Below are 115,343 nucleotides of genomic sequence, written 5' to 3'. Positions count from 1 at the left end.
GATGCATTTGAAATAATATCATGTTCTTCAATTTTTAATGCGCTTTCATTTACGCCCATAACAATAGTCACATCTTCATTTTTTCCAGGAGCAGTAAGTATTACCTTTTTAGCCCCGGCTTCAAGATGAAGAGCCGCTTTATCACGGGAATTAAACTTTCCTGTAGCTTCAATAACGATATCGATATTCATTTCTCTCCAGGGAAGTTCTTCAGGATTACGGCTGCTGACAAGCTGAACCCTTTTACCGTTCACAACAATAGCATTGTCTTCTGGAACAACACTTCCTTCGAATGGTCCATGGTTGGTATCATATTTAATTAAGTGTGCCAAAGTTTCAGCCGGATAGCTTGCATTTATGGCAGCCACTTCAAGACTTTCATCAAGGATGGCTTTTCTAAAAACCATGCGTCCAATTCTTCCAAAACCATTAATCGCTATTTTCGCCTTCATGTTACGGCCCCTTCCGCATTAGTGTTATACTTTTTGTTACCTTAAGATGTAATTAGTATAACATATTGAGGATCATTTGTGATGAATAAAATGCGGATTTTTTAATGTTCAACAATTCAGAAATATTAGCCCATACTTTTTCTAATTATTATTAGGTAATGGTCTATGTTACAGACGAATCCTTATTAATTTTGTCATACTAATTGGGCTTTAGGCACATTAAAAAAAGAGCCTATCACAGGCTCCTCAGACAGCATTCCATTTTTTTAAGATCTTCCATAATTGTTTTTCTGTTTCTTCAATCGTACCATTATTATCAATAACAGCATCGGCCAATGCTTTCTTTTCACTTAAAGGCATCTGAGATTGAATTCTTGCCATCGCTTCATTCTCTGATAGCTGATTTCTCTGCATCAGCCTTTTTAGCTGCACATCTTCATCTGCATATACTAATAAAGTTTTGTCGCACATATATTGTAATTTACTTTCAAACAGAAGCGGTATATCGAGTATGATCAGTTGTTCATTACGGCTGGTTGCCTGTTCCTTTTTGGCTGTCATCCTTTTGCGGACTGCAGGATGTACTATGCTATTCAGGACCTGCCGTTCTTTTTCATCATGAAAAATAATGGAGCCTAGTTCTGCACGATCAATTGAACCGTCTTTGAGAAGAACCCTATCCCCAAAATGACGGACAATTTCCTGATAAGCTTCCTCTCCTTTTTCAACAGCTAATCTGGCTTCTATATCCGCGTCGATTACAGAATATCCTTTTCCGATTAGGAGAGATGAAACAGTGCTTTTCCCGCTTGCAATCCCCCCTGACAAACCTACAGTCAGTGGCATAGTGTATTCCTTTCCTTTAAAATACTAGATTTTTAGAATCCCAATTACGATTAAAATAATGCCTGGAATGAATGAAAACTTATGGACCCATCCGCTTTTAGAAAAAAGGGACCCCACCTGCATTCCCAAAAACACAAACAGAGAGCTCATAACGGCGACCGTCAACGCCAGGTAGTAAGGTGAGTACCCCAGCATAGCTGCACCGATTCCAGCACCAAAGGCATCCAGGGATAGTGCAAGCCCAAGCATTAGTGCTTCAATTCCTGTGATGGCACCGGATTTGTCAAAATCAGCGGACATCGGCTTTTTCAAAATATTAATGACAAGCCCTAGAGATTTAATTTCCAAATTTACAATTGTCTTTTCATGCGGCAGGACATCCTTCACCTTTTCCGGCCTGAAAAATTGATATAGGACCCAGGCACCGAGAAAAATCAGAATGACTCCGCCTAAACTTTCAGCTAAAGCCGGAGATAAAAAGGCTCCTATTAAATGGCCGATTGTCATGGCGGCCATTAATGTGATTGCTGAACAGCAAGCGATTATACTGATCGATTTAAATGGTATGCTCATTTTCCTTAAACCATATGTTAAACCGACACTAAAACTGTCAAGACTGACAGCAAAAGCAAGTATCAAAAGTGAGAATATATGCGCCATAGAATAGAGCTCCTCCCTGTCAATCGCTACGATAGTATATGGAAGGAGCCCATCCAATGTTATTCAAAACGCATTTTAACTCTATTCCGTTTTTATTTCCTCTGACAGGCAGGACAGTATACTGTGCCCCTGCCTCCAGTTACGATTCGCTCAAGTGTGCTTCCGCAGACTTTGCACTCTTCCCCTTTTCGCCCATAAACAAAAAGATCAAGCTGGAACATGCCAATTTGCCCCTGGGAATTAACATAGGAGCGAATGGTGCTTCCTCCTTTATCTACCGCTTCTCTCAGGGTATCTGCAATTTCTTTATGAAGAGTCTCCAATTCGTTTCTTGATAAGCTATTTGCCGCTCTTTCAGGATGAATTCGCGAGCGGAATAGTGCTTCATCGACGTAAATATTGCCGAGGCCTACGATCGTTTTCTGATCGAGAAGTGCAGTTTTGACATGGCGGGAGGTCCGGGCAAGTCTCGAAGCAAGGTCGTCCACCGTAAATTCCTCTGCAAATGGTTCTGGTCCCAAATGGGCCAGAGGAAGAGTCTTAAGCTCTTCACCCTTTGCATATAAGTGCATCGTTCCAAATTTACGGACATCTTTGTATCTGAGTTCAGTGTCATCAGTAAAATGGAAGATGACATGAGTGTGTTTTTCAACAGATTCTTCTTTAGAATAAAGGCCATATCTGCCCTCCATTCGCAGGTGGGACACGAGTGCATATTCATCTGTGTAGAGGATCAGGAATTTCCCTCTCCTGCCAATGTCCCGAAAAGTCTGGCCTGCTAAGGCATCCGTGAATTGGGCAGGCTCTTCGGGATGCTTAACCATTTTAGGCCAGAAAACCGAAACATGGGAAATAGTTTTGCCGATCACCAATTCCTGCAATGTTCTTCTGACCGTTTCAACTTCAGGAAGTTCAGGCATAGTCATCCCTCCTTTGAAAATCTAAAAATCAGCTTTTATTTTGCATCAAACCATGTTGGGCCATACGAATAATCAACTTTAAGCGGAACTTTCAATTCTACTGCATTTTCCATTACGTCCGGAACGATTTTTTTGAGGGTCTCTATTTCATCCTCTGGTGCTTCGAAAATCAGTTCATCGTGAACCTGCAGCAGTAGGCGTGCATTAAGCTTTTCCTTTCTTAAGCGATCAGCCATGTCAATCATGGCCTTTTTAATAATATCAGCTGCACTACCCTGAATTGGTGTGTTCATAGCGGTGCGTTCCGCAAAACTTCGCAGGTTAAAGTTTCTGCTGGTGATTTCAGGCAGATATCTTCTTCTGTGAAGAAGGGTCGAGACAAATCCTTTCTGTTTTGCTTCATGAATAATATCGTCCATGTACTGCTTTACACCAGGATAGCTTTCAAGATACCGGTCAATGAATTTCCCTGCTTCTTTCCGGGTTATGCCCAGGCTTTGAGAAAGACCGTAATCACTGATTCCGTAAACTATTCCAAAGTTAACGGCCTTAGCATGGCGCCGCATATTGGATGTAACTTCATCGGCATTAACGTGGAATACTTCCATAGCCGTTTTGGTGTGAATATCCATATCTTCAATAAAGGCTTCAATCAGCTTTTCATCATCTGCAATATGGGCCAGCACTCTCAGTTCAATCTGCGAATAGTCTGCAGCAAAGATAGCCCAGCCGGGTTCTGAAGGAACAAATGCCTGCCTGATCTTTCGCCCTTCCTCCAGACGGATTGGAATATTTTGCAGGTTCGGATCAGTTGAGCTTAATCTTCCTGTCTGGGTTAGAGCCTGATTGAACCTGGTGTGGACTTTGCCTGTTTCCTTGTTAACTACCTTCAGCAGGCCTTCAATATAGGTGGATTGAAGCTTGCCAAGCTGGCGATAGTGCAGGATATCCCGGATGATTTCATGATTGTTCTCAAGTTTTTCAAGGACATCGGCAGAAGTGGAAAAGCCGGTTTTTGTTTTTTTAATGACTGGCAGCCCCAGTTTTTCAAAAAGGATTACACCTAGCTGTTTAGGTGAATTAATATTGAAAGCTTCCCCAGCAAGTTCATGTATCCGCTTTTCAATTTCATCTAATTTCAGGAGCAGGTCTTGTCCCATTGTCCTTAGGCGTTCCAAATCCACTTGAATTCCTGTTGACTCCATATCCGCTAATATTAAAGACAGCGGCATTTCAAGGTCATAAAAAAGCTCGGATTGCTGGTTTTCCTTTAAATCATTATCGAGTTTCTCCTTCAATGTCATCAAGGCAGCTGCTTTTCTTGCTAAATGACCGGCAAGTTCTTTCACTTCCGGAATCCGCCTTTTTGCTCCTTTTCCGTAGAAAGCTTCATCCGATTGAATCGCGTGATAGCCATGATTTTTTGCTATAGATGCTATATCTTCAATAGTCTGAGACGGGTTAATAATGTATGAAGCGATATAAAGATCAAAATCTGCACCCTTTAGATGAATACCATGATGGCGGAGTGATACTTCAGATCTTTTTGCATCATACACAGTCTTCTTTTTCGTATCATCTTCAGCCCATCTTTTAAAAACTTCTGACTCTAAGGCCGTATCTTTGGAGAAGAAGAAATTCCCCTTCTCATTTGCCACGGAAAAACCAATTATTTCAGCATAATGGTAATTATCCTCCAGAAGCTCAACATAAAATGCACTTTCATCAGAAAACATATCTTCCTTAATTTCATCAGCAATGCTAAATTCAATTTCATCCAGATTCTCTTCAATTGCTTCTGTATCCCCGCCGATTTTTTCCAGCAGCGAATTAAAGCCCAGTTCTTTGAAGACGCCTATTACCTTATCTTTTTCAAAACCTTCATATTCAATATCTTCAATTTTAATCTCAACAGGAGCTTCCCTCGTGATCGTAGCAAGTTCTTTGCTCATTAATGCCTGATCCTTGAACTCTTCCAGCTTTTCTTTCAGTTTTTTTCCGCTCACCTTATCTGTTGAATCCAAGAGCTCTTCAAGGGTGCCAAATTCTTTCAGTAATTTAAGGGCTGTTTTTTCACCCACTCCCGGGACCCCCGGGATATTATCTGAACTATCACCCATCAGGCCTTTCATATCAATAATCCTGTCTGGCGTGATTCCGTATTTTTCTTCTATATGCGCTGGTGTGTATTCTTCAATATCTGTGATGCCTTTACGGGTAATGCTGACAGTGACGTCATCAGAACTTAACTGGGTTAAATCTTTATCTCCCGATATTACTTTAACTTCATAGCCATCTTTTTCTGCATGAAGGGACAGTGTTCCAATGATATCATCCGCTTCATAATTTTCCAGTTCATATCTGGAGATTCCATAAGCATCAAGAAGCTCTCTTATATAAGGAAACTGCTCTGATAGCTCAGGCGGGGTTTTCTGCCGGCCGCCTTTATACTCGCTAAAGGTTTTATGGCGGAAGGTTGTTTTTCCGGCATCAAATGCCACAAGGAGATGCGTCGGTTTTTCATCCTCCAAAATCCTCTGCAGCATCATAGTAAAGCCGTAAACAGCATTGGTATGTATACCTTTATCATTGTTTAAGAGCGGCAAAGCAAAAAATGCCCGATAAGCGATGCTGTTGCCATCTATCAGAACAAGCTTTTTCTTACCCAAATAAAATCTCCTCCTTCTAAGAAAAGCGGAAGCGCCTTGCTCACCCCCGACCAGCATAAGACGATCCTCCCGGAAAGGCGTTCTTTGCCTTTTTGGGAGGGGCGGCTTGTGACCTCGAGGGGGTAGGCGCTGCAGCTAGACAGTTAAAGCGGAAGCGCCTTGCTCACCCCCGTCCAGCACAAGACGATCCTCCCGGAAAGGCGTTCTTTGCCTTTTTGGGAGGGGCGGCTTGTGACCTCGAGGGGGCAGCCGCAGAAGCTAGATTTGTCCGCAATAAATAAGCCGTTATTTTCCTTTATTCTATCATGAGCAGATAGAGAAAGAAAAATAACGGCCTCTAATTAAAGTCCTATTTAATTAGTATTCCCCATCAGCAGACGGGCATATGGTGAATCAGAAGGCAGAACGATTACAGTCTCGCCATTGATAGTCTTTTTATAAGATTCAAGTGTGCGGTATAAGGAATAGAATTCCGGATCCTTTGAGAAGGCTTCATTATAGACCTTCGCAGCTCCCGCTTCCCCCTCTGCCCGAATTACCTCAGCATCTGCCTGGGCCTTCGCAAGCATTTCCCTGACTGTCCTGTCTGTTTCAGCAATAATAATATTCTTCTGGGCATCCCCCTTGGACAGATATTCCTGGGCTGTCGACTGACGCTCGGAGATCATTCTGGTATAGACAGATTGTTCGTTTTCAGCCGGTAAATCTGTTCGTTTAATGCGTACATCTGTTACTGTGATTCCATAATTATCATTTGTAAGCAATTCATTCACTTTTGTGGTAATTTGATCATTCAAAGATCCTCGTGAAGATTTTTCATCATTGATGATTTCTTCGTAATTCAGCTGACCCAATTCGGAGCGGGTCACGGAGTAGATGAATTCTTCCATTCTAGCCTCCGCTCCCTCCAATGTTCTCGCGTTTGAGATCATTTTCTTCGGATCGTCAATTTTCCATACTGCATAGTTATCGATAATCATGACCTTTTTGTCCTTTGTGTTGATCTCAGCTTCGGACACATCATAAGTCATTTGATATTTCGGGAGTGTGGTTACACTTTGGATGAAGGGTATTTTGTATGCTAATCCAGGTTCGCTTTCAATCCGGACTACCTCTCCAAATTGACGAATAACCCTGTATTCCCCTTCCTTTACAATAAACAGGTTGCTGAACAATATTCCTAGTCCGGCAATGATAAGCACGAGGATGATTCCTAGTTTGGTATAGGTTCCCCATTTGAAATTTCCGCCCCGTTCATTGATATTTACAACATTTTGATCACTCATTATCCGTACCTCCCTCCTCTTTCGGTTTGGCCTGTTCTTTCTCCAGCGGCCTGATTGGGAAATATTTCATAGTGTTTCCATCATCATTCATAATGTAAATCTCTGCACCCGGAAGGACTTGCTCAAGTGTTTCAATAACTAATCTCTCTCTTGTGATATCCGGGTTATTTTTATATTCAGCATACAATTTATTAAATACTGCTACATCTCCACGAGCTCTCTCGAGACGGGCTGCCTTTTCCCCATTTGCTTTGGAAATAAGAGCTTCCTTCTCACCTTCAGCTTCATTCATTCTCTGGTTCTTATATTTATTTGCCTCATTTTTTTTAGTATTGGCGGTTTCCCTTGCATCGGTTACATCTGTAAAAGCTTTTCTTACATCATCATTCGGCAGCTCAACATCCTGCAGTTTTACGGCAAGAATTGATATGCCAATATCATATTTGCCAATTAAAGATGTCAGGAGTTCTCTTACATCTGCTTCGATTGCTGCTTTCCCTGAAGTCAGCGCAGCATCTATCTTTGATCCTCCTATAATACTTCTTAAAGATGAAGAAGTAGCATCATATAAAATTTCTTCCGGTTCTTCGGCATTATAAAGGAATTTTTCCGGATCGGTTATTTTCCACTGTACCACCAGATCTGCAAGGACGATATTTTCATCCCCGGTTATCATTTTTGTCTCATCAGGAAAATCCTTTATTTCTCCATCTTTTTCTTCATATCCAAACTGCAGCGAAAAAGTTTCCTTTGAAAGCTTCTCCACGCTTTGGACAGGCCATGGCAATTTAAAGTGAAGTCCTGGCTCCGTAATGCCTTCCTCAACTTCCCCAAATGTTAAAATGACTGCCTGATCCGACTCATCGACGGTGTACCATGTTGTAAAAGCTATTATACTTAAAATTAATATTGCGATAATTAGCCCTGCGATTGTATAAATCCGCTTTAAGCTGACCATTTCTCTCTCCCCTTTCCTAGCACTTTCTATAACTTTTCATACGATTTATTTACGTAAAGGTTTCATAAATATGACAAAAGTTAAAGAAAGATGAAGAATCGGCAAAATGAAAAAGGCGAAAGCGGGGTCAGCTTTCACCTTTTTCTATGGCTCCTTGGATGAAGGGGTTTAACAATTATGATTTTAACAGCGCATTGTAAAGGGAACATAAATCTGCTGTTAAAATCATGTAAAGTTAATCCTGCCATTTCATCCATTTTTTTCATTTATTACTTTCGGAAGTTCAATAATAAAGGAGGTGCCTCTGCCAACCTCACTTTTAACCGCGATGGTACCCTTATGTGCTTCAACGAGATGCTTTACGATTGCCAGCCCCAGCCCTGTTCCACCAGAGTTCCTGCTTCTGGCTTTATCGATCCGGTAAAAACGTTCAAAGATACGCGGAATTTCAATGGCTTCAATTCCAATCCCCGTATCCCGTATTTCTGTTGAAACGGTGCTGCCGCTATTTGCTGAAGAAATATGGACGGCCCCCTGTTTTGGCGTATATGAAATTGCATTTGATATGATATTGATAAACACCTGCTTAAGCCGGTGAACATCACCTTCAACATATACAGGTTCATCGCCTCTCTTATATTCCAGAACGATTTCTTTTTCTGCTGCCTTCCCTTTCATGATGGCCACCACATCTTCGAGCACAACAGCCAGATCCAGCTGCTGAATGGACAAACTAAAGCCCTGCTTTTCAATTTTCGACAGATCCAGCAATTCCTGAATAAGAGATTGCAGACGATCACTTTCCTTCAAAATGATATTGAGAAAATCATTAAGAGTTTGTTTGTTTTCCATCGCACCATCCAAAAGAGTTTCAGAGAAGCCCTTTATAGAGGTAATTGGTGTTTTCAGTTCATGAGAAACGTTCGCGACAAAATCCTTCCTCATCTGCTCAAGTTTCTTCAGTTCGGTAATATCATGAAATACAAGCAAAATCCCTTTCCATTCATCATTCGTCCCAATAATAGGAACTCCATATACTTCAAAGTAACGTCTTTCGATGTTGACAGGTATAATGAGCTGCTTTTTTACTTTCTGTTCCGTCATAAAAATTTCTTCAACCACTTCGGTTACCCCTTTATGTTCTATCACTTCATAATAGAGTTTATAAAGGTATTCGGAAGGATTTACATTGAAAACCTCTTTGTATGGCCGGTTCACCAAATTAATATAGCCTCTGCTGTCAATAAGAATCAGACCGCTTCCCATGTTTTCAATGAGAGCGCCAAGTCTGTCCTGCTGCATCTCCTGGGATTTCACCATTTCCTGAAGATTCCTCGCCAGTACATTGATAGATTTACTCAGCATACCTGTTTCATCTTCCTGATCTTCATATGTTCTTGCCCGATAGTTTCCCTTCGTAAGTTCAATCGCAACCTGTGTTGCGGACTCGATAGGCTTTGTATATCGTGCCATAATTCTTGACCCAAGCAGAATAATCATAAATAAGGACAGACCAAGACTGATAGCTAAAATCCACCAAATCTGCTGATAGGCCTTTTGGAATTCTGCCAGCTTTGTGCTTAAGAAGATATAGCCTTCCTTCTCGCCATTTACCATCACAGGCTGCCAATAATAGTGCAGATTAAAACCTCCGGCCACTTCCCATCCTGATTCATATTCGGATTTCTTTTTTAATACTTCTAATATAATTTCCTGGTGCCTGCTTTGTGTAGTCTCACTTATGACGCCGCTATCCATTAATATTATGCCCTTGCTGTCAGTAGCAGTTACACGCACATCAAGTATGTCACCAAGTTCATTGATTCTATCAATACTAATGGACCCAATGCCTCCATTGCCCTGAATATAGCTCGCCGCCATTTCAGTCTCTTTTTGCAGACGTGCATCAAATGTATTTAAATAATAGCTTTTAAATAGCTGGCCTAAAAGAAGGCCTAATGCAACTAGAACAACAAGAATTAACGAAAGCAATGCGAAAAGCAGTCGGGTGCGAAACGTGTTCATTCTCCTTTAGGCCCCTCCAATTTGTAGCCCAATCCGCGAATGGTTTTAATATAAACAGGTTTTTTGGTGTTTGCTTCAATTTTCTCTCTTAAATGGCTTATATGTACATCAACGATTCTCGTGTCTCCTGCAAAATCGTAATTCCAGACTGCGCTAAGAAGCTGATCCCTTGTCAGAACACGGCTCTTATTCTTAGCAAGATATAATAGTAATTCAAACTCCTTCGGAGTTAATTCAAGAAGTTCTCCTTCAAAATAGGCTTCATAGTGCTGTGGAAGGATCTTTAGTCCGCCAATCCTAAAAGAATCGCCATCTTCCTCTTTCTCTTCGACAGCTTCAGGCACAAATTGAGTTCTCCGCAAGATAGCTTTAACTCTGGCAACTACTTCCCGAGGGCTGAAAGGTTTTGTCATGTAATCATCTGCACCCAGTTCAAGACCAAGAACCTTATCAAATTCATCATCCTTGGCAGTCAGCATTAAAATAGGTGTTGCTATTTTCTGCTGTCTAAGCTGTTTGCATACTTCTATTCCATCAAGCTTTGGCAGCATAAGATCAAGTACAATAAGATCCGGTCTTTCAGAAATGGCCAGATCTTTACCCTCCTGGCCATCCATGGCTGTAATTACTTCATAGCCCGCCTGCTGCAGGTTGTATTGAAGTAAAGTTACGATAGATTGTTCGTCATCTACAACTAGAATTTTCTTATCCATATGATCCTCCGCGTCATTGAATTACCCCTGTGTTAAACCTAAGCTGCTTGACTGTCAGCGATTTTTATAAAAAGCAGGTATCCCTCCTGCCTATCAAACCCCTACTTGCCATATATCTTTATTATAATATATTTCATGGTTTATTTCGGGTCAATCGCTGGAAAGGGAGGATTTAATCAAAAAAGATGTGCATATGCTGCACATCTTTTGATTATCAGAAATTTTCTAAGGCATTCCCATCCATAGGCTGGGGTTTGTAAGGAGGACATACAAGGAGCTGACCATTAATAACCGTCTGCTCTTCTTCATTCGTTCCCTGCACCTTAATTTGCACGGTATGGTTTGAGGTATTTACTTCTGTTACTTCGAATAAAAATTGAACTGTGCCATAATGATAGACAGGCTTTGTATACTCAATATCCTGTTTTAAAACATGGCTTCCAGGCCCCGGCAGATATTTGGAGATGGCAGAATTTATGATGCCATTCAGCATAACACTTGGTACTATTGGTTTTTTATAAGGTGTTTGAGAAGCATAATCATGCTGGATATATAAAGGATTTGCATCGTTTGTCAGGCCAAGGTAAAGCAATAGATCCTTGTCTTCTATTTTTTCTGTAAGCGTCAATTTTTCTCCTACAGATATTTCTTCAATAGTTCTTCCCAGTTTTCTTTTCTTTCCAAGCAGCATAGCTTGCACCTCCGAGTATTGTAACCGTTTACATATCTGGTGTAAAAAATAGACTGTTGAATATTTTAAATAATTCAGTCTATTTTTTATATGATATCATTATTTACTATTTCCCAAAAGGGCTTCCAGTAAAAAAATTCGGAGTTTATCCCCGAACTTTTTTACTGCTTATATTGCAAATCTGTTAATTAGCTTAAGACTTTGGGCGGTCGGTAAGCCTCCTTACCGCTCTCTTCATGTGGGTTCACATATGTCCCGCAACTCCCGCAGGACATAAAATAATCCCCTTGAATCACCATCACACAAAGAAAATAAGATAGCATCTTCGAGGGATAAATGTCCTCCACAGTCAAACAAGAGAGTTAAACTGATGCGGTTCGAAAATACTAGTGTTCTTTAGTACTACACTAATACTTCCATTACCTTGCGAACTGAATCTGCCGATTTATCGAGGGCAGCTTTTTCTTCATTTGTCAGTTCTAGCTCTATTATTTTTTCAATTCCATTTGCTCCAAGGATGGTTGGCACACCCAGATAGATTCCTTCATAGCCATACTCTCCTTCAAGGTATGCAATGGAAGGCAGGACACGGCGCTGATCTTTAAGAATAGCTTCACACATTTCCACCAGAGAAGCAGCTGGAGCATAGTAGGCACTACCGTTGCCTAATAAATTGACGATTTCTCCTCCGCCTTTGCGTGTCCGCTCGACAATAGCATCAAGACGATCTTTTGATATTAATGCTTCTAAAGGAATGCCGCCAGCATATGAATAGCGGACTAGCGGAACCATGTCATCACCGTGGCCGCCAAGTACAAATCCTGTAATGTCTTTAACAGATAAATTCAGTTCCTGGGCGACAAATGTGCGGAAGCGGGCTGTGTCAAGAACACCTGACTGGCCAATTACACGGTTTTTCGGGAAGCCCGATTCCTTGAAAACTGTATAAGTCATCGCATCCACCGGGTTAGTCAGCACAACTATATAGCTATTTGGAGAATACTTTGCAATCTCCTGCGCTACACTTTTCATAATCTTCTGGTTCGTCTGTACAAGATCATCCCGGCTCATACCCGGCTTCCGTGCAATGCCTGCTGTAATAACTACAATGTCAGAGTCTTGTGTATCTTCATAGCTAGAAGTGCCAGTGATGTTCGCATCAAATCCCTGTACAGGACTTGCTTCCAGCATATCAAGAGCTTTTCCCTTTGTAGGGTTTTCCATTTGCGGTATATCGACCAGCACGACATCTCCAAGTTCTTTTTGGCCCAGTAAGAATGCAGTTGTTGCTCCAGTAAATCCTCCACCGATTACAGAAATCTTTTTGCGTTTCAATGACATGAGCAGTTCCTCCTTTTGGAAATGAAAGTTTAGGATTTTCATCCTTTATGTAAGAGGCTGTTCCAAAGAACAGCCATCCCTATATACACATTCTTCACTTTTCAGAAATTCCCTAGCTGCCCGGCAAAAAAAGTTTCCTCAGGTAAGTGCACAAAATAGCACAGTATGAACAGTATATTAGTTAAAAGCGCCTTTTATTATAGGCGCTTTTGCTTTTTTACTCCATGTTTTTAATTAGTTCCTCAGCAAATTCAGAGCATTTTACTTCAGTTGCTCCATCCATTAGACGGGCAAAGTCATATGTTACGACTTTAGAGGCAATAGATTTTTCCATAGATTTAACGATCATGTTTGCAGCTTCGTTCCATCCAAGGTGCTCAAGCATTAATACACCTGAAAGAATAACCGAAGAAGGGTTAACCTTATCAAGGCCAGCATACTTCGGAGCTGTACCATGAGTTGCTTCGAAGATCGCATGTCCAGTTTCATAGTTAATGTTTGCTCCAGGAGCAATACCAATTCCGCCTACCTGCGCAGCAAGAGCATCAGAAATATAATCTCCGTTCAAGTTCATTGTTGCAACAACATCAAACTCTTTTGGACGTGTAAGGATCTGCTGTAGGAAAATATCGGCAATTGCATCCTTAACAATAATTTTGCCAGCTGCTTCTGCATCTGCCTGAGCCTTGTTTGCAGCTTCAACACCTTGCTCATCTTTAATGCGGTCATATTGAGCCCAAGTGAATACTTTTTCTCCGTATTCTCTTTCAGCGAGTTCATAACCCCAGTTTTTAAAGGCACCTTCAGTAAATTTCATGATATTGCCTTTATGTACAAGTGTTACAGATTTGCGGCCTTCTTTGATTGCGTACTCGATAGCAGCACGTACAAGGCGGCTTGTTCCTTCCTCTGATACCGGCTTAATGCCAAGTCCGGAAGTTTCAGGGAAACGGATTTTATTAACACCCATTTCATCTTGAAGGAAAGAAATTAATTTCTTCACTTCATCAGAACCTTTGGCATACTCAATGCCGGCATAGATATCCTCTGTATTTTCACGGAAAATAACCATATCAGTATCCTGCGGGCGTTTAACTGGAGAAGGAACGCCTTCAAACCAGCGGACCGGACGCAGGCACACAAACAGGTCAAGCTCCTGGCGAAGCGCAACGTTCAGGGAACGGATACCGCCGCCGATTGGTGTTGTTAATGGTCCTTTAATCGCAATAAGATATTCATTGATCGCATCAAGTGTTTCAGAAGGAAGCCACTCTCCAGTCTGATTGAAGGCTTTTTCGCCGGCTAACACTTCTTTCCAGACAAGCTTGCGCTCACCTTTATAAGCTTTTTCTACAGAAGCATCCAATACACGGGAAGCTGCCGCCCAAATATCAGGCCCTGTTCCGTCTCCTTCAATAAAAGGAACGATTGGGTTGTTTGGTACGTTTAGTACACCATTTGTAACTGTGATTTTTTCACCTTGCATTGTTATACCCTCCATTTTGAAAAGTGCGAACATCAGCCTTTTTTATTTATATAGACTTCGGCATAATGCTGCATCAGTATATCAGATTCAAAGGTTAGAAGGCATTTGCCTCTAACCTTTTCCCTGCTCTCTCTATTACAGCAATTTTTTGATAAAAAGTAAAATGCTGAGTAGTAAATTTAATTCTTTTAATCTGTTTTTTCAGCCTATTAAAGACCTCTTTGCTCTACTGGCACGTATTTTTGCATTCCCGGGCCTGTATAGTCTGCACGCGGGCGGATCAAGCGATTATTTTCATATTGTTCGAGAATATGAGCCAGCCAGCCGGATACACGGCTTACAGCAAAAATCGGCGTGAACAGGTCATGGTCGATTCCCAGGCTATGGTATACAGATGCAGAATAGAAGTCGACATTTGGCGGAAGCTTTTTCTCTCCGGTAACAATCGCTTCAATTTGCGTGGACATTTCATACCAGTGTGGTTCCCCGGTAAGTTCAGTAAGCTTTTTAGACATTTCTCTTAAGTGCTTGGCACGAGGATCGCCCTGACGGTAAACACGGTGTCCAAAGCCCATGATTTTCTCTTTCTTTTCAAGTTTTTCACGGATATATGGCTCTACATTTTCAAGAGTGCCGATATCAGTAAGCATCTTCATTACAGCCTCATTGGCACCGCCATGCAACGGACCTTTTAATGCGCCAATAGCAGCTGTAACTCCTGAATAGATATCTGATAAAGTAGCTACACATACACGTGCAGTGAAAGTGGAAGCATTCAGTTCATGGTCCGCATGAAGAACCAGGGCTTTATTAAATGCTTCAATTGCGATTGGCTCAGGCTCTTTGCCTGTAAGCATATATAGGAAATTGGCTGCAAATCCAAGATCTGTTCTAGGAGCAATTGGTTCAAGGCCTTTTCTAACCCGTGCAAATGCCGTTACAATAGCAGGCATTTTAGCTTGAAGGCGAATTGCTTTTTTATAATTTGCTTCTTCATCCATCTGATCTGCTTCTTCATCATAAAGTCCCAATAAAGACACTGCCGAACGAAGGGCAGCCATTGGATGCACTTTGTCAATTGGATATGTTTTAAAATGGTTCAGAACTTCCTCCGGAAGAGAGTAGTTTGCTGCAAGCTGACTCTTTAATTCATCCAGCTGGGATTGAGTAGGAAGCTTTCTGTGCCATAAAAGATAAATAACCTCTTCAAAGCTTGCATTTTCAGCCAAATCATCAATATTGTAGCCAGCATAGGTTAATGTATCGTCTATGATGGAGCTGATAGACGAAGTAGTAGCTACTACCCCTTCAAGACCGCGTGTTACTGTCATACCGAATCTCTCCTTTACATAATAAAATTTCCCCATACCCATTTTTGTCTGTACATTAAACATAAGTAAGCCGAACCTGGTTTTTCATTTTTCAGAAAAGCTTCCTTGTCATGTCCACATTCTGTTTTATCTTTATTGGGACACAATTATAGGGCTGCAGGACAGCCTTTGAAAAAGCCGGCTGTATTAGCCGATCTACAGACCAAATTCATGAAAGTGATACTTTCATTTAGTAAAAAGTACTCCCGATATATGGAAGAAATAAACTTTCTCTTGGCATGCATTAATCGAGCGGTTGCTCGGTACTCGGTTAAAAAAAAGAAAATGCTTACATTTTTCTGGAATTAGAAAAAATAAATATATTAATAACATTTCGATAGAGCTTAACTGAATATAATAGGTACCGTGAAATAGGTTACGCTTACAAGTCCTATTATAAACAATTATCTGACTTTTGTGAATGAAAAGCACTTAATTTGTTAAAAAATATTATTTTTCAAGAAAAGTTTATTTGCATTCTTGCCCCATAGGCAATGAGGAATCTAGATGAAAATTCATTTAAAAAGCTCAAAGACCTTCATTGCCATATATGCAATCCCAGCCCCTATCAGAGGACCGACGGCAATACCTTTAAAAAGGGAGACAGCAAGAATGGTCCCCAGTACAAGTGCAGTTGTTATATGGGGATCTTCAGCCAGCAGCACGATACCGCCTTTTGCCAGAAGTGCAACTGCAATCCCCGAGACAAGAGCTATCCACGCATAAGGGGATTTAAATGCACCGCTTAAATCACGGAATCCGATTTCACCGCTGGCTATTGGTGCCAGGACAGCAATTGTAATAATGGTTACACCCCAGTTAATCCCCTTGGACTGCAGAAATGAAAAGGCTTTTGAATCCAGGCCGGATGCTTTAAGGATAATCAAAATAAAGACAGCAATAATCAGTGATTGATTCTTTGCTATTAAACCAATCCCCAGCAATAGTAATAAGAAAATAAGTGGTTGGGATAACATTTGCTAATTCACCTGCCAGCTTCCTATATTATCGTAACATAATTTAATTCAATTTAATAATTTCCGAGTTCTTAGGCTGTCTTTTAAAAATAGAATAAGTATTAATAGACACTGTCTAATTATTTTTGCCTCTTGCAAAAATGATGTATGATATAACTAATAACATTACATAAAAAATGCTGTCATTACTTAGTCTGTTCAAATTTAATAAGGAGGCTAATACTTGAACCCCGCATATATCTATCGAACCGTAAGATTTTTCTTTGTTATTGGAGTGGTGATTTTAAGTTTCTATGCTTTCTTATATTTATCCAAAGTGACTTATCCTTTCATTATTGGATTGGCCATTGCCTTTCTCATTAACCCTTTGGTCAATTTAATGGAAGTTAAATGGAAAATACCAAGGGTTCTCGCAGTGCTTATTGCACTGATTCTTATCTTTGCCATTTTTGCCGGATTAATCACTTTACTGGTGGCCGAGATCGTATCAGGTGCAGATTATTTGGCAAAAGTAGTGCCTCAGCACCTCGATACCTTAATTAACTTCATAGAACAATTCTTTGCAGGGCAAATCATTCCTCTTTATAACCAGCTGGCAAGTTTGTTTAATAATCTGGGAACCGGACAGCAGGATACCATCATGACAAATATAGAAAATGTCGGGAAGCAATTTGGATCTACACTGGGAGATTTTATTCAGGCATTTTTTGAGAATATCCCAAATATCCTTTCATGGTTTCCCAATGCAGCAACAGTCCTGATCTTCTCGCTGCTGGCCACTTTTTTTATCAGCAAGGATTGGCACAGACTTTCAGGGTTATTCGGCCGCATGCTTCCCAGCCGCGCAAAAAAAAGCGGCAGAACTGTATTTGCAGATCTCCAGAAGGCCTTGTTTGGATTTATTAAAGCACAGGCTACTTTAGTATCGATTACTACAGTTATTATACTTGCCGGACTCCTCATCCTGCGTGTTGATTATGCGATTACAATTGCACTTGTTACTGGACTTGTCGATATTATTCCCTATCTCGGTACAGGACTGATTTTTGTGCCTTGGATTATATATGAAGCAATCGGCGGAGAAATGAGCAGGGCACTCGGGCTGGGCATTCTGTATATCATCGTGCTGGTCCAACGTCAGATAATGGAGCCCAAGATCCTTTCATCAAGCATTGGGCTTGATCCTTTAGCTACCCTGATTGCTTTATTTGCCGGTTTTAAACTGATCGGATTTTTAGGCTTGATTGCAGGTCCGGTTACTCTTGTGCTCCTCACTACCCTTCATAAAGCGGGAGTGTTCCAGGATATCTGGTTGTTTATAAAAGGCAATGAAGAAGCCGATTAGGATAAAAAATAGCATCTCCTTCAGTTATGCTATGCAAAGGATGGGATATCGGCACTTCTCTAGGCAATTGTGCTGCTTAGCTGGGGCACAAGCCACGAGTGGCACTAATCAGTTATGTTAATGCCGCTGAACCAAGAATAATGTTTATGAAGTGTACTATTTAATGGGATCAGCGCCACTGAGCGAGGGAATGAAGCCGCAAAGTGTACTAATCATGATATTGCATCTTTCAATAAAATTAACAAGCCGCTCCAATATAATGGAGCGGCTTTATATTTTGCTATTTTTACCTGATTATTGTGATTGTTCCTTTGTTCATCCATTTTTTAAGTCCCTGATATAGGATGTTTTTAAGGACTTTTCTTGCAGGAGGGAGAAGCAAAGTAAATCCTAATGCATCTGTTATGAACCCTGGTGTAAGAAGCAGGACGCCCCCTATAAGAATGCATGCCCCATCAAGAATGGCATCTCCAGGCATCTGTCCGAATCGCAGCTGATCCTGTATTTTTCTGATTGTTTCAAGCCCCTGCCTTTTAGCGAGATAGGCACCTAGAACACCTGTAAGCAAAATAACTGCTAGTGTGGGCCATAGCCCAATAGTGTTGCCTGAAAGAAGCAAAACACCAATTTCAGCAGCCGGAATAATTATCATCAATAAGAGAATGTAGCGCATCAAGCCACCTCTATTTTGTTTAAGACTTACTCTTATTATATCAAACAAGGCAATCGAAATATAACAATTTGTCCAGGAAAAGAACAAAAGCGCAAGCACCTGCCCAAGAAGGAAGGCAGACTAAGAACGCCACACATCCCTAAAGTTATAAATATTTTTCCTTAACATCAAAAAAAGGAAGGGCATCCCCCTCCTTTAACAAGTAATTATAATACGCTTGCGTGTCCGTTATAAATTACACCGCGCTGAGAGTCAACAGTGACTTCCTGTCCATCTTTCAGCAGGCTGGTTGCATTTTCAACCCCTACAATGACAGGTATGCCAATATTAAGGCCAACAACAGCCGCATGGCTTGTAAGCCCGCCTTCTTCTGTTATAAGCGCACTGCATTTCTCAATCGCAGGAACCATTTCACGGTCAGAGCCGATTGTAACCAGAATAGATCCTTCTGTTACTTTCGCCAATGCTTCCTCTGCATTCCTCGCTACAACCACTTTTCCAAATGCTGATTTGCGCCCGATTCCTTGTGCCTTTGCAAGGATATCTCCCACTACATGAATTTTCATTAGGTTGGTGGTACCTGCTTCACCAACAGGAACTCCAGCTGTAATTACAACTAAGTCTCCTGAAGCAACAATGCCGCTGTTCAAGCTTTCTTCAACAGCGATATCAAGCATATCATCCGTTGTAGACGCTTTTTGGCCAATCTGAGGGTACACACCCCAAGTTAAAGATAATCGACGTGAAACATAATCGTTTGAGGTAACGGCAACGATTGGTGCTTTAGGACGGTATTTGGAAATCATCCGGGCTGTATGGCCGCTTTCAGTTGGCGTTATAATGGCGTTAACATCCAGGTTCAGAGCTGTATGTGCCACTGATTCCCCAATGGCATCAGTGATGTTATGTTCATTATCTTTGCTGCGGTTTGACAGGATTTCTTTATGATCCAGTGCCGATTCCGCTCTTGATGCGATGTTGTGCATCGTCTGCACAGCCTCGACAGGGTAAGAACCCGCAGCTGTCTCACCGGATAACATGATTGCGTCTGTGCCATCAAAAATGGCATTTGCAACATCACTCGCTTCTGCGCGTGTTGGACGCGGGTTGCGCTGCATGGAATCCAGCATTTGTGTAGCAGTAATAACCGGTTTGCCCTGTGCATTACATTTCTTAATTAATTTCTTTTGCACAAGCGGCACCTCTTCAGCGGGGATTTCAACACCCAGGTCTCCGCGCGCTACCATAAGCCCGTCAGAAATCTCAAGAATTTCTTCAATATTGTCTACACCTTCCTGATTCTCAATCTTAGGAATGATGTTGATATGGGATGCATTGTGCTCTTCAAGCAGCTGTCTGATTTCCAGAACATCAGATGCTCTGCGGACAAAAGAAGCGGCAATGAAATCAACGCCCTGTTCGATTCCGAAAATGATATCCTGTGCATCTTTCTCTGTTATGCCGGGAAGATTTACAGAAACACCTGGGACATTGACGCCTTTCTTATTTTTAAGTGTTCCGCTATTTAATATTTTTGTGTGGATTTCACTGTTGGCCTTATCAATTTTTGTCACTTCCAGACCAATTAAGCCGTCATCAAGCAAAATTCTGCTTCCTGTGTGCACATCTTCAATAAGTCCCGCATATGTAACAGAAAACTTTTCTGCTGTTCCTTCAACCTCGTTCATGGAAATAATAATATTTTCCCCAGCTCTCAATTCAATCGCGCCGCCCACCATATTGTTTGTGCGGATTTCCGGCCCTTTAGTGTCTAAAAGGATTGCTACAGTCTTGCCAGTCTTTGCTGAAGCCTCACGGATATTCTGAATTCGCTGGCCATGTTCCTCGAAATCACCATGGGAAAAATTTAAACGGGCAACATTCATTCCTGCTTCAATAAGCTGTGTTAACTTTTCAACACTTTCACTGGCAGGTCCAATAGTACAAACGATCTTCGTTTTACGCATTATAAATTACCTCCTGAATTGATGCAGCTTGAATACCAGCACTAATGCTTTATGCCACCTGGTGCCGGCTTGTATCAAATAAAATTAAATAGACAGCTCTTTCGAGAGTTTGTAAAGATCCAGGTCAATTGTATGCTCTCTATCCAATATTTCAATTATATCATGGTCAACCAGTTTATTATTTTGAATTCCTACTGCACGGCCGCCTTTGCCTTCAAGAATAAGTTCCACTGCATATGCTCCAAGGCGGCTGGCCAGCACCCGGTCGAATGCAGTTGGAGAACCGCCCCGCTGCATATGGCCAAGCACGGACACCCGTGTATCAAAGTTTGTTGCTTCTTTGACCTGCTTGGCAAATTCCACCCCGCTGCAGACACCTTCTGCAACCACAATGATACTGTGTTTTTTGCCTCGTTCATGTCCCTTTTTCAGTCTCTCTGCAATTTCATCCATACTATAGCCTGCTTCAGGAATGAGGATTGTTTCCGCGCCGCCTGCTAAACCTGCACATAAAGCGATATCCCCTGCATCTCTTCCCATTACTTCAATGATAAATGTTCTTTCATGTGAAGTAGCAGTATCACGGATTTTATCAATTGCATCAATAACCGTATTTAAAGCTGTGTCAAAGCCAATAGTATATTGCGTTCCCGGAATATCGTTATCGATAGTTCCAGGTACGCCCACACAGGTAAAACCATGCTCTGTCAAAGCTTTTGCTCCACGATATGAGCCGTCCCCGCCAATTACAACTAACCCTTCAATGCCATGCTTGTTCATTTGTTCAATGCCCTTTTGCTGGCCTTCTTTTGTTTTGAACTCTTCGCTTCTTGCTGAGTGCAGCACTGTACCGCCGCGGTGAATGATATCACCGACCGAACCAAGGTCCAGCTTCTTAATATTACCTGACATTAATCCGGAATATCCGCCGTAAACACCATATACTTCAATATTATGATAGATCGCCTTACGGACAACTGCACGTACAGCTGCATTCATACCAGGAGAATCGCCGCCGCTTGTTAATACTCCTATTTTCTTCACAATAATCACCCCAATGTAATTTATAACTATAAGAAAGCTGTTTTCATGCTGCTTAAAAAGTCAGTACATGCCTGCTGTAAAAATTCTGTATGTAATATAGGCTCTATATGTAAAGCAGAGCATACTATGCTTATCTTATTATTGAACAAAACGCTATTGAATATTTCTAAAATACCATGAAGAAGGGAGCATCTCAACTTAATCAGACAATTTAAAAGAAATACAGAATTGTCGGGATACTGAAAGCGTTTTATATAGAAAAAACTGCATTTTTACTATGACTCTCCCCTGGAGGAGCAGACCTTCGGCAATACACAGCAGGTAAAAAAAAATAAAAGCGTGCCCGAAAGCACGCTTTTATTTTACCCCAATAAATTCCTTTAAAAACGAATATTCGCCAATAGATTTGAACTTGTTATACCTGTGATCGATCAGCTGCTCTTCAGTGAGTTGCATCAGATCTTTTAAGGATTTAGTAAGAACTTCTCCAATTCCCTCTGCCTGAACCTTAACACCTTTGTGGGCTCCGCCCTTTACCTCATCTATTATCTCATCCACCACACCCAGTTCTTTTAAATCCGGTGCAGTGATTTTCATGGATTCTGCTGCTTTTTTGGCCTGGGTGGCATCTTTCCAGAGAATCGCAGCCGCTCCCTCCGGAGAAATAACCGAATAAGTTGAGTTTTCGAGCATATGAATATGGTTTCCTACACCTAGAGCCAGAGCCCCGCCGCTTCCGCCTTCACCAATGACGATACAGATAACCGGGACTCTGAGACTGGCCATTTCAAACAGGTTTTTAGCAATTGCCTCACTCTGTCCCCGCTCCTCTGCGGCTTTACCAGGGTAGGCACCCTTTGTATCAATGAAACAGATAATCGGCCTGCGGAATTTATCGGCCTGCTTCATAAGCCTTAAAGCTTTGCGATAACCTTCGGGATGCGGCATACCGAAATTTCTGCGGATGTTCTCCTTTGTGTCTTTTCCGCGCTGGTGGCCGATGACAGTAACCGGAAGACCCCTAAACTTTGCAATCCCCCCAACAATCGCCTCATCGTCACCAAAAGCACGATCTCCGTGACACTCGAAAAAATCCTCAAAAAGATAGGAGATATAATCCAGTGTAGTAGGCCTAGCGGGATGTCTTGCAATCTGTACACGATCCCACGGTTTCATATTTTCATAAATATCCGCTTCTAATTTTTCCAACCGCGCTTCCAGCTTCTCTATTTCTGAGGATAGGTCTACATCGGCGGTTTTGGTATACTCTTTTAATTCAGCAATCTTTTTTTTCAGTTCCATAACCGGACGCTCGAATTCTAGTTCTCCTGCCATTGGAAGTCACCTCCTGGTTGATGTATGGATAAAATAGCTGAGATCTTTTCTTTTAATTCTGTTCTGGCTATAACTGCATCCAATTGACCACATTTTAAGAGGAACTCAGCTGTCTGGAAGTCTTCCGGCAATTCTTCACGGATCGTTTGTTCTATAATCCTGCGTCCTGCAAACCCAATCAAAGCACCAGGTTCTGCCAGATTATAGTCGCCAAGAGAAGCAAAGCTTGCAGACACACCGCCTGTTGTAGGATGAGTCATGATTGAAATAATGAGGCCTCCATTATCACTGAATCTTTTTAGGGCAACACTTGTCTTGGCCATTTGCATCAGGCTCAGAACGCCTTCCTGCATTCTTGCACCGCCTGAAGCGGTAAATATAATAAAAGGAACACGCAATTCATCAGCTTTTTCAATCGCACGGGTAATTTTCTCTCCGACTACTGATCCCATGCTGCCCATTCTGAATGTGGAATCCATAACAGCTATTGCAATTTTATGTCCATCGACAGTGCCTGTCCCAGTCACTACCGCCTCATTTATCTTTGTCTTTTCCCGGTCCTTCTCCAGTTTTTCAATATAGTCCGGGAAATTCAAAGGATTTTCAGAAATCATGTTTGCGTTAATTTCTTCAAAGCTATTAGCATCCAAAAAGCTTGCCAGACGTTCTTTTGAATTCATGATATGGTGGTAATGACAATGGAAACACACTTTAAGATTCTTGACCAATTCTTTGGTATACATGATTTTCTTGCAGTTTGGACACTTTGTCATGATTCCTTCCGGCACATCCTGCTTTGCCGTTTCCGATGGAATGGTTGCATATTTCTTCTTCTTAGTCTTTGTAAAAATATCTTTAAGCAAGATGAAACCTCCCTGAAATTCGCTGAATCATTTCCATTAATTTCAATAGTGGTCAGACCACTAATATAAAAATGAACGCCTAACTTTTCTAGGCTTATGCTTGTCTGATTATTTAAATATAGATGATATCAAAAACAAATTCTGCAAAAAATTGTCGTTAATCCTTCGACAAGTTTCTTAAATTTCTATATACCCGAATAACTTCGGAATCTTTTCTGGATATCAAGGTATCAATCAGCTCTGAATATTGCTGCTTGGTTATCATCATTTTCTCTAAATCCAAAGAATTAAAATAATCTTTGAGAATGATCCAAATTCGGAGGAAAAGATGATTATCTGCAAGTGTGACGACTTCATGAAAAAAGTCGTCATCTGTGTAGTCTGCTTCCAGTGCCCATTTTTTGAACCTGAGAAGCCGATCTTCACCAGCCTTTTGAATAATAAGCCATAAACAGTCAAGTTCAATCAGATATTTGGTTTCTTTAACATCTCTTATGGACTTTTTATCCTGGAGAATAAATGTGCTGAGCAGCTGTACGAGCTGGTTTCCTCTAAAGTCTCTCATAAAAGTCCCCTCGCCTCTCCTTGTCTCAATTAAGCCAAGGAGTTCAAGGGCTCTTAATGCTTCCCGAACGGAAGAGCGCCCGACACCCAGGCGCTCTGACAGCTCTCTTTCGGAAGGCAATCGATCTCCAGGCTTAAGTCCATCATGTTCAATCATGGCCCTAAGCTGTTTGACAATACCGATATAAACCTTCGTGTTTTTTTGAGGTGAATTCACTTATGGAGTCACTCACCTTTTCCAATAACTGCAAGTTGCTTCGTTTTTTCCTTCACTTCTTCAGGATCAACTTTAATGCGCGCAACCCCAGTTTCCATAGCTGCTTTTGCTACAGCAGCTGCAACTTCCGGTGCGACACGGGGATCGAATGGCCCAGGGATAACATAATCCGCATTCAGCTCATTCTGATGCACCAGACTGGCAATGGCTTCTACAGCAGCCACTTTCATTTTCTCATTGATATGAGTTGCTCTGACATCCAGTGCTCCGCGGAAGATTCCAGGGAAGGCCAGTACATTATTTACCTGGTTTGGAAAATCGGACCTTCCAGTTCCAACCACCAGCGCCCCAGCTGCTTTCGCTTCTTCAGGCATAATTTCAGGAGTTGGATTAGCCATAGCGAATATAATTGGATCCTGATTCATCGTACCAATCATCTCAGCCGTCAGTGCTCCGGCAGCAGAAACCCCGATGAATACGTCAGCCCCTTTGATAACATCTGCAAGGCTTCCTTTCGCATTCTCACGATTCGTATACTTTGCTACTTCATTTTTAATTTCATTCATGCCCTGCGGGCGGCCTTCATAAATAGCTCCTTTAGTGTCACACATAATGATTTCGCGAACACCGTAGCTGTATAAAAGTTTAATAATGGCGATTCCGGCAGCACCGGCACCATTTGCCACAACCTTAATTTCATTCATTTTTTTCCCGGAAAGCTTCAAGGCATTTACAAGGCCTGCAACAGTTACAATAGCAGTGCCATGCTGGTCATCATGAAAAACGGGAATATTTGTTTCCTTCTTTAATCGCTCCTCTACATAAAAGCAATTGGGAGCAGCAATATCTTCAAGGTTTACGCCTCCAAATGTAGGCTCCAGAAGTTTTACAGTCTCAACAATCTTATCTACGTCTGTCGTATTAAGGCAAATTGGAAATGCATCCACTCCTGCAAAACTTTTGAAAAGCACAGCTTTTCCTTCCATTACAGGCAGGGCAGCTTCCGGCCCAATATTCCCCAGTCCCAGCACTGCTGTTCCATCGGAAACAACTGCAACCATATTGCCTTTCATTGTGTATTCATAGACAGATTCCGGCTTATCATAAATCTCCTTGCAGGGCTCAGCAACCCCCGGTGAGTAAGCAAGACTTAAGTCTTTGGCATTTCGCACCTGTACTTTAGATTTAGATTCCAATTTCCCTTTATTAGCTCTATGCATATGCAATGCTTCTTCGCGTAAGGTCAAAATTTTCACTCCTCATATTCCGGTTAGGATTATATATAAACATAGACTTGACGAATATATGCTTTAAATCCTGCTGCAATTCTATTTATTTAACAGATAGAGCAGGGATTCACTTGCGTTAAAAGTGGTCAGACCAGTTTATTTTTCTTCTTACAAATATACCATAATTGATATTGTTGTAAAGGGTAATCACTTTAAAATAACGTTATTCCGGCCAAGCAGCTGCATAAGTAAATTCAGGAAATCCTCTGTTGGCGTGACCAGATCTTCCTCACCCAGGCGGATGGTTTTTCGGGAGCTTTCATAATACAAAACCACTTGAACGCTGCCTTCATTTTTCTTAATTAATTCTTTAAGCAAACGAAGATTTTCCGCTGTCTCCCGATCTTCAGTTATCCTTAAATACAAAACGGGATCTTTGTTTTGCATTTTCTCAATGGCTTCCTTCACATGATCCAAATGCTGAATAATCAGCTGCTTTTTGCCATCCCGTTCTTCTATCTTTCCCTCCGCCAAAACGATATTACCCTGTGAGCAGAGCATTGAAAATCGGTTAAACACCTTTGGAAAAACAACCGCCTCCACATCTCCCGTCTGATCGCTCAAGGAAAGAAATGCCATTGGCTCTCCTTTCTTCGTACGAATCTTTTTCACTTCGGATAAGTAAACTACTGTTTTTGCCTTATTTCCTGTTTTTACTTGTTCAGCCAGAGGGCAGGCTCCCAGCATGGAAAAATAGGATTCGTAACTCGATACTGGATGATCTGATAAATACAGGCCCAGCACCTCTTTTTCAAATCTTAGCTTGTCCTCGGAACGGATGGGGTCTACTTCTGTATATTTAGGCTTAGGAAAGAATTCATCATCCTCAAAGAAATCAGCTTGGTCATCTTCCGGCATAACAAGCTGGGCATGTTCTGCAGCTACATCCAAGCTGGCCAGAAGAACAGCTCTATCTTCCCCGAATTCATCAAAGCTGCCTGAATGAACCAGGGATTCGAGGACCTTGCGATTAACTGCTTTTGATGAAACCCTTATGCAAAAATCAAACAGATCTTCAAAGCGCTTATTTTTTCTCGCCTGAAAAATATCTCTTAAAGCTGCAGCACCGATTCCTTTTATCGCTGCCAGGCTATACCTGATAGCATCTTTTTCTGCCAGAAATGAGAATCCGCTTTTATTAATGGAAGGAGGACTGAGCGGTAAGCCCATCTGCCTCAATTCTCCAATATACTGAGCAATCCTGCCTTCATTTCCAATAGCAGAAGTCAGCAGGGAAGCCATAAAGTGAAGCGGATAATGAGTTTTTAAATATGCAAGCTGATAGGCTATGAAACTGTATGCAACGGCGTGACTGCGGTTGAATCCATAATTTGCGAACCGGACGATTAAGTCATATATGTCATGAGCGGTCTGTTCATTATAGCCTTTATTGACTGCTCCCCCTACAAAATGGACACGCTCTCGGTCAAGGACCTCTTTTTGCTTCTTGCTGACTGCTCTCCGAAGCAAATCGGCTTCACCGAGTGAAAATCCTGCGAGTTTTGCAGCGATTTTCATAATTTGTTCCTGATACACGATGACACCATACGTATTTTCAAGAATAGGCTTCAAGTCAGGGTGAGGATATATAATCGGCTTTCTTCCATGCTTCCTGTCAATAAAAAGAGGGATATTTTCCATTGGCCCCGGACGATAAAGGGCATTGACAGCCACAATATCTTCAAACCGCGTTGGCTTAAGCCTTGTCAGCACACTGCGCATCCCCTCTGATTCAAGCTGGAAAATCCCTGTCGTATCTCCACGCCCCAAAAGACTGTATACTGCCTCATCATCCAGGGGAATTTGTTTTATATCTATCTTTGTGCCTGTCTTTCTCTGAATCGAGCTTAGGATATTCTCAATTAATGTCAGGTTCCTAAGACCGAGAAAATCCATTTTTAATAGGCCGACATCTTCGAGATGCTCCATTGAGTATTGGGTCAAATAAACATTTTCATGCCCCTTTTGAATAGGAATGGCCTCAACAAGCGGATGCTCGCTGATGACAACCCCTGCAGCATGAGTAGATGTATGTCTTGGGAGTCCTTCCAGTTTGATAGCTGTATCGAATAGTCTCCGATTCAAATCGGATTCCTGGGTGAATCTTCTTAGCGGCTCTGATTCTTTGTAAGCCTCTTTGAGACTGATGCCCAGTTTGGAAGGTACACTTTTTGAAAGCATATCAAGCTCTTTAGGATTAAGCCCAAATGCCCTGCCTACATCACGGAGTGCCGCTTTGGCAGCCAGGGTTCCAAATGTAAGAATCTGAGCCACATGCAGCTCTCCATATTTCCTGGATACATACCGAATTACCTCATCTCTCCTGTGATCAGGGAAGTCGATATCAATATCAGGCATGGATATTCTTTCCGGATTAAGGAAACGCTCAAATAGGAGCTGGTGCTCAATAGGATCCACATCTGTTATGTAGAGAACATAAGCAACCATGGAACCGGCTGCAGATCCCCGCCCCGGTCCGGTTAAAATGCCATTTCCCCTCGAAAACTTCATAAAATCCCAAACGATTAGAAAGTAATCACTGAATTTCATTTTTCTGATTATATTCAGCTCATACTTTAGCCGATTCCTATGCTCATCATTAGCATCCGGATATCTGTCAGCAAAGCCCTGCCAGCACACTTCTGCCAATAGCTCATCGGCACTCATGCCTTCGGCGGCAGGATATTTGGGAAGATTCTGTTTATCTAGCTCAAGCATTACATTGCATTGCTCAGCAATCCTGATCGTATTCTCTAAAGCATCCGGATAACCTGATAATAGTTCTGCCATTTCCCCGGATGCCTTTAAGTAATACTCATTGCTTTTCAGCCGTTCTCTTCCTTCGTCCTGAAGCTTTTCTCCATTCTTAATAGCCAGCAGGCACTCATGGGCAAAAGCTTCCTCTTTTTTTATGTAACAGACACCATTTGAAGCCGCCAGGCCAATCCCGGTCTCTTCGAAAAGCTGAACCAGTCGGTTATGGATTTCTTTTTCTTCTTGCAGTCCATGATCCTGCAAACCAAGAAAGAATGAGTTTGGCTCAAAAATACTGCTGATAAGTTCAGCTGTTCTTTTGGCATGGCCGTATTCACCTGCCACAAGAGATTGTTCTACTTCCCCTTCTATGCCTGGAGTTAAAGCAAACAACCCTCCTGCATAATGCTTAAGCCATTTTACAGGAATTCCTTCGGGAGATTTTGTCTGGACTGTACTTGTGATTTTTAATAGATTCTGAAACCCCTGCCGGTTTTTAGCCAATAAGACTAAAGGAAAAGCTTCGCCTTCAGATATCTCGCTTAGTACATCCACAGTGAGTCCCATGATTGGTTTAATGGATTGCTTAATACATTCTTTATAAAAGGCGACCGCACCGTACATAACATTTCTGTCTGTTAGAGCCAGGGCAGGAAACCTATTTTCCTTGGCGCTTGACACAAGCTGCTCTATTCTTGCCGTGCTCGACAGCAGGCTATATGCGCTATAAACATGAAGGTGAATAAATGACACGTTTCTCACACCCTTAATTTCTGCTATTTTCATTATAGAACGCCCGTTTCCAAAAAGAAAATATGTTCTCTTTTTTACAGGACGTAAAAAACATATTTTATTAAGTTTGTCCATATGATGAAGTATCAAGATAATTCTGGCAGGACCATTCCTGCAGCGAGGATGGATGATATGAATACCCAGCCCTTTTTCTCCACACTAATTGAGAGCTATTTCATTGCGTTCGGTGTTTTGATTGGAGGATCAATCATTGGCGGCATGGCTGCTTTTCTGACAGGCAAGCCTCCTTTGAATCAAATCTTCCAGATTTCCAATATGATTCGCATTTGGGCCATCATTGCAGCGATAGGAGGAACCTTCGATACCGTATACAGCTTTGAGAAAGGCGTTATGGATGGACAGACTAAGGATATCTTCAAACAATTTATGCTGATTCTATCTGCTCTCGGAGGGGCTCAGACCGGAGCCATGCTCATTAACTGGCTGACTCAGGAGAACATTTCAGCATGAGGATACCGCCTTACTACCGTTTGCCATCCTGGCAGCGTTTTTTTGCAGGAATGGCTCTGGGAGGCATCATCAGCTGGTTTATTTTTTTATTTATCTTTGGACAATGGCAGGAGAGATACAGTAAAGAAATCAAGCTTCAGCAGGATGCAATTTATGAATTGGAGAAAGATAAAGAAATCTGGCAGGAGGAATTCAAAAAACTAAATAAAGAAAATCAGAAAAAACTGACTGTCCAGGATATTTCCATTAAAATTGTAAACGGCGAAAAGTATAAACTGGATTCCTTCAGCGTTTTCCAGCTGGAAGATAAAATAAAAGAGGATATTAACATGATGATTGCCAAAGACATGGATACTGTTTATAAAAGCAGCGAACTGATCAAGAAAATAATAGAGAATAAAACACATCGCGTAAACGAAAAAAGATACCGGGTGGAAGTTATAGAATTGGTCATCTATACAACCGTCTCCATTGAATTGAATATTATGCTGGATTGATGCCCGGCTCTTTGCCGGGCATCATAAATTAGTAATCTCTGCAGACAGCCTCAAGGTCTTTTACAACGGAATCCATCTCATCCCATGAATAAATGGAAGCCCCGGCAGCCAGAGGATGTCCCCCGCCTTTATACTTCCTTGCAATTTCATTAATGATTGGACCCTTAGAACGGAATCGCACACGGATTTGATCGCTTTCCTCGATAAAGAAAACCCATGCTTTTATTCCCTTTACATCACCAAGAGTACTTACAAGCAGGGATGCTTTGGAAGGTACCGCATCAAATTCTTCGAGCAATTCCTTTTTCAGGATCATTACAGCAGCACCGCTGGATCTCATCTCAAAATTCTGCAGCACATAGCCCTTCAGTTTAACAATATTTGCGTCCAGCTCATACATCTTATCAAACAGCTCCGGACGTGAAAAATTATAGTGGATCAGTTCACCTGCATAGGCAAATGTCTTTTCTGTCGTACTCGGATAAAGGAAACGGCCTGTATCCCCAACTATACCAGCAAATAACAGCCTGGCCGCCTCATCAGACATTTTTAGGCCCTGTTCTTTGCCGAAAAGGTAAAACTCATAAATCATTTCACTTGTAGAGCTTGCATCTGTATCCACCCACATTAAATTGCCATACGGATCCATATTGGGGTGATGATCAATTTTGATCAATTTACTGCCCGTTCCATATCTATCACCGCATATCCGCTCTGCATTTGCTGTATCACAGACAATGACCAGCGCACCTTTATATGTATCGTCGGATATTTCATCAAGCCTTCTCATAAAATGAAGTGTTTCTTCCTCCTGCCCGACAGTAAAGATCGCTTTTTCCGGAAATGAAGCCTTAAGGATTTCAGCAAGGCCGCCCTGTGAACCATATGCATCCGGATCCGGCCGGACATGCCTATGAATAATGATTGTTTCATATTTTATTATTTCATCAAGTATCTTCTGTTTCATGGCGCGCTCCTTTTATTCTGAATACTATATATTTACCATACCACCATGAAAAGAAAAAGAAAACATTCCATGCTTATGGCAATTTTTTATTAATGAAGGTAGAATAATAAGAGATTGTCGAAACTTGGAGGTTAAGAAATGCCTATTTTTGTTATCCTGATTATTCTTTCTTTTTCTTTCTATATTTTCTACAAAGTAAAATTCTTCAGAAGCAGACAGCCGGCTGAAAGGCAATGGATATCAGCCAAGTCCAGAATTGCCCTAGGTTCATTTGTTGCCATATTTGGCCTTAACCAGCTGTTTTTATACGACACAACCACCGCTCTCATTGTGGCAATTGTATTTATTCTTATCGGCGGATTAAGCATATGGGGCGGCATAAAAGCGTATAAGTTTTACATGCCTCACGCTGCCAAAGAAGCTGAAGCAGCAAGGAAAAATTAAAGATCCGGGTATCCGAAAGGGCCGGCAAACCAAAAGCCGTTCATATGAACGGCTTTTGGTTTTCAAGAAAGAACTATCAGTCTTCAGCGCTTCCTCTTAACTTGTATTAATGTCTGTCAATCAGCTGGCACATCATCATCGCCTTGCCCACAAGGACACCTTCGTTAAAAACTTCAACGTCCACTTTACCGAACTTCCGCCCAACTTCCAGGACTTTAGGATAGATTTCAAGCATGCTGTCTATCTGAACAGGTTTTATAAAATAGACAGTCATATTTTCAACTACGAGATCTCCCTTTTTATAACTTCTTAACACTCTGTTTGCTGCTTCCGTTACAATGGTCGTAAAGACACCATACGAAATCGTTCCAAGGTGATTAGTCATCTGCGGAGTAACCTCACAGCGGTAGACATCATCCCCTTTTGTTTTCCCCCGTGTCATTACCAGCTGGCTTGTGACTATATCATCAATTGTTTCACCCACCTGCGGCTGCCTTTGTATCATCTGCAAAGCCTTCAGCACATCCTGACGGCTTACAATGCCTTCGAGTTTATTCGCTTCATCCACCACCGGGAGCAATTCTATTCCTTCCCACACCATCATATGCGAGGAAGAAGCAACGCTCGTTTTCCCGCCTACTGTCATTGGGTTTTTAGTCATGATTTTTTCGATAAGCGTTTCTTTATCATGTCCCATAATATCTTTAGAAGTAACAACTCCCTGCACCTTGAGATTATTATCGACAACCGGGAATCGGCTGTGGCTGGTTTCGCGGTTATATGTCATCCAATCTGCAATAGTATCAGTTGTTTTCAGGAAAATCGCTTCCTGCAGGGGAGTCAGGATATCTTCAACAAGTACAATCTCCTTTTTAATCAGCTGGTCATAGATAGCCCTGTTGATCATAGTTGCAACTGTGAAGGTATCATAACTGCTTGAGATCACAGGCATCTGCAGATCGTCAGCAAGCTTTTTGACATGGTCTTCTGTATCAAATCCCCCGGTAATTAATACAGCAGCGCCAGCCTTTAATGCTAATTCGTGTGCCTGGGTGCGGTTTCCTACGATCAGCAGGTTTCCGGCATCCGTATATCTCATCATCGCTTCAAGCTTCATCGCACCAATAACAAATTTATTCAGTGTTTTATGGAGCCCTGCTCTTCCACCGAGCACCTGGCCATCAACGATATTAACAACTTCTGCAAAAGTAAGCTTTTCAATATTCTCTTTTTTCTTCCGCTCAATTCTTATTGTCCCTACACGTTCTATTGTACTGACATATCCCTTATTCTCCGCATCCTTAATCGCTCTGTATGCAGTCCCTTCACTCACAGCCAGTGCCTTGGCGATCTGTCTGACCGATATCTTTTCTCCAATTGGCAGTTCATCAATATATTGTAATATTTGCTCATGCTTAGTAGCCAAGACTTTCACCCTCTACAAATTATTCCTTATTTTCATTATAAGGGTAAAGGTGCCTTGATACAATTGACTCCGCCAATCTGCGTTACCTGCCGAAGGAGCGCGCCCGCTTCCTGTCTGCCAATTTGCGCATTTGCTTCCCCGGTACAGCCTCTTTTTTCGGTGCATACATTAAGGCACTCAGGTTCCCGGCAATAACAAAAAGGGCAAGGGCCAGCCAGCTGATAGCAAAGATCCCTTCAGCTCCTCCATTAAATACACCCATTCTTGGAGCTGCATAATAAAGCATCAAGCCGCACAGCAGCAAGCATAGCAAATATCGGTTTTTGTTCATTTTCACTTCCTCCTTTATCCTTCCTCCCTAAAATGTATGCGGACAGGCTGGGAAAATGAGTGGATTTTATTAATAAAAAATAACGCAGCCTCCATCGGAAAGCTGCGTTTGAGATATTATAATTCTATTGATTCCCCTGTTTCGAGAACCTGCCCTATTCCATCTTCTAGCATGCTGATGAATTCATGTGGATCCTGCCTGATTGGGGGGAAGGTGTTGAAGTGAATCGGAACAACCTTTTTGGCTCCCAGGAGTTCTGCTGCGTATGCTGCGTCATCCGGCCCCATCGTAAAATTGTCTCCAATCGGCAGGAATGCCAAATCAATCGGATGACGGTCACCAATTAACTTCATATCAGAGAAAAGCCCTGTATCCCCTGCATGATAAATCGTTTTTCCTTCTAAGGTAATGAGAACACCTGCAGGCATGCCCAGGTAGATGATTTCCTGATTCTCTGTCTCAAGACCTGTTCCATGAAATGCCGGTGTCAGCTTCACTCTTCCGAAATCAAAATCATATCCGCCGCCGATCGACATTCCATGTGCATTAACACCCTGCCAGCCCAGATAGGTGGCAAGCTCAAAATTGGCAATGACAAGAGAGTTATTGCGCTTTGCCAGCTCAATCGTATCTCCAAGATGATCGCCATGTCCATGAGTTACAATGATGACGTCCGGCTTCTGCTCCTCAGCTTTTAAGTCTGTTAAATCATTCCCGGTAATAAAAGGATCTATTAAGATGGTTTTTCCCTTTGATTCAATTTCCACTACAGCATGACCATGAAATGATACTTTCAATTTTATGCTCCTCTCTTATTTTAAGTTATGTAATTTACTTCAACGAAAAACAGGTTATTCCTGCTTTCTTTAGAATATACCCAAATTGGTCATCTTTAAAAGGTTCTGGGTTTGGACACAAAAATAGAAAAAGCTGGGCGCTGTGTCCGAAGGTAAACCAGGTTCTGACACAAAAACAGAAAATCCGACTCGCTGTGTCCGAAGATGAACCAGGTTCTGACACAAAAACAGAAAATCCGACTCGCTGTGTCCGAAGATGAACCAGGTTCTGACACCAAAATAGAAAATCTGACTCGCTGTGTCCGAAGGTGAACCAGGTTCTGATACAAAAATGGAAAATCCGGCTCGCTGTGTCCAAAGGTGAACCAGGTTTTGACACCAAAATAGAAAATCCGACTCGCTGTGTCCGAAGGTGAACCAGGTTCTGACGCAAAAATAGAAAATCCCGGGCAATGTGTCCGAAATTGAACCAGGTTCTGACGCGAAAATAGAAAATCCCGGGCAATGTGTCCGAAGTTGAGTCAGGCTCTGACACAAAAATAGAAAATCCAGCTCGCTATGTCCGAAGTTACTTCAGGTTCGAACCCAACCTAAAAGCAGGTTTACTTGTCTGCCTTTCGCCCCTAATCCGTTTCCTTTCAAATTCAAAAACACCTTCTTACTGGATTCATCTTCCGCTTGTGTGCCCCACAGGACAAGAACAGCTCCGTAAGCAATACATCGCAAGAACAAAAGCAGCAACTTTCATGAGAAAATAGCGTTCTTAGTCTGCTCACCGAGTGGCAAGGCGCTTGCGCTTTTCTTATTTAGTTGCTACTCTCAAAGTATCAGTACATAAGGAGGTTCATTATGAATAACAGATTGCAGAAATTATCACAGTGGATGAAGGAAAATGATATACAAATCACTTTTGTAACATCACCGGATAATGTATTTTATTTAAGCGGCTTTTTAAGCGACCCTCATGAACGCTTGCTTGGACTGGCGGTTTTCCAAGAGGAAGAGCCATTCCTTGTATGTCCGGCTATGGAAAAAGAAGATGCCAAGAATGCCGGCTGGAGACATGAAATTATTGGGTACAGCGATATTCAGAACCCTTGGGAATTTATCCAGACATCCATACATAAAAGAATTGGAAAAGTAAATAAAGCAGCAATCGAAAAAGAGCATATGAATGTGGAGCGCTATGAGGCCATTTCAGGCCTGTTTAGCGGTGCATCCTTTGTTTCAGCAGAAGAAAAACTTCGCCAGCTTCGTATGGTTAAGGATGAAAAAGAATTGGAAATCATCCGCGAAGCATGTGCATTGGCTGATTTTGCGATTGAAACAGGCTGTGCCGAAATCCAGGAAGGAAAAACAGAACTGGATGTTCTGGCTGCCGTCGAATATGCGTTAAAGAAAAAAGGCGTTAATGAAATGTCTTTCTCTACCATGGTCCTAACAGGGGCTAACGGAGCTTCTCCTCATGGGACACCGGGAATGACGAAGATCCAAAAAGGGGATTTAGTCCTGTTTGACCTGGGAGTTGTCTGGAATGGCTACTGCTCAGATATTACCAGAACTGTAGCTTATGGTGATATTAGTGATAAACAAAAAGAAATTTATGATACCGTCTTAAAAGCTCAGCTTGCAGCGGTTGAAGCGAGCAAGCCGGGAGTCACATGTGCGGATATTGACCTGACAGCAAGAAACCTGATAGCAGAAGCCGGCTACGGCGACTATTTCCCGCATCGATTGGGGCATGGCCTGGGTGTAAGCGTTCATGAGTATCCTTCATTAACAGAAACAAACCCGCTTTTGCTTGAAGAGGGTATGGTCTTCACTATCGAACCTGGAATCTACGTCCCTGGTGTTGCCGGAGTGAGGATTGAGGATGACCTTGCTGTAACAGCAGACGGAGTAGAACTTTTGACGAAGTTCCCGAAAGAACTTCAGATTATTAAATAACAAATCCACAGAAAAATCCGGAGCTAACCTGCCCCGGATTTTTTTATTATTTTAAAATTAGATAGAACCGCCGATATCCTATTGCTGCTCTAATTGTGTTCTCGTATCTGAATAGTCAAGACTATGAGCCTCAGCTACAGCCTTATAAGTCACATAACCATTTAATGTATTAACACCCTTTAATAAAGCCTCATTATCCAGACATGCCTGCTTGTAGCCTTTATTGGCGATTTGCAGTGCATATGGCACCGTCACATTAGTCAATGCAAGAGTGGATGTTCTGGGAACAGCTCCAGGCATATTGGCTACCGCATAGTGAACTATGCCATGCTTTTCATATGTCGGATTGTCATGGGTAGTAATTCGATCTGTTGTTTCAAAAATTCCTCCCTGGTCAATGGCAATATCCACGAGAACAGAACCGGGGCTCATGGTTTTGATCATTTCCTCTGTTACAAGCTTAGGAGCTTTTGCACCCGGAATCAGGACAGCGCCAATCACAAGATCGGAGTTCTTAACAGCTTCAGCTATATTATAAGGGTTTGAGATTAAAGTGGTTACTTCTTTCCCAAAGATATCATCAAGCTGCCGGAGGCGATCTGGATTCAAATCAATCATGGTCACCTTGGCACCAAGACCAATTGCCATTTTTGCCGCATTAGTTCCGGCAACCCCGCCGCCGATTATCGTTACACTCCCACGCTGTACACCCGGAACCCCTGATAGCAGAATTCCTTTTCCTCCATGGATTTTTTCAAGGAACTGCGCTCCTACCTGCGCTGCCATTCTTCCGGCTACTTCACTCATAGGAGTCAATAGAGGCAATGTCCGGTTGGGAAGCTGTACTGTTTCATAAGCAATGCCCACAACCTTATTATTTATTAAAGCATTTGTCAAAGCAGGTTCAGCAGCCAAATGTAAATATGTAAAGAGAATTAACCCTTCCCGAAAATATACATATTCGCTCTGTACGGGCTCCTTTACCTTCATGACCATCTCCATGGCCCACGCCTCTTCTGCAGTCTGAACAATATGTGCTCCTGCACTCAGATAGTCGCTGTCTGAAAAGCCCGATCCGGCTCCAGCACCCGTTTCTAAATAGACTTCATGGCCAAATTGAATAAGATTCATAACACCGGCAGGGGTCATGGCAACCCTGTTTTCATTATTTTTTACTTCCTTAGGAACTCCGATACGCATTCAGCATACCTCCGTATATTAGTGATCCGCTATTAACTTTATATGGCTATATGAGGGAAAAGTATACACTTAATCCGCCTATTTTTTCTCCTTTCAAACAACATATAAAAAGCCCTCATTCATTTATGAGAGCTTGCTTTTTCATTGAAAATTGCCTTCATTTCTATCGTGAGCTTCCATGTCAAACTCGGCATTTGGCTGGTCAATAACACCGCTGTTATAAGCATTCATAATTTGTGTACTAACTTCATTGGCACCTTGCTCATCAAAAAAATATCCGGATCCTGCTTTTGGTTCTCTCTTTTCCATTTTACATCTGCTCCTTTTCCAAAAAATTTATCAGCCTTACTATTGTTCGATTTTCTGCTACAGATATTCAATTTTTACAAATGTATAATATAGGTAAAGGAGGAGATTCAAGTGGGCATGAAATATAAGAACATATTAGTCGCTGTTGATGGTTCAAATGAAGCAGAATGGGCATTTAAAAAAGCAATTGAAATTGCCAAGCGCAATAATGCTTCTATGGTATTGGCACATATCATTGATACCCGCACGTTCGCCACTGTCGAAGCCTATGACCGCACGATTGCCGAAAGAGCTGACCGTTTTGCAACAGAATTAATGGAAAAATACAAAAAGACAGCAGTGGATGCAGGTATCGAAAATGTGACATATGAAGTCGATTATGGTTCACCAAAAGTGAAAGTTCCAAAAGATATTGCCAGAAAGCACAACGTGGAGCTGATCATTTGCGGGGCAACAGGCATGAACGCGGTTGAACGTTTCATCATTGGCAGTGTATCTGAACATATTACCCGTTATGCCCGCTGTGATGTTCTCGTAGTTAGAACGGATAAAGAAGATGAAGAATAGAAAAAATGGCGCTGCAGCAGGCAGCGCCATTTTTTATTTATTGGCAAACTCTTTAGTTCCAAGGTATTTCTTCGCTTTATCTATCGCGATGCTTACTTGTTTGAATCCGGTTCCGCCTGCACTATTTCTTCTTTTAACAGCTGTGTATGGATCCAGCACCTCATAAATATCTTCTTCGAACAATCCATGTGCATTCTTGAAATCATCAAGCGGCAAATCTCCAAGGAAGCATCCCTTTTGTACACAGACAAGAACCAGTTTCCCGACAATCTCATGTGCTTCTCTGAAAGGAATGCCTTTATCAGATAGATAATCTGCCAGTTCAGTTGCATTGGAAAAATCATTTTTAGTCGCTTTTTCCATCTGCCCGGTTTTCACCTTCATGGTGCGGATCATACCCGCAAAAATCTTAAGTGAACCTGTGACTGTCTTTACAGTATCAAACATTCCTTCTTTATCTTCCTGCATATCTTTGTTATAGGCAAGGGGCAGGCCTTTCAATACTGTTAGAAGACCCACAAGGTTTCCATATACTCGCCCTGTTTTTCCGCGAATGAGCTCAGCCATGTCGGGGTTTTTCTTCTGCGGCATGATGCTCGAGCCTGTTGCAAAGCTGTCATCGAGCTCAATGAATTGAAATTCCTGGCTTGACCAGAGAATGAACTCTTCACTTAAACGCGACAGATGCATCATCAGGATTGAACTTGAGGATAAAAACTCAAGAATAAAGTCTCTGTCACTAACTGCATCCAGGCTGTTCTCATAGATGCCTTCAAACCCGAGAAGTTCAGCCGTATACTCACGGTCAATCGGGAAAGTGGTGCCAGCCAGCGCCCCCGCTCCAAGAGGTGATATGTTGATTCTCTTTAGACTTTCAGTAAAGCGCTCCTTGTCCCTCTCAAGCATCCAAAAATAAGCCATCAGATGGTGGCCGAAGGAGATCGGCTGGGCCCTCTGCAGATGAGTATAGCCAGGCATAATGGTTTCCACATTTTTTTCAGCCTGGATGACTAACTCTTCCTGCATTTCCTGAATCAACTCAACAATCTGCTCCACCTGCTTGCGGATATATAAATGCATATCTGTCGCCACCTGGTCATTTCGGCTTCTTGCTGTATGAAGTTTGCCGCCGACAGGTCCTGTCAGTTCAGTCAAATGGCTCTCAAGATTTAAATGAATATCTTCAAGTTTTACTGAGTAAGTGAGTTCATCCTTTTCAGCCTTCGCTTTAAGCTGCTGAAGGCCAGCTTTGATTTTTTCTGCTTCGCCCTCAGTAATAATTCCTGTTTTAGAAAGCATGGAAACGTGGGCCATGCTTCCTTCGATATCTTCCATAACCAATTCCTGGTCAAATGAAATCGATGCTCCGAATTCATCTACCCATTCTTCAGCAGATTTTGTAAATCTGCCTCCCCACAGTTTTTTCACACTGTCACCTTCTTGCTGTTTTGAACAATGCTCTGCACTTTTGTCGGCAAGCCCCACAGCTTAATAAAGCCAACTGCTGCATTGTGGTCAAATTCATCATCTGAAGTATAGGTTGCTAATTTTTCATCGTACAGGGAATAAGGGGATTTTCTTCCCTCAACAATTGCATGGCCTTTAAACAGCTTTACTCTTACTGTCCCTGTTACAAATGCTTGTGTTTCTTTTAGGAAAGCTGTTAACGCATTGTTAAGCTGGGAGAACCACAATCCTTCATAGATAAGCTCAGCCACTTTTTTCTCGATGACCGGTTTAAAGTGGGCCATTTCTTTTACCATCGTTAAGTCCTCAAGCTCTTTATGGGCTTTCAGGAGTGTAATCGCACCCGGACACTCATACACCTCACGGGATTTTATGCCGACAAGGCGGTTTTCAACATGGTCGATACGTCCAACCCCATGCTTGCCTGCAAGCTCATTCAATTCAGCAATTAGCTCGGAAAGCTTCATGCCTTTGCCATTTAAGCTGACTGGCACACCCTTTTCAAAACCGATTTCAATTGTATCAGGTGTATCAGGAGCTTTTTCAAGTGAAGCAGTAAGATCGTATGCATCTTCCGGAGGAGCAGCCCATGGATCTTCCAGGACTCCACACTCATTGCTTCTTCCCCATAAGTTTTGATCAATGCTGTATGGAGAATTTAAGTTAATTGGAATAGGAATATTATTTTGTTTTGCATATTCAATTTCTTCCTCACGTGACCAGCTCCACTCACGAACAGGTGCTAGCACCTGGAGATCCGGGTTAAGAGCCTGAATTGCCACTTCAAAACGAACCTGGTCATTTCCTTTGCCGGTACATCCATGTGCTACTGCTACTGCGCCTTCTTTTTCTGCTACTTCAACAAGCTTTTTGGCGATCAGCGGACGTGAAAGAGCAGAGATTAGTGGATACTTATTTTCATATAATGCATGTGCCTGAAGTGCCAGCAATGCATATTCATTAGCAAATTCCTCTTTTGCATCAATCACATACGATTGGACTGCTCCAACCGTCAAAGCTTTTTTCTGGATAAAGTTCAGATCTTTTCCTTCGCCAACATCAAGGCAGCAGGCAACAACAGCATAACCTTGATCCTGAAGCCATTTAATCGCAACAGATGTATCCAATCCGCCTGAGTATGCAAGTACAACTTTATTTTGTGACATTTTATATTTCCTCCTTAGATTTTACGTATAAATATACAATTAAATTATGTTTTTATTCATTTATTATTCTCTTACTTTAACAACCTTTTCTTTAAAAATCAATACTTATTCTTAAAAATGTATAAAAATAAATATTATTTTTCAAATAAAAAAGCAAAAGCCCTTTATTGGCTTTTGCCTGCAGTATTGTTTAGTGTTTTAATGCCTCATAAACTGCTGAAATCACACTTCCATATTGACTGATGCTGTATGTGTCACCTTGAAACTTATGCGGATCTTTTGTTGGATCGATAACAGGAGAATGTTTTTTATTTGTCAGCAGAGCAACTGCTAAATTATTTTCTCTGTCTATCACCGTTACTGTTCCAGTCCAGCCGGTATGCCCAAATACATTTTTCCCTGCATACTCGCTGAACATCCACTCCATGCTTGAATCACCGTTCAAACGCCATCCTAACCCATATGTAGGATTCATATCATAAGGTTCTACAAATTTATCAATGGTCTGTTTATCAAATAATTTTATATTTCCATAGCCCCCATCATTAAGCATTACCTGCATCAGGACAGCAAGATCTGAAGTGGTGGAAAAGAGGCCTGCATGACCGGATATTCCATCCATTGAATAAAAGGACTTTTCATCATGAACCTCTCCTTGGAGAGTATAGGTACGGATATTAGGGAACGAAATAACTCCATCTCTAGTGTTGCCGTGCAATTCAGTTGCAGCAAAATCCTTTTTCTTGAATCCTTTGCGGAGCGGATTAAATAAGGTATGCTTTAATCCCAATGGCTTATAAATATGATTTTCAGTATAATCGTCAAGCTGCTCTCCAGTAATTTTTTCAATAATAAATCCAAGGAGCATATAGTCAATGTCACTGTATACCTGTTTGGTGCCAGGTTCATACTCAAGGGGAGTTTTCAAAATCATGGAAAGGGTTTTACTTCGTTCCTGGGAATATAATTCTCCCGCCCTTTCAGGATTATGATAATGGACGCTTGAAGGAAATCCGGCAGTATGATGAAGCAGGTCGATTATCCGGAGCTCCGCTTTCCCTTTTATTTCATCGTCCGCAGAATCTTTAAATTCAGGAAAATAGTGCTGAATTTTTTCTTCAAGATTGATCTTTCCTTCACTGACAAGATGCTGCAGTGAAAAATTAACGGCATACATTTTCGTGTTTGATGCTAGATCAAACATGGTTTTTGTTTTCATTTTCTGCAGATGATTTAAAGGATTAGAACCATCAAAGACCTTGGCTGAACCATATGCGGAGTTTTTAACAATCTTGCCATCTTTAATTACGACTAAAACTGCTCCCGGAAAACCAGCTTCTATTTCTCCCTCGATCAGCTTATCAACCTCTTTGAGTTTTCTGGAAGAAAAGCCTGCATCCTCGGGGCGCTTTGCTTTTGATAGGATTGGATATTTTATTGGTTTCTTATGTGTAAATCCTTGCTCTTCTAAGCTGCTTCCTGTTCTGCCCACTTCTTCTCCCAGAGCTGCAGCGGGGTATGGCAGCAGCAAACCCAGCACTATAGCTAAAACTGTCAATTGTGTTATAAATCTTTTCATATTCTCCTCCTTGTATTTGTTTTAATATTCTCAATAGTCAATATACTATTCTATATTTATTAAAGCTGTAAACCAATACCTTAGCCTTTCTATTAAATCAGTTCTTGTGAACCAAGTTCTTTTATCTTCATATTAGTTCCATAGTAGTATCTGCAGAAAATGAATGAATACTAAAACATCCATGCATAGCAAACACCTTTATAGTAAAATAAAAGCAAGATTATCATTTGGGGGATTCATAATGGAGGAGCATTTTTCACATAACAGCCGGCTTGGAATTGCTATTCCCAGCTTTGACAGGGAATGGGATGAATACTCACACAGAACACAGCAGATGATCCTGTTTCAATGGGAAAAGATAAGAGGCAGGATTCCTGACCGCATTGCCGAGCTTGAAGCGGATATTAACAGGAAACAGGCCGAGCTTTCAGATGAGGGGAATTTTGAAAAATCATGCAGACTCAACAGCGAAATTTCAGAACTGGCATCCATCATTAATGATTTGTGGCTTTGGTACCGAACAAATCAGGATATTACAGGAAAGATGCATTCATAAGAAAAACCTTTCCGCGGCGGAAAGGTTTTTTGCCTCTTATAAATCTTTTCTAAGTTCCCTGACGATATGCCCGAGTTCTGGCAGAATCAGCTTATTCATGGCCAGCCGAACTGCCCCTGATGATCCAGGAGTTGAAAAAACGGCTTTATTTCTAACTGTCCCTGCAGCTGCCCGCGATAGAATGGCCGCTGAACCAATATCTTCCGTGTAGCTCAGCATTCTGAACAATTCGCCAAATCCATCGATTTCTTTATCAAATAATTCTCTAACCGTCTCAATCGTAACATCCCGGAGAGCAATACCAGTGCCTCCATTTGTTAGAACAGCATCAATACCGGGGTTTTCGCAGCCTTTTAATACGGCCTCACGAATGAGAGTTCCTTCATCCTTGACGATTTCATAGTCAGCTATATTATGTCCTGCCTCTTCGAGCAGCTGAATCATCAGTTTTCCGCTTTTATCCGTTTCTTCATCTCGCGTATCACTTACGGTGATCACTTTGCACCTGACTTTTTTTGGCGCTTCTTTTTTATGCTCTAATGTACTCACTTGGCACCACCTTTCTTTGAAAAATCATTCCTCGGTTTACTGCTGATCATTCTTAGTTTTCAGATATCTCATCTGATAATATTTATGGGCAAATTCTGTTACTTTTCTTGTCAGCTGGTAATTAGTCCCTGCCCCTATGGCCATGCTGATGAAAGGTATTCCCTGAATAGATTTTCTGCGAAAAAAATAAATTGCCATTCCTTTAAAAAGCTGCTTCATTGGCTGCTCAATCCAGGTAATATCAGTCAATTCTTCTTTTCCTTCATAAAAATAAAATTCTTCCTGGTTCTTCAGCTCGTCCATTAATTCTTGCCATGCACTGCTCTGCATGCGAGCCGGTAATGTGGCAGCATGAAAAACCTTAAGAGAACTCATCATTTCAAATGGAGTATTGACTTCAATGCCATAGGTCATGGCAATCAGCTGTACGGCACGAAGATTAATAACTGCCATAGCAGGAATATCTGCACCCAGCATGAGTGAGCTGCCAGAACCTGCAATGCCGCCCTGTGCAAACGAATAAAGCCGATGGCGGGCAATCTGCTGTTGAGCTATGTATTGAAGCTGGTCGATATTTAGCTTTTTAAGATCTTCAATCGTCTCGATATCAGAATGAAATACACGGCCTGCGGTCAATATTCGCTCTTTCGCATCCATTTGAAGCTGTGAACCTTGAATAAGCGCATGAAGATGAAACAGCCAGCTATCCATTGCCGAAAAAAATTGATGCTGAACTTCTTCAGGCAATAGTGAAAAAGACCTTTCCAATGATTTATCATAAACCATCTCCAAATCATTGGGCTCATAACTCAGCAGGGTATTTTCCCACTCCTGAATACCTGCCAAAACGCTTTCTTCCCGTTCGTTCAATGGCATCGCAATTCCTCCCAAAAAACATTTTTTCTTTGACTCAGTATAGCATAATTCAGATGGAAAATTCTCCTTCTGTCTGATTGTGAATTTTCATTCCCATACAACAAAAAAGACAAGAGCTTATAAAGCCCTTGCCTATCTTGAATGTTATTTAGCTAATCTCACAACATCACGTGCAATCATAACTTCCTCATTTGTCGGGATAATCATGACTTTAACTGGTGAGTGAGGGTAGTTGATGAATGCTTCTTCACCGCGCACTTTGTTTAATGCAGGATCCCAGTATACGCCCATGAATTCCAGCCCCTGAAGAACTCGTTCACGGATAACATCACTGTTTTCACCGATTCCAGCTGTGAAAATGATCGCGTCTACGCCATACATGCGGGAAGCATAAGATCCGATATATTTATGGATTCTGTTTGCGAATACTTCAAGAGCCAATTCTGCTCTTTCATTTCCTTCGACAGCTTGAATTTCAATGTCCCGAAGGTCACTGGAGAAGCCGGAAACACCAAGCATACCGCTCTTTTTATTTAGCACATCAAGAACTTCATCTGCATTCTTGCCCGTCTTTTCCATTATGAATGGAATAAGTGCAGGGTCAATGTTACCTGAACGCGTACCCATTGTAACACCTGCTAACGGAGTGAAGCCCATTGAAGTATCGATTGACTTTCCGCCTTCAATCGCTGTAATACTGGCTCCATTTCCTAAGTGGCAGGAGATCAGGCGAAGCTGCTCAAGTGGACGGCCGAGCATTTCCGCTGCACGCTCTGAAACATATTTATGTGAAGTTCCATGGAAGCCATACTTGCGGATGCCATACTTCTCATAATACTCATATGGCAAGCTATATAGGAAAGAGCTTTCCGGCATCGTCTGGTGGAACGCAGTATCAAATACTGCCACTGCAGGCACATTTGGAAGGACCTGCTGGAACGCCTTAATTCCCGTAATATTAGCTGGGTTGTGAAGAGGTGCAAGCTCAGATAGTTCATCTATTTTTGCAAGCACTTCATCTGTAATAACCGCAGAATCATTAAACGCTTCACCGCCGTGAACAACACGGTGGCCAATACCTTCGATTTCATTAAGAGATTTAATGATCCCCAGATTTGTTAATTTTTCTAAAAGGATTTTAACAGCTACTGCATGATCTGGTATATCTGTTACTTCCTTAATTTTTTCGTTATTTACAGAAATATTGAAGACTGCATTATCCAGCCCAATACGCTCTATTAAGCCTTTTGTAATAACCTCTTCACTCGGCATGTCAAATAACTGAAATTTTAATGATGAACTGCCGGCGTTAATTGCAATGATTTTTGCCATAAAGCTACCGCTCCTTTAGAAGATGTTCAAGGGGACTGATCTGTCACCTAAAACCCATACTTTTATATAACAATGTGTGATACTGCGAAACAAAGTAATACAACTTTATTTTGTGCATCGGACACACTTAATATCTCTCAATTTTCCATTTAAACACTGTAAGCAAAACATTTCAAGAATCACCTTGCAATGGTATCGTTTTCATGCTAAATTAAGTGTTTTCTGACACTTCATTAAATTGATTCATTAAAAAAAGAAGCCGTCAAATGCTCAGCTTCTTTTTCGTTTATCCTTATTTGCTTTCTTTAAACCATCCATCAATTTTTCTGAGGATTTTTTCGGTTTCTGCTGTTTTAGATAAGCTTGGCAAGTTGACCAGGAGAGCCTGCTTAGGGGGAGTGACTCCTTCCCCTTTCTTCTGAAGGATGAAGATGCTTTTGGCTGCTTTTTCATTTTTGAACATGGTGAGCGGCAGCTGTATCAATCCTTGGATGTAGGCATTTTCCTTAATATATTCATGCAGCTTAGGAGCCTGATCACTTTCGAACATACCATTTGGAATGATAAAAAATAAATATCCTCCAGATTTCACATGATTCATGCTCTGCTCAATAAATAAGTGATGGGAATAGGAATGCCCCTCATCCGCTTTAAGCTTATACTCGGCAGAACGGACATCATTCGGATAATACCCGACAGGCAAATCACTTACTACAGCATCGGCAGATTCAATAAACAGCGGTTCAAGGCTATCCTGGTTGAAAAATTGAATAGGATGCTCCTGTAAATTGGCATTAATGTAAGCCAGCTTGATCAATAAGTCATCAATTTCAATCCCGGTTGCCTCAATCACTTTACCGCTTTGGTGATTCATAACAGTAGTCAATAAGTTTCCTGTTCCTACTGCAGGATCAAGCAGGCGGAAACTCTTTTCCTGAATGAATTTTTCAACAAGATACCCCATCAGCATTCCCACAGCATCAGGAGTCATTTGATGATTAGGCTGCACATTCTCTTTCATGCCCTTTAATATAGCAAGCTGAAAAGAATTTCTAATTTCTTCTTTTGAGCAGCTGTTTAAGTCAATGGATTCGTAACTCTTCCTGAGCCTCTTAATGGTTAATTCACTTAGCTCATCCTGAAGAATGCTTTCATGAAATAAATTCTCTCCTGTTTCAGCAAGAGCTTCTAAGTATGTACAATGCAGTTCTTCCTGCATAATTACAGCCGTTTCATTTAAAATCGTAAATAATTCCTCAACCGGAGTTATTTTCACAGCATATTCCTCCCGTCCTTATTCTTTTTCCTATTTTAACGGGCTTTTGGTTCATTCACAAGTTTGGTGCTGATGAACAAAAAAATAAAAGCTCCGGAACGAATCCGGAGCCTCCAATATTCTAAATTATTTCGCTTGTTTAGCTGCTTCCACTGCTGCTTCATAGTCAGGATGGTCAGTTGCTTCACTAACATATTCCGCATATGTCACAGTGTCATTTGAATCGACAACAAAAACAGCACGAGCCAATAGACGAAGTTCCTGGATGGCTACCCCATAAGCTTCTCCGAAAGACAGGTCACGGTGATCGGAAACAGTTTGAACATTTTCTATGCCTGCAGCTGCACACCAGCGTTTTTGAGCAAACGGAAGATCTACGCTTACAGTAAGAATTTTAACATTATCAAGCTTGGAAGCTTCTTCGTTAAAACGGCGTGTCTGTGCATCACAAACGCCCGTGTCGATAGAAGGTACTACGCTGATTAGACGTACCTGCCCTTTAGAGTCAGCAAGTGTAACTTCAGAAAGATCATTAGCCAGAACCTTGAATTCAGGCGCTTTATCTCCTACTTTTACTTCATTGCCCAGCAATGTTACAGGATTTCCTTTGAATGTAATAGATGCCATTTAAATCGTCCTCCTTAATCACTTATGTACAGTGTAAATCATATCTTTTCAGAATCTTTTTTGCAATTATTAAGGATACTTTCCAAGAAAAAAGTTAACTCTCCATAGGAAAGTTAACTTCCTTATTCTCTCAGATATCCAGATCCTGCTTTGATCCGCTATACTCATCTTTGTTTTCTTGATGGTTCTGGCCTTGCTGGCTGCCGGAACCGGTTTCTTTCTTATTATTAAACATCTGCTGAATTTTATCGACTGCCTGCGGGGCAAGGTCAAGTATTTTCTCATACAAATGAGTGCTTTCATCAAGGTGAACCATTTTCACCCCGTGGGAATTGACAATCAAAAAGGCGATTGGAGTAATAGAGACACCGCCTCCGCTACCTCCGCCAAATGGATGGCCCTTTTCCTCGGCTGATTGTCCATCAAGCATAAATTCGCTTCCTCCGGCTGCAAAGCCAAAGCCTACCTTTGAAACAGTTAAAATCACACTGCCATCAGGGGTTTCTACAGGATCCCCGATTATGGTGTTAACATCAATCATCTCTTTCAGATTTTCCATGGCAGTTGTCATAAGCCCTTGAATTGGATGGTCAGACATTCATTGCTCCTCCTCTATTAGACAGTTTGAGTACCATCATCAGATAAGGCAGAAAGCGGCTTCGCCCTAAAGTCCGGCCGTCCGCCTTTCCAATATTTGATCAGTTTAATTCCTGCTAACATAGCATGCCCGACACGAAAATGAATCATACATGAAATGGCTGTTTGCGAAACGGAAAATTGAAAATGGGGAGTAACAGTGATGCTGGGAGGCGTTTTCAGTTTCATATAATGACTGATTAATCCAATAATGCTCCCTTTTATCGCCCAGAGAGCCCCGGTGATCATCCCCGTATGGGCAGCATCCCCAAGGCCTGCAAAAGTATGCCATTCAAGATTCCGGATAGTTACACGCTTTAGAAATTTCCGGATTATTTTGTGGAGAGAGACGATATGATTAATAATAGCTTTCGTGTCATGTAAACTATTAATAAGGTCAGTCGGTGAGAATTGCTTTGTATCCTTGCCAGATGAATCTTCCTGTGGCCCTGCAGCCGTCTTTTCCTTTACGACAACCGTTGGCGAGTTATCATCAACCTTTATCAGCGGGACTTCAATTTTGTATCGGATCAGTCCGAACCAGGCTTTCAATTGTATTTTTAGATGATCGTTATCATTTCCATGGTAAAAATGAAAATATATCTTTAGTTTTGTTATCATAATTAGAATTAAAAGAAGTATAAGGGCAATTGCAGCAATCAGGATCCACTTCATTTTTTTCACACCCTTTCAGCTTTGTATTATGCCCATCTGAAAAAAAATAAACCTGCCACCAGGCGGTGACAGGCTTCAAATTCTCCATTAAATGACTTGTTCATTTTGCCTTTCATGAACAACAGTGGTATCAGCAAAAAGATCATGAAGTCCCTGTTTTTTCGGCAGGAAGGCTATAATCACATAGCCGATAAAAATGGTCGCTGATATAAAACGGCCGATCCATTCACGGAACAAAATGGTGCCCCAGGTCAGCTTTTCTCCTTTAAGATCTACTACTCTTAAACCGAATACCATTTTCCCGAGCGTCTTGCCAAAAAACTTTGTCATCAGCACAAAATAGGCATAAAACGTAATGGCCGTTGCTATGGAAATCGGTGAAAACAAATTGCTTTCATGCAAAGGAATATCCAATGCTCTAAAAATTGGATTGATTAATATCCGGTCTACACTGCCAACTACAACTAAATCTAATAGATAAGCCCAAAATCTCATCCAGAAACCGGCTAACCTGATGGGTGCCGTAGCCTTTTGAATGGGGAGGGTTTCTGCCTGTGTGACCGTTTCCTTGCCTGCCGAATCTGCATCAGCAATAGCTGACTCGATCCCGCCTTCATCCTGCCTTACATCAGGATGGGCAAGTTCTCTTTCATTAGAATCATTTGAAGTCATCTTTTCTCCCCCTCCCTATTCAGCATAAAGATACATTAAACGCGGTGAGTTTGGCTGTGATAACAGCTTCATTACTCCTGCCATTTCCAGGTCATCACCCATGATTTTTCGCGCTCCCATGCTGAACATGGAGCCGAACCCGAAATTCTCAGTATACTTTACAACCTGTGCACCATTTAATTTATGGTCTTTCTTTAATTGTTCAATAACATCATCATCATAGCCAAAACCATCAATCAGATTCAGTTCTTTAGCCTGCCGCCCGTCATAAATTCGGCCATCCGCAATTTCCTTCACCTGTGCCTCGGTTAATCCGCGGCCTTCCGCAATAACTTTAACAAATCCGTCATATGAATTATTAATCATGGATTGAAGGATCTTTCTTTCCTCGTCCGTCATCTCCCTGGTAGGACTCATAATATCTTTATATGGACCGCTCTTAATCGTTACAAACTCGACACCATATTTTTCAGCAAGCCCCGCATAATTATAGCCCTGCATAATGACACCCAGAGAACCGGTTAATGTCTCGGGACTGGCAAAAATCTTGTCAGCCGGAGCGGATATATAATAACCTCCTGATGCAGCCATTGATCCCATTGATATGTATACGGGCTTCTTTGTCTCTTTTTGTATTTCAGTGATTTTATCATGTATTTCAGCGCTTTCAACTACCCCTCCTCCTGGGGAATTAACCTTAATAACAATCGCCTTTACTGTGCTGTCTTCTTTTACATAATCAAGATTATCCATGAATCCTTTATGATTATATCCCGGGCTTGCAAATAAAGAAGCTGCATCACCCGTATCCTGAATTACTCCATTCACATCCAGCACGGCAATCTTTTTCTGTGCATTTCCCTCTTCAATAACTTCTTCCAAAAATGCTTCATTGCCTCCTGCAAACAGTTCATTTACCGAGCTTTCCAAATCTGTAAATGCAAATGCAGTCACAAAATTCAGCACCACGGAAAATACAAACAGACCTGCTGCTATTCCCAGTGCAGCCCAACGTTTCCCATTCATTAAGAAATCCTCCTTTTAAAATGCCCTCTCCTAACATACCCAGCCTCCTTGTTTGGCTGACTATGCTGCCCAGAAAACCTATTTGTCACATAGTCTTCATACGTATAAAACTTTTAAAATGTTTCAAAAAAAGGTAAACTGAATTCAACAACCATAATCATAGCAAAATTTGAATTATTTGGGAAAGAAAATCATCAAGACATTTTCCCCTCTGAAATTTCACAACTTTCTTACTGCTTGGAGGAATGAATATGCCTGAAAGACGCAATATATACTTTTATCACAAAAAAGATGAAGAAACGATGGAAAAAGTAGCACCTCTTTATAGCCTGGCTGAGGAGCACGCCTTTAGGATCGTCAATGACTTCAAGAAAGCCAATATTATTGTCAGCATTGGAGGAGACGGTACGTTTTTGCAGGCTGTCCGTAAAACCGGCTATAGGGATGACTGTTTGTATGCCGGAATTTCAACGACTGGAAGCCTTAGCCTGTACTGTGATTTCCATCTCGATGAAACAGATAAGATGGTAGAGGCAATGACAAATGAACAGGTAGAAGTAAGACGTTATCCCACTATTGATGTTACAGTTGATGACCAGACATCCTTTCAATGCCTAAATGAATTCAGCATCCGCTCTGCCATAATTAAAACATTGGTAATCGATGTCTTTATCGATGATTTTCATTTTGAAACTTTCCGCGGCGACGGAATGATTGTTGCCACTCCAACCGGGAGCACAGCATATAATAAGTCTGTAAACGGGGCTGTTGTTGACCCGCTTCTGCCATGCATGCAGGTGAGCGAACTCGCTTCACTTAATAACAACCGCTATCGTACACTGGGATCCTCTTTTATCCTGAGCGAAAACCGGCAGCTGACTCTCAAAGTAGTTCAAGATGGCAATGACCATCCTACAATGGGAATGGACAATGAGGCACTAAGCATTCAGCATGTTGAAAAGATAGATATAAAGCTAAGCAGCAAAATCATTAAGACCGTAAAACTGAAGGATAATTCCTACTGGGAAAAGGTTAAGAGGACATTTTTATAAAAAAAGAGTTTCGCATATCCATGCGAAACTCTTTTTTCTATATCCCGACACCTTTTCCCCGCTTTAGTTTTGTTTCCCAATGGGCAAAAAGTTTTGTCCTCGAAACAGAGTAAATCGTTAAAGCTAGCCAAATAAACATAAAGGAAAGCAGGTGAAGTTTTGTAAAGTGCTCATGATAAACGAAAATCCCCAGAATCAGCGTAATGGTCGGCGCAATATACTGCAGAAAGCCAAGCATGGACATCGGTATCTTTTGAGCTCCTTTGGCAAAGTACAATAGCGGCACAGCTGTGGCTGCACCTGCCCCGATAAGAAGCAAGTCGGTGCTTAGCGAAACATGCAGAAGAGCGTGCTTATCATTTATAAAAAGCATCACCATATAAATAAATGCAATAGGAGTCACTACTAAAGTTTCCAGCGTTAAGCCAACAGCCGAATCCACTTTTATAAGCTTTTTGGCCAGCCCGTAAAGGCCAAAGGATAATGCGAGAACAATAGCTATCCATGGGAAATGCCCGTAGCTGACAGTCATAATCATAACTCCCGCAAACGCAAATCCAAAGGATACATATTGAGCAAATGATAATTTCTCTTTAAATACCAGCATGCCCAGAATCACACTTACGAGCGGATTAATATAATAGCCAAGACTTGCCTCAATCATCTGATCTGTATTGACCGCCCAAATATATAAAAACCAGTTGGTGCTGATCAGAATGGAGGCAATGACAAGGGCGAAAAGCTGCTTTTTGTTAGTTTTAAATCCTTTAAGTGTTGCAGTGAAAGCATTCCACTTTTTTGAGGCCACTAACATAATCAGCATAAAAAAGAATGACCAAAAAATCCTGTTAGCCAAAATTTCATCTGCCTGAACATGGTCCACCAACTTCCAGTAAATCGGTAAAATCCCCCATAAAAAGTACGCGAACCCAGCGTATAAAGCTCCCATTTGCACTTCATTATTTTTCATTGCATTTCCTCAATTCTTTCTAGTATCGAAATATTTATATTATAAGTCTGCCATAATAATGAGTGCAATCCTTTTTTCCTGCCAAAAAGAATGCCAGGCCCCTAATTGTATAGGCACCTGACATTTTCACTTATCTTTCGTATACTATTTTCCCGTCAATAACGGTTTTGTTTACTGTAACGGCTGCAATTTGTCCAATAGGCATTTTAAAAATATCTTCATTTAAAATAGTGAAATCTGCCAGATATCCTTCTTGTATGACACCTATATCATTTTCATGGGAGGCAGCATATGCACTGCCCTTTGTGAATAAGCATACTGCTTCATAAACAGATAATGCCTCACTTGGATAATAGACGGTGTTATGAGGATCATCAATATTTGTTCTCGTAACAGCTGCATGAATACCAAGAAATGGGTTGGCCGGCTCAATCGGTGCATCAGAGCCTCCTGCACAATGTACCCCTTCTTTCAGCAGTGTCTTCCATGCGTAGCAATACTCCATATTTTCTTCACCAATACGCTCGATCACCCATGGAAAATCGGAGGCTGTAAATCTCGGCTGGATATCAAGGATTAAAGGCAGATTTTTAGCCCTTTCAATAAGCTCCTTACGCAATATTTGGGCATGAATCAATCTGTCTCGTCCCAGACCTTCCAATGGATGCTTTTCTATTGCATTTAATGCCATTTCAAATGCCAAATCTCCAATAGTATGGATGGCAACCGGCATTTCATGAATACGGGCTTTCTCCACTAAGGAATCAAGCTGTTCCTGAGAGTAAATAGCAACGCCTGAAGTGGTTGGGTCATCTGCATAAGGATGACTTAATAAAGCCGTCCTTCCCCCCAAAGCTCCATCAGCAAATATCTTCATAGCGCCAAACTCTATTTGTTTACTTCCCGCCAAAAATCCTCCGCCTGATTCCTTCATTTCGTCAGCAACTTCATGATGAACCAACAAATGTGCCCGGAAAGAAAGGCCTTCCTCCTCAATTACCTGCTTGAAGGCCTGAAAGGTCTGGGTGAACCCTCCATAATAATTCAGATCCTCAGTATGCCCTCCTGTCAATCCAAGCTTATAGGCATCATTTATGGCAGCACGAAGCGCCTTCTTTAAATAGCCTTCTGATACAGCAGGCAGCACACTAAATAAAAGATCCTGAGCCTGATCCTTTAAAAGTCCATTTAGTCTTCCGTATTCATCTTTTTCAATTACTCCACCCGGAGGACATTCAGTATCTTCAGTAATATTTGCCTTGGATAATCCAAGGGAATTAACTGCAAGGGCATGTCTGCACACACGTTTCAGCATTACAGGATGATTGGGAACATACTGGTCAAGCTCTGAAGCATATATAGGCTCCGGCTGATCCCATAAATTTTCATTCCAGCCTTCCCCAATGACCCATTCTCCCTCTTCTATTGTCTCTGAATATTGCTGAACAGCCAGAAGAACTTCCTGCTTTGATGTGTGCTCAGATAAATCGAGCCTGATCAGCCTTTCGCCATGACCGATAAGATGCATATGACTATCGACAAATCCCGGCAGCATCGTGCTGCCCTGCAGATCGATCTCCCTTTGAATTTCTTCTTTATACTTATTCCTTAAATCTCTCAAGTCACCTATTTCAATAATCTGGCTTCCTTCTGTAAAAACGGCCTCGATCTGATGGCCTTCCTGCTGAAGGGTATATATTGGCCCCCCATGCCATAGCGTTCCCATAAGTCTTTTCTCCTTTAATAAAATAAAGTTCATATTTACCATAGTATAACAAAAATACAGGCGGAATTCCGCCTGTATTTTTCAAAGCATTCAGTTTTGCGCTGAAGCAGTTTCGGCTTCTTTTTTACGCAATTCAACACGCATGATTTTTCCGGAAGTCGTTTTTGGCAGCTCTGATAAAAACTCAATTTTCCGAGGATATTTGTATGGAGCTGTAAGCTCTTTTACATGATCCTGGAGCTGGGAAACAAGGTTGGGATCGTTTTGGTCGACACCCTCCCTTAATACAATAAATGCCTTAACGATAGATCCGCGTACTTCATCAGGACTGCCTACAACTGCACATTCTGCTACATAAGGATGTTTTACTAGTGCGTCTTCCACTTCGAATGGTCCAATAGTATAGCCTGAGCTGATAATTATATCGTCACCTCGGCCTTCAAACCAGAAATAGCCATCTCCATCTTTCTTTGCTTTATCTCCGGTAATATAGTATTCACCGCGAAATTGCATAGCAGTTCTTTCCGGGTCTTTATAATAATTTTTAAAGAGTGCAGGAGTGTCAATATGGACAGCGATATCTCCTGTCTCACCCACAGCACAAATCCCACCGTCTTCATTAATAATCTCAACTCTGTTTCCTGGCGTCGGTTTGCCCATTGAGCCTGCTTTTAACTCCATATCCTTTGTAATGCCGACCAGTAGGGTATTTTCAGTCTGTCCATAGCCATCACGGACATTCACATTAAAATGCTTCTTAAATGTATCAATCACTTCCCTGTTCAACGGTTCACCTGCTGAGACAGCACTGTGAAGGGCCGGCAGCTTATATTCATGAATATTGTCAGCTTTTGCCATCAGCCTGTATTCAGTCGGTGTGCAGCAAAGGACATTTACCTGATAATCCTGTAACAGCTGCAAATATTTTTTCGGCTCGAACTTTCCATTATAGACAACTCCGGTAGCACCTGAACCGAGAACGGAAAGGAACGGGCTCCAAATCCACTTCTGCCAGCCGGGGCCAGCAGTTGCCCAAACTGTATCGCCTTCATTAATGCATAACCAGTTTGGTGCTGCTGTTTTTAGGTGAGCAAATGCCCAGCCATGTGTATGTACTACCCCTTTGGGGTTTCCGGTTGTTCCAGATGTATATGAAAGGAATGCCATATCATCCCGAGAAGTTTCAGCCAATGAAAGGTCAGGTGAAGCATGTTTCATTTCCTCGTCAAGGCCGATCCAGCCATCTGCCTTACCGCCTATAATAAATTTCTGCAGGGCTTCGGCTTCCTTAATATCTTTAAATTGGTCAACATATGGATAATAGCTGACAATTGCTTTAACATCGCCATGATTTATGCGGTATTGCAAATCTTTCGTACGAAGCATTTCTGAACTTGGTATAACAACAATTCCTGTTTTTAATGATGCAATGTAAACCTGATATGCTTCAATCAGTCTTGGAACAATGATAAGAATAACATCCCCTTTATTCAAACCATTTTCTAAGAAAACGTTTCCAATTCTGTTTGCATTTTGAATCAATTCACTATATGTAATCTCTTTCTTTTCTCCGTGCTCATTTTCCCACTTTATGGCAAGTTTGTCCGTTTCTCCGGCAAACCGCTCCATTTCTGATACGAGGTTGTACTTCTCCGGTGCGATTAAGTCTTCCCGTTTCATTAAATCTCCCCCTGACTATGTCTTTTTCCGCTGCCTTAACTTGATGGATATTCTATAGAAATTATTATACTAAATTATTATAAAATTTAAAATTATTTATTATTTTAAAAGTTTTTTTGCACAAAAATAAGGAGCAGGAATGACTCCTGCTCCTTGTAGCCATATTATTTAATTATTTTTGGAAACCGCCTAATTGCTGTTCAGCCATTTGAACTAAACGCTTAGTGATTTCTCCTCCTACAGAACCGTTAGCGCGAGAAGTAGTTTCAGCACCAAGGTTTACACCGAATTCAGTAGCGATTTCGTACTTCATTTGGTCAAGAGCTTGTTGTACTCCTGGAACTAGAAGTTGGTTTGAGCTGTTGTTGTTTGCCATGTGATTTTCACCTCCTTGTGAGTATAGAATGTGTAGAATCACATGGCCATATACACTAATTATTTGGTAATTTTTGTGTTATTTTTTAAGTAGAATTTAACTATTGCTGCACTGGGATATTGGCATATACATACAGATGGAAGCCTGTTGATTTCCACTGTGGTTATTTGCTTTCCAGGATAGGAACGGGAGCTTCCTTTTTCGGGAATCAAGTTCTCTCAATCAACTCAGGAATAAAACCTGTATGCATATTACCATTTTAACAATTACCCCGAATATTATTAAAATAATTCCCTAAAAGAGTCTTCATTGAGCATTTGAGGTTTAATAACCATCTTTTCAGTATCCTCAACAGCTTTTGCAATTAGGGGTTCGAAGTCAACAAAGCTTTCGAAACGGCGTACTTTGTCGCGTTTAGGTTTTGTTTTGGGTGATGAAGGAACAAAAACGGTACAGCAATCTTCAAATGGCCTGATCGATATATCATGTGTATCGATGGTTTGGGCAATGTCGATGATTTCTGATTTATCCATTGTGATCAGCGGCCTCAAAATAGGCGTTGCCGTAACATCGTTAATGGCAAACATACTCTCAAGTGTCTGGCTTGCTACCTGTCCAAGGCTTTCCCCGGTGATGATGGCCAGGCCATCATTTTTATCGCGGATTGCATCAGTAATCCGGAGCATCATTCTTCTTGTAGCTGTCATTGTATAATTCGAAGGAACCTGCTGATGGATTAGCTGCTGGATTTCTGTAAATGGAACAATATGAAGGACAACGGTTCCAGCAATATTCGCAAGTTTTTCTGTCAAATCAATTACTTTTTGCTTTGCACGTTCACTCGTAAAAGGCGGGCTGTGAAAGTGGACAGCTTCTATTTCTAATCCTCTCTTCATGGATAAGTAACCTGCTACGGGGCTGTCAATTCCCCCGGAGAGCATAAGCATGGCTTTTCCGCCTGACCCTGCAGGAAGTCCGCCAGCCCCCAGAATGTTTTCGCATGATAGGTAGGCTGCTTCTTCGCGAACTTCAACCTGCAGATTGATATCCGGTTTTTTTACGTTCACTTTTAGACCTGGCACATTCTTCAGCAGATGTCCGCCAAATTCATGATTAAGTTCGTCAGTGTTTAAAGGGAAGCTTTTATCGGCTCTTTTAGCCGTAATCTTGAAAGTCTTTCCTTCATCAAAGTGTTTTAATAATAAGGCCAATGCTGCTGCTTTCATTTCTTCGATATCTTTATTGACTTTAACAGCCAGGCTGAATGACTGAATGCCAAAGATGCCTTTAAGCCGATCAGCAACCTCTCTTCCATCTGCCCCATTCAAAACAACGTACATTCTGTCTCTTGTAGATTCTATCTTAATGCCGGGAAATTCATTCAGCACATCTGCTATGCTTTTTCTTAATTTCTCTACAAACTTATTGCGGTTTCTGCCTTTTGTGGAGATTTCTCCATATCGTATAAGTATACGGTCGTAATTTATCATAATTTCATTACCTCTCTTAGCCTAATAACGGTCTCTTTTACCGCCCGTGTAAAAATCTCAGCCTCTTCCTTCGTATTACCATAGGATAAACTGACCCGGACTGCGCTTTTCGCATCCTTTTCAGGTATTCCCATAGCCATCAGGGTACTGCTGGGGGCAGATTTCTTCGAAGAGCAAGCACTGGTAGTAGATATAAAAATTCCGCGCTCTTCTAAAGCGTGTACAAATACCTCCGCTTTGAATCCTTTTATGGAAAAATTTACGATATGAGGAGCTGATTTTTTTTCAGGGGTATGAACTGTAATCCCTTCAATTCTGCCCAGTTCCTTCATAATATAGGTTTTGATGGATGTGAGCCGGTTTAAATGCTTTTCCATGTTATCCATTGTAAGCCTTAATGCCTTTGCCATAGCCACAATACCAGCTACATTCTCAGTACCGCTTCTCACTCTCCATTCCTGATTGCCCCCGGAGAGTATCGGAGAAATACGGAGTCCATCTCGAATGAACAAAACCCCATTCCCCTTCAAACCGTGGAATTTATGAGCGGAGATCGTACACAAATCCACACGGGCCTGATAAAGATCAAGGGGCACCTTGCCGATTCCCTGAACATGGTCTACATGGAATATGACCCGCTCATGCTTCTTCAGCATCTCGCCTATTTCATTGATTGGCTGAATGGAACCAATTTCATTATTTACATGCATAACAGAGACTAAAACAGTTTCCTGTGTAATTTCCTTTTCAATGTCTTCTGCATGGACAATACCTTTTTTATCCGGTTCAATTACAGTTATGCGAAAGCCCAAATCCTTCAGCTGTTCAGCCGTTTCCCTTACAGAAGCATGTTCAAGTCCCGTGATGATAATATGGCTGCCTCTTTTTCGATGCATTAATGCAGTTCCTTTTATAGCAAGATTGTTGCTCTCTGTCCCTCCGGATGTAAAATACACTTCGCTGTTCCTTACATTCAGCAAATGGGCAATTTGCTCACGCGCCTGCATCAGCAGTCTCTCAGCCTTACCTCCAAATTCGTGGAGGGACGAGGGATTCCCAAAGTAGTCTGAAGAAACCTTTATAAAAGAATCAAGCACTTCTTTATATGGTTTAGTTGTTGCACTGTTATCTAAATAAATCACGGTCTTCTCCTTTCCGTTCCGATAACCCTTTAGCCAACTTTAAATCATAGCATAACCAGTGAAGATTGGAAATTATAATGAAGCTTTTAATTCAAATACCAATTCATTACTGTTTAAATTATTCAAGTTTGACCAGTTTAACCGAATGAATGGATTAATTTTCACGTGGAAAGCTGTTATTATTATTATTTGAGCGAGTACATTTTGAACTTTTATTATATAAAATACTAAATATTAAGACTTCGTATTTTTTCGACATTTTTTTTAGCACCTGTGCTAATATGAAAATGTTCTAAACATTATGATATGGAACCATCTTCAGGAGGATATATATGGAGAATAAAACACTAGCACCGAAACAAATTCTCGCCGTCGGACTCATGTTATTTGCTCTATTCTTTGGGGCAGGAAATATGATCTTCCCTCCATTCCTTGGACAATCTGCCGGCACGAATGTATGGACTGCTATTATCGGATTTTTAATTACAGGTGTTGGATTGCCGCTAGTGGGCATCATTGCCATTGCCAAAAATGGGAATTTACAGACGATTGCAAGCAGGGTTCACCCATTATATGGAATTATTTTTACGATTATTATGTACTCAGCCATCGGACCACTTTTCGGAATCCCGCGTACTGGAACGGTTGCTTTTGAAATAGGGGTTACTCCGTTTCTGACTGAAACCGCTTCCAATAGTCCCTTTTCCTTATTGGTATATACTGTTGCCTTTTTTAGCATTACAGCCTGGCTTTCTCTTAATCCATCGAAATTAGTGGATAGAATTGGGAATATTTTCACACCTGCACTGCTCATTATCCTTGCAGTTCTGGTTATAAAAAGCATCATTACACCAATGGGCGAAATGCAGGCTCCAATGGGGGCGTATGCTGAGGGACCGTTCTTTAAGGGGTTCATTGAAGGCTACCTGACAATGGATACAATTGCAGCTTTAGTATTCGGTATTATAGTTATTGGTTCAATAGAGGGGATGGGTGTGAAAAATAAGCACTCACTTATGAAAATTTGCATTACTGCCGGACTTATAGCTGCTGCTGGTCTTGCGGCTGTATATTTGTCCCTTGCGTATATCGGGGCATCAAGTATGGAAACAATAGGTCAACTTGATAATGGCGGCGCTATCCTATCCGCAGCTTCTCAGTACCTATTTGGACCTGCTGGAGGAATGATTCTGGGACTGGCCATTACGGTAGCATGCCTAACAACATCTATTGGACTCGTGTCTGCCAGTGCGCAGTACTTTCATAAACTGCTCCCAAAAGTATCTTATAAAGCCATTGTCATCATTCTTTCATTGTTCAGCATGGTGGTTTCAAATATTGGTTTAACACAGCTGATTCAGCTTTCATTGCCAATTTTGATCATAATTTATCCGCTGGCCATCGTGCTGATACTTTTTTCTTTTATTCACAATGCGTTTAATGGATACTCTGCGGTATATATAGGGGCTTTAATCCCCACTGGTTTAATCAGTTTATTGGATGGTTTAAACACTGCAGGAATGGATGTATCCGCCATTACGGATTCACTGCAATTCCTCCCATTCTTTGCTGAGGGAATAGGCTGGATTGTGCCTGCCATTGCTGGAGCTGTTATAGGTTACTTCATGGCGGTTGCTGTTGGGGAGTCAAAAAAAATAATTGCCGGCAACGAATAATTGAAGTGCTCCAGGACACCCGTCTATCTGCTAATGGGGGCCAGACAGTTTTCTATTTTTTAAAATTGCTAATAAAAAACAGATCCGAAATCGGATCTGTTTTTTATTGTTCAGTTATTAATTCTTCTATTCTCTTGATCGCGCCAGGCTCGACCTCTTCAATTGAAGCAGCAGCCTGTTCCAGTGCCTTTTTATATTCATAACTTCTGAACGAAGCTTCTGCATCTCTTAATCCATTATCAATAGATGGATAACTGCTTCTGTACCGATTGCCATATTGAATGACTTTCTCAGCCAGAAGGATCGTCTCAATCATATCACTCACAGAATCAGCAGCCTTATCAACAGTCAGCACCGCAACTTCGAGGTATTGCTGGACAGCAGGAATGTTCAATGGTTTCTCATCGAGCTTAGCCAGCACATTTTCTATGCTTTCTTTCGCATCCTCGATCAAATATTTATATTCCTGGGAAACTCCAGGCACATTGTTTTTGGAAATAAGCCTTATCGTTTCTGCCACTTTCTTGCTTAATTCTTTCACTTTTTCCCTTGCAGACATTTCGTCTTTTCGTAAAGCCTGGAGCTTTTCGGCAAAAGCTGTCTGCTCTTCTGATATCTCCTCAATATGCTCCTTGACTTCAGCAAGCTCTTCTCTTAAAACTGTATGAGGAGTACTCTGGCTGTTAATCTTATGCTCCAGCACTTCGAATTTTTTGAACAGCAGACTTATTTTTTTCTCGAGGTGGATTTGAATTTCAAGATCCTTTTCGGGAACATGATAGCTATTCCGGACAGCCGCAATCTCTGCCTTTAGCTGATTGTTCATATCCCGGTTATTATAGAGCATGGTTCTTGTTGCTTCATCCTGCTGGCTTAAGTAGTGTCTGGCATGTACTTCCTTTTCAAGCAGATCATACAGATGTTCAATATTTTCTTTAATCTCTTCGACTCCTGTTTGAACTTCCTCGATTTGTGCTTGATCGATGGAGCCGGCATATCCATTTACTTGTTCTTCAAGTCTCTCAATTTCTTTATCTATTTGCAGATGGTCAAGCATATAGCCCTGCTCCAGCATTTCCATATACCCGTCTCTCAGCTCTTCCAGCTCAGACGGGATCTTGGATTGACAGTCAATCATCAGACTTGGTATAGCTTCCATTTTGGTATGTGAATCCTCAATCAGCGCTTTAATCACCAGAAGGATTTCACGAGCTTCAAGGTAATTGCCCTTTTCGGTTTTGTCATCGAATTCTTCAAATTTAGCCAATGCTTCATCCAGCTGTTCTTCAAGGATTTTTTCGGATTTGCCGAATGTATGGCGATGGGCAAGCAGAGACTTTTTGCATTGGCGGTACATTTCTTTCAATTCTTCAATTTCCGCTCTGTTTTTCTCTTCACTGCCTACCAGCTCATTCAATTCAGTTAGCAGATTATTAATGTTTTCTTCTATCTCAGTTAATCTATTTTCGATTCTTTTCTGAATTTCCTGGGAATTTTTAAAGCGGTATTTATCTATGCTTTCTTCAGCATCGAATAATAATTCTTCCACATCAGGAAGCTGTGAAGTTACTATTTCATCCCATTCATTTCTCCAGCGTTCAAATAATTCCTCTGTCTGCCCCGTCATATTCAGCTTTTTAACTCTAGACATTTCATCTAGAACAGGGCGATCCGTTATTTCCATCTTCCATGTTTCCAGCCTGTCAATTTCTTTGTAATGTTTTTTCTTTAAAAAATATCCGGTGAGATATAGGCAAAAAAGAATGACTATAGCTCCAATTATGTATTCCATTTTAAAGCCCCCTGTTCTGTTCCCGAGCCAGTATGTATATGTAAAGTTTTTATTAAAAAGCGTGAGGCGTTTCTTTATTTCACATGTTATTTTCAATGCTTTTATGATACCATGTAAACGACATTTTTTGACTATTTATTTCATTTTTTTATGAATTTCTTCTTTAAATATCTTATTTAAAATGCTATTTTCGGAAAATAACTATAGCATCTGTATTTTTTAATTGAACTATATGAGCTGTTCAAATACAAACAATTCGCTTTTTATAAATGATTTCCTTCTTAATTTACGAGATATGTTAAAAAGAGACTTGAGTACTGCATCAATTAAACCATGACAGAAAGGAAGCTCTTCATATGCTAAAAGACGGCCACATCCATACACCTTATTGCCCGCACGGAACAAAGGATTCATTGGAAGATTATGTTGAAAAAGCAATAAGTCTGGGGTTTAATGAGATTACTTTTACTGAACATGCTCCGCTTCCTAAAGGTTTTGAGGACCCGGCACCCGCTCAGGACAGTGCAATGAGCAAAGAAAATCTGGAAAAATATTTTTCTGAAATCTCAAAAGTAAAAGCTGCTTATCAAGGAAGAATCAGGATTAATGCGGGGCTTGAAATAGATTACATTGAAGGCTTTGAAAAGGATATCAAAGAGTTTCTCGATATAAATGGAAAATATATGGATGATTCTATCTTATCTGTACATTTCCTAAAGCATGGCAGCCGCTACGAATGCCTGGACTACAGCCCGGATGTTTTTGCAAAGATGATCGAAGAATACGGTTCTATTGAAGCAGTTTATTTGAATTATTTCCGTACCGTGCTTTTATCTTTAAAAGCAGATTTAGGGCCATTTAAACCTAAAAGGATTGGCCATATCACCCTGGTAAAAAAATTTCAAAAAAAATATCCCGCTAATCGGGAATATAGAGCGGAAATTAACCAAATACTTGATGAAGTGCATAATCAGGGCTATGAACTCGACTATAACGGAGCCGGTTTTGCAAAGCCATTATGCAAAGAGTCCTATCCTCCCGATTGGGCTGCAGAAGCAGCTATGCAAAAAGGCATAAAACTTGTTTATGGGTCCGATTCTCATCAGGCAAAGGAAATGGGCCAAGGCCTTGATAGTATGAACTGCCTTTAAATGCTTAGAGTACAGCAGCATAAGTTTTTCCGGCATGATTGCACAGAACTCCATCAACCCATTTGAAAATCTCTTTCGTATATTTGTCCGCGAAATATTTTTCATGAGGAAATACGTGCAGTACTTCAGACATATAATGTGTGTTCAAAAATGGCATGGACAGAAGTCCTTTCAGCTGAATAATCATATAATTGGCTGAATGGGTACGGAATTCTTTTGTTTTCATGCCTCTTTCGAGCACCTTGCCAAAATAAAACTTTTCCTTTGCTAAATAAGTGGACATGATTTCCCTTACTACCTGGGAATCTATTGAAATTTCCCGGAGTATCAATCTTGTTAAATGGCTATGCTCAAATTGATAAATCATGATATTTTGCGCTATTTTTTTCAGACTTAAAGCTGCCCCCTGCTCAAGAAATGAAAAACCCTTCTCTATCTCCTGAATATACCCTTCAAAAAATGCAGTAAAGCAATATTCAAGCAGCCCATGTTTGTTATCGAAATAGTATGCGATATTCGCTGGATTCGTCTGAGCTTTGCCCGCAATATCACGGATGGAAGTTCCAGAGAAGCCCTTCGTATTAAATAAGGAGATAGCGGCAGACACAATTGCCTCTTTTGAATTTTTTTTCAATGTTCCCGCCTCGCTTTCTTTTATAAAGTCTCTTTTCAAACATAAATGAGCGAATTATATTACAGCTTGTACAAAACGGATTTGTTGTGATAATTAAGTATTCTTGCTAAAATCGTCTTATCCTTTTTAAACTTCTCGACAATGTCCTTCTAATTTCCTGTCCATCTGCCAGGAAATTCATATATCTTTGAGAAAGCAAGGTGATTTGTGATGTTTAGTGTCGAATCATACAAGGGAACCCGTGAAGAAAATTATAAATTATTGATTAAACAGCTCTCTGCTCTTCTGGAAGGGGAAACAAACACCATTGCCAATTTAAGCAATGCATCAGCACTTCTTAATCAATTCCTTGATCGTACAAACTGGGTAGGATTTTACCTGATGGAAGAAAGCGAGCTTGTTCTCGGGCCTTTTCAAGGTCTGCCTGCATGTGTAAGAATCCCCCTGGGCAAAGGTGTCTGCGGAACAGCTGCTGAGCAAATGGAAACTATGCGTGTAGAAGATGTCCATCAATTCCCGGGACATATTGCCTGTGATGCTGCTTCACAATCAGAAATCGTCATTCCGCTTATCAAAGATGGCAAGCTTCTTGGTTTGCTGGATATTGATTCGCCGGAAAAAAATCGATTTGATGAACTTGATCAAAAATACCTGGAAGACTTTTCAGAAGTACTTGTATCCTTCTTGTAAAAGATTTTAAAAGAAAGAGATGGCCATTTTGAGAACGGCCATCTCTTTTTACATATTATATCAGACTCCTTCAAGAGCCTGGGAAAGATCGTCCCTGATATCTTTCCATGATTCAAGGCCGACTGAGAGCCTCAGTAATGTATCTTCAATCCCCATTTTATCACGGTGTTCCTTTGGAACCACTGCATGAGTCATAGTTGCTGGGTGCTGAATTAATGTCTCAGCATCACCAAGGCTCACGGCAATTTTTATCAGATTCAGCCTGTTCATAAATTCCTGAGCAGTCTTTTTATCCCCCTTTAGAGTAAAGGAAATCATCCCGCCCGGCTTTCTCATTTGTTTTTGCGCAATGCCGAAATCTGCATTCGTGCTGTCTCCCGGAAAATAAACTTTTTCCACTTTGGGATGCATTAATAAATACGATGCAAGCTGTTCAGCATTGTCACAGTGCCTGTCAAGTCTGACTGCAAGTGTTTTCAATCCTCGGAGCAGCAGCCAGGCATCAAATGGTGAAATAATGCCCCCAATGTCTTTTTGAGTAGTCATCCTTACTTCATTCAAAAATTCTTTGCTGCCAATAACCAGGCCGGCAATTACATCACCATGACCCCCGATGTATTTTGTTGCACTGTGAATGACAATATCGCAGCCCAGCTCAATCGGATTCTGCAGATATGGGGAACAGAAAGTATTATCTACCACAACTGGAATTCCTTTCTCTCTCCCTACTTCTGCAACCATCTTCAAATCCACTAATTTCATCGTTGGATTTATTGGGGTTTCAACATAAATACAGACAGTCTCCGGCTTTATTTCATCAAGCAGCTGCTGCTTCGATTCCATAGCTGAATAGTCATGGCTGATTTTATATTTTTCCTCCATCATCTCCAAGAGTCCAAATGTACACCCATACACTCCCTGAGAACATAAGATATGATCACCTGTTTTCGTTAAAGCAAACAGAACAGCTGAAACCGCGGCCATTCCCGAACCAAATGCGAGGGCAGCTTCTCCCTTTTCTAGGGCGGCCATTCTTTCTTCCAGCATCTTTACCGTTGGATTGCCCAGACGGGAATAGATATAGCCCTCTTCTTCACCGGCAAAACGCTTTTCCCCCTGCTGTGCTGTCTCAAAAGTAAAAGTTGACGTCTGAAAAATAGGGGGTGCCAGGCTTCCTTTTAAGCTTTCTGCATCGTATCCTTCATGGATGACCTGCGTCTCGAAGTTAAACCCATGTTTTCTATCCATATAACTCTCCCTTTCACTGAAAACGCTTACATTATTCACCGTAATTCGCTCCTCTTTCAGCATATGATAATAGTATATTTTTTGAAAGTATTTTGTTTTGAAAAAATAATTAGAAAAGCGGGTGCGCCCATCGGCTTTTGACCTCTAGCCGGAACTGCTATCTGACAACAGGATCTCAAAAAAAGACTGCCTCTCAGTAAAGCAGTCCCTATATAATTGAATCTGCTTCCGACTCAAGTATTACTTTGTTTTTACCTGTATTCTTGGCAGTATATAATGCCCTGTCAGCCCGTTTAAAAAGCGCGGCATAGGAATCTTTTTTTCCTCTGCTCCAATGCGAAACACCACATGAAATAGTTACTTTGGGATCTGTAAACTGGCATACCTTTCTGACAAGCCGCTCTGCAATAAGTGCGCCCGCTGACAAGGAAACACCAGGCAGGTAAAGAGCCAGCTCCTCACCGCCCCATCTTGCTCCTATATCAGTGCCGCGAATATTGCTGTTTATTAAATTGGCGACTTGAATAATAATTTCATCCCCTATCTGATGCCCGTATGTATCATTTACCATTTTAAAATCATCTATATCAACAAGCATAAAAGTTCCTTCATAATCTTCATTCATGGACTGATGGATGCGATCATCCAGATAGTTTCTGGAAAATAGCTTTGTTAAATGATCCGTTACAACCATCTTTTCAAGCTCTTCTCTCAGCATTGAATTAGTGAAGGCCAGCGTGGAATGGTGAATCAAGGATTGCAGCAGCTTGAATGTTTCAAATGAAAAATGATACGGTGAACTGTGCATGACAAGCGCAAATCCCTTTAATAAGCCAGATTGGGTCATCGGAACTGCCATGATGGATTTAAAGCTGCTTTTAGCATCCTCGAACTGTAAGGAAAAATCTCCTATAAAAAGTGATTCTTTCTCTCTGATGATCTTTTTCTTTATATGCTGAATATACCTATCTGCCTCTTTGGTATGGAAGAATTCAGTGCTGCCCTGAATAATATTCACATCTGAACCATCAGAAGGCATAGGCATCAGGATGAACCCTGCTTCCTCAGCATCAAAAGACTGCAGAATCTGATCTGACATAAAATTCATCGTTTCTGTAAGGCGCAAATTCGAGTTCAGGCGGTGGGATGTTTCATTAATTAATTGAAGATCCTCTATCAGCCGCTTCGATTGCTGATAAAGCTGAGCATTCTCTAATGCACTGCCTGCAGTATTGGCCAAAAGCGTAATAAATTCAATTTCATATTTAGGGAAGATGGTGGTATTAGGCGCTATAACTTGAAGCACTCCATAAACACCCTGTTTCCCTTTTAATGGAGCATACAGGATTGAACGGACTTCCTGCAGGGAGTCTTCAAATTGAACAGCCCCCGTGACATAGGCCTGCATGGCCGCAATATTTTCGCTGTCATATTCAAGGTCTCTAATAGGCAGATCTCCATAATTATTGTTATCCTGGGATAGCAGAAGATAGCAGGTAAACGTGGGGTACATTTCCTGGAGAGTAAAAATAATTTCTCCCAGCACCATGTCCATATCCATTGAGGAATGGAATTTTTCTGTAACGCGATACAGCTGTTTGTAGCGTTTTTCTTCAGAAGCAATTTTGGCCATACCCTGAGCTTTATCAAGAAATTGCCCGCACTCTTCGCTAAGTTCCCGAAATACCTTTTCTGGATAGGTATGAAAACTGCCTGATGCCCCTATTAGAATCATACAGCCCAGCAGCTGGCTTCCCTTTACAAGAGGAAGCATGATTTGGCCTTCCAAAATCTCAGGGCCTAACCTCTGGAACGCTCTGTTTGCCTCAGCCCATCTTTTTAAATCACCTGAAAATGCAAGTGAATGTAAAGCATCCGGATTTGTGGAAGCTTCTGCAAAAAACTCCTGCTTCCATTCATTAAAAACGTACAGAGTTATTTCATCAGCCTCAGCAAGCGCTTGAATGGCATACAGCATTTCATTCAATAATTTTTCATAATGAAAGAAACCGTTCTCCGTATCGATAATATCAAAAAACCGGCTTTTTAAATTAAGTATCATTTGGCGTTCAAGTGTATCCATCTTCTTATCACCCATCAAATGTCTCAGATCATGAATCTTTAAATCAAATATGGTGTATAATAACGAACCAAAATTAATAATCCCGGTACAGATGCGGCTATTTCGTTTCAATTCCGTTTAAAGTTTTAGCAGAGGATCAGCCATACTATCTATGAAAAAATGCCTGCTGCCAAATTTTTCTTTAATTATATCATATTTTCAAAGAGACTCTTTGGCAGTTTTCTAAATTACTGTGAAATTTGGCATATAAAAAACTTTCCCTATAATGAATACATGCTTAAAATCTTAAGGGGTTAAAAATAAAGAACACCTTGACTTTTACCCTCTAAAAATTATATAATACTCCTTGTGTAAAATATTGCAGCCTATGTGAGCACCTTGATGTACTCATTTTGTTCCTCAACCAGAATATCGAAGTTGGTATCGCCTTTGGCGACTAACAAGTTTCTGGGGATGGGGTACTGTGTAACCCTCTGCTGCTAGGGCGAAGGTACATGAAAACAAAATGAACATGATTGTTGTGCACATCTGTTTCTGTTTTTATTTTACCCAAATAAAAACACAAAAGGAGGAGTCTTAAATGGCTCGTTATACTGGTCCAAGCTGGAAATTATCCCGTCGTCTTGGAATCTCTCTAAGCGGTACTGGAAAAGAATTAGAAAAGCGTCCTTACGCTCCTGGACAACATGGTCCAAACCAGCGCAAAAAAATCTCTGAATACGGATTACAATTGCAGGAGAAGCAGAAGCTTCGTCACATGTACGGAGTAAATGAGCGTCAATTCCGCAATTTATTCGATAAAGCCGGCAAAATGCCTGGTGTACACGGTGAAAACTTCATGATTCTTCTTGAATCACGCCTTGACAACGTTGTTTACCGTTTAGGTCTTGCACGCACTCGCCGTCAAGCCCGCCAGCTTGTTAACCACGGTCACATCATGGTTGATGGATCTCGTGTTGATATCCCATCATACCGCGTAAAACCTGGTCAAACAATTACACTTCGCGAAAAGTCTCGCAACCTTGACATCGTTAAAGAAGCAATCGAAGTTAACAACTTTGTACCTGACTTCGTATCTTTCGATGCAGACAAGCTAGAAGGAACTTTCACTCGTATGCCTGAGCGTTCTGAACTTCCAGCTGAAATCAACGAATCTCTAATCGTTGAATTCTACTCTCGTTAATATCAGCATTAAGTATTTTAATGCTAATAAAACCCTTGAATTGTTGTTAAACAACGTTTCAAGGGTTTTTTTTCGTTTTTATTTAGTTTGCAAAATAAAGCAAGGCCAAAAATAATAGCATGAGTGAAGGCATGGATAGAAAAACACTGCTGCCAAGGAAGAAAAAAGATAATGAGGGTTTCTGAATCGAAAGAGAATATTTTCACTCCATATAAAATTAATAGCCTGCAGGAACCGTTTACTCACGCTCTTTAAAAACATTTTATATATCTTTTAATCCTTCTTTAAAAAATCTTTAGAATTTCCATCTAAACTTATCTTGTGTTTAAAGTAAAGATTTAGGAGGATTTTTTATGGATGAAATTTCAATTATGTTTACGATTAAATCATGGTATGTTTTATTACCTCTATTTATTGGTGTGCTTATAGGATTCATTTTCTGGATAAATAAACGAAAAAAAACAGTCAGCATTATGCATTATGTCACCTTAGTCTCATTTGTGATATACCTGCTGTGTGTCATTCACTTGGTATTTTTCCCTATCGGTGTGAATCTCGGGCGTTATGCTAATCAGACTCCATGGTATAAATCTATTAATGCTATTCCCATCGTGACGATCGACATCAAGACATTCTTACTAAATATACTCATGATGCTTCCATTGGGAGTGTATATACCATTATTAATAAAGAACATGGCAGGTATAAAAAAAGCTGCTGCGCTTGGATTGATGTTTAGTCTTTCGTTTGAGCTCATACAATTACTTATTCGTGTTACATTGGGCAGTGGCCGCAGTTCAGACATCAATGATATAATTGCAAATACTGCTGGGACTGTGATTGGATTTATGATTATCAACAAACTATATAAAATATCTCTCTTTAAGAAAATATTTCAGCATTTGGAATTGCAGATTATGGAGGTTTGATAATGACGAGAATCCTAATCGTAGAAGATGACCGGGAAATCGCTGAATTAATGCAGATTTATTTAGAAAATGAAGGCTATGACATAATAAAAGCAACAGATGGGATAGAAGGATTTGAAATTCTTAAAGCCCAACCCTTCGATCTCATCATCTTAGATATTATGATGCCAAGAATGGATGGATTGGAATTCTGCAAAAAGGCTCGGCGACATAGTCATGTTCCAATCCTGATGGTGAGTGCTAAGGCTGGAGATATAGACAAGATTATGGGATTAATGACAGGTGCAGACGATTACATGATAAAACCATTTAATCCCCTGGAATTAACCGCACGTGTGAAAGCACTTCTGCGAAGAGCATCGTACCAGTCCTCACCTAAAGAACAAGATATTATACATGTAGGATCTTATATTATCGATAAGCACAGTCATACTGTCACACTTGATGATGTTCCCATTAAACTTACAGTACGTGAATTTAATATATTATTTTTACTGGCTAGTCATCGCGGACGTGTCTTCACATCAGAAGAAATATTTGAAAAGGTGTGGAAGGAGCCTAGTGGAGGGTCGAATCAAACAGTTATGGTGCATATCAGTAATTTACGTGAAAAATTGGAAGCAGCCCTGCCCGGTGAGAGAATCATCCAGACTGTATGGGGAGTAGGCTATAAGATTGAAAAATAAACTGATCAGTCTAATCCATCACTTGCCGAATTGGAAAATTACCCTATATGTCATCCTGTCATTTGTTTTCACTGGCTTCACGTATCTCTTATTAATGCCTGCTATCTGGTACTTAGAAAACAACTCAAGTTTTTTTGAAAGCTTATTTTTTCTTTTATCCTATTTTCGGGAATTTCTGTTCCCTATTTTTTTCATTCCATTACTGGTACTGTATCTTTCGATTTTTTATCACATCGAACGAATACGATATCTATCCTTTCATTTAAGGAAGATTGCCCAAGAAGTGCAAAACTTAAATCAATCAGAAAACAAGGACCATCCCTTAGCTGTTCCTTCTGAATTCGAACCTGTAGCTAAAGGTATTCGTGATATTATGACCACTCACAAACAAGCAGTGGAAAACGTAAAAAAAGCAGAGCAAGCCAAGAGTGAGCTAATCACAAATGTAGCACATGATCTGAGGTCTCCACTCACCTCCATTTTAGGGAATCTTGAATTAATCAATAATGACCGATATCGTGACGAGGTGGAATTAAGATATCGCACTCAGATTATACATGATAAAGCTGTTAGCTTACACACTTTAATCAACGATATTTTTGACTATACCTATACACAAAATCAATCTATGCCTTTAGATCAAAACCTAATTAATCTTGAAGAAATGCTGAATCAGTTGGTGGTACAATATAAGCTCCAGCTCGAAAATGCAGGAATGGAAGTGCGTCTTCACTCGACAGCAAAAAGCCCTATTGTTTCTGGAGATGGGGACAAACTGGTAAGGGTATTTGATAATCTCTTTCAAAATGCAGTTCGTTATGGACATGAGGGGAAATACATTGATATTTTTTTGAGTGAATCAAATCAATACGTTATGATCAATATGACTAATTATGGTGCAGCGATTCCTCAAACGGACCTTCCTTATATATTCGAACGGTTTTATCGAGTCGAAAAATCCCGTTCTACCTTTACTGGCGGATCAGGCTTAGGACTAGCCATTGCCAAAAACATCATAGAATTGCACGGAGGAACCATTGAAGTAAACAGTACAACAGGCAAAACCACATTTACTGTGGCACTTTTAAAATGAATATTAAAACTGCTGATGCATTTCGGCAGTTTTTTTGTTAGATTATCTGGATTAACTCCCTTTTTCCTCACTCTGCCTCCATTTTCGGCGGTAATCCATCTGGATTAACTCCCTTTTCTCTCACTCTGCCCAACTCGCGTCATTAATTAACTGGATCTGCTAGCTATTCAGAATCTTAATCCTTTTTCTTGATGCAGCTACTAACAAAATAAAGCCCTCCGTCACAGGAGGGCTTTTCACTTTTAGTATTTAATCAAGAAATATTTCTTCTTTCCGCGGCGAATGACAGTAAATTGACCTTCTATCTTGTCTTTATCAGTAAGAGTGTAATCAAGCTCTGTTATGCGCTCTCCGTTTACTGAAACAGCGCCATTCGTCACATCTTCACGCGCCTGGCGTTTGGATGGGCAGATTTGGGCAGCAACAAGCAGCTCAACTATGCCCAATTCCTCTCCTTCCGTATGCTCATAAGATGGAACATCCTTAAATCCTTGTTTAATCTCTGCAGCCGAAAGGTTTTTTATATCTCCGCTGAAGAGGGCTGCTGTAATTTTGACAGCCTGTTCTAATGCTTCATCACCATGAATCAGACGTGTCATTTCTTCAGCAAGTGCTTTTTGGGCTTTGCGGAGATGCGGTTCGTTCTGAACAGTTTTTTCAAGATCTTCAATTTCTTCACGGGATAAGAAGGTAAAGAACTTAAGGTATTTGATTACATCCGCATCTGCAGTGTTAATCCAGAATTGGTAAAACTCATAAGGAGATGTTTTCTCCGGATCAAGCCAGATTGCACCGCTTTCCGTTTTTCCGAATTTTGTTCCATCCGCTTTCGTTACAAGAGGGATGGTCAGGCCGAAAGCCTTGGAACCTTCAGGCGCCATTTTACGGATGAGCTCCAGCCCGGTAGTAATATTCCCCCACTGATCGCTTCCGCCAATTTGTATTTTACAATTATGGTTCTCATATAAATGAAGGAAATCCATTGCCTGCAGGATGGTATAAGTGAATTCAGTAAAGGAAATTCCTGTTTCCAGCCTGGAAGAAATGGTGTCTTTAGCGAGCATGTAATTGACTCCGACATGCTTCCCATAATCACGCAGGAACGTTACGATATCCATCGAGCCTGCCCAATCATAGTTGTTAACCATGATTGCACCATTTTCACTATTAAAATCAAAAATTCTTTTCAGCTGGCCCTTAATGCAGTCCACATTATGCTGTACTGTTTCAAGAGTCTGCAGCTTCCTCTCTTCACTTTTGCCGCTTGGATCACCAATAAGTCCAGTAGCCCCGCCAACAAGTACAATTGGACGGTGACCTTCTTTTTGAAAACGCCTTAACGTTAGAAATGGCAGCAGGTGTCCAATATGCATGCTGTCAGCAGTGGGATCAACACCGCAGTATAAAGAAATATTCTCTTTTTCGAGAGTATCCTTGATCCCCTCTTCATCTGTCTGCTGATAAACAATTCCTCTCCATTGCAGATCTTCAAGTAAGCTCATCTTAATTCCTCCTAATTAACGGCTATTTTTCAAGGCATTAAAGGTTTTAACCATGCAAAAAGCGCCCCTGCAATTATGCAGGGACGCATGATCAGTTTGCGCGGTACCACCCAGATTGAGGATAAATGTCCTCCACTCTTTTAGAATAACGGATAATCCGTCCACTGCTATAACTGCTGTGCAGGTTGACAGTGAAAGCTCAGGGAGGTATTTCATCCTTCTATTTGTACCGGCTCGCAGCAAACGCCGGCTTTCTGAAACAGGGATAGAAGCATTACTGGATTCCCATCAATGCCTGTAAAATATTAACGTCTAAGATAGAATATTTTTATCACAAAAATGAGCCAAATGTCAAATGCCTGTTCAAAAAAGGAAATTTCAGATAAATGGCGAACCATGTCATATTCGGCTGTCACATTGTGCTATAATAGATGTGATTTTAGGGGGATTGATATGATGAAAGAAAAGATTCAAATGTTACTTGACAAATTGAGGCGAACTCCAGGCCTTTTTGGAAATAAGAAAGCTGCAAAAGGTGCGAGCATAACTTACCAGGTTATCTGGAACCTTACTTTGCTTTTTATCATACTGGCTGTCATCGGCGGTGCATTTGCGGGAGGACTCGGAGCCGGTTATTTCGCGTCGCTTGTAAAGGATGAACCTATCAGATCCTATGCCAGCATGAAAAAAGATATTTATGACTATGAAGAAACATCACAGCTATACTTCGCAAATAATGTATATCTCGGAAAGCTCAGAACAGACCTTGAACGCGAAGAAGTTAAGCTTGATGATGTGTCTGAGCACTTAATTAACGCAGTAGTGGCCACTGAAGATGAATATTTCTACGAACATGACGGTGTGGTGCCAAAAGCGATTATGCGCGCACTATTCCAGGAAGTAACAAATTCATCTGTTCAATCCGGCGGAAGTACATTGACTCAGCAGCTGATAAAGAACCAAATCTTAACCAATGAAGTTTCTTTCGAACGGAAAGCAAAAGAGATTCTGCTTGCTTTGCGTCTGGAGAAATTCTTTGATAAAAAAGAGATATTGGAAGCATATCTGAATGTGTCCACCTTTGGAAGAAATGCATCCGGACGGAATATTGCCGGAGTGGAAGCAGCTGCCAAAGGCATTTTTGGGGTGAGTGCAAAAGAATTAACTCTGCCTCAGGCCGCATTCATAGCAGGGCTTCCTCAGAGTCCATTCGGCTACACTCCTTTTACAAGGGAGGGAACGGTCAAAGAGAATCTGGAACCTGGGTTCTCCAGGATGAAAACCGTTCTGAAAAGAATGTATGATGATGGAAAAATTGACCAGAAGCAATACGAAGAAGCTTTGGCTTACGACCTGACAAAGGATTTCACAACAGCTTCTGAGAGCCCATTGGAAAAGTACCCATATTTAACATATGAAATAGAAGAACGCGCAGTAAACATCATGACTAAGATTCTCGCAAAGAATGATGGATATGAAGAGCGGGATTTACAAGAAGATGACGAGCTCCGCGAAGAATACAGGACTCTGGCAGACCGGACAATCCGCCAGAATGGCTTCCGGATTCATACAACAATCAACAAAGATATTTATGATAAAATGCAGCAGGTTAAAGATAAATACCCTTATTACGGGCCTGACAAACCTGAAACGATTAAGGACTCAGAAACCGGTGAAGATAAACAAATCATGGAGCCCGTAGAAGTTGGTGCTATCTTAATTGAAAATAAGACAGGGAAAATCATCAGTTTTGTCGGCGGACGTGATCACAAACGTGAGCAGCTGAACCATGCCACAAGTGCTCTAAGACAAAATGGTTCAACCATGAAGCCGCTCTTAGTGTATGCTCCGGCAATGGAACTTGGTAAAGCCTCACCCGGCACCATTCTGCCTGATGTGCCGCTGCACCTTAATCCGGCAGTAAATAGACCTTGGCCAATGAACTATACGAAAACCTATAGCGGGCTTGTGTCAGCGAGACAAGCACTAAAACATTCGTACAATGTCCCTGCTGTAAAGCTTTATAAGGATATCGTCGGGCAGAGGCCAGCAGCTTACCTGGAGAAAATGGGCTTCACTTCTCTGATCGGCCCTGACTATACAAACTTGTCTACATCCATCGGATCACTGGAATATGGCGTAACAGTAGAAGAAAATACAAACGCCTTTACTACTTTTGCAAATGGCGGAAAATTTATTGACGCCTTTATGATTGAAAAAATTACTGATAAAAACGGGAACGTAATTTTCCAGCATAAGTCCGAGCCTGTTGATGTATTTAGCCCGCAGACAGCGTACCTTACCATTGATATGATGAGAGACGTTATTAACAGCGGAACTGCCACATCGATTAAGAGCAGATTGAAGTTCGGCTCTGACTGGGCGGGGAAAACCGGTACCGGTACCGAATTCATAGATTCCTGGTTTGTCGCTTCCAACCCAAATGTCACTTTCGGCATCTGGTCTGGATATGATACGCCTAAATCATTAAAAGCTCCAGGGCCTCTAAGCTATAGCTTGCGTACCAACTATCTCTGGGCAGATCTGATGAATGCAGCATATGACGTTGCCCCTGACCTTGTGGACCCGAGCGAAAGCTTTAAAATGCCGGGCGGAATCGTAAGACGTTCATTCTGTGCCATTTCCGGCCTGCTTCCATCAGAGGCTTGTTCTAAAGCTGGCCTGGTTGAGACTGATTTATTCAATGCAAAATTTGTTCCTACTAAAGCTGATGACAGCCTTGGCAATGGAAAACTTGTACGAATTGGCGAGAAAAAATATATGGCACTTGACTCAACACCAGCAGAGTTTACTGAACCTGGAATGGTAGTGAATCCGGATTATATTCAAAAACTATTCGGAATTAAAGCAAATCTAAGTACTCTTATTCCGAATAAAGAACGCTGGAAGAGCATACTGACTAGCGCTGACCAGCTCAAAGACAATGGTAAAGCCCCTGCAGCCCCAGGCATAAAAGCTTCGGGTGAAACCATTTCATGGGGCGCGCACTCCGAAAATGATGTAATAGGTTACCGCGTCTATAACGGAGGCAAAAAAGTCGCTACCATAAAAGCCGGCTCCTCTCTTAGCTTTAAGGCTGGAAGCGGCTCGATCCATGTCACAGCCGTTGACATTGCCGGCAGAGAGTCTGCTCCTTCCAATGTAGTGGCAATCGGCAAAAAGCCGGAAGAAGGGAAAACTAAAGAAGAAAAACCTAAGGAAGAAAAACCAAAGCAAGATAAGCCTAAGAAAGAAAAACCGAAAGATCCGCCAGCCGAAGAAAAACCCAAGGAAGAAAAACCATCAGAAGCCGTTGAAGGTGGAGACACATCATCTGAAAATGGTTAAAACGAGAAGCAGAAATTCAGTGACTGGATTTCTGCTTTTCTTTATTTTGTACGTTCAAAGCACAAAAAGGCCGCTGTCTTTAAACAGCGGCCTTCAGCTTTCTTAATCTTCCATTGTAGACAAATCACCTGCTGGCAGATCCAGTTCCCATGCCTTAAGCACACGGCGCATGATTTTTCCGCTTCGTGTTTTTGGAAGCTTGTCGCGGAATTCGATTTCACGCGGAGCAGCATGGGCAGCAAGGCCCTTCTTAACAAATTGGCGGATTTCATCCACTAATTCCTCAGTAGGTTCATATCCGTCCCGTAAAGCAACAAAAGCTTTAATTATTTCTCCGCGGACAGGATCTGGCTTGCCGATAACCCCAGCTTCTGCAACAGCAGGATGTTCTATCAGCTTGCTCTCTACTTCAAATGGTCCTACACGTTCGCCAGAAGTCATGATAACGTCATCTACACGGCCCTGGAACCAGAAGTATCCATCTTCATCCATATAAGCCGAGTCTCCGGAAACATACCAATCACCTGGCATAAAATAAGATTCATATTTTTGCTCGTTATTCCAGATGGCATGCATCATGGAAGGCCAGCCTTTTTTAATCGCAAGGTTGCCCATACGGTTAGGCGGCAGTTCATTGCCCTGATCATCGACTATGGCTGCCTTAACACCCGGAATCGGCTTACCCATAGAACCCGGCTTTATTTCCATGCATGGATAATTGCAGATAAGCTGTGCGCCTGTTTCTGTCATCCACCATGTATCATGGATACGCATGTTAAAGACTTTTGTACCCCATCTGACTACTTCAGGATTTAGCGGTTCACCGACACTGAGGACATGGCGAAGAGAACTTAAATCAAATTTCTTCACAACCTCATCACCTGCTCCCATCAGCATGCGGAAAGCAGTCGGAGCACTGTACCAAACTGTAACGCCATACTCCTCAATCATTTTATACCAGGTTTCCGGATTGAACCTTCCCCCGACCACAAGGTTTGAAGTCCCTGTAAGCCAAGGGCCGAAAATGCCATATGAAGTACCGGTTACCCAGCCTGGATCAGCAGTGCACCAGTATACATCTTCTTCTTTCAAATCCAGCACCCATTTAGCTGTCTGGTAATGCTGAATCATTGCATTATGTACATGCAGAACTCCTTTTGGCTTGCCTGTTGAACCGGAAGTATAATGCAAAATAAGCCCATCATTTCCGTCTACCCATTCAATTGCGAGCTTTCTGCTGGATTCAGCCATTCTTTTATTAAAATCTACATATGGCCCGGATTCTTCGATATTTTCCCCTACAAGGAATACATGCTTTAAAGCAGGCAGCTGGTCAACAGGCACTCGCTCCAAAAGCTCAGGTGTTGTAATCAGGACTTTTGCTTCACTGTCAGCAAGTCTGTCACGGACAGCTCCTTCCATGAAAGCTTCAAATAGAGGCCCTACAATAGCCCCAAGCTTAACAGCCCCCAACACGGAAAAATAGAGTTCAGGAGAACGCGGCATAAAGATAAACACCCGGTCGCCTTTCTCAACATCTCCATATGCTTTTAATGCATTTCCCGCTTTATTGGATAGTTCCTTCATTTCTTTGAACGTATATTTCTCATTTCTCTGTCCATCACGATAATAAAGGGCAACCTTATTTTTCCTGAAAGATTCCGCATGGCGGTCGATGGCCTCATACGCCATATTCATGCGCCCGGTTTCTTTCCAGGAAAATTCTTTTTCTGCATCAGCCCAGTTGAAATTTTCATAAAGTTCATCATAATTCTTTAAATTGAAGTCCCCTTGTGTTACTGGCAGCGCTTCCACTTTCATAAATCGTTCTCCCCCTTATTTAGATTTGATATTATTATAGTATAAACATTATATTTTCTCAATTTTTAAAATTTTGATAGAGTAAAAATACAATTGTGAACAAACTCGAAAATTGTCACAAACTTATTTTAATTACACAGAAAATTATGTGAAAGCGCTTTATCATCCTCGTTTTTATGTATAATAGAGGTACATTGAACATGCTACCGGGTGGTGAATTCATGGAACATAAAAAAACGTATAATGCAAAGGAATTAAAAACAGCCAATGGAAATTTAATCATTGAGGGGCCAATTGCACCTGAAAAATTGGCAGATTATGAGTTTCATAAAGATCTTGTGGCTTTCAGGCCGCCGGCTCAGCAGCATAAAGCACTTGTAGAGATTGCGGGATTGCCTGAGGGCAGAATTATAGTCGCCCGTGACAGACATACCATTGTCGGCTATGTTACTTACTTGTATCCCGATCCTCTTGAACGCTGGTCGGAGGGTAAAATGAATAATTTAATTGAATTGGGTGCGATAGAAGTAATTCCAGCTTTCCGGGGTTCGGGAACAGGCAAGAACCTGCTGAAGGTTTCTATGATGGACGATGCAATGGAGGATTATATTGTTATAACAACTGAATATTATTGGCATTGGGATTTAAAAGGAACTGGCCTGAATGTATGGGAATATCGAAAAATCATGGAAAAGATGATGAATGCCGGCGGTCTTGAATGGTATGCCACAGATGACCCGGAAATCAGTTCTCACCCTGCAAATTGCCTAATGGCCCGCATTGGAAAAAGAGTGGACCAGGATTCTGTTCAGCAATTTGACCGCCTTCGCTTTATGAATCGTTTTATGTATTAAATCTTAATAAAAACAAAATACATAGTTCATGCATGACTATTTATTACGGCATGAATGTTTCTCCATATATTTTATAAGGAGGCATTTAAAGTGATTGTAGAAGAAATTATGAAAACCGATATCACGGCCTTGTCAGAAGAAGACACTATTGCCGATGCCATAAGAATTATGAGCGAAAAAAGAATCCGTCATTTGCCGATAACAGATAAAGATGGCAGATTGCAGGGACTTGTAACAGATAGAGATATTCGTGATGCCACACCTTCTATTTTTCATACAGAACTATTTAAGGAAGATCTGCAAAGGCCGCTGAAAATGATTATGAAGACAGAAATCATTACAGGTCATCCTCTTGATTTTGCTGAAGAAATTGCTGCGGTTTTTTATGAACAGCGCATTGGCTGCCTGCCCATTTTAAACGATAATAAACTGGTTGGGATTGTCACAGAAACAGATTTGCTTCATACATTAGTTCAATTGACGGGAGCTCATCAGCCAGGCTCGCAGATTGAAGTAAAGGTGCCTAACAAGGCGGGCATGCTGTTTGAAATCGCTGAAGTCATCTGCAAAAGGAAAGCAAATATCCAGAGTGTCCTTGTATACCCAGACAAAAAGGATGATAAATTCAAAATACTGGTTATAAGGGTACAGACAATGAACCCCACGCTTGTAGTTGAAGATTTGAAAAAAGCAGGCCATCATGTATTGTGGCCAAATATGCCGGGGATTTCACTATGACACATGATTCAGTATTTGTTTATTCGGAAGACCTGTTGAACTACAAATTCAGCAAAAATCATCCTTTTAATCAGATAAGGCTGAAGCTGACACTCGATTTGCTTAAAAATATCGATGCTATTGATGACTGCCATATTATCCCGCCTCGGCAGGCTGCGGATGAAGAGCTTCACCTGATTCATGATCCTAATTATGTAAATACGGTCAAGCTTGCCGGCCGGGGACAGCTTCCGGAGGATATCGGTGAAAACTATGGGCTCGGAACAGAGGACACACCTATTTTTCCCAATATGCACGAAGCAAGCTCCCTTTTAGTAGGAGGCACTCTGACAGCCGTTGATGCTGTTATGAACGGACGTGCTAAGCACGCACTGCATCTTGGCGGAGGCCTTCACCACGGTTTTCGGGGAAAAGCCTCCGGATTTTGCATTTACAATGATAGCTCAGTAGCCATAAAGTACATGCAGGAGAAGTATAAAGCACGAATACTGTATGTGGATACAGATGCTCATCATGGTGATGGTGTCCAATGGTCATTTTATGATGATCCGGATGTATGCACCTTATCAATTCATGAAACCGGCCGATATCTTTTTCCCGGCACCGGAAATGTTAATGAACGGGGGCAAGGCAAAGGATATGGATTCTCTTTCAATATTCCCGTGGATGCATTTACTGAAGATGATTCCTGGCTTCATGCATACCGCACAGCTTTCCGGGAGATTGCAGAATTTTTCAAGCCTGATGTAATTCTGACCCAAAATGGTGCTGATGCACATTATCTTGACCCTCTTACCCATTTATCATCTACTATAAAGATCTACAGGGAAATTCCGAAACTGGCCCATGAAATTGCCCATGAATACTGTGGCGGTAAATGGATTGCAGTCGGCGGTGGCGGTTATGATATTTGGAGAGTTGTTCCCCGGGCATGGACCATGATTTGGCTTGAAATGACCGAAAACTCTAATTGTTACGGCAATATACCGGAACAATGGATAAACAAGTGGAAAGAACACGCACCCGTTCCTCTTCCAACTGAATGGGATGATCCGGCTGATTTATATAAGCCAATTCCCCGTAAAAGTGAAATAACTGAAAAAAATGCCCGTACGGTGGACAAGGTGCTTTATCCCATTCGGCACAAGACAATGACAGAGTCTTTCTAGGAAAATATTTGCCAGATACATTTCTTCATATGCAAATAAACAGGTCCGGCATTTGCCAGACCTGTTTATTTGTTATTCTCTTCATTAAATTTCGGATCTGAAATAATGATTTCAACACGTCTGTTTTTCTCCCAATTCTCCGGTCCGGAATTAGGAACGATAGGACGGGTTTCTCCATAGCCGACAGCCATAAATCGGTGGATGTCAAGTTTATGTCCTTCTGTTAAATATCTGATTACTGTACTCGCCCTGGCAGCAGATAACTCCCAATTGGATGGATACCTGTATGTAGTAATAGGCCGGTCATCAGTATGTCCCTCCACCTTAACCGGGTTGGGCATGTTTGCCAACAAGGTTCCTACTTTATCAAGGAAAGGGTATGAGCTGTCTATCAGACTGGCATCTCCGGATTCGAATAAAACCTGTTCCTGCAGAACGAGAACGACACCACGCTCTGTCCTGTTTGCCACTATGACTTTTTCTAATCCATTCTCATCAAGAAACGACTGAATTTCCACCTGGAGCTTATCAAGTGAATCTGATTGCCCGCTGTCTTCCTCCTTTTCCGTTTTTTCTTCCATTTCTCCCTGATTCTCCGCCGGAACGATGGACGGCTGGAAATCAAGAACCTGTCTGTCCCGGAAGGAGTCAGATATCGCCTGAAATTTCATTAAATCAATCTGTGACATTGAAAATAGCAGGATAAAGAAAACCAATATTAATGTGACGAGATCCGAGAAAGTCACCATCCAGCTTGGGGCACCTTTGGGAGGCTCAGGAGATCTTCGCCTACGCCTCATGATCCAGCGCCTCCCCTGCGTTTACTGCCCTCTCAAGCTCTCTCCGCTCCTTAGAGGATAAAAAAGCGCTCAGCTTCTCCTCCAGAATTTTTAGATTTTGCCCGGATTGAACACCGATGACCCCTTCAATAATAATCTCCTTCAGAAATACTTCCTTCTCTGTCTTTAAAGCCAGCTTTGCTGCCATCGGGAGAAACACAAGATTAGCGAGCAGCGAGCCATATAATGTAGTTAAGAGGGCAATGGCCATGTTGGGCCCTAGAGTGGAGGGATCATTTAAGTTTTTCAGCATCAGAACCAGACCGATCAGGGTTCCGATCATTCCCCATGCCGGTGCATACTCACCCGCTCTTTCAAAAATGCTCCTGCCCTTCCTGTGCCTCTCTTCCATCGCCATTATTTCAGCATTCATTATGTCCGTAATCACATCTGGCTCTATACCGTCCACCGCCAGATAAATGCCTTTGCGAATGAAAGAATCTTCGACTTTCTCGACTTCAGCCTCAAGCGACAAAAGCCCTTCACGCCGTGCACGATCAGAGAGTTTGACAAAAATGCCAATCAGCTCTCCTACGCTTTGTTCTTCACTAGTAAAAACCTGCTTAAAAACGGCAGCCATATGCCTGATATCTTTTAAAGGAAAACTAACAAGCAGCCCGGCTATTAATCCGCCTAAAACAATAAGGATAGAAGAAGGATCAACAAATGATAAAAACCCATCTGTTCCTCCATTCCACATAATCCCAAAAATAAGCATAGCCAGGCCCACCATTAACCCTGCAGGTGTTAACATATCGAACTTTCTCATACTCTCTCTCCCTGATCCACTGCATTATCTAAACGTTTTAGTATAAAAATTGACAGAAAGAAACGCCTTTATGATTAAGGCGTTTTACTTTCTACTTATATCGGCAGATATCTTATTTTGTTGAGCTTCGTTCTTCAATTCGATGAGGGAGTACAACAATTTGCTCGTCGACTGATTCTTTATTCATAAGTTTTGTAAGCAATCTCATAGCAACTGCACCTATATCATACAATGGCTGTACAACTGATGTCAGCTGAGGACGGACCATTAAAGTCAATCTCGTATTGTCTGAACTGATGATCTCAAAGTCTTTCGGGACATCATAGCCTTTATCCTCGGCCCCATGGACGATTCCCAAAGCCATCTCATCAGACCCTGCAAAAATAGCAGTTGGGCGAGGATCAGCCTCAAGCAGTTTTTCAAAGGCTTCTATGCCTGAATCGTACGTATAATCTCCTTCAACCACCAATTCATCGCGGAACGATACTTCAGCTTCTTCCAGCGCACGCTTATAGCCTGCAAGCTTCTTATCCTGATTAATCGGCTCGCGGAGGGGTCCTACCACAAGAGCTACATCTTTATGGCCTTTTTCAATAAATGACTTTGTGACATCAAATGCTGCCTGTTCATAATTAATATTGACTGATGGAATTTTACCTGTTTCTTCAATAGAGCCGGCAAGTACGATTGGAACTGGAGACTTTTCAAACTCCTCAACAAGCTCGGACGTAATGTTGCCGCCCATAAAGACTATTCCATCCACCTGTTTCCCGAGCATAGTATTAAGCAAGTGCAGCTCCTTTTCGATATTCTGATCGGAGTTGCTGAGAATGATATTGTATTTATACATTGTCGCAATATCTTCTATACCCCTTGCCAACTCTGCAAAAAAGGTGCTTGAAATATCTGGAATAATCACACCGACTGTAGTCGTTTTTTTGCTTGCCAGCCCTCTCGCAACTGCGTTGGGGCGGTATCCAAGCCGGTCAATTACTTCCATTACCTTTTTTCTGGTTGCGGGTTTAACATTCGGGTTGCCATTTACTACACGAGAAACCGTTGCCATTGATACATTCGCTTCTCTTGCCACATCATATATTGTTACATTCATTACTGACACTCCTTCTTTAATTAGCGATCACATTTATTACTTTATATTTTACAGCAACACGACATAACCTACTCATTTTTTATCCTATTTTGTGAGTAGTTACACATGAACAATTATGTATCTAATCATACGACAGTCCAGGAATTGCCGCAATGTCAAGGCTTATATTTCTGAAAAAAACTTAATATTTCACTTTACAAGCGAAAAAGAGCCCTCTGCTATTAGCAGAAGGCTCTCCATATTTTGAATAGTTCCTTTGTGCTGAATCAGAATACGTGAACAGCTCTCATCGACTGGATTAGAACCACTCCTGACAGATCTGCTCCAGCGAACGGCTCTTATCAGCCGGATTATAGCCACTCCCGAAGGATCTGCTCTCGCGAACGGCTCTTCTTCCCAAGGTCACACTCTCAACAATGCTGAAGATTGAAGTTCGGACATAAAATGGTCAAATTGATTTAAGTCCATCTGCTGTGCCGAATCTGAAAGGGCAACAGCCGGGTCAGGATGAACTTCAGCCATTACGCCATCTGCACCGATTGCCAAGGCTGCTTTTGCTGCCGGAAGGAGCAAGTCTCTGCGGCCTGTTGAGTGTGTAACGTCAACAAGTACAGGCAAATGTGTTTCCTGCTTAAGGATTGGAACTGCAGAAATATCAAGTGTATTTCGTGTTGCCCGCTCATAGGTGCGGATTCCGCGCTCACATAGGATGATCTGTCCGTTCCCCTGGGACATGATGTATTCCGCAGCATTAATGAATTCTTCAATTGTAGCTGCAATTCCACGCTTTAATAGAACTGGCTTATTTACAGCACCCGCAGCTTTTAATAGCTCGAAGTTTTGCATGTTTCTTGCACCGATTTGAATAACATCAATATAATCTACGGCTGTTTCAATATCATTAGGGCTTACAATTTCAGAAATAACGGCCAGATCATATTCATCTGCCACTCTTTTTAAAATTTTCAGGCCTTCAAGGCCAAGACCCTGGAAATCATATGGCGATGTTCTTGGCTTATATGCTCCTCCGCGAAGAAGCTTAAGCCCTTTTGCTTTTACAGCTTCTGCAACAGTTGCTACCTGCTCATACGATTCAACTGCACATGGGCCAAAAACAAGATGAGGATTGCCATCTCCTACTTTTTCACCTTTTAAGTCCACAATTGTGTTTTCAGGCTTCTTTTTGCGTGAAACAAGAAGTGCTTTTCTATGATCATCTTTTTGAAGTTCAAGACCTGCTTTAAAAATTTCCTTGAACATATGCTCAATTGTTGAATTTTCAAAAGGACCGTCATTATGCTCTTTTATCAAATCCAGCATTTTGCGTTCCCGGACAGGATCATAACGATAAACCCCTTGTGTTTCCTTTACTCTGCCGATTTCTTGAACAAGTTCTGCTCTTTCGTTGATTAAAGATAAAAGCTGAAGATTCAGCTCATCCACTCGATTACGAAGTTTATCTAGCTCATTATTGCTCATTTCCTGTCCCTTCCTTTCGATTCTGAGATTTAGCCGTGATGGTTTCAGGATTTATGTTCAGGATGCATACACCGTTAAACATTTCCATCTTTCTCTTTTACGGCCTCTTGATATGTGATACATTTTTTATAATTAGGGTTATTATATATGAATTATTCAGACATGTCACGAAAAATTTCTTTATTAATTAAACGCTTTTAAGTAATAAAGCGATTTTAAGGCTAAATTAAGCATTTCTATGACAATTAAAAAGAAGGTGTATTGCTTTGGATGGACAAAAAAAGCTGTTTGCACTGGATATAGGCACTCGCACGGTGGTCGGAATTATTCTGGAAGAAGACGGCGGCCAATACCATGTGAAAGACATCGTGATTAGGGAACATGCAGAGAGGGCCATGCTCGACGGCCAGATTCATGATGTTCCGGCTGTTTCAAAGATTATAGCAGAAATCAGGGATGAACTTGAAGTGAAACATGGCCCATTAAAAAAAGTTTGTGTAGCAGCGGCAGGCAGGGCTTTAAAAACGGAAAGATCTGAAATATCGGTCAGCATTAAAGGCAAACCGATGATGCAAAAACAGGATATTCTTCACCTTGAATTAAGTGCTGTTCAGCAGGCACAGGCAATCGCTGCAGAAAAGCAGGCAGCTGAAAAAAGCTTTTATTACTATTGTGTTGGATATTCGGTTTTATACTATCGTCTTGATGGTGAAGAAATCGGCAGCCTGATTGATCAGCAAGGGGATGAAGCATCAGTTGAAATCATTGCTACCTTCCTGCCCAAGGTTGTAGTGGAGTCGCTCATCTCAGCTCTTCAAAGGGCTGGCCTGGAAATGGAAGCCTTAACACTGGAGCCAATTGCAGCTATTAATGTCCTTATCCCTCCTTCAATGAGAAGGCTTAATGTGGCGCTTGTTGATATCGGTGCCGGAACATCTGATATTGCCATAACAGATTTGGGCACAGTTACTGCATTTGGAATGGTTCCTGTAGCAGGCGACGAAATCACCGAAGCCATCAGTGACCAGCTTCTTCTGGATTTCCCTCTAGCCGAAAAGGCAAAAAGAGACTTGCATCAATCCAATACGATTACTGTCACAGATATTCTAGGCTTCCAATCAGAAATCAGTAAAGAAGAAACAATTGAAAAAATTTCTCCAGCGCTTGAACGCTTGACAAATTCCATCTGCGGCGAAATATTGCGGCTTAATAACAGGCCGCCAAAAGCTGTCATGCTGGCAGGCGGCGGGAGCTTAACACCTGGACTCCCTGAAAGAATAGCAAACAGACTGGGGCTTCCCGCAAATAGAGTTGCCATTAGGGGAATTGATGCAATCAGCGGACTAAATTTACCGGATTATACAAATCAAGGCCCTGAATTAGTCACTCCAATAGGAATCGCAATTGCCGCTAAAAAAGCTCCAGTCCAGTATTGCACTGTTTACGTCAACGAACAGCCTGTCCGGCTGTTTGAGGTTAAAGACCTGACAGTCGGGGATGGTCTGCTGGCAGCAGGAATAAAAATGAATAAGCTTTATGGGAAGCCCGGGCTTGCCATGATTATCAATTTAAATGGGCAAAACATTACAATCCCGGGAAGCCATGGAGAAGCCCCAGTCATCACACGCAACAGCTTTCCAAGCGCTTTGGATGAAGAAATCAAATCTGGGGATATCTTAACAGTTTCAAAAGGGCGTGACGGATTGCCTGCTGAAGTTTGCATAAAGGATTTAATTGACGAAGTTCCTGAAAAATCAATCACTATTAACGGAAAGCAATACACAATTCATCCTGCTCTTACCTGTAATGAAAAAGCCGCCACGCTTGAGCAGATTCTTGCTGATCGGGATAAAATAGAGTGCAGGGTTCCCGAAACAGCTGAAGACATCTTAAAATATTTAAATCTGGATAATCTATTAAACGAACTAAAGCCTTTTCGAATCAGCATTAACAAGAAAGATACTTTTCTCCCGCGCCATTCCGGAAAGCTATTTAAAAACGGGCTTGAGGTGAATTGTCACAGCATAGTCGATGATGGTGACAGTCTTCAAATTGAAAAAGGAAGCACTCTGACTGTAAAGGAATTAGCACGTATTAAGCAGCTGGCACTTCAGGAAAGCATTCCGGTCATTTTTAACGGCAAGAAAATAGAGCTGTCCAGAGGAATACTCGAATTCCAGAGAGAAGGAATTGTCCTCAACGAAGATGATGTGATATCTGCTGGTGATGCCATTGCAATCCTGGAAAAGCCAAGAACTCCCTTTATTTTTCAGGATATATTCAGCCATGTTAATATTGATATGCCTGCTTCCTCTTCGGGCGGCTTTATACTTTTGAAAAATGGAGAAAAAACTTCTTTTCATGAACCAGTAGCGCCTGGCGACAACCTCAAAATTGTTTGGCCAGCCATAACTAATAAACCGTCAACTCTAAAATATAGCTAAAAATTAAAAACCCATCCGATTGGATGGGTTTTATTTGTTTTCCTCAATAACTCTCAAAAGGGAGTCATATGTAACTTTCCAATGCGATGCATGCCATACAACATCTCCTTTATTAAACAGAATTGCCTGAGGAGATTCATGTTTAATATGAAACGTTTCTGCAATGTGATTGGATAAAGGGCGATCTTCCTGAACAACTAAGTAATAAGCATTTACATCTTTATGCTCTTTTACAAAGCTTTCATATTCTTCATACGCCGCTCCGCTCACGGGGCATGTGGAACTATGCTTTAAAACCAGCAGCTGCCCGCCTGATTTCACCTCTTGATCAAATGCTTCATGACTTTCAAATTTTTTCATTTTTATTTCCTCCAATCCAAGCCAGGCAATGCCTTGCTCTTTTAAAATCGCCTTTTTCAAAGATTGCTATTTTAGGGTTAAGAATTCTGCCCGCTGATATCTGTTCCAGGCACACAGCGAACCCGCGGGGCGAGTGCCTGAAGGGCTTGTCCTGCGTATTCTTACACTTCCCGCTCCTCCCGCAGATTTTGAAATGTTTCGTCGAATAGCACCGCACGAAGAAAGTCCGTTTTCGAGGATCAAGTGCCCACAGGGAAGATCAGTTCAGCAAGTTAAACACTTTGAAAAAGCAGCAAACAGCTTAAGAAATTAAATAACGGTGAAGTAATCGTACCACTTCACCGTTGTTTAAACAAATAAAATTAATTATACTTTTGCTCGGTTTCGTCAAAAGCTTTTTTCGTTTCTTCCAGCTTCATTTGGATTTCCGCATCATTTACTGGCGCGTTTCCTTCAGTCTGAAATGCTTCGTTATTGATGGCTTCTCCCTCTTCTTCGGCTGTGCCATTTGCAGAAGCTTGTCCATTTTCTTTTAAGCTCTTCACTTTATTTACAAGCTGATTGGATTGCTTGGTCACTGTTTGAGTTAATACATTTGTTTTCTCTTTCGCTGCATTAGCCAGTTCAGTTCCTTTTGTCATTGCTGTTTCACGATACTGTCCTGATTTTTCTTTTAAGATAGCCGCTTTTTCGCTTAAATCACTCTGAAGTTCTTTCCCTGATTTTGGAGCCAGGAACAAAGCGGTAGCTGCGCCAACCATGCCTCCTATAAGAGCACCAATCATAAAATCTTTCGTATTGATATTTTCCTCTGTTTTCACCTGGTTTGAATCAAATTGAGTACGTTCTTGAGTATTCATTCTCTTTTTTCCTCCTCTTATTCTAGTATCTTGCTCTCTCTCTCTGGCGTTCGGGCGGAAGCATTTGTTTCTCGCCTACATTGTACTGATAGGGGTCTTCTTTTCTCATTTTCCACTTATCCTTGATTTCAAGAAGAACATTGCTCCACTGAACTACCTGTGAGATTTTATCTTTATTCTGTTCAAGCTGTGTATTGACAGAAGATGTGATTTTCTGAATGGATCCATTGAATTTGCGGACAGAGTCACCAACTTCTTTTACCGCTGTTACGACACTGTTCAGATTCTCAGACTTCTGCTGAATATCTGTTGCCAGTGAATTAGTTTTATGCAGCAGGACTGTTGTTTCCTTCGTGACACCATCTAATTGCCTTTCAAGACCTGCCAATGTGTGTGATACGTTATCTAATGTCCCTTGTAAGGATTTTAATGTTTTTGCCAAATAAATGACCAAAACCAGGAATGCAATCGCAATGACTGCTACACTTAAGTATAAAATTATTTCCAATTCCTACACCTCCGGTTGTCTGTATAATAACTTTTTACCCAGATGCACTGCCTCTAAACCAGGAGTACATTAATAGATTCCACTTGTAATGTCCAAATTCCTTCTCATACGGTTATTTTCATCTGTTAAAGTAAATATTAGCATAATTGGAAAAGATTAAACAAAATCATTTATTTCGGGTACAATAATAGTTGTCGGAAAAATAAATTTAATGGAGGAATTTATCCATGAAAGATCCCCGTATTGAAAAACTCGCGAAAAATTTGATTAACTATTCAGTCCGTCTTCAGAAAGGCGAGAAAATTCTTATTGAAAATTTTGGTCTGCAGAAAGAACTAGTGACGGCACTGGTGAAGGAAGCATACGCTGCTGGAGGATATCCATTTGTATCTTTAAAAGATCATCAGGTGGATCGTTCCCTGCTATTAGGAGCACAAGAAGAGCAATTCAATATGATGGCTGAATTTGAAGCAAATGTTATGAGCAAAATGGATGCATACATAGGACTTCGTTCCGGGGACAACATCAACGAACAGGCTGATGTGCCGGATGATAAAATGAAAATCCATGGATCGACAATCGGGCAAAAAGTACATAGAGAAATCCGTGTGCCAAAAACGAAGTGGGTGGTTCTCCGCTATCCTAATGCTTCCATGGCCCAATTGGCAAAAATGAGCACAGAGGCATTTGAAGATTTCTATTTTGATGTCTGCAATTTGGATTACGGTAAAATGGACAAAGCGATGGACAGCCTTGTGGAATTAATGAATAAAACAGATAAAGTCCGAATCACTGGTCCTGGTACAGATCTGTCCTTCTCGATTAAGGATATACCGGCGATCAAATGCTCCGGCCAGATGAATATCCCTGATGGAGAGGTCTATACAGCCCCTGTCCGTGAGTCTGTTAACGGCATTATCACCTATAACACACCATCCCCATACCATGGTTTTAACTTTGAAAATGTAAAACTGACATTTAAAGACGGAAAAATCGTGGAAGCGGAAGCAAATGACAGCGAACGCCTTAATAAAATCTTTGATACAGATGAAGGTGCGCGCTATATTGGTGAATTCGCCATTGGAGTTAACCCTTATATTCTACATCCGATGCAGGATATCCTGTTCGATGAGAAAATCGATGGAAGCTTCCACTTTACTCCGGGACAATGCTATGACGAAGCGTATAATGGCAATAAATCCAATATCCACTGGGATATGGTCAATATCCAGCGTCCTGACTACGGCGGGGGTGAGATCTACTTTGACGATGTTTTAATCCGTAAAGACGGGCGGTTCGTTATTGCTGAATTGGAACCGTTAAATCCTGAGAACTTAAAATAAACTCTATGAAAAAAAGGATGCTTCCTGAGCGGAGCATCCTTTTTTATATATTATAATTGGTTTTCGTATGCCTGCTGGAATTTTTGGATATCCCCGGCACCCATAAACATAATTACGCTTTCCTCATGATTCCTTAGGACAGCAGTTTCTTCTTCGTTTAAAATTTGTGCATTCGGAATTTTTTCCTTTAAGTCATTAATCGTGAGTTTTCCATGGTTTTCACGAGCAGAGCCAAAAATTTCACAAAGATAAACTTTGTCAGCCAAATTTAAGCTTGATGCAAAATCTTCAAGAAAGGCCTGAGTTCTCGTAAAGGTATGCGGCTGGAAAACCGCGACAACTTCTTTATCGGGATACTTTTGTCTGGCAGCTTCTACAGTTGCCTTAATTTCTGTCGGATGGTGTGCATAGTCATCAATAATTACCTGAGAGCCCACTTTCTTCTCGGAAAATCTTCTTTTCACCCCTTCAAAGGAAAGAAGCTGTTCCTGAACAATCTTCGCATCGATCTCTTCATAGTGACATAAAGCGATGACAGCTAAAGAGTTCAAAACGTTATGATCTCCATAGGCGGCAATTGAGAACGTCTCATAGAAGGTATTGCGGACAAAAACGTCAAATGTTGTCCCTTCAGTCGTCTTTACCACATTGCGTGCCTGGAAATCATTTTCATCCCCAAAACCGTAAAATACGACAGGCACTTTAGCCTGGATTTTTTGCAGCTGCTCGTCATCACCGCATGCAAAAATGCCCTTGTTCACTTGCCAAGACATTTCCTGAAAAGCAGAGAAAACATCTTCAACATTGGCAAAGTAGTCAGGGTGGTCAAAATCTATATTCGTCATAATTGCATAATCCGGGTAATAAGAAAGGAAGTGTCTTCTATATTCGCAAGCTTCGAAAACAAAATACTCAGCCTTTTCGTCCCCTTTGCCCGTACCGTCTCCAATTAGGAATGAAGTTGGTTTTGCACCTCTCATAACATGTGCAAGCAAGCCTGTAGTCGATGTTTTTCCATGTGCTCCTGTCACTGCGATACTTGTAAAATTCTTCATAAAGTCACCTAAAAAGCGGTGATAGCGCACTACAGGCAAGCCAAGCTTCATTGCTTCCTCAATTTCTTCATGCGTGTCCGGATATGCATTCCCGGCAATTACCGTCATGCCCGGCTGTATATTTTCCTTTTGAAAGGGAAGGATCTTTATTCCGGATTTTTCAAGTGCAACCTGCGTAAAAAAGTGTTTCTCAAAATCGGAGCCTTGAACCTGATAGTTCATATCATGCAGAACTTGTGCCAATGCACTCATTCCGGACCCCTTTATACCTACGAAATGGTAAATAGTCATATAAAGAACCTCCAACCATCGTATATCTGTAAAACAGTATATGACATATATCTAGTTTTGCGCATATCCCCTGTGAGGACATACTTCCGTGACTGTGCTGCTATGCTATTCTGCTGTAAATTATTTTACTTGCGCTTTAATGTATTGAATCATTATATCATTAATCAATTTTAAAAACTATGTAACGTATTGCCAGCTGTTTATTCTTTGAATATAAAATATAAGACATTAGATTTCAGGAAGACTCTCTATTCTCGCACCGGAGCTGTTAAGCACTGCGGCAAGGATGCAATCTCAGAATTGAGCCTTCCATTTCTAATGGGAAGTATCGCTCAGTTATTCAACCTTCTCAAGGCGGGGGTTAGGGCGGTAACGTCGTCCTGCCTTGGCTGCATGTTTGCCGTCTATCATCACATTATCCCCTGTAAACCCAGTGTTGATCTTCAACAGGCTGCTTCCGACACCGTAGGTATCTACCGGAACACCTTTTTCTTCAAATTCTCTGATTCGTGATTCGGTGAAACCTCCGCTCACCACAATCTTGACATGGCCGAAGCCTTCGTCATTAAGTGCTTTTCTTAAAGCAAAAATAAGTTCAGCATTGACTCCGCGCGGGTCAAAAGTCCCCAGGAGATGCTGATTTCTTAAGAAATATTGATCTATCATTGTTCGGGATGTGTCAACCCTTACACCGATAAGTTCATCGCCAAAAGCCCTTGCGACTTTCAGGGAATCCGTAATGGCATCATTATTGTAATCTACCAGCGCAACTAAATCGTCTTCAGGAAACGTCTCCTGATAAGCTTCAGTAGCCGCAACGATATCTCCTTTAAACATTTGAATCAGTGCGTGCGGCATTGTTCCCATGCCCTTTTTGCCCCACCATTCGTTCATGGCATGGGTTGCCTGGGCTGTTGCACCCCCAATATAGGCAGCATATCCATCACCTGCCTGGGTGGTGAAATGATCATCACGGTCCCCCATGAAGATGACCTGTTTTTGAACACCGGAAACTCCTGCTGCCTTTACCACATTATAAACATTTGTGGCAACAGAAGTTCTTCTGGCCAATATGCCGTCAATGATTCCCTCGAGATAGCCAAAATCCTGATATCTTCCTGTTATGGTCATTACTGTTTCAAAGGGTGAAATCTTGTCTCCATCTTTTAAAGAATGGATTTCCAAATCATCCGGCCGGTCCGCAAATGTTTTTAATAGCGCAATTACCTCATCTGTACCGCATAGAACGGCATGATTCTTTTGAAAGAACTGCATGGTTACAATTTTATCTGCGTGATATTTCTTAACAATTTCTCTAGTCTTTAGGAAGTAAACCGCTGAAAACCAGCCATCCCTTACTCGTTCATCAAATTTAAAGGTCTGGTTTGTCAGACGCTTTATTTCTCCCTTAACCTTCATTTCAATTTCCTTCATCCCAAGCTCCTTACAAACATGAAAGAAAGCAGATTTGCCTGCAGACTTGGCGCAGCAAGGAGCAGGCCTATATGCCGGCTGGGGGCCAGCTTGAATGCTTTCTTCGTTATCTTAGTAGTTATTTATATTATTTTAAACATGCAAGTAAAGAATACCATGGATTAATTTAATGTACTAGTGTCTTGTATGGATTCAAGATCAGCAGCAGTAATAAGGACATCCCTTGGTTTGCTTCCTCTATTTTCTGAAATAAACCCTTGCTTTTCCATCATATCAATCAGCCTGGCTGCCCTATTATAGCCTATTTTAAATCTTCTTTGCAGACTTGAAGTGGAAGCGGATCCCTGATCAACAACAAACTCGCATGCTTCAAAAAACAGTTCATCCTCTTCTTCAATGGCTTGGGCTTTTTTCAGAAGTTCTTCCTGCTCAAATAAATAATCAGGTTCTTGCTCCCTGCGTACATGAGCTACGACATCATCAATTTCTTTGTCAGAAACAAATGTCCCCTGAAGTCTGAGCGGCTTTGAGGACCCATTTTCAAGGAAAAGCATATCGCCGCGGCCAAGCAGTTTTTCGGCTCCGCTTATATCGATAATTGTTCTGGAATCAATTTGGGATGACACGGAGAATGCAATTCTTGTTGGGACGTTTGCCTTTATTAAGCCGGTAATAACATCTACCGAAGGACGCTGGGTTGCAATAATCAAATGCATTCCGCAGGCACGGGCTTTCTGTGCAATCCGGCAGATTGCTTCTTCCACATCAGCCGGCGACATCATCATAAGGTCTGCGAGCTCATCGATCACAATGACCATAAATGGAAGCTTCTCTGAATATTGCTGATGCTCTTCTGCCAGCTCATTAAAACGGTTTATATCCCGCACACCGGCATGGGCGAATAATTCATATCTTCGCTCCATTTCCTCTACAGCCCATTTCAAAGCAGCTGTTGCTGCTTTGACATCGGTAATAACCGGGCTTACCAAATGAGGGATTCGATTATATGGCGCAAGCTCGACCATCTTCGGGTCAATCAGAAGAAGCTTCAATTCTTCCGGACTCGCCTTATACAAAAGGCTTATCAGGATCGTGTTGATGCAGACGCTCTTTCCTGATCCCGTTGCACCGGCAATTAAACCGTGCGGCATTTTTCTTAAATCCGTGACAATCGGCTTGCCTGAGATATCCAGCCCAAGCACAGCTGTTAATGGGGAGCTGCCATTCTGGAACTCAGGTGTGTTTATGATCTCACTGATAAATACCGGACGGCTGCTCTGGTTTGGAACCTCAATGCCGATTGTATGCTTTCCTGGTATTGGTGCCTCAATCCTAATATCCCTGGCTGCCAGACTAAGCTTTATATCATCCGAGAGGTTCGTGATTTTATTCACCTTGACCCCGGGTTCAGGCTGCACTTCAAATCTTGTAACCGAAGGTCCTTGCGTAACATTTACAACCCTGGCCCTGACATTGAAATTCTGCAGGGTGGAGTTTAAAATCTGTTCCTGTTCGTAAAGCCAATCAGAAGTTTCATTCATGATTACCGGCGGCGTTAGTAATGTCTGGGAAGGAAATTGATAATAGGAAATGTCATCCTCCTCACGATATAACTGCTGTTCCTCTATTTTGTCCGATTCTGGTAAAGGTGAATAATCTTCAATCCTTTCAGCTGAAGCAGCAGACTGCTGAATGCTTTCAGATGGAAACATCGCGATATTATTTTTTTTTTCATCTGCCGGTTTTGTTATTTTCTCTTGCTGGTTCAATTTTTTTCTGTCATTGTTCAGCATAATGACATTGAATGGGATTGACCCTCTGGAAGATGGCTTTTCTTCATGTACAATCTTTTCCTGCTCCGAATCAGTTACCTCTTCATTCTCTGATTCTATGTTTATATCCTGATTTAATTGATTGTTATCCGTGACAGTTAGAGCCTCTTGCTCAGATAGAGCATGCGGTCCCAAGTCATCCTGTCCTGGGATTTCTTCTGTTTCTTCTTCTGTTTCCTCTTCATAAAGAGCCTCTTCAATCATGTTTGCAAGTGACCTGCTGATTTCTGATTTCCCCTCTTGATCCATGCTCTCTTCCTGGTTTAAAGGCTCATTGCCGGCTGGCTTGGCAGCATCATTATGACTGAAAGGCTCCAGCTCATCCTGTCCTGCTGCATTTACTTCCTCTTCATAACGATCTGATTCAGAGTTTTCCTCCGGAAATTCAAACATTAATTCAGAGGCTTCACCAATTTTATATTTTTTTACTGCTGTTTCCTCTGATTCAAGTGCAGCTGCCTGACCCCGGAACTCTTCTTGCTTATCAGAAATGACAGTATCTCTATCTTTAAGGGGTTCTTTTTCCCTCGTTTTCGTCCGTTTAACAGGAGCCTGCTGAATTTTACGCATAACCTCATCATATGTAATTTCCCTGCGGCTGCTTTCCTGTTCCCCGTTATCTGGCTGATCTTTTTGAGTGTTTGAACCGGGTCTCTTAAATCCGTATATCGGGGATGGAATTTCTGTTGGCTGGAAAGGCCTTTTCTTATTGGCCGCCTCTCTTTCGTTGCGTGTCATTATCTTTTCTTCACTCGCAGGTGATGGGGCAGGATTTCTCTTCCGCTCCCTTTCTGCAGAACGGGACACCCTTTTTTCATGGAAAGGAGAATCCTCTGATTTTTTCTGCCGCTCTGTTTCTCTTCCCCTTGGCTCCCGTTTTTCAGGTGTTTCTTTAACTGTCTGTCTGAGGCTATGATCCTGCTTTTTCTGCCTGTTATTTTCCCGGGCTGCTTCGCTGTCAGGTATGACCGGAAAACGAAATTGGCCTTTTGGGTATTGATAGACTACTTTAGCATCTACATCTCTTGAACTTTCTTTTGTGCTTTGAGAAGGAGGAGGCTGTTTCTCATCGTTTCTCTCATCTGTGTATTCTTCAAATTCCTCATATTCTTCTTCATTATCTTTAAACATATGAAAAAGCTTCTTAATCCAGCTCATATATATCAACTCTTTCCATCAAAAACTTATTAGACTATCTCTATTATTTTAGCAGTTATTCACAGATTTTGAATAAGAAATCCGAGAATGAGTCCTTTTAAAGGCAGAATGGGTAAATTTACAAACAAACACTAGGTACAGACATACTTTCGGCTTAGGCCAGGTTTATGATTTATTTGTACAGGCATCTGACTTTTTTCACAGTACTATTTTTCTTTTAATAGAAATAATGATTAATAGATAATTCGAAAATAATATTACTCTCCTGGGGGTTTAATTCTTTTTTTCAGGATGAGTCTGCGCGTTTAACAAAAAAAGGACCACATCGCTGTGACCCTAAAGTGCTATTGCTTTTTATTCTTACCCAAAATAAATATTGGTTCAAACTCTCCATTTTCGTATAAGAATGAAAGGGAAGTGATCGGCACTCTGCCGCTCGCAAAGAAACTCATAGTCATCTGGGCGAGAACATCATAGCCTGTTTCATTTTTAATATCAGCAATGATCAATACATCCTGATGCGGAACTGCTACTGCCATAGTTCCTTCTGTTTTTCGGCTCATTTCTTTGATGAACGAATCATTCAGTATCCGGCTCGCATCGTATCCATCATTTTTATTTAAGAAATAGAAAGTATTGCCTGCTACAGTATCCGATTTCAGATCTGTCGTGAGAGATCTGACATTAAATAGTGCCGTTTCCCTAATTCTTTCAGGATCCCATCCTTCTTTTTCCATTAGCTGGGCATCTATAAGACGATACGTTTTACCTAGATCAAGGGCATAGTATATGCGAGTCTCAGCAGTGTGTTCATCTGTTAAGAAAGGAACGCCATCTTGTGACTCGCCAGGAAAAGAGGTGGATCGGATGACCGGAAATATGTTTTTTTCATGCCCGGATAAATGGGCATCCTCCACCATAGCTTCTAATCCTTCCTCCACATAGTAAACAACCTCATCAATTGCTTTCTCCTTTTGCTCCTGCCATTTAGCAATGATGCCCGGAAGAGTGATGGTGATCCCTTTACCGGTGTCCTTATTTTCAATTCTGAGCTGATCCTTTTCCCTGTCAAAAGAAAATACCCGATTCTCTTTTGCTAAACGCTGCTCCAATTCATTTTTCATCTTTCTGCTATCCATTTTCATATATAAGTCCCTCCTTATGGGGATCCATTTCAGATTCATTTTACACTAATAAACCCTCCTGCTTCAAAAGAGATACAGGAGGGTCTAAAAGGAAAGCTCCTCACCTAACCCCGGCAAGTATAAGCCTAGCCCTCCAAGAAAGTGATTTTTCCTTCTGGAAGGTGATTGTCTCAACCAGACAAGCTTGTAACCTCGAGGGCAGGCACTGGAGTCTAAATGTAAACAGGTTTAGTTTTCCAGAGTTTGAATAAAGTTCTCGATTTCTTCCTGTGTTTTGCGGTCTTTGCTGACGAAGCGGCCAAGTTCATTGCCATCTTTGTATCCAACAAAGCTCGGGATGCCAAAAATATCAAGTTCAATGCAAAGATCAATGAATTGATCGGGGTCTACATAAACGAAAGTATAATCACTATATTTTGCTTCGATTTCAGGCAATACCGGTTCAATCACCAGGCAATCAGGACACCAGTCTGCTGAAAACATGAAAATGTGTTTCCCGCTGCTGCGCATCTCGTTAAATTGTTCTGCTGATTCCAATTTTTTCATTTTCTTTCGCCCCCTGTGCTGATTTGCATGTCTCCATATTGGATCCAGCCTTTTTTCCTCATATATTCAGATAATATCAGGCTGATGAGAGCGGGTCCAATAATATGCAAGACAATAACCTTCATCCAAACGTCAGTACCGAAGCCCATCGTGGTAAAAGTCATAATCTGGCCAACAAGCCCGCTAGTTCCCATCCCTGCCCCTGCAGCATTGTTTTCCATTAGCCATAAGGTCGTGCCAAATGGTGCGAGGATCGCTCCTGCGATTGTAGGCGGAATAAGAATGCGCGGGTTTCTGATAATATTAGGCACCTGCAGCATGGATGTTCCAATTCCAATCGCAATTAATCCGCCCATTTTATTTTCCCTGTAGCTGCTTACAGCGAAGCCGACCATTTGAGCTGCACAGCCAATCGTAGCAGCTCCAGCTGCAACTCCATGCAAATCAAGCATCATCGCAATGGCAGCTGAAGAAATAGGAGCCGTCAAAGCAAGCCCCATTAAAACCGCCACAATGATGCCCATGAGGATTGGCCTTTGCTCAGTTCCCCACATGATCAGGCTGCCAAAGCTTTTCATTCCAAAATCAATTCCCGGTCCAATAAGTGTTGATACGACATAACCCGCACCAATGGTTACAAGCGGAGTTACAATAATATCCACTTTTGTTTCCTTACTGACTAATTTTCCTAGTTCTGTGGAAATAAGGGCCGCAGCGAAACTCCCTGCCGGTCCACCAAGAGCAGCACCTGCAGCACCGCTTGCGATGGCTGAAAATACAACCAGCGGAGGAGCATTCAATCCGTATGCAACTGCCACTCCAATAGCAGGCCCCATCAGCCCCATAGCGAGAATACCCATATCCTGTAAATATTTTATATCAGTCTGTTCGCCGATTGTCTTGATGATCAGCCCGATGATCAGCGAAGCAAACAACCCTAGCGCCATGCTGCTCAGCGCATCTATAAAATAAACTTTAGCTGAAAGGGTAACCCCTTTTCTATTCAGAAATTCTCTCATTTTTTTCCCCCTATGTAAAAGTTGTGCAATTATAAGATAACATATGTAAAGACACTTGTAATATAAAATTCCTGTATTCTTATTGTTCTTTTAATAGGGGTTTTCTATTATATAAATAAAAAATCATCTGATAAAAAGACAAAACAAAAACGAAGGACATCGTCCTTCGCTTTAGTTATTTATTTAACAGAATTAGCTATTTCCATCATCGCAGCGGCGTCAGAGGATAAGTTTCTGCTCTTAGCCTGCGTTGATAATTTTACGCCGCCAATCCCGACGACCAATTCATGTTCATCCTTTTTTCCCTTGTTGATTAATAGGAAGCCATTATGTCCATCCTTCGTAAATGTCTCCTTAACTTCGTATTTATCTTTCTGCTTAAGCGTCGCATCAAGGACAACCTTGCTTTCCGGACCTTCATGCTGATTGTAAAAAAGAATATATCGCTTCGAGCCGTTTTTTAAAATAATGTTATTTGGACTTTCCTCTTCTACTTCATAGCCGAAAGGCAAATAGTACTCTATATCTTCAAACTTATGATTTGTCTTTTCAGGTGATTGGTTAAATGCTTTCTCGGCAGCATTCTTTGCGGCGGTTTGCTCTTCTTCAAACGATGCTGAACAGGCACTTAGCAGTATAAATGAAATAAATAAGAGCAAGGCTGCGGTGAATCTTTTACTCATTCTATTGTCCCCTCCTTGCAAGGATTTCATATCCTTTCCTATCATACATTTCTTCTTAATAGTCTGACAAGCCTTCATATCAGTATTGCCAGCCTTTTCACTGCATTACTTACTAGAAGAAATGTTAAAATATAAGAATATTGCATAAAGGAGGAAAAAGAATGGAAATAACAGTCTATTTAGCAGGTGAAATACATTCGAATTGGCGCAGCGAGTTAAAGGAGAAGGCTAAATCACTCAAGCTCCCAGTTCATTTTACAGGTCCCATGGAAAATCATGATCGTTCTGACATGATTGGGGAGGAAATTCTCGGAAAGCAGCCTGATGCCATTTTCCGGGACGAAGCTGCTTCAAGTATAAATAATCTAAGAACACAGCTTCTAATGCAAAAATCAGATCTGGTGATTGCATTATTTGGTGAAAAGTACAAGCAGTGGAACACCGCCATGGACGCAAGCGCAGCTGCCGCTCTTGGAAAACCGCTAATCCTCATCCGTCCAAAGGAGCTTCACCATCCCCTCAAAGAGCTTTCAAGTAAGGCAAATGTTACAGTTGAAACTGTCAGCCAGGCATTGAAGGTTCTGTCATACATCTTCGAAACTGAATAGATAGACTAAAAAGCCTCCAGAAAAAATGGAGGCTTTTTTGGTCAAACTTTACTTATCATTGATGTGCCCGGTTCTGTGCCCATGCATTGTGATATTTAACATAGAGAAAATCATCACAAGGGGCAAGGTGTGCCCGCCTCTTCAGGTGATTACGACAAATTGATTCCAATCATAATTTTCACAATTCACCACAATAACTGAATAGCTTAGGAACTAAGCTAACTTCTTTTTCTATATTCATATTGTCCGATAAGAAGCTTCATTACATGTGAAAACATGTCAGCACGATCGATCTGCCCATTTGTAAAAATCCCCACAGCCCCTTCATTTTTGCGGATATTTTCCTTTTTAGTATAATCATCCATTACCGGTCCCAGTTCTTCGCCAGCTAAAAGCCGTTCTGCAACAGCTTCAGGAATCGGAATCCTGGCACCTCCTGCAATAATCGGAGGTCTCCCATTTTCCGCGAGAACTCCCCAATTACAGAGAAAAAGCCCATATGGAGTTTGCTGCACACCGCCCTCTAATCCAATGCCGATTTGTCCACCTGAGATGTCAAGTGACCCATATGCTCTGTTGATGGCCCCTTGAATCGTTTCTTCATCCGAAAACGGCTGATCGTTCACTCCTGATGGCACATCTTCGGACATAATGTCAGCTTCATAACCACTAAAGGCAGCTTGTACTGCCAAAATTTTTGCAGGGTTTTTTGAGCCAATAATGATTTTCATGAGTTCTCCTTTCATTTGACAGAAAAAGAGACAGCGCCTGCTGTCTCTTATGATTAACTGTTTTGACGAATCGTCTCTACTGTTGAACGGTCACAGGACTTTACAAGTTTAACAAGCAATTCTTTTGCCGCAGCATAATCGTCGACATGCACGATTGATGCATGTGTATGAATATAGCGGGAGCAAATGCCGATTACTGCACTTGGTACCCCTTCATTGGATACATGGACTTTTCCGGCATCGGTTCCGCCCTGTGAGACGAAATATTGATATGGGATGTTGTGCGATTCAGCTGTATCCAGAACAAATTCCCTCATGCCCCGGTGCGTTACCATTGAACGGTCCAGTATCCGAAGCAGAGCTCCTTTGCCTAAGTGTCCGAACTCGTTTTTATCCCCTGTCATATCGTTGGCAGGGCTTGCATCCAATGCAAAGAAAATATCAGGATTGATCATATTCGCTGCTGTCTGGGCACCTCTTAAGCCAACTTCTTCCTGAACAGTTGCTCCGGAATAGAGAATATTAGGAAGTGTTTCATTCCGGACTTCCTCTAAAAGTTCTACAGCCAATCCGCATCCGTAACGGTTATCCCATGCTTTCGCCAGAATTTTCTTTTCATTCGCCATAGGTGTAAATGGACAAATCGGCAGTATTTGCTGTCCGGGCTTAATGCCGATTCTTTTAGCATCTTCACGGTCATCAGCTCCAATGTCAATCAGCATATTCTTTATTTCCATCGGCTTTCTGCGCTTGGCTTCATCTAAAAGATGCGGAGGAATGGAACCGATTACTCCTGTCACAGGACCATGGTCAGTAATAATTTGCACTCTCTGTGCCAATAATACCTGACTCCACCATCCACCCAGTGTCTGAAAACGAATCATGCCATTATCTGTTATGCTGGTGACCATGAAACCTACTTCATCCATATGTCCTGCTACCATTACAGTAGGTCCGCTTTCATCGCCTCTTTTAACTCCAAAGATGCCTCCCAGCTTATCCTGAACAACTTCATCTGTATACTGGCTGATTTGTTCGCGCATGAACTTCCGGACAAAATGCTCGTTTCCAGGTGCCCCCGGCAACTCTGTCAATGTTTTAAAAAGCTGCAAAGTTTTTTCGTTCATATATTCTTCTCCTTTTTTCAATCAATGGATTGTATATGCAAATATGTATAATCTCATTTTACAGAACTTTCATACGTCTTTCCACCATTTCAGACAGGAAATTTCGATTGTCGAAATGCATTATTTATTTTAGTTCCAGCCTATTTTTGGTAAGATAGATTTGGAAAACTGAAAAAATAATATCGAACTGCCTATATCATCAGCCTGGGGAGGTGCAATTATGAATTGGAAGTCTTTTATTTTAGGTGTAGGGGTTGGTTTGGCCAGCGGATACGCAGCAAGGGAATTGCTTTCACAAAAAACTGCTGTTTCCCCGGAAAAAGCTTTAGCTAATGCAAAGAATGCCTTTAAACAGGAAGGTCCTATAAGCGGATCATGGATTCAAATGAAAGCTGAACCTTATGAAAAGGGCCATTTAAAATATCAAGTTTATAAGGGCGGCATTTCAAGATTTTCGGGTGAGGAAACAGAGCAATATGAGTTCATTGCAGATGCAGAGACAGGAACCATTTTAGACGTCTTTCCACTGCATTAAGAAAAGTGCTGGAACCAAAACACCCGCACTTAAAAGCTTCGGCTTTTAAGTGCGATATTTTTGCTGCCGCAGCCTTCCCTGACACAGGAGCCTCAAGTTCAGGACTTAAGGGGGCAGGCTGCTTGCTCTGGATAAGTAACGACATTTAAAGTGCATAAAAAAATCCCCGGATGGGGATTTTTCAGCTTTTTAGCCTTTCCACTTTCTCGGCAATATTTCCTGCCTCACCCCACTTGACAGCCCTGTAAAAAGCATCGTGGTAAAATGTGAACCATGCATTTTTTTTCTTTCCATAGTCCATCCACTTTTCCTTAGCGCTGATGGAATCCATCGGATAGTCATCATAGGCGAGGACCCATAAAACATTTGAGTGGGCATGTGTTGGCATAATATCAGCCATATGAATGATGGTCTCACCTTCATCTTCTATTACGAGGATAGAGTGTCCATCACTATGGCCGCCTGTATGCACCAACTTAACAGGGCCGAGTGTCCACTCTCCTTCAAAAACCTCCACCTGATCCTGAATAGCCTCCCAATTTTCTTTCCAATATGTATTTCTTGATCGGATATTGGGATTTCTCATTTCTTCCCATTCAACTTGTGATGCAATGATTTTCGCGTTAGGAAATACAGAAGAGAACTTCCCTTCTGCCGGTTTCGTCAGTCCGCATGCATGATCAAAATGCAGATGCGTCATGAGAATATAATCGATATCCTCAGGAGACAGCCCAAGCTTGGCTAAATCCTGCTCGACAAAAGATTCTTCAAGCGCACCAAAGTTCCTCTTCTGCTTTTCATTCAGTTTCCCGTTTCCAAGACCTGATTCGACTAAAATGTTTTTACCGCCAAATTGAATAAGGATGGGATCTGTTCTGAGTTCGATCTGGTTATTTTCATTGCAGGGATACCTTTTTGACCACAAAGGCTTCGGAACCACTCCAAACATGGCTCCCCCGTCAAGATATGTAACACCACCGCGAAGCCAGGACAGCTTGATATTCTTTAACTTCAATGTCTCCATTATTGTCTCCTCCTCTTGATTTTACCGAGCAAGCGCTCGCTTTCCCTTTATCACATCATACCATTTAAGCGCTTACTTATAGAAATATTTAAACTATTTATTGCTGAACAAAAAAAGCCTATCCATATGGATAGACTAAGATTATCTGTATTGCACTTCACAACGGAAAATACGGCTTCCCTTTAATGAGAACTTTTCTTCATATTCAGTCATGATGTTACCTTCATAATCACTATTGTGAAGGTCAAGGCTCACATATGTCAGCAGCATGCCATAATCGGAAAAACTCATAAGAGAAGATTCAAACAACCCCTGGTTATCAGTTTTAAAATGAATTTCTCCTTTATCCACAAGAACATCTTCATAGATCTCCAGGAAGCTTCTAGATGTCAGCCTGCGTTTTGCATGACGCTTCTTTGGCCATGGATCTGAAAAATTGAGGTAGACACGATTGACTTCGCCTTTTTCAAAGTAATCCCGAAGATCATTTGCGTTCACATTCAGGAGCTTTACATTTGGAAGCTCCTCCTCAATGATTCGATCCAGGGCGGAAACAATCACGCTTTCAGCCAGTTCGATTCCAATATAATTGATATCCGGATTTGCTTTTGCCATACCAGTTATAAAACGGCCTTTGCCTGTCCCAATTTCTATATGAAGTGGCTGATCTTTTTCAAATGCTTCTTTCCACTTTCCTTTATATTTTTCAGGTTCGGAAATTACATATTGAGGATATTCGGCTAATTTATCCTTCGCCCAAGGTTTATTTCGCTGTCGCATATTGACACTCCTAAAAAATTAATATCGTTCAAACAATATCATGCTCATCCCGGTGATGCAACTTTATTTTTAGGGACACAGCTTCATCCTTTGTTTGTAGTTTAACCCAATGACATTCAAACACTTAAATTACATGGCGCCCATGAATAAATAAAAAAGGAATCCACAACCTAAAAGTGAATTCCATTTGCTTTTATTTTCAGATTCAATAGAAAGGGTGTTTTTCATGCCGCTTGGACACCAGGATCAATTAAATTTATTAAAAGATATTTTAAGCAATCATCAGACAGATTGCTGTGGCTCGATTTCAGAATGTGAACAATTGGAACGCCTGGTAAAATCATTAATGATAAACGGAAACATTAATCAGAACGTAAAGACAGTATTAGAAGAAATTTATGAATACAGTCAGCACGGGATCAATTCTTCCCACTTGGATACTCACATTGAATCCCATCAGAATGATTTATCACAATGGGTACAGGAAATTGATCAATTTTCATAAATCCTAAAGAAGCTCATCCAGGTAGGAAAGCCACTTGTCCATTTCCTGGAACCTGAATTTATTTTTATGCCATTGGATTGATGTCAAAGTCTGTGCAATCACATACCATTTCATGCGGAGAAGCAACTCATCTGTCAATTGAATGCCATAACGTTCAAGCCAATTAGGCCATTCTTCTTTTGGAATATAACAGTACAGCAGCATCCCCAAATCGATGGCGGGATCTGCTATCACGGCTCCATCCCAATCAATTAGGTACAGCTGGTTGTTTTCCGCAAGCAGCCAGTTGTTATGATTCACATCGCAGTGACAAACCGTATTTTCTTCACAGCGGATATGCGAAACTTCTTTTTTCAGGAAATTGACAGACTGAATAACAGCAGCTTGTTCCTTCAAGTCACAATCCAGTTCTTCCTCAATTAAATGCAGAAGAGTTTCGGGCTGCAGCGGCGACTTCCCCATTCTTGTCAGCATACCAAGCAACGGCTTTGAAGAATGGATTTTCCTCAAAAGCTTTGCCACACTTTCCCGGTTCATGTCAGAAGCTTTCAGCTCCCGTCCATTAAGCCATTGCTGAGCAGTAATAACGTCCCCATTTTCCATTCTTTTTGTCCAGATAAGTTTCGGGACGATTCCTTCCGCAGATAGAACCGCCAGGAAAGGAGAAGAGTTTCTTTTCAGAAAAAGCCTCTGCTCATCGTTCTTTGCATAAAAAGCTTCCCCTGTCGCCCCTCCGGCGGGAACAATCTCCCAGTCATGTCCAAATAAATGTTCCAAAATTGTTCACCTGCAATTTATAAGCCATTGGTTGTAAAATAGCTAGAGTTGAAAAATAAGCCCTGTTTTCTGTAGCAAGACTTATTTTGCCATGGCCGGTAAAAAGGCCGTTGCTTTGTAACGATAAATTTTATTAATTGACTATAATGCGTGTTCGCAAATATTAGCTGTTTATCAGGTTAATCAAGTAAAGTGCATATACCGCACAAGGTAATCAGACAAATATTAAATCAGCCATAAATTGGGAACTTAAAATAAAAAAAGAGCTATTGATGTAAGTTCCTCACAATAGCCATCTTTATAAATTTTATTCTTACTGGCTTTTTTCGTCAAGTCTATCTATTTAGTTTTACGGAATATCACCGGGAAAAATGATGATTTTACCGGTCTTTACATCATTATTTTCTATTTAAGGGGAATGTTTGCAGAAAAAAAGAATGCCTGTATGCTTGTCAGGCTTCTTCTATTTTCTGCAAACCAGTACATATGAACTTATTGGCGGCACTGCCAAACGGTTGCTTATCTTGCGTATGGTGGATATGCCGGCGGTATGTTCATCCGCAATAAGGTCCCAATCCCCTTCCGGAAGCAAGATTTCCTCTTCCGTGCCTGAAGGATTAATAATAACAGCTGCATGGCTGCACCCGGCATTTTGCTCACTGCTGGTTAAGACATAACCAATCAGCGGCTTTTTAATATCGATGTACCTCATGGATTTCCGGATTAAATCTGCATCGTCAAGCCTGAAAAGAGGAATTGACCTTCTAATGCTGATCATCCCTTTAATATACTCCACATTGCTGAAATAACGTGATTTCCTCTCCCAGTCCAGCTGATTGATTGAGTCTGGAGCCCGGTAGCTGTTTCCGTTCCCATCTTTGGTCCGAAAAAATTCCTGCCCGCTATGCAAAAATGGAATTCCTTGTGAAAGGAGTACCATTACGGTTGCCAGGCGGTGCTTTTTTTGCTGTGTAACCGGATCTGCATTTTCCGAACAAACCAGGATTTTATCCCATAAAGTATGATTATCGTGGGATTCCACATAATTTACTGATTGCGATGGGGAAAGGAAGATGCCTTTCTCTTTCTTTTCGAGACCAATGCTGCCGGCCAATACCTGCTTTGCTGCATCATAGTAATGGTCATTCCCTAGCGCGTATCCTTTATCATATATATTAAACGTGCTGCCTTTGATGGAATCTCTGAACCAGTCATTGAATTGGCCGATTCCCGGCAGCTTTTCCTGATTGCGGATGCTTGCTTTCTGGTCTTCCGGTATAGGGGTATTTAAATCCCATCCTTCTCCAATGATAATGACAGAAGGGTCGATGGATTCCGCAATTCTGCGAACTTCATTCATTGTTTCGACATCAAGTATACCCATCAAATCAAACCTGAATCCATCAATTTGATATTCCTTCATCCAATATGAGATGGAATCAACAATAAATTTCCTGGCCATCAGGCGCTCAGAAGCAAAGTCATTACCAACTCCTGTGCCATTTGAGGGCATTCCATATTGATCATGCCGGAAGAAATAACCCGGGACAATTTTTTCAAAAGAAGATTGTTCACGGATATATACATGATTGTACACTACGTCCATTATGATTCTGAGTCCCTGGGAATGAACAGCCTGGATCATTGCTTTCAATTCTCTGATCCGTGAATAGGGATCATGGGGATCAGCAGAATAACTTCCTTCCGGGACATTAAAATGGAGAGGATTATAACCCCAGTTATATTCTTCTTTTGGACTTTTCTCGTTCACACCTTCAAAGTCATGGACAGGCAGAAACTCAATATGTGTTACACCAAGCCGCTTAACATATGACAGGCATGTCAGCTCCCCGTCACTGCCAACAGTGTTTGTCTCGCCTGCTCCCAGATAAAGGCCTTTTTGCTTTACCCCGCTCCCGGGATGAATGGTAAAATCCCTAATATGGGTTTCATATATGATAGCATCTGTCGGCTGATGAAGCGGCGGAAGCTCCGGCTTCTTAATTTTTGTATTTTCCAGATTGACGACAGCTCCATATTCTCCATTCATAGCCGAAGAGACTGCATATGGATCTACTGCTTCTTTCCACTCCAGGTTAATACAAGCCAGGAAAGAGTAAAGAAAACGATCGAGGTCACCGGTTACTTCACAGCTCCAGACTCCCCGCTCACCTCTTGCCATCGGAAAAAGCTCTGCTTCCTCCTCCAATGCTCTTTTTAACTTCAGCTTAACCTTTACGGCTGTAGGAGCCCAGAGCCTAAAGTGTGTCTTTTCTTTGGTGTATGATATACCAAGCGGTCCGTCAAAATAGAACTTCTCATCAAACTCACTTCTCCGGATTACCGCTCCGATTTGCAGATCTGTTTTTCCGCCATATTCATCCACTATCCAATATTGTTTTCCGAATTCCACATCATGGCTTATTCTGCATATATATTTAACAGCGCCCTCAATAGGGGTGCTTTTCAATATTTCTACAGGAAACTCTTCCTCATTTTCTAAAAGGAGAGAGAAACCGGAAGAACGTCCCTGATGATAGCTGAAAGGAAGTATGATCGTTATGATGTGCATTTCGTCAAGGTATGCATTAAAAGTCCGTTCAATTGTTATCATTCCGAACTCAGCTCCTTTACATAATCGAACGGTAATTTAAGAGCAGCTCTCTCCTAAAAAAATCATCACATTTCTTTAACACATCCTCTAATTACTGGAATGGCTTCCGGGCAAACAGATGCTGAAATCGGTGTGCTGCCCAGAGCCTCGCCATCTGCGTGGGCAGGGATGGAGTGAGAAGAGTGAATGCAGATATCTTTCCCCTGCATAACTGCAACTTCTTTAAACCCTAAATGCCTCCCCTTGAAGACAGAGGCAAATACAAACAAAAGTTTGATTCTGGATATATTGTGAACTACCGTAACATTTAGAATTCCATCATAAGGGTTTGCATCCGGAGAAATCTTCATACCGCCTCCATAGAAGGGCTGATTAGAAATAGTGACAAACCAGGCTGCCCTAATTTCATGTTTTTTTCCGTCTATGAAGATTTCAAGATCAGCGCATTTATAGAAAAATAGCTCTTTAACAAGAAAGAGAGCATATACAAATTTGCCCAGAGAAAACTGATTCAAGATACCCTTTATCTTTGAACTGTTTACTTTCCGGGAAATCAGCGCATCAAACCCTGCACCCATATTATTAATAAAATATGTTTTTTTCCCATCTATGTGTCTAATCATTCCGATATCAGCCTTCACGGAATGGCTTATTCCCTTAAGTATTGCGGCTAAAGATTCCTTTGGGTCTTTCGGTATATTAAACCCCCTCGAGAAATCATTCCCGGACCCTCCTGGAATAAACCCTACACTCACATTTTGATGCCCTAAAGCTCCATTTATCACCTCATGAACCGTTCCATCTCCGCCCACCGCAACAAGATACATTTTTTGCCTGCCTGCCTGTTCGGCATAAATCTTTGCCAATTCCCTGGCATGGCCGCGAGATTCTGTTCTGTATGCAGAGTAATAGATATTTTCCTCTTTCAGCATCTGCTCAACTTTTCCCCAGACTTTCAGGCAATAACCATTTTTAGCCTGCGGGTTAATAATGAAGATAAGCGCTTTATCCCCGGGGAACTTTTCATGACTCATCCCGATTCTCCCACTCAAGTCTTTTAACTGATGAAGTCTGGCAATATTGCAGCAGTGCCTGTGCTCCTTTTATTTGAGCATGTTTGAGGGGGGAACGCTGACTTCTTATTGCCTGAAACCATTGATTATAGGTCCTTTTTTCTATCAGCTGCACATCTATCGGTGCAGCCGGATAATCAATATAGCCATTCCGGGTGAGTACAGCTTTTTTAACAGGCAATTCAATAGATTGAATTTCAAATATTTTACGGATGATTTTTTCTGTTCTATTTAATGCAAGCAGCGGATTCAGGACTTTTTTTTCTTCCCCTTTTCCCCTTTTTATCCAGAACCTATCCTTTGAACCTGTGAATACTGCCGAATCTTCCTGCTCTAAAAAACTGATGCACCATACCTCTGTCGGGCTTATGACAATGGTTTCTGTTTCAACCGGAGCCTTTTTCAATAAAAAGATCGGATTATACATGACAAGATACGTATCCGGATATCTTTGCAAAAAATACTTTAGGTTTTCATCATAATAGTATTGCTTATCGGGAAATGATTTTTCTGTTAGTGTGGAGGATGCCCATTTCAGCTGGAACCGATAAAGCTGGTCCAGGAACTGGTGTTTCAGATTCTCAATTGTTTCGGGACGTACAGCAAAGGAGGCTTCAAATTCAAGTGCATCTTCTGCCTTCTTTCCTTCAATTCCAGAAGCATCATATTCCTCATCATCTTCATTCCTGCCCCGTTTTAATAATCCCTTTAGCTTTTCCATCAGCGGCTCTTTTTCTTCATCCGCCCAGTCCGCTGTGCCGGATGGATAATGCTGTGCGAATTGAGGCTGGTAGGATTCATTTGCTTCCCATGCTTTATGCCATTTATCCCACTGCTGTTTTTTCAGCCTGACAAAACGGGAAGGATATACATAAATATCCTGCTGGTAACGTGATACATAATCCTGCAATTTTATTAACTGTCCCATTCTCCTAGCCCTGCTTTCATAAATAACTTTCTATCTCTTATGGCCTTATAACTTTGCCCGTAATAACGTTTTATGAATCTCTTAAAAAGATTCCCCTAGCCAATTTTCATTCACTGCATGCTTTATTTTATTCCGGCAGAAGCGGAAAGATGGCAATGCTTTCATATTTCGGCGATTTATCCAGATGGGTCTGGTAAAGGACAACTTCTGAAGCCTCAAACTCGAGGTGCCCGCTTTTAAAAGGATTGGCAGCATCGAGAAGACTTTGCTGAAATGGACCTGTGCCTGCCCATTTTCTTGCCATGGTGATATGAGGCTTAAACGGTCTTGTCTCCAGCTCAAAGCCCGCTTTCTGACATGCAGAATATACCTTCGACCTTAATTCTTGAAGGTGTTTGTCCTGCTGTGTTCCACACCAGAAAATTCTTGGCGCGTCTTGTTTTCCAAATACGCCAAGTTTGCTGATATACAGCGGAAAACTTTTCTCGTTTCTGATGGAATCCGCGATAAGCCCGGCTGCTTTCTGCAGTTTTTCTTCGGGGGCAGATCCAAGGAATGCTAAAGTAATATGATAATCCTCATGATGGACCCAGCGGCTAAAAGGCAGTTGGAGACTTATATTTTCCATATATTCCTTCAGATTTTCCTTTGTTTCATCCGGCAATTTCAACGCAAAGAAAAAATGAGCATTCATTTGTTTGGACACTTGATTCTCCTCCATATTTCCATTTATTTTAACAAACATCTGTTAAAATTGGCAGATAATTTCTGTCTCTCCTATAATTATCGGATTCCTATAATTCCTTTTGATTTGATTGGAATAGTCTGTTTTAGTATGATGGATATATTACGGATAGATATAGATTTCCTTTATCAGGATGAAATTAAACAGATGGACATAAAATAACAAAAGTTCTTTATATTAAACTTCCTAGTTAAATATAAACTCATATTCGAAAGGGAGAGTCAGATGAAAGTTGTCAACAACCTAGCGGACTTAATTGGAGATACTCCGCTTGTGAAATTAAATAAATTGGCACCTGAAAACGGCGCAAGTATTTATGCAAAGCTTGAATTCTACAATCCAAGCCGCAGTGTTAAAGACCGCGCTGCATATAATATGATTGTCGAAGCGGAGAAAGCAGGAAAATTAAAACCAGGTGCAACCATTATTGAACCAACAAGCGGGAACACCGGCATCGGACTGGCAATGAATGCAGCAGCCCGCGGCTATAAGGCCATTCTGGTAATGCCTGATACTATGACGGCTGAGCGGATCAACCTATTGAAGGCATATGGAGCAGAAGTTGTCCTGACTCCTGGAGATGATAAAATGCCCGGTGCTATTAATAAAGCAAATGAACTGGCTGAGGAAATTCCAAACAGCTTTGTGCCGATGCAATTTGAAAATAGCGCAAACCCAGATGCCCACCGCCATTCAACTGCTATCGAAATTATTGAGGCTATGAAGGAAATCGGCAAACCGCTGTCTGCCTTTGTGGCTACGGCAGGTACGGGAGGAACGATTACCGGTACAGGTGAAGTTTTAAAAGAGAATTATCCAGAGTTGGAAGTGCATGTAGTGGAGCCAAAAGGCTCGCCTGTCCTATCCGGCGGAAAGCCTGGCAGGCACAAGCTGGTCGGCACAAGTCCAGGATTTGTGCCGGAAATTCTCAATACAGATGTTTATGATGAAATCCATCAAATCAAAGATGAAGATGCATATGATATTACACGCAGAATGGCAAGTGAAGAAGGAATATTAGTCGGCCCATCCTCAGGAGGTGCCTGCTATGCCGCCATCCAGGTTGCAAAAAGGCTCAAACCGGATGATGTTGTCGTATTCATCGTTTGCGACACAGGAGAAAGATATCTTTCGAGCGATCTGTTTCAGTTTGAATAAGTAAAGTAAAAGACCCCTTGGATTGCTATCCAGGGGTCTTCGTTTTAAACTATTTTATTTTAACTGCCAAGCTTCCGCATTGATTTTCAATTGCCTCTTCAAAAAGATCCTGTAATTTAGTTGTGATGTGACCCGGACTTCCATTTCCAATCATCTTTCCTTCAATCTCTATAATCGGAGTGATTTCAGCTGACGTACTGGACATAAAGACTTCATCGGCTGCCAGCAATTCTTCCTTTGTAAAAGCCATTTCTTTAAGCGGGATTCCATTCACCCCGCAGATCTCATTGATCTTGCGGCGGGTAATGCCATTCAGGATCAGATTTGTTGCGGGATGCGTATAAAGTGTTCCATCCTTTACAATGGCTATATTGGAAGAGCTTCCCTCTGTCACTGTATTCCCGCGGTGCTGAATCGCTTCAAAGCAGCCCGATTGTGCGGCTTTTTGCTTCGCCATGATGTTGCCCAGCAAATTCAGGCTCTTTATATCACATCGCAGCCAGCGGATATCTTCAATCAGAATGGCTTTAACGCCTTTTCTCATTGATTCAACAGGCCTATTGGTCTCACGGGTATAGGCGGTAAGCACCGGTGCAACATCTGCACCAGGATACGCATGGTTTCTTGGAGATGTCCCTCTGGAAAATTGCATATATACAATTCCCAGTTCGAGGTTATTCTTCTCTATCATCTCAATAAGCATTTGTTTAAGCTGGTCCTTGGAATAAGGAATATTCAGCTCTATTTTCTTTCCGCTCTCAAGCAGCCTTTCAAGATGGTCATCCGCTGTAAACATTTTTCCGTTATAGATGCGGATTACTTCATAGACGCCGTCCCCAAACTGATATCCACGATCCTCAATGTCGACTTTCGCTTCTGAGCGTGCGATCAAGTCACCATTCAAAATGACATATTCCATTTCCCGACACTCCCTGTTTATGAATTATTAGTCTATCTGATAGCTGTATGTAAAATCTTTCAGCCATCATATCAGGTTTCAATGTTATTTCGCAAGTTCATAAATCGCCTGTGCATAAATGGCTGCAGCTTTCATTAAATCCTCAATAAACATATATTCATCTTTTTGATGGGCGACGTCTTCCCTGCCTGGGAAGAGCGGGCCAAATGCCACTCCAGACTTCAGGGAACGCGCATATGTGCCCCCGCCAATTGATAGTAGCTCAGCCTTTTCGCCGGTCTGCTGCTCATACACTTTTTTCAGGGTCTGTATAAGAAAATCATCTTCTTCCACATGATGCGGCCTGCTATCAGAGAAATTCTCTAATTTGAAATGTTCTTTTTCGATCAATGACAGAAGTTTTTCTTTCGTATCATCCATGTTATTTGTGACAGGATAACGTACATTAAATCCTAAACGGCCGCCATTTTCTGTCGTATAAGAAAGTTTGCCTACATTGATGGTTAAGTCACCGGTAATGTCATCCGTGCAGGCGATGCCAAGCTTTCTACCTCTGGAATCATCGCATAAATAGTGTGATACAAACTGAAAATATTGGCATGCCTTCTCATCCAGCTGAAGAGAAGCCAGGAATGACGCCATCAGTATGCCGGCATTTTTTCCATTATCCGGTTCCATTCCATGAGCCGAAACACCATGAAGTTCCAGGATCAGTTCGCCATTATCTATGTAATACTTACCTTCTAGCTCTGTACTTTTTAAGAAATTTATATATCTTTGCACCACTTCAGTATGTTCAAGGTGAACCACAAGAATGGCCTTTGCAAAATCAGGAACCATGTTGTATCTTCTTCCTGCCTCAAAATGCACAACCTCAGCCAATACTTCTCTATCTGATTCTTCGGTATAGCCGGTTTGGACAAGATCAAAATCAGAGATGCCTTTTTCAGCATAGATAATTGGGAAATCTGCATCCGGAGCAAAACCCATTGAAGGCATTTCTTCGTGTTTGAAATAATGCTCCACACAGCGCCAGTCACTTTCTTCATCTGTCCCGATAATCATTCGGACCCGTTTGCTTAATGGCAGCTCTAATTCCTTTACAATCTTCATGGCATAATAAGCAGCCATTGTAGGGCCTTTGTCGTCAATCGCCCCTCTGGCATAGATCTTTCCATCGCGAATTTCTGCACCAAATGGATCGCTGGTCCATCCATCCCCTTCCGGAACCACATCAACGTGACAGAGTACTCCAACAATTTCCTCACCTTCGCCAAATT

Annotated in this window: 102 protein-coding genes and 1 other annotated feature (2 of these 103 only partly in view); of the genes, 25 read left to right on the top strand and 77 right to left on the bottom strand. The window is 41.4% G+C overall.

What is annotated here, in order from left to right:
* The 14 genes from NSQ49_RS17490 to NSQ49_RS17425 all read right to left on the bottom strand — a co-directional run.
* Positions 1 to 452, bottom strand: the 5' end (the start) of a protein-coding gene (locus NSQ49_RS17490) for a glyceraldehyde-3-phosphate dehydrogenase (RefSeq protein WP_159863393.1). The gene continues 580 nt to the left of window position 1, outside the view; only the first 452 of its 1,032 coding nucleotides appear in the window; the start codon lies at positions 450 to 452; the stop codon falls past the left edge of the window.
* A gap of 246 nt (positions 453 to 698) precedes the next feature.
* Positions 699 to 1,298: a dephospho-CoA kinase gene (coaE, locus tag NSQ49_RS17485; RefSeq protein ID WP_159863394.1), complete on the bottom strand. Its 600-nt coding sequence runs from the start codon at positions 1,296 to 1,298 to the stop codon at positions 699 to 701.
* 24 nt (positions 1,299 to 1,322) lie between these two features.
* Positions 1,323 to 1,958, bottom strand: a complete 636-nt coding sequence (gene ytaF, locus NSQ49_RS17480; RefSeq protein WP_159863395.1) for a sporulation membrane protein YtaF — start codon at positions 1,956 to 1,958, stop codon at positions 1,323 to 1,325.
* A 92-nt stretch (positions 1,959 to 2,050) separates the two neighbouring features.
* Complete coding sequence (gene mutM / locus NSQ49_RS17475) at positions 2,051 to 2,878, bottom strand: DNA-formamidopyrimidine glycosylase (protein ID WP_159863396.1); 828 nt, start codon at positions 2,876 to 2,878, stop codon at positions 2,051 to 2,053.
* Between the two features lie 35 nt (positions 2,879 to 2,913).
* Positions 2,914 to 5,547 (bottom strand): DNA polymerase I, encoded by a 2,634-nt coding sequence (polA, locus tag NSQ49_RS17470; protein ID WP_159863397.1) that lies wholly within the window; start codon positions 5,545 to 5,547, stop codon positions 2,914 to 2,916.
* A gap of 353 nt (positions 5,548 to 5,900) precedes the next feature.
* A complete protein-coding gene (hflC, locus tag NSQ49_RS17465) occupies positions 5,901 to 6,833 on the bottom strand; it encodes a protease modulator HflC (protein WP_159863398.1) in 933 nt (310 codons plus the stop codon).
* Positions 6,826 to 7,791, bottom strand: a complete 966-nt coding sequence (hflK, locus tag NSQ49_RS17460; RefSeq protein ID WP_159863399.1) for an FtsH protease activity modulator HflK — start codon at positions 7,789 to 7,791, stop codon at positions 6,826 to 6,828. The genes hflC and hflK overlap by 8 nt, the downstream gene beginning before the upstream one ends.
* A 249-nt stretch (positions 7,792 to 8,040) precedes the next feature.
* Entirely contained in the window at positions 8,041 to 9,816 is a 1,776-nt protein-coding gene (gene pnpS / locus NSQ49_RS17455; RefSeq protein WP_159863400.1) for a two-component system histidine kinase PnpS, read from the bottom strand.
* On the bottom strand, positions 9,813 to 10,529 hold the full coding sequence (locus NSQ49_RS17450) for a response regulator transcription factor (protein WP_159863401.1): 717 nt from the start codon (positions 10,527 to 10,529) through the stop codon (positions 9,813 to 9,815). The genes pnpS and NSQ49_RS17450 overlap by 4 nt, the downstream gene beginning before the upstream one ends.
* Positions 10,530 to 10,743: 214 nt before the next feature.
* Positions 10,744 to 11,220: a MaoC/PaaZ C-terminal domain-containing protein gene (locus NSQ49_RS17445; RefSeq protein WP_159863402.1), complete on the bottom strand. Its 477-nt coding sequence runs from the start codon at positions 11,218 to 11,220 to the stop codon at positions 10,744 to 10,746.
* Between the two features lie 402 nt (positions 11,221 to 11,622).
* On the bottom strand, positions 11,623 to 12,561 hold the full coding sequence (mdh, locus tag NSQ49_RS17440) for a malate dehydrogenase (protein ID WP_159863403.1): 939 nt from the start codon (positions 12,559 to 12,561) through the stop codon (positions 11,623 to 11,625).
* Between the two features lie 217 nt (positions 12,562 to 12,778).
* Positions 12,779 to 14,047: an NADP-dependent isocitrate dehydrogenase gene (gene icd, locus NSQ49_RS17435; RefSeq protein WP_159863404.1), complete on the bottom strand. Its 1,269-nt coding sequence runs from the start codon at positions 14,045 to 14,047 to the stop codon at positions 12,779 to 12,781.
* 209 nt (positions 14,048 to 14,256) lie between these two features.
* Positions 14,257 to 15,378 carry a citrate synthase gene (citZ, locus tag NSQ49_RS17430; RefSeq protein ID WP_159863405.1) on the bottom strand — a complete coding sequence of 374 codons (1,122 nt, stop codon included), beginning with the start codon at positions 15,376 to 15,378 and terminating at the stop codon, positions 14,257 to 14,259.
* A gap of 554 nt (positions 15,379 to 15,932) precedes the next feature.
* A complete protein-coding gene (locus NSQ49_RS17425; RefSeq protein WP_159863406.1) occupies positions 15,933 to 16,394 on the bottom strand; it encodes a DUF441 domain-containing protein in 462 nt (153 codons plus the stop codon).
* Between the two features lie 223 nt (positions 16,395 to 16,617).
* Here NSQ49_RS17425 and ytvI point away from each other — a divergent pair, with 223 nt between their 5' ends.
* Entirely contained in the window at positions 16,618 to 17,739 is a 1,122-nt protein-coding gene (ytvI, locus tag NSQ49_RS17420) for a sporulation integral membrane protein YtvI (protein WP_159863407.1), read from the top strand.
* A 286-nt stretch (positions 17,740 to 18,025) separates the two neighbouring features.
* Here ytvI and NSQ49_RS17415 read toward each other — a convergent pair whose 3' ends face one another.
* From NSQ49_RS17415 to dnaE, 8 genes are all read right to left on the bottom strand, one after another.
* The gene (locus NSQ49_RS17415) at positions 18,026 to 18,412 is read right to left on the bottom strand and encodes an FxsA family protein (RefSeq protein ID WP_159863408.1); all 387 of its coding nucleotides are present in this window, start codon (positions 18,410 to 18,412) and stop codon (positions 18,026 to 18,028) included.
* A 206-nt stretch (positions 18,413 to 18,618) separates the two neighbouring features.
* Positions 18,619 to 20,379: a pyruvate kinase gene (pyk, locus tag NSQ49_RS17410; RefSeq protein ID WP_159863409.1), complete on the bottom strand. Its 1,761-nt coding sequence runs from the start codon at positions 20,377 to 20,379 to the stop codon at positions 18,619 to 18,621.
* A gap of 84 nt (positions 20,380 to 20,463) precedes the next feature.
* Complete coding sequence (gene pfkA / locus NSQ49_RS17405; RefSeq protein ID WP_159863410.1) at positions 20,464 to 21,423, bottom strand: 6-phosphofructokinase; 960 nt, start codon at positions 21,421 to 21,423, stop codon at positions 20,464 to 20,466.
* A gap of 357 nt (positions 21,424 to 21,780) precedes the next feature.
* Positions 21,781 to 22,758 carry an acetyl-CoA carboxylase carboxyl transferase subunit alpha gene (gene accA, locus NSQ49_RS17400; RefSeq protein WP_251283941.1) on the bottom strand — a complete coding sequence of 326 codons (978 nt, stop codon included), beginning with the start codon at positions 22,756 to 22,758 and terminating at the stop codon, positions 21,781 to 21,783.
* On the bottom strand, positions 22,743 to 23,621 hold the full coding sequence (accD, locus tag NSQ49_RS17395; protein ID WP_251283940.1) for an acetyl-CoA carboxylase, carboxyltransferase subunit beta: 879 nt from the start codon (positions 23,619 to 23,621) through the stop codon (positions 22,743 to 22,745). The genes accA and accD overlap by 16 nt, the downstream gene beginning before the upstream one ends.
* A 157-nt stretch (positions 23,622 to 23,778) precedes the next feature.
* Complete coding sequence (locus NSQ49_RS17390; protein WP_159863413.1) at positions 23,779 to 24,402, bottom strand: FadR/GntR family transcriptional regulator; 624 nt, start codon at positions 24,400 to 24,402, stop codon at positions 23,779 to 23,781.
* 8 nt (positions 24,403 to 24,410) lie between these two features.
* Positions 24,411 to 25,649, bottom strand: a complete 1,239-nt coding sequence (locus tag NSQ49_RS17385) for an NAD(P)-dependent malic enzyme (protein ID WP_251283939.1) — start codon at positions 25,647 to 25,649, stop codon at positions 24,411 to 24,413.
* 189 nt (positions 25,650 to 25,838) lie between these two features.
* Positions 25,839 to 29,198 carry a DNA polymerase III subunit alpha gene (dnaE, locus tag NSQ49_RS17380; RefSeq protein WP_251283956.1) on the bottom strand — a complete coding sequence of 1,120 codons (3,360 nt, stop codon included), beginning with the start codon at positions 29,196 to 29,198 and terminating at the stop codon, positions 25,839 to 25,841.
* A gap of 114 nt (positions 29,199 to 29,312) precedes the next feature.
* Here dnaE and NSQ49_RS17375 point away from each other — a divergent pair, with 114 nt between their 5' ends.
* Positions 29,313 to 29,708, top strand: a complete 396-nt coding sequence (locus NSQ49_RS17375; protein ID WP_311315923.1) for a YtrH family sporulation protein — start codon at positions 29,313 to 29,315, stop codon at positions 29,706 to 29,708.
* The gene (gene ytrI, locus NSQ49_RS17370) at positions 29,705 to 30,205 is read left to right on the top strand and encodes a sporulation membrane protein YtrI (RefSeq protein ID WP_159863415.1); all 501 of its coding nucleotides are present in this window, start codon (positions 29,705 to 29,707) and stop codon (positions 30,203 to 30,205) included. Before NSQ49_RS17375 ends, ytrI begins: the two co-directional genes overlap by 4 nt.
* A 28-nt stretch (positions 30,206 to 30,233) precedes the next feature.
* Here the strand turns inward: ytrI and NSQ49_RS17365 are convergent, their stop codons facing one another.
* Complete coding sequence (locus NSQ49_RS17365) at positions 30,234 to 31,172, bottom strand: DHH family phosphoesterase (protein WP_159863416.1); 939 nt, start codon at positions 31,170 to 31,172, stop codon at positions 30,234 to 30,236.
* A 138-nt stretch (positions 31,173 to 31,310) separates the two neighbouring features.
* On the opposite strand from NSQ49_RS17365, the gene NSQ49_RS17360 reads away from it, so the two are divergent.
* Positions 31,311 to 31,616, top strand: coding sequence for a YtpI family protein (locus NSQ49_RS17360; RefSeq protein ID WP_159863417.1), 306 nt, complete (start codon positions 31,311 to 31,313; stop codon positions 31,614 to 31,616).
* Positions 31,617 to 31,722: 106 nt separating this feature from the next.
* Here NSQ49_RS17360 and NSQ49_RS17355 read toward each other — a convergent pair whose 3' ends face one another.
* The 3 genes from NSQ49_RS17355 to NSQ49_RS17345 form a co-directional block, all read right to left on the bottom strand.
* The gene (locus NSQ49_RS17355) at positions 31,723 to 33,042 is read right to left on the bottom strand and encodes a CBS domain-containing protein (RefSeq protein WP_159863418.1); all 1,320 of its coding nucleotides are present in this window, start codon (positions 33,040 to 33,042) and stop codon (positions 31,723 to 31,725) included.
* Between the two features lie 82 nt (positions 33,043 to 33,124).
* Positions 33,125 to 33,373: a hypothetical protein gene (locus NSQ49_RS17350; protein WP_159863419.1), complete on the bottom strand. Its 249-nt coding sequence runs from the start codon at positions 33,371 to 33,373 to the stop codon at positions 33,125 to 33,127.
* A 116-nt stretch (positions 33,374 to 33,489) separates the two neighbouring features.
* Entirely contained in the window at positions 33,490 to 34,170 is a 681-nt protein-coding gene (locus NSQ49_RS17345; RefSeq protein WP_251283938.1) for a metal-dependent hydrolase, read from the bottom strand.
* Positions 34,171 to 35,019: 849 nt separating this feature from the next.
* Here NSQ49_RS17345 and NSQ49_RS17340 point away from each other — a divergent pair.
* A complete protein-coding gene (locus tag NSQ49_RS17340; RefSeq protein ID WP_159863421.1) occupies positions 35,020 to 36,117 on the top strand; it encodes a M24 family metallopeptidase in 1,098 nt (365 codons plus the stop codon).
* A 78-nt stretch (positions 36,118 to 36,195) separates the two neighbouring features.
* Here the strand turns inward: NSQ49_RS17340 and ald are convergent, their stop codons facing one another.
* Both ald and NSQ49_RS17330 read right to left on the bottom strand, forming a co-directional pair.
* Positions 36,196 to 37,317: an alanine dehydrogenase gene (gene ald / locus NSQ49_RS17335; protein ID WP_251283937.1), complete on the bottom strand. Its 1,122-nt coding sequence runs from the start codon at positions 37,315 to 37,317 to the stop codon at positions 36,196 to 36,198.
* A 141-nt stretch (positions 37,318 to 37,458) separates the two neighbouring features.
* The gene (locus tag NSQ49_RS17330; RefSeq protein WP_251283936.1) at positions 37,459 to 37,626 is read right to left on the bottom strand and encodes a hypothetical protein; all 168 of its coding nucleotides are present in this window, start codon (positions 37,624 to 37,626) and stop codon (positions 37,459 to 37,461) included.
* A gap of 111 nt (positions 37,627 to 37,737) precedes the next feature.
* Here NSQ49_RS17330 and NSQ49_RS17325 point away from each other — a divergent pair, with 111 nt between their 5' ends.
* A complete protein-coding gene (locus tag NSQ49_RS17325; RefSeq protein ID WP_251283935.1) occupies positions 37,738 to 38,193 on the top strand; it encodes a universal stress protein in 456 nt (151 codons plus the stop codon).
* 33 nt (positions 38,194 to 38,226) lie between these two features.
* On the opposite strand, the gene argH is transcribed toward NSQ49_RS17325, so the two are convergent.
* From argH to pbp4b, 3 genes are all read right to left on the bottom strand, one after another.
* Positions 38,227 to 39,621 (bottom strand): argininosuccinate lyase, encoded by a 1,395-nt coding sequence (gene argH, locus NSQ49_RS17320; protein ID WP_251283934.1) that lies wholly within the window; start codon positions 39,619 to 39,621, stop codon positions 38,227 to 38,229.
* The gene (locus NSQ49_RS17315; protein ID WP_159863425.1) at positions 39,618 to 40,826 is read right to left on the bottom strand and encodes an argininosuccinate synthase; all 1,209 of its coding nucleotides are present in this window, start codon (positions 40,824 to 40,826) and stop codon (positions 39,618 to 39,620) included. The genes argH and NSQ49_RS17315 overlap by 4 nt, the downstream gene beginning before the upstream one ends.
* Before the next feature lie 190 nt (positions 40,827 to 41,016).
* On the bottom strand, positions 41,017 to 42,405 hold the full coding sequence (gene pbp4b, locus NSQ49_RS17310; protein ID WP_251283933.1) for a penicillin binding protein PBP4B: 1,389 nt from the start codon (positions 42,403 to 42,405) through the stop codon (positions 41,017 to 41,019).
* Between the two features lie 241 nt (positions 42,406 to 42,646).
* Between pbp4b and NSQ49_RS17305 the strand changes: the two genes are divergently transcribed.
* Complete coding sequence (locus NSQ49_RS17305; protein WP_159863427.1) at positions 42,647 to 42,961, top strand: hypothetical protein; 315 nt, start codon at positions 42,647 to 42,649, stop codon at positions 42,959 to 42,961.
* A 36-nt stretch (positions 42,962 to 42,997) separates the two neighbouring features.
* Here NSQ49_RS17305 and NSQ49_RS17300 read toward each other — a convergent pair whose 3' ends face one another.
* The 9 genes from NSQ49_RS17300 to sppA all read right to left on the bottom strand — a co-directional run bounded on the left by NSQ49_RS17300 (position 42,998) and on the right by sppA (position 50,630).
* On the bottom strand, positions 42,998 to 43,510 hold the full coding sequence (locus tag NSQ49_RS17300; RefSeq protein ID WP_251283932.1) for a MogA/MoaB family molybdenum cofactor biosynthesis protein: 513 nt from the start codon (positions 43,508 to 43,510) through the stop codon (positions 42,998 to 43,000).
* Positions 43,511 to 43,546: 36 nt separating this feature from the next.
* Positions 43,547 to 44,386, bottom strand: coding sequence for an EcsC family protein (locus NSQ49_RS17295; protein ID WP_159863429.1), 840 nt, complete (start codon positions 44,384 to 44,386; stop codon positions 43,547 to 43,549).
* A 144-nt stretch (positions 44,387 to 44,530) separates the two neighbouring features.
* Positions 44,531 to 45,718, bottom strand: a complete 1,188-nt coding sequence (locus tag NSQ49_RS17290) for an acetate kinase (RefSeq protein WP_159863430.1) — start codon at positions 45,716 to 45,718, stop codon at positions 44,531 to 44,533.
* Between the two features lie 292 nt (positions 45,719 to 46,010).
* Entirely contained in the window at positions 46,011 to 46,994 is a 984-nt protein-coding gene (locus NSQ49_RS17285; RefSeq protein ID WP_251283931.1) for a class I SAM-dependent methyltransferase, read from the bottom strand.
* Positions 46,995 to 47,120: 126 nt separating this feature from the next.
* Positions 47,121 to 47,621 carry a thiol peroxidase gene (gene tpx, locus NSQ49_RS17280; RefSeq protein WP_159863432.1) on the bottom strand — a complete coding sequence of 167 codons (501 nt, stop codon included), beginning with the start codon at positions 47,619 to 47,621 and terminating at the stop codon, positions 47,121 to 47,123.
* A gap of 130 nt (positions 47,622 to 47,751) precedes the next feature.
* Positions 47,752 to 48,219 (bottom strand): GerW family sporulation protein, encoded by a 468-nt coding sequence (ytfJ, locus tag NSQ49_RS17275; protein WP_159863433.1) that lies wholly within the window; start codon positions 48,217 to 48,219, stop codon positions 47,752 to 47,754.
* A gap of 17 nt (positions 48,220 to 48,236) precedes the next feature.
* Positions 48,237 to 48,932 (bottom strand): DUF2953 domain-containing protein, encoded by a 696-nt coding sequence (locus NSQ49_RS17270; protein ID WP_251283930.1) that lies wholly within the window; start codon positions 48,930 to 48,932, stop codon positions 48,237 to 48,239.
* A gap of 87 nt (positions 48,933 to 49,019) precedes the next feature.
* A complete protein-coding gene (locus NSQ49_RS17265) occupies positions 49,020 to 49,604 on the bottom strand; it encodes an RDD family protein (protein ID WP_251283929.1) in 585 nt (194 codons plus the stop codon).
* 15 nt (positions 49,605 to 49,619) lie between these two features.
* Positions 49,620 to 50,630, bottom strand: a complete 1,011-nt coding sequence (sppA, locus tag NSQ49_RS17260; protein ID WP_159863436.1) for a signal peptide peptidase SppA — start codon at positions 50,628 to 50,630, stop codon at positions 49,620 to 49,622.
* Positions 50,631 to 50,881: 251 nt separating this feature from the next.
* On the opposite strand from sppA, the gene NSQ49_RS17255 reads away from it, so the two are divergent.
* Positions 50,882 to 51,682 (top strand): NAD kinase, encoded by an 801-nt coding sequence (locus tag NSQ49_RS17255; protein WP_251283928.1) that lies wholly within the window; start codon positions 50,882 to 50,884, stop codon positions 51,680 to 51,682.
* Positions 51,683 to 51,719: 37 nt separating this feature from the next.
* On the opposite strand, the gene rarD is transcribed toward NSQ49_RS17255, so the two are convergent.
* The 6 genes from rarD to NSQ49_RS17225 all read right to left on the bottom strand — a co-directional run bounded on the left by rarD (position 51,720) and on the right by NSQ49_RS17225 (position 59,066).
* Entirely contained in the window at positions 51,720 to 52,652 is a 933-nt protein-coding gene (gene rarD, locus NSQ49_RS17250) for an EamA family transporter RarD (RefSeq protein ID WP_251283927.1), read from the bottom strand.
* Between the two features lie 130 nt (positions 52,653 to 52,782).
* Positions 52,783 to 54,378: an amidohydrolase gene (locus tag NSQ49_RS17245; RefSeq protein ID WP_251283955.1), complete on the bottom strand. Its 1,596-nt coding sequence runs from the start codon at positions 54,376 to 54,378 to the stop codon at positions 52,783 to 52,785.
* A gap of 90 nt (positions 54,379 to 54,468) precedes the next feature.
* The gene (gene mbcS / locus NSQ49_RS17240; protein WP_251283926.1) at positions 54,469 to 56,058 is read right to left on the bottom strand and encodes an acyl-CoA synthetase MbcS; all 1,590 of its coding nucleotides are present in this window, start codon (positions 56,056 to 56,058) and stop codon (positions 54,469 to 54,471) included.
* Positions 56,059 to 56,230: 172 nt separating this feature from the next.
* A complete protein-coding gene (locus tag NSQ49_RS17235; RefSeq protein ID WP_159863440.1) occupies positions 56,231 to 56,434 on the bottom strand; it encodes an alpha/beta-type small acid-soluble spore protein in 204 nt (67 codons plus the stop codon).
* 281 nt (positions 56,435 to 56,715) lie between these two features.
* Entirely contained in the window at positions 56,716 to 57,921 is a 1,206-nt protein-coding gene (thiI, locus tag NSQ49_RS17230; protein WP_251283954.1) for a tRNA uracil 4-sulfurtransferase ThiI, read from the bottom strand.
* Entirely contained in the window at positions 57,921 to 59,066 is a 1,146-nt protein-coding gene (locus NSQ49_RS17225; protein WP_251283925.1) for a cysteine desulfurase family protein, read from the bottom strand. The genes thiI and NSQ49_RS17225 overlap by 1 nt, the downstream gene beginning before the upstream one ends.
* 332 nt (positions 59,067 to 59,398) lie before the next feature.
* On the opposite strand from NSQ49_RS17225, the gene brnQ reads away from it, so the two are divergent.
* A complete protein-coding gene (brnQ, locus tag NSQ49_RS17220) occupies positions 59,399 to 60,742 on the top strand; it encodes a branched-chain amino acid transport system II carrier protein (RefSeq protein WP_251283924.1) in 1,344 nt (447 codons plus the stop codon).
* 103 nt (positions 60,743 to 60,845) lie between these two features.
* Here the strand turns inward: brnQ and ezrA are convergent, their stop codons facing one another.
* On the bottom strand, positions 60,846 to 62,534 hold the full coding sequence (ezrA, locus tag NSQ49_RS17215) for a septation ring formation regulator EzrA (RefSeq protein ID WP_159870960.1): 1,689 nt from the start codon (positions 62,532 to 62,534) through the stop codon (positions 60,846 to 60,848).
* 356 nt (positions 62,535 to 62,890) lie between these two features.
* Between ezrA and hisJ the strand changes: the two genes are divergently transcribed.
* Positions 62,891 to 63,685, top strand: a complete 795-nt coding sequence (gene hisJ / locus NSQ49_RS17210) for a histidinol-phosphatase HisJ (protein WP_251283923.1) — start codon at positions 62,891 to 62,893, stop codon at positions 63,683 to 63,685.
* Positions 63,686 to 63,689: 4 nt separating this feature from the next.
* Here hisJ and refZ read toward each other — a convergent pair whose 3' ends face one another.
* The gene (gene refZ, locus NSQ49_RS17205) at positions 63,690 to 64,319 is read right to left on the bottom strand and encodes a forespore capture DNA-binding protein RefZ (protein WP_159870954.1); all 630 of its coding nucleotides are present in this window, start codon (positions 64,317 to 64,319) and stop codon (positions 63,690 to 63,692) included.
* Between the two features lie 210 nt (positions 64,320 to 64,529).
* Between refZ and NSQ49_RS17200 the strand changes: the two genes are divergently transcribed.
* Positions 64,530 to 65,009 (top strand): GAF domain-containing protein, encoded by a 480-nt coding sequence (locus tag NSQ49_RS17200; protein ID WP_251283922.1) that lies wholly within the window; start codon positions 64,530 to 64,532, stop codon positions 65,007 to 65,009.
* Between the two features lie 60 nt (positions 65,010 to 65,069).
* On the opposite strand, the gene megL is transcribed toward NSQ49_RS17200, so the two are convergent.
* Positions 65,070 to 66,257: a methionine gamma-lyase gene (gene megL / locus NSQ49_RS17195; RefSeq protein ID WP_159870963.1), complete on the bottom strand. Its 1,188-nt coding sequence runs from the start codon at positions 66,255 to 66,257 to the stop codon at positions 65,070 to 65,072.
* 208 nt (positions 66,258 to 66,465) lie between these two features.
* Complete coding sequence (locus NSQ49_RS17190; protein WP_159870948.1) at positions 66,466 to 68,340, bottom strand: sensor domain-containing diguanylate cyclase; 1,875 nt, start codon at positions 68,338 to 68,340, stop codon at positions 66,466 to 66,468.
* A 580-nt stretch (positions 68,341 to 68,920) separates the two neighbouring features.
* On the opposite strand from NSQ49_RS17190, the gene rpsD reads away from it, so the two are divergent.
* The 4 genes from rpsD to NSQ49_RS17170 all read left to right on the top strand — a co-directional run bounded on the left by rpsD (position 68,921) and on the right by NSQ49_RS17170 (position 72,231).
* Positions 68,921 to 69,523 carry a 30S ribosomal protein S4 gene (rpsD, locus tag NSQ49_RS17185; protein ID WP_159870945.1) on the top strand — a complete coding sequence of 201 codons (603 nt, stop codon included), beginning with the start codon at positions 68,921 to 68,923 and terminating at the stop codon, positions 69,521 to 69,523.
* 353 nt (positions 69,524 to 69,876) lie between these two features.
* On the top strand, positions 69,877 to 70,452 hold the full coding sequence (locus NSQ49_RS17180; RefSeq protein WP_251283921.1) for a VanZ family protein: 576 nt from the start codon (positions 69,877 to 69,879) through the stop codon (positions 70,450 to 70,452).
* 2 nt (positions 70,453 to 70,454) lie between these two features.
* Positions 70,455 to 71,138 carry a response regulator transcription factor gene (locus NSQ49_RS17175; RefSeq protein ID WP_159870939.1) on the top strand — a complete coding sequence of 228 codons (684 nt, stop codon included), beginning with the start codon at positions 70,455 to 70,457 and terminating at the stop codon, positions 71,136 to 71,138.
* Positions 71,128 to 72,231 carry a sensor histidine kinase gene (locus NSQ49_RS17170; RefSeq protein ID WP_251283920.1) on the top strand — a complete coding sequence of 368 codons (1,104 nt, stop codon included), beginning with the start codon at positions 71,128 to 71,130 and terminating at the stop codon, positions 72,229 to 72,231. Before NSQ49_RS17175 ends, NSQ49_RS17170 begins: the two co-directional genes overlap by 11 nt.
* A 242-nt stretch (positions 72,232 to 72,473) precedes the next feature.
* Here NSQ49_RS17170 and tyrS read toward each other — a convergent pair whose 3' ends face one another.
* Entirely contained in the window at positions 72,474 to 73,733 is a 1,260-nt protein-coding gene (gene tyrS, locus NSQ49_RS17165) for a tyrosine--tRNA ligase (protein WP_251283919.1), read from the bottom strand.
* Between the two features lie 76 nt (positions 73,734 to 73,809).
* Positions 73,810 to 74,034, bottom strand: a binding site (T-box leader).
* A gap of 152 nt (positions 74,035 to 74,186) precedes the next feature.
* Here tyrS and NSQ49_RS17160 point away from each other — a divergent pair.
* Positions 74,187 to 77,081: a transglycosylase domain-containing protein gene (locus NSQ49_RS17160; protein ID WP_159870931.1), complete on the top strand. Its 2,895-nt coding sequence runs from the start codon at positions 74,187 to 74,189 to the stop codon at positions 77,079 to 77,081.
* A 102-nt stretch (positions 77,082 to 77,183) separates the two neighbouring features.
* Here the strand turns inward: NSQ49_RS17160 and acsA are convergent, their stop codons facing one another.
* Entirely contained in the window at positions 77,184 to 78,902 is a 1,719-nt protein-coding gene (gene acsA, locus NSQ49_RS17155) for an acetate--CoA ligase (RefSeq protein ID WP_159870928.1), read from the bottom strand.
* A 221-nt stretch (positions 78,903 to 79,123) separates the two neighbouring features.
* Here acsA and NSQ49_RS17150 point away from each other — a divergent pair, with 221 nt between their 5' ends.
* The 3 genes from NSQ49_RS17150 (at position 79,124) to NSQ49_RS17140 (ending at position 81,663) form a co-directional block, all read left to right on the top strand.
* The gene (locus NSQ49_RS17150; protein ID WP_159870925.1) at positions 79,124 to 79,756 is read left to right on the top strand and encodes a GNAT family N-acetyltransferase; all 633 of its coding nucleotides are present in this window, start codon (positions 79,124 to 79,126) and stop codon (positions 79,754 to 79,756) included.
* Positions 79,757 to 79,846: 90 nt separating this feature from the next.
* Positions 79,847 to 80,494 carry an acetoin utilization AcuB family protein gene (locus NSQ49_RS17145; protein WP_159870922.1) on the top strand — a complete coding sequence of 216 codons (648 nt, stop codon included), beginning with the start codon at positions 79,847 to 79,849 and terminating at the stop codon, positions 80,492 to 80,494.
* Positions 80,491 to 81,663 (top strand): acetoin utilization protein AcuC, encoded by a 1,173-nt coding sequence (locus tag NSQ49_RS17140; RefSeq protein WP_251283918.1) that lies wholly within the window; start codon positions 80,491 to 80,493, stop codon positions 81,661 to 81,663. Before NSQ49_RS17145 ends, NSQ49_RS17140 begins: the two co-directional genes overlap by 4 nt.
* Before the next feature lie 65 nt (positions 81,664 to 81,728).
* Here NSQ49_RS17140 and motS read toward each other — a convergent pair whose 3' ends face one another.
* The 4 genes from motS to NSQ49_RS17120 form a co-directional block, all read right to left on the bottom strand.
* Entirely contained in the window at positions 81,729 to 82,463 is a 735-nt protein-coding gene (motS, locus tag NSQ49_RS17135) for a flagellar motor protein MotS (protein WP_159870916.1), read from the bottom strand.
* A complete protein-coding gene (gene motP / locus NSQ49_RS17130) occupies positions 82,453 to 83,271 on the bottom strand; it encodes a flagellar motor protein MotP (protein ID WP_251283917.1) in 819 nt (272 codons plus the stop codon). The genes motS and motP overlap by 11 nt, the downstream gene beginning before the upstream one ends.
* A gap of 112 nt (positions 83,272 to 83,383) precedes the next feature.
* The gene (gene ccpA / locus NSQ49_RS17125; protein WP_159870910.1) at positions 83,384 to 84,382 is read right to left on the bottom strand and encodes a catabolite control protein A; all 999 of its coding nucleotides are present in this window, start codon (positions 84,380 to 84,382) and stop codon (positions 83,384 to 83,386) included.
* Between the two features lie 402 nt (positions 84,383 to 84,784).
* Positions 84,785 to 85,861, bottom strand: a complete 1,077-nt coding sequence (locus tag NSQ49_RS17120) for a bifunctional 3-deoxy-7-phosphoheptulonate synthase/chorismate mutase (RefSeq protein WP_251283916.1) — start codon at positions 85,859 to 85,861, stop codon at positions 84,785 to 84,787.
* 266 nt (positions 85,862 to 86,127) lie between these two features.
* Between NSQ49_RS17120 and pilM the strand changes: the two genes are divergently transcribed.
* A complete protein-coding gene (gene pilM / locus NSQ49_RS17115) occupies positions 86,128 to 88,305 on the top strand; it encodes a cell division protein FtsA (RefSeq protein WP_251283915.1) in 2,178 nt (725 codons plus the stop codon).
* Between the two features lie 30 nt (positions 88,306 to 88,335).
* Here the strand turns inward: pilM and ytxJ are convergent, their stop codons facing one another.
* From ytxJ to NSQ49_RS17100, 3 genes are all read right to left on the bottom strand, one after another.
* A complete protein-coding gene (gene ytxJ / locus NSQ49_RS17110; RefSeq protein WP_159870901.1) occupies positions 88,336 to 88,665 on the bottom strand; it encodes a bacillithiol system redox-active protein YtxJ in 330 nt (109 codons plus the stop codon).
* 362 nt (positions 88,666 to 89,027) lie between these two features.
* Positions 89,028 to 89,525: a YtxH domain-containing protein gene (locus tag NSQ49_RS17105; protein WP_251283914.1), complete on the bottom strand. Its 498-nt coding sequence runs from the start codon at positions 89,523 to 89,525 to the stop codon at positions 89,028 to 89,030.
* 22 nt (positions 89,526 to 89,547) lie between these two features.
* A complete protein-coding gene (locus NSQ49_RS17100) occupies positions 89,548 to 90,033 on the bottom strand; it encodes a DUF948 domain-containing protein (protein WP_035330351.1) in 486 nt (161 codons plus the stop codon).
* A gap of 227 nt (positions 90,034 to 90,260) precedes the next feature.
* Between NSQ49_RS17100 and NSQ49_RS17095 the strand changes: the two genes are divergently transcribed.
* Positions 90,261 to 91,376, top strand: coding sequence for an aminopeptidase (locus tag NSQ49_RS17095; RefSeq protein WP_251283913.1), 1,116 nt, complete (start codon positions 90,261 to 90,263; stop codon positions 91,374 to 91,376).
* Positions 91,377 to 91,426: 50 nt separating this feature from the next.
* On the opposite strand, the gene murC is transcribed toward NSQ49_RS17095, so the two are convergent.
* The 7 genes from murC to NSQ49_RS17060 form a co-directional block, all read right to left on the bottom strand.
* Entirely contained in the window at positions 91,427 to 92,722 is a 1,296-nt protein-coding gene (gene murC, locus NSQ49_RS17090; protein ID WP_251283912.1) for a UDP-N-acetylmuramate--L-alanine ligase, read from the bottom strand.
* A 336-nt stretch (positions 92,723 to 93,058) separates the two neighbouring features.
* On the bottom strand, positions 93,059 to 94,156 hold the full coding sequence (locus tag NSQ49_RS17085; protein WP_159870889.1) for a nicotinate phosphoribosyltransferase: 1,098 nt from the start codon (positions 94,154 to 94,156) through the stop codon (positions 93,059 to 93,061).
* Between the two features lie 161 nt (positions 94,157 to 94,317).
* Positions 94,318 to 97,146, bottom strand: coding sequence for a DNA translocase FtsK (locus NSQ49_RS17080; protein WP_251283911.1), 2,829 nt, complete (start codon positions 97,144 to 97,146; stop codon positions 94,318 to 94,320).
* A gap of 344 nt (positions 97,147 to 97,490) precedes the next feature.
* Positions 97,491 to 98,291: a DUF1444 domain-containing protein gene (locus NSQ49_RS17075; RefSeq protein WP_159870883.1), complete on the bottom strand. Its 801-nt coding sequence runs from the start codon at positions 98,289 to 98,291 to the stop codon at positions 97,491 to 97,493.
* A gap of 228 nt (positions 98,292 to 98,519) precedes the next feature.
* Positions 98,520 to 98,837 carry a thioredoxin family protein gene (locus NSQ49_RS17070; protein WP_251283910.1) on the bottom strand — a complete coding sequence of 106 codons (318 nt, stop codon included), beginning with the start codon at positions 98,835 to 98,837 and terminating at the stop codon, positions 98,520 to 98,522.
* A complete protein-coding gene (locus tag NSQ49_RS17065; RefSeq protein ID WP_251283909.1) occupies positions 98,834 to 99,856 on the bottom strand; it encodes a PTS transporter subunit IIC in 1,023 nt (340 codons plus the stop codon). The genes NSQ49_RS17070 and NSQ49_RS17065 overlap by 4 nt, the downstream gene beginning before the upstream one ends.
* Before the next feature lie 179 nt (positions 99,857 to 100,035).
* The gene (locus tag NSQ49_RS17060) at positions 100,036 to 100,539 is read right to left on the bottom strand and encodes a hypothetical protein (protein ID WP_159870874.1); all 504 of its coding nucleotides are present in this window, start codon (positions 100,537 to 100,539) and stop codon (positions 100,036 to 100,038) included.
* A 161-nt stretch (positions 100,540 to 100,700) separates the two neighbouring features.
* Between NSQ49_RS17060 and NSQ49_RS17055 the strand changes: the two genes are divergently transcribed.
* Positions 100,701 to 101,147 (top strand): YtoQ family protein, encoded by a 447-nt coding sequence (locus NSQ49_RS17055; RefSeq protein ID WP_159870871.1) that lies wholly within the window; start codon positions 100,701 to 100,703, stop codon positions 101,145 to 101,147.
* A 218-nt stretch (positions 101,148 to 101,365) separates the two neighbouring features.
* Here NSQ49_RS17055 and NSQ49_RS17050 read toward each other — a convergent pair whose 3' ends face one another.
* Together NSQ49_RS17050 and NSQ49_RS17045 are read right to left on the bottom strand one after the other, a co-directional pair.
* Complete coding sequence (locus tag NSQ49_RS17050; protein WP_251283952.1) at positions 101,366 to 101,878, bottom strand: DUF84 family protein; 513 nt, start codon at positions 101,876 to 101,878, stop codon at positions 101,366 to 101,368.
* A 53-nt stretch (positions 101,879 to 101,931) separates the two neighbouring features.
* Entirely contained in the window at positions 101,932 to 103,005 is a 1,074-nt protein-coding gene (locus NSQ49_RS17045; protein ID WP_251283908.1) for a M42 family metallopeptidase, read from the bottom strand.
* Between the two features lie 220 nt (positions 103,006 to 103,225).
* Between NSQ49_RS17045 and NSQ49_RS17040 the strand changes: the two genes are divergently transcribed.
* Positions 103,226 to 103,540: a PepSY domain-containing protein gene (locus NSQ49_RS17040; RefSeq protein WP_159870862.1), complete on the top strand. Its 315-nt coding sequence runs from the start codon at positions 103,226 to 103,228 to the stop codon at positions 103,538 to 103,540.
* 181 nt (positions 103,541 to 103,721) lie between these two features.
* On the opposite strand, the gene NSQ49_RS17035 is transcribed toward NSQ49_RS17040, so the two are convergent.
* On the bottom strand, positions 103,722 to 104,564 hold the full coding sequence (locus NSQ49_RS17035) for a YtnP family quorum-quenching lactonase (protein WP_251283907.1): 843 nt from the start codon (positions 104,562 to 104,564) through the stop codon (positions 103,722 to 103,724).
* Positions 104,565 to 104,705: 141 nt separating this feature from the next.
* Entirely contained in the window at positions 104,706 to 105,344 is a 639-nt protein-coding gene (gene trmB / locus NSQ49_RS17030) for a tRNA (guanosine(46)-N7)-methyltransferase TrmB (RefSeq protein WP_159871671.1), read from the bottom strand.
* Positions 105,345 to 105,570: 226 nt separating this feature from the next.
* Here trmB and NSQ49_RS17025 point away from each other — a divergent pair, with 226 nt between their 5' ends.
* Positions 105,571 to 105,849: a YtzH-like family protein gene (locus NSQ49_RS17025; RefSeq protein ID WP_159871674.1), complete on the top strand. Its 279-nt coding sequence runs from the start codon at positions 105,571 to 105,573 to the stop codon at positions 105,847 to 105,849.
* Between the two features lie 3 nt (positions 105,850 to 105,852).
* Here NSQ49_RS17025 and NSQ49_RS17020 read toward each other — a convergent pair whose 3' ends face one another.
* The 5 genes from NSQ49_RS17020 to thpR all read right to left on the bottom strand — a co-directional run bounded on the left by NSQ49_RS17020 (position 105,853) and on the right by thpR (position 111,947).
* Positions 105,853 to 106,626, bottom strand: coding sequence for a phosphotransferase family protein (locus NSQ49_RS17020; protein ID WP_251283906.1), 774 nt, complete (start codon positions 106,624 to 106,626; stop codon positions 105,853 to 105,855).
* A 463-nt stretch (positions 106,627 to 107,089) separates the two neighbouring features.
* Positions 107,090 to 109,240: a type I pullulanase gene (gene pulA / locus NSQ49_RS17015; protein ID WP_159871680.1), complete on the bottom strand. Its 2,151-nt coding sequence runs from the start codon at positions 109,238 to 109,240 to the stop codon at positions 107,090 to 107,092.
* Between the two features lie 65 nt (positions 109,241 to 109,305).
* A complete protein-coding gene (locus NSQ49_RS17010; protein WP_251283905.1) occupies positions 109,306 to 110,274 on the bottom strand; it encodes a diacylglycerol/lipid kinase family protein in 969 nt (322 codons plus the stop codon).
* Positions 110,264 to 111,241: a nuclease-related domain-containing protein gene (locus tag NSQ49_RS17005; RefSeq protein WP_251283904.1), complete on the bottom strand. Its 978-nt coding sequence runs from the start codon at positions 111,239 to 111,241 to the stop codon at positions 110,264 to 110,266. The genes NSQ49_RS17010 and NSQ49_RS17005 overlap by 11 nt, the downstream gene beginning before the upstream one ends.
* 127 nt (positions 111,242 to 111,368) lie before the next feature.
* Positions 111,369 to 111,947, bottom strand: coding sequence for an RNA 2',3'-cyclic phosphodiesterase (gene thpR, locus NSQ49_RS17000; RefSeq protein WP_159871689.1), 579 nt, complete (start codon positions 111,945 to 111,947; stop codon positions 111,369 to 111,371).
* 264 nt (positions 111,948 to 112,211) lie between these two features.
* Here thpR and cysK point away from each other — a divergent pair, with 264 nt between their 5' ends.
* Positions 112,212 to 113,144: a cysteine synthase A gene (cysK, locus tag NSQ49_RS16995; RefSeq protein ID WP_159871692.1), complete on the top strand. Its 933-nt coding sequence runs from the start codon at positions 112,212 to 112,214 to the stop codon at positions 113,142 to 113,144.
* Positions 113,145 to 113,193: 49 nt separating this feature from the next.
* On the opposite strand, the gene dat is transcribed toward cysK, so the two are convergent.
* Positions 113,194 to 114,063: a D-amino-acid transaminase gene (gene dat, locus NSQ49_RS16990; RefSeq protein WP_251283903.1), complete on the bottom strand. Its 870-nt coding sequence runs from the start codon at positions 114,061 to 114,063 to the stop codon at positions 113,194 to 113,196.
* A gap of 84 nt (positions 114,064 to 114,147) precedes the next feature.
* On the bottom strand, positions 114,148 to 115,343 hold the 3' portion of the coding sequence (gene pepV / locus NSQ49_RS16985) for a dipeptidase PepV (RefSeq protein ID WP_251283902.1). 223 nt of this gene lie beyond the right edge of the window; only the last 1,196 of its 1,419 coding nucleotides appear in the window; its start codon lies beyond the right edge, outside the window; its stop codon occupies positions 114,148 to 114,150.

Origin of the sequence: Cytobacillus sp. FSL R5-0377, assembly GCF_038004385.1 — a bacterium.
GTDB lineage: Bacteria > Bacillota > Bacilli > Bacillales > Cytobacillaceae > Cytobacillus.
This window is presented reverse-complemented; position numbering and strand designations above follow the sequence as displayed.

Excerpts from the sequence above, each read along its gene's own strand:
- NSQ49_RS17085 (WP_159870889.1), bottom strand. The coding sequence starts at position 94,156 with ATGAAGGAAATTGAAATGAAGGTTAAGGGAGAAATAAAGCGTCTGACA.
- mutM (WP_159863396.1), bottom strand. The coding sequence starts at position 2,878 with ATGCCTGAACTTCCTGAAGTTGAAACGGTCAGAAGAACATTGCAGGAA.
- ytxJ (WP_159870901.1), bottom strand. The coding sequence starts at position 88,665 with ATGAAAAAATTTGAAAGTCATGAAGCATTTGATCAAGAGGTGAAATCA.
- NSQ49_RS17175 (WP_159870939.1), top strand. The coding sequence starts at position 70,455 with ATGACGAGAATCCTAATCGTAGAAGATGACCGGGAAATCGCTGAATTA.
- NSQ49_RS17080 (WP_251283911.1), bottom strand. The coding sequence starts at position 97,146 with ATGAGCTGGATTAAGAAGCTTTTTCATATGTTTAAAGATAATGAAGAA.
- NSQ49_RS17360 (WP_159863417.1), top strand. The coding sequence starts at position 31,311 with ATGCCTATTTTTGTTATCCTGATTATTCTTTCTTTTTCTTTCTATATT.
- NSQ49_RS17445 (WP_159863402.1), bottom strand. The coding sequence starts at position 11,220 with ATGCTGCTTGGAAAGAAAAGAAAACTGGGAAGAACTATTGAAGAAATA.
- icd (WP_159863404.1), bottom strand. The coding sequence starts at position 14,047 with ATGCAAGGTGAAAAAATCACAGTTACAAATGGTGTACTAAACGTACCA.
- NSQ49_RS17035 (WP_251283907.1), bottom strand. The coding sequence starts at position 104,564 with ATGGAGACATTGAAGTTAAAGAATATCAAGCTGTCCTGGCTTCGCGGT.
- NSQ49_RS17180 (WP_251283921.1), top strand. The coding sequence starts at position 69,877 with ATGGATGAAATTTCAATTATGTTTACGATTAAATCATGGTATGTTTTA.
- NSQ49_RS17290 (WP_159863430.1), bottom strand. The coding sequence starts at position 45,718 with ATGGCAAAAATCATTGCAATTAACGCCGGCAGTTCATCATTAAAATTT.
- hflK (WP_159863399.1), bottom strand. The coding sequence starts at position 7,791 with ATGGTCAGCTTAAAGCGGATTTATACAATCGCAGGGCTAATTATCGCA.
- NSQ49_RS17045 (WP_251283908.1), bottom strand. The coding sequence starts at position 103,005 with ATGAACGAAAAAACTTTGCAGCTTTTTAAAACATTGACAGAGTTGCCG.
- NSQ49_RS17070 (WP_251283910.1), bottom strand. The coding sequence starts at position 98,837 with ATGAAAAAATTGGAATCAGCAGAACAATTTAACGAGATGCGCAGCAGC.
- megL (WP_159870963.1), bottom strand. The coding sequence starts at position 66,257 with ATGGATAGAAAACATGGGTTTAACTTCGAGACGCAGGTCATCCATGAA.
- dat (WP_251283903.1), bottom strand. The coding sequence starts at position 114,063 with ATGGAATATGTCATTTTGAATGGTGACTTGATCGCACGCTCAGAAGCG.
- mdh (WP_159863403.1), bottom strand. The coding sequence starts at position 12,561 with ATGTCATTGAAACGCAAAAAGATTTCTGTAATCGGTGGAGGATTTACT.
- motP (WP_251283917.1), bottom strand. The coding sequence starts at position 83,271 with ATGAGAAAGTTCGATATGTTAACACCTGCAGGGTTAATGGTGGGCCTG.
- trmB (WP_159871671.1), bottom strand. The coding sequence starts at position 105,344 with ATGCGACAGCGAAATAAACCTTGGGCGAAGGATAAATTAGCCGAATAT.
- NSQ49_RS17315 (WP_159863425.1), bottom strand. The coding sequence starts at position 40,826 with ATGTCACAAAATAAAGTTGTACTTGCATACTCAGGCGGATTGGATACA.
- coaE (WP_159863394.1), bottom strand. The coding sequence starts at position 1,298 with ATGCCACTGACTGTAGGTTTGTCAGGGGGGATTGCAAGCGGGAAAAGC.
- NSQ49_RS17270 (WP_251283930.1), bottom strand. The coding sequence starts at position 48,932 with ATGAAGTGGATCCTGATTGCTGCAATTGCCCTTATACTTCTTTTAATT.
- pnpS (WP_159863400.1), bottom strand. The coding sequence starts at position 9,816 with ATGAACACGTTTCGCACCCGACTGCTTTTCGCATTGCTTTCGTTAATT.
- NSQ49_RS17005 (WP_251283904.1), bottom strand. The coding sequence starts at position 111,241 with ATGGGACAGTTAATAAAATTGCAGGATTATGTATCACGTTACCAGCAG.
- sppA (WP_159863436.1), bottom strand. The coding sequence starts at position 50,630 with ATGAATGGGAAACGTTGGGCTGCACTGGGAATAGCAGCAGGTCTGTTT.
- cysK (WP_159871692.1), top strand. The coding sequence starts at position 112,212 with ATGAAAGTTGTCAACAACCTAGCGGACTTAATTGGAGATACTCCGCTT.
- rpsD (WP_159870945.1), top strand. The coding sequence starts at position 68,921 with ATGGCTCGTTATACTGGTCCAAGCTGGAAATTATCCCGTCGTCTTGGA.
- NSQ49_RS17415 (WP_159863408.1), bottom strand. The coding sequence starts at position 18,412 with ATGCGCTACATTCTCTTATTGATGATAATTATTCCGGCTGCTGAAATT.
- NSQ49_RS17190 (WP_159870948.1), bottom strand. The coding sequence starts at position 68,340 with ATGGATACACTTGAACGCCAAATGATACTTAATTTAAAAAGCCGGTTT.
- NSQ49_RS17365 (WP_159863416.1), bottom strand. The coding sequence starts at position 31,172 with ATGAAACAGAAGATACTTGATGAAATAATAAAATATGAAACAATCATT.
- NSQ49_RS17140 (WP_251283918.1), top strand. The coding sequence starts at position 80,491 with ATGACACATGATTCAGTATTTGTTTATTCGGAAGACCTGTTGAACTAC.
- accA (WP_251283941.1), bottom strand. The coding sequence starts at position 22,758 with ATGGCAGGAGAACTAGAATTCGAGCGTCCGGTTATGGAACTGAAAAAA.
- tyrS (WP_251283919.1), bottom strand. The coding sequence starts at position 73,733 with ATGAGCTTACTTGAAGATCTGCAATGGAGAGGAATTGTTTATCAGCAG.
- mbcS (WP_251283926.1), bottom strand. The coding sequence starts at position 56,058 with ATGAAACGGGAAGACTTAATCGCACCGGAGAAGTACAACCTCGTATCA.
- NSQ49_RS17040 (WP_159870862.1), top strand. The coding sequence starts at position 103,226 with ATGAATTGGAAGTCTTTTATTTTAGGTGTAGGGGTTGGTTTGGCCAGC.
- NSQ49_RS17255 (WP_251283928.1), top strand. The coding sequence starts at position 50,882 with ATGCCTGAAAGACGCAATATATACTTTTATCACAAAAAAGATGAAGAA.
- NSQ49_RS17245 (WP_251283955.1), bottom strand. The coding sequence starts at position 54,378 with ATGGGAACGCTATGGCATGGGGGGCCAATATATACCCTTCAGCAGGAA.
- motS (WP_159870916.1), bottom strand. The coding sequence starts at position 82,463 with ATGAGGCGTAGGCGAAGATCTCCTGAGCCTCCCAAAGGTGCCCCAAGC.
- ezrA (WP_159870960.1), bottom strand. The coding sequence starts at position 62,534 with ATGGAATACATAATTGGAGCTATAGTCATTCTTTTTTGCCTATATCTC.
- NSQ49_RS17425 (WP_159863406.1), bottom strand. The coding sequence starts at position 16,394 with ATGTTATCCCAACCACTTATTTTCTTATTACTATTGCTGGGGATTGGT.
- NSQ49_RS17150 (WP_159870925.1), top strand. The coding sequence starts at position 79,124 with ATGGAACATAAAAAAACGTATAATGCAAAGGAATTAAAAACAGCCAAT.
- pbp4b (WP_251283933.1), bottom strand. The coding sequence starts at position 42,405 with ATGAAAAGATTTATAACACAATTGACAGTTTTAGCTATAGTGCTGGGT.
- ytaF (WP_159863395.1), bottom strand. The coding sequence starts at position 1,958 with ATGGCGCATATATTCTCACTTTTGATACTTGCTTTTGCTGTCAGTCTT.
- NSQ49_RS17120 (WP_251283916.1), bottom strand. The coding sequence starts at position 85,861 with ATGAGCAATAATGAGCTAGATAAACTTCGTAATCGAGTGGATGAGCTG.
- murC (WP_251283912.1), bottom strand. The coding sequence starts at position 92,722 with ATGACTATTTACCATTTCGTAGGTATAAAGGGGTCCGGAATGAGTGCA.
- NSQ49_RS17095 (WP_251283913.1), top strand. The coding sequence starts at position 90,261 with ATGAAAGATCCCCGTATTGAAAAACTCGCGAAAAATTTGATTAACTAT.
- ytfJ (WP_159863433.1), bottom strand. The coding sequence starts at position 48,219 with ATGTCTGACCATCCAATTCAAGGGCTTATGACAACTGCCATGGAAAAT.
- ytrI (WP_159863415.1), top strand. The coding sequence starts at position 29,705 with ATGAGGATACCGCCTTACTACCGTTTGCCATCCTGGCAGCGTTTTTTT.
- NSQ49_RS17105 (WP_251283914.1), bottom strand. The coding sequence starts at position 89,525 with ATGAATACTCAAGAACGTACTCAATTTGATTCAAACCAGGTGAAAACA.
- NSQ49_RS17295 (WP_159863429.1), bottom strand. The coding sequence starts at position 44,386 with ATGCCATTGAACGAACGGGAAGAAAGCGTTTTGGCAGGTATTCAGGAG.
- NSQ49_RS17010 (WP_251283905.1), bottom strand. The coding sequence starts at position 110,274 with ATGAGTCATGAAAAGTTCCCCGGGGATAAAGCGCTTATCTTCATTATT.
- ald (WP_251283937.1), bottom strand. The coding sequence starts at position 37,317 with ATGCGTATCGGAGTTCCTAAGGAAGTAAAAAATAATGAAAACAGGGTT.
- NSQ49_RS17265 (WP_251283929.1), bottom strand. The coding sequence starts at position 49,604 with ATGACTTCAAATGATTCTAATGAAAGAGAACTTGCCCATCCTGATGTA.
- acsA (WP_159870928.1), bottom strand. The coding sequence starts at position 78,902 with ATGAAAGTGGAAGCGCTGCCAGTAACACAAGGGGACTTCAATTTAAAG.
- pulA (WP_159871680.1), bottom strand. The coding sequence starts at position 109,240 with ATGATAACAATTGAACGGACTTTTAATGCATACCTTGACGAAATGCAC.
- NSQ49_RS17200 (WP_251283922.1), top strand. The coding sequence starts at position 64,530 with ATGTTTAGTGTCGAATCATACAAGGGAACCCGTGAAGAAAATTATAAA.
- NSQ49_RS17450 (WP_159863401.1), bottom strand. The coding sequence starts at position 10,529 with ATGGATAAGAAAATTCTAGTTGTAGATGACGAACAATCTATCGTAACT.
- NSQ49_RS17375 (WP_311315923.1), top strand. The coding sequence starts at position 29,313 with ATGATGAAGTATCAAGATAATTCTGGCAGGACCATTCCTGCAGCGAGG.
- NSQ49_RS17235 (WP_159863440.1), bottom strand. The coding sequence starts at position 56,434 with ATGGCAAACAACAACAGCTCAAACCAACTTCTAGTTCCAGGAGTACAA.
- NSQ49_RS17060 (WP_159870874.1), bottom strand. The coding sequence starts at position 100,539 with ATGAGTAAAAGATTCACCGCAGCCTTGCTCTTATTTATTTCATTTATA.
- NSQ49_RS17025 (WP_159871674.1), top strand. The coding sequence starts at position 105,571 with ATGCCGCTTGGACACCAGGATCAATTAAATTTATTAAAAGATATTTTA.
- pyk (WP_159863409.1), bottom strand. The coding sequence starts at position 20,379 with ATGCGTAAAACGAAGATCGTTTGTACTATTGGACCTGCCAGTGAAAGT.
- NSQ49_RS17055 (WP_159870871.1), top strand. The coding sequence starts at position 100,701 with ATGGAAATAACAGTCTATTTAGCAGGTGAAATACATTCGAATTGGCGC.
- NSQ49_RS17160 (WP_159870931.1), top strand. The coding sequence starts at position 74,187 with ATGATGAAAGAAAAGATTCAAATGTTACTTGACAAATTGAGGCGAACT.
- brnQ (WP_251283924.1), top strand. The coding sequence starts at position 59,399 with ATGGAGAATAAAACACTAGCACCGAAACAAATTCTCGCCGTCGGACTC.
- tpx (WP_159863432.1), bottom strand. The coding sequence starts at position 47,621 with ATGGCATCTATTACATTCAAAGGAAATCCTGTAACATTGCTGGGCAAT.
- rarD (WP_251283927.1), bottom strand. The coding sequence starts at position 52,652 with ATGAAAAATAATGAAGTGCAAATGGGAGCTTTATACGCTGGGTTCGCG.
- citZ (WP_159863405.1), bottom strand. The coding sequence starts at position 15,378 with ATGACAGTAACACGCGGTCTTGAAGGGGTAGTAGCTACTACTTCGTCT.
- NSQ49_RS17350 (WP_159863419.1), bottom strand. The coding sequence starts at position 33,373 with ATGAACAAAAACCGATATTTGCTATGCTTGCTGCTGTGCGGCTTGATG.
- NSQ49_RS17075 (WP_159870883.1), bottom strand. The coding sequence starts at position 98,291 with ATGAAAATGGATAGCAGAAAGATGAAAAATGAATTGGAGCAGCGTTTA.
- NSQ49_RS17330 (WP_251283936.1), bottom strand. The coding sequence starts at position 37,626 with ATGGAAAAGAGAGAACCAAAAGCAGGATCCGGATATTTTTTTGATGAG.
- hisJ (WP_251283923.1), top strand. The coding sequence starts at position 62,891 with ATGCTAAAAGACGGCCACATCCATACACCTTATTGCCCGCACGGAACA.
- NSQ49_RS17050 (WP_251283952.1), bottom strand. The coding sequence starts at position 101,878 with ATGAAAATCATTATTGGCTCAAAAAACCCTGCAAAAATTTTGGCAGTA.
- NSQ49_RS17305 (WP_159863427.1), top strand. The coding sequence starts at position 42,647 with ATGGAGGAGCATTTTTCACATAACAGCCGGCTTGGAATTGCTATTCCC.
- NSQ49_RS17340 (WP_159863421.1), top strand. The coding sequence starts at position 35,020 with ATGAATAACAGATTGCAGAAATTATCACAGTGGATGAAGGAAAATGAT.
- ccpA (WP_159870910.1), bottom strand. The coding sequence starts at position 84,382 with ATGAATGTAACAATATATGATGTGGCAAGAGAAGCGAATGTATCAATG.
- NSQ49_RS17065 (WP_251283909.1), bottom strand. The coding sequence starts at position 99,856 with ATGAGAGAATTTCTGAATAGAAAAGGGGTTACCCTTTCAGCTAAAGTT.
- hflC (WP_159863398.1), bottom strand. The coding sequence starts at position 6,833 with ATGAGTGATCAAAATGTTGTAAATATCAATGAACGGGGCGGAAATTTC.